This is a genomic window from Thioalkalivibrio sp. ALJ1 (assembly GCF_000745395.1).
In the GTDB taxonomy this organism is placed as follows: Bacteria; Pseudomonadota; Gammaproteobacteria; order Ectothiorhodospirales; family Ectothiorhodospiraceae; genus Thioalkalivibrio.
Genome location: NZ_KN050684.1, coordinates 390,001 through 503,142, shown reverse-complemented (window position 1 = coordinate 503,142; position 113,142 = coordinate 390,001). Strand labels below are relative to the sequence as shown.

Genomic DNA, 113,142 nt, shown 5'->3' with positions numbered 1-113,142 from the left:
GAAGTTGCCACTGGCCACGCGCAAGCGAGCGTTGCCCGTTCCTGGTTGGCCCAGGCTGCGCGAGAGCAGGCCTTCAATCTGCAGGCGCAGTCGTCCGACCGCGTCGAGTACCGCTTCCAGGGCCGGGGCGTCGGTGACGCGCAGGCCGTTGGCATAGGCCGGGGTTAGGCCGCGCTCGCCCATGCGCGCCTCGATCTGCGGCCGCGCCCCGTAGACCAGGACGACTCGAATCCCCAGCGCATTGAGCTTTGCGATGTCGCGCATCAGCGCAGGGAACTCCGGCGCCAGGGCCGCCTCGCCCGCCAGCGCAATCACCATAGTGCGCCCGCGATGCGCCGCGATGTACGGCACGGCGTCGCGGAACCATGCAAGCTCCCCGGGCTGCGGGGCTCGCCGCGAGGGCGTGTGCGGTCCTGGGAATGGGGGAGGTGCGTTGGTCACGGCGCTTTCCGTTTCCTGTCGGTGTCCTGAGCGGACAGTCTAGGGAAACTCGGATCAATGTACACGCGGGCCTGAAGGACCCGGTCTTGTGTCACTGGCCGCTATTGGTTCGTGTTGACCAGTCGTTCGAGGTCCGGGACGGTATCGTTGCGTGTGATCCCGTGTTCCTCGAACCAGCCGGCGTTGACCTCCAGCGCGTAGAGCGCGGGTCGCTTGGCGCTGTGAATGCGGGTGGAGTGCGGTGTCATGCTGGCGATGTTGGTGATGGTGAAATCCGCATCGATAAAGGCCACGTCCAGCGGGATGCGAGTGTTCTGCATCCACATGCCGTATTCCCCCGGGCGTGACCAGATGAACAGCATGCCGTGGTCATCGGGCAGGTGGTCGCGGTGCATCAGACCGAGGCGGCGACTGCGGTCGGTGGCGGCGATTTCGATGGTGAGGGTCTGCTCACCGAGGTTCAGCTCGGCGGTCGGTAATCCCTCGTCGGCGTGGGCGAGGCCCATGCCGAGGGCCAGAAGCAGTAGCAGACCGGCAACGCCAACAAAGGCCCGGCCCCACGGCGAGGCGGTCACCGATTATTCGCCGCTCATGCGCCCGACGGCGCAGCTGGCGAAGGACTTGGCCTTGGCGCTGGTGGAGCGCCAGCCGGAGACCGAGCCGACCTCGGGGTAGCCCATGCTGGCCAGCTTCGCGGCGACCGCCTCGCGGGCGCTGTCCGGGGCCTGGACCTCGACGGCGCCGCCTTCCACGTCGACCTCGGCTTCGGTGACGCCCTCGACTTGCAGCAGGCCCTTGCGGATGGAGCTGGCGCAGCCGCCGCACTTGATGTTTTCGACTTCGATTTTCATTGCGGATACCTCGGAATACTGGGGTTTGTATCGCTCATTATGTACGATTCCGCTTCTGCATAAACGTTCACGAGACCCGACCATGCCCGCCTATCGTTCTCGCACCACCACCCACGGCCGCAATATGGCCGGCGCCCGCGCCCTGTGGCGTGCCACCGGCATGCAGGATGGCGACTTCGGCAAGCCGATCATCGCCATTGCCAACTCCTTTACCCAGTTCGTGCCCGGGCACGTGCACTTGAAGGATCTGGGGCAGCTGGTCGCCGGCGAGGTGGAGAAGGCCGGTGGGGTGGCGAAGGAGTTCAACACCATCGCGGTGGACGACGGTATCGCCATGGGTCACGGCGGGATGCTCTATTCGCTGCCCTCGCGCGAGATCATCGCCGATTCGGTGGAGTACATGGTCAATGCCCACTGCGCGGATGCGCTGGTGTGCATCTCCAACTGCGACAAGATCACCCCGGGGATGCTGATGGCCGCGATGCGCCTGAACATCCCGGTGGTGTTCGTCTCCGGCGGCCCGATGGAGGCCGGTAAGGTGAAGCAGCCGGGCACCGACAACGTGATCCACCTGGATCTGGTGGACGCGATGGTCAAGGCGGCCGACTCCAGCGCAAGCGACGAAGAAGTGGAGGCCATCGAGCGCTCCGCCTGCCCGACCTGCGGCTCCTGCTCCGGCATGTTCACCGCCAATTCGATGAACTGCCTGACCGAGGCCCTTGGGCTTTCACTGCCGGGCAATGGCTCGTTGCTCGCCACCCATGCCGTGCGCAAGTCGCTGTTCGAGCAGGCCGGGCGGCGCGTGGTCGAGCTCGCCAAGCGCTACTACGAGCAGGATGACGAATCCGTGCTGCCGCGTTCCATCGCCACCTTCGAGGCGTTCGAGAATGCGATGAGCCTGGATATCGCGATGGGCGGCTCCACCAATACTGTGCTGCACCTGCTGGCGGCTGCGCGCGAGGGCGAGGTCGAGTTCACCATGGCCGACATCGACCGCCTGTCGCGCAAGGTCCCGAACCTGTGCAAGGTGGCCCCGGCTACCCAGCTCTACCACATGGAAGACGTTCACCGCGCCGGCGGGGTGGTGGGCATCCTCGCCGAGCTCGACCGCGGTGGGTTGATCCATCGCGACATTCCTACCGTGTACGCCGACACCATGGGCCAGGCCCTGGAACAGTGGGACGTGATGCGCCATGCCGCCGAGTCCGAGACCCTGTACAAGGCGGCGCCGGGCGGCGTGCCCACACAGGTCGCGTTCAGCCAGGACAAGACTTGGGACAGCCTGGACATCGACCGCGAGAACGGCTGCATCCGCGATATCGAACACGCCTACTCCAAGGACGGTGGCCTCGCTGTGCTCTACGGCAACATGGCCCCCGACGGTTGTATCGTGAAGACTGCGGGCGTCGACGAGAGCATCCTGAAGTTCTCCGGCCCCGCCCGCGTCTTCGAGAGCCAGGACGCCACGGTGGAGGCCATCCTGGGTGACCAGATCCGGCCCGGTGACGTGGTAATCATTCGCTACGAGGGCCCGAAGGGCGGCCCGGGCATGCAGGAGATGCTCTACCCGACCTCGTACCTGAAGTCGAAGGGGCTGGGCAAGGAATGCGCATTGATCACTGACGGGCGCTTCTCTGGTGGCACCTCCGGGTTGTCCATCGGCCACGTCTCGCCGGAGGCGGCGCAGGGCGGCGCGATTGCTCTGGTCGAGGAGGGTGACACCATCGTGATCGACATCCCCGGCCGCGAGGTCCGCATCGACGTCGACGACGCCACCCTGGCGGCGCGCCGCCAGGCCATGGAGGCCCGCGGGCCGAAGGCCTGGAAGCCGGAAGCGCGCAACCGCCCGGTCACTCAGGCCCTGCGCGCCTACGCCCTGATGACGACCTCCGCCGCCTTCGGCGCGGTCCGCGACATCTCGCCCTACGAGGACTAGCCTTAGCAGGGGCAAGGCGCGATTTTGGTGACGCTTTGCGTCGTGGGTACGTGGGTTGATTGCACCAAAGAGTGCACAGAGGACACTGAGAAAATCGAAGGAGGTTTCACGTCGGTTTCGATCGATTTTCTCTGTGCTCTCCGTGTCCTCGGTGGTTAGAAGCGGACCCCTAAAGACTGGCCCTTGCGCCTCATTGGTCGAGACGGTATCTGGGGAAACACTGACCAATGTACACGCTCGCGTTGGTACCCCAGGTTTTCCGAGACAAGGCGCGTCGCGTAGCGGGTAGTGGTTCTACCCGCCCGTTTCTGATGGATTCGGGGCGCAACGCCGGATCGGGGAACCTGGGGTACCAACCCCGCAAGCCATTGAAAGCAGGGGCTCGGCCGCCCGTTGTTGTCGGAAACGGGCATGCGCACGGCGTTGCGGCTCCTTTATGCAGAATGACTGCACGGCAGTCACCGCGCCTTGTTCGCACGCAAAAGCAACTCGAGCGCGAGCGTGTACATTAATCAGTGTTTCCCTAAGTCCAGCACCCTAAAACGCGATACGACTGAACCACAGGGAGGTGGTGATGGCGATTACTGACTGGCCCGCGGCCGAACGTCCGCGGGAAAAGCTGTTGGAGCGCGGGGCGGACGCCTTGTCCGATGCGGAGTTGCTGGCGATCTTTCTGCGCACGGGCGTGGCGGGCAAGAGCGCGGTGGACGTGGCGCGGGACCTGCTCAGCCGTTTCGGTGGGTTGCGGCCCCTGTTGCAGGCCGACCAGGCCGGGTTCTGTGCGGCGCCGGGGCTGGGTGCGGCCAAGTATGCCCAGCTGCAGGCGGTGCTCGAGATGGGGCGGCGGCACCTGGCCGCTGATCTGGAACGTGGCGACGCACTCAGCTCGCCAGCCGCGACCCGGAAGTTCCTCGCGGCGCGTCTGCGCGACTATCCCTTCGAGGTCTTTGGTGTCCTGTTCCTGGACAATCGCCACCGGGTGATCGCCTTTGAGGAGTTGTTTCGTGGAACGATCGACGGGGCCAGCGTGCATCCGCGCGAGGTGGTGCGCCGCGCCCTGCATCACAACGCGGCGGCCGTAATCCTGTCTCACAATCACCCTTCGGGCGTCGCCGAGCCTTCGCGTTCGGATGTCTCCATCACCCGTCGGCTGACCGATGCATTGGGGCTGATCGACGTGCGCGTGCTGGATCATCTGATCGTGGCCGACGAGATCGTGTCCCTGGCCGAGCGCGGCGAGTTGTAGGATCCCTCGATGACCCAGGTCTTGCCGTTGATCCGTGGCGACTCCGGAGATTGGGGTCGCTAGCCGCGGATCTCGCAGTGGCCGGGCTCGGTCGGGCAGGCGGTGCCGGTGTGGTGCTGGCCGTCGATAGTCATCTCGAAGTCGCGGCAACCACCATCGCGATTCCTTCTCGGCGTGAGGTGTACCGGCTGGCCGTGGGCGTTTTCCCAATGCACCGTGTGGCCCGTATCGGCTAGCTCCAGCCTCGCCTGGATCGGCTGAACAGAGCTTTAACCGCTGGTGGATCTTGCGAGAAACGTGAACGGCATCAAGCCCGCAATGCGCATCGTGTCATGTCGGGGGCTGATCAAGGGCCCGCTCCAGGGCGCGCAGAAGGGCGCCAACCTGGGCCTCGGTATGAGCGGCAGACAGGGTGATGCGCAGTCGGGCCTGACCTTCGGGAACGGTCGGCGGACGGATGGCTGGCACCAGAAAGCCGGCACCCAGGAGGCGTTCGGCCACGGCGCTGGCGCGCCGGGCGTCACCAATATGCACGGGCTGGATCGGTGCCAGGGGTGGCGGGTGGGTCAGGCCGAGTTCGTCCAGGCCCTTCCCCAGCTGCAGCAACAGGCGCTGAAGGTGTTCGCGGCGGTCGTTCGCGCCTTCGGCGATCTGTACCGAGGCGAGGGTCGCGGCGGCCAGGGCGGCGGGCATCGCGGTGGTGTAGATGTATGGGCGAGCGGTCTGGATCAGGGTCTCGATCAGGGCATCGGAGCCCGCCACGAAGGCCCCGGCGGTACCGAAGCCCTTGCCTAGCGTCCCCATCAGGATCGGGACCGCATCGTGCCCGAGGCCGAAATGCTGACAACTGCCACCGCCGGTTTTTCCCAGAACCGACAGGCCATGGGCGTCGTCCACCATCAGCCCGGCGTCGAATTCGCGCGCCAGATCGGCCAATTCCGGGAGGGGTGCGATGTCGCCGTCCATGGAGAACACGCCGTCGGTGATGATCAGGCGATGTCCAGTGGTCCCGGCCTTCTCCATTCGCCCACGCAGGTGATCCGGGTCGGCATGGCGGTAGCGCTGGCTGCGAGCGCCGGACAGGCGGACCGCATCAATGAGCGAGGCATGGTTCCAGCGGTCCTCGAAGACCGTGTCGTGGCGCCCGACCAGGGTCTGCACCAGGGCCAGGTTGGCCATGTAGCCGGTGGAGAATAAAAGGGCGCGCTCGCGCCCGGTGAAGCGGGCCAGCGCCTGTTCCAGCTCGTCGTGGGCGCGGGTGTGGCCGTTGATCAGGTGGGCCGCGCCCGCGCCCACGCCGTAATGGTCGATGGCTTCGCGGGCCGCGGTGGCGACTGCGGGGTCGCCGGCCAGACCCAGATAGTCGTTCGAGCAGAAGGCCACCACGGGGCGACCGTCGATCACCTGCTCCGGTCGCTGTGGGCCGTCCAGGGTTCGTGTGCGCCGCCATCGCCCGGCATCGCGCCGGGCTTGCAGGCGCTCTTGCAGATACCGATCCAGCGAGTCGCTCATGGCCGCAGCCCGGCGCGCAGGAAGATCGGCCAGTGCACGCGGGTCGGCATGGCTGCGTTGGGCCACAGGGCCTCCAACGCAGGCGCCAGCGCGGCCAACGGGTCCTGTCCGGCGTTGCGGGCATGGCGTGTGGCGGACCAGGTGCCCAGGTAACCGAGCAGGGTATCGCGGCTCCATTCGCGCTGGATGCGGAACCCTGGCGACTCGATCTCCGGCCAGGGGAACGGCAGGTCACGATAGTGGCTGCGGATGTGGTTGCGTTCCTCCGGCCACCAAGGGGCCAGAATGGTGTCGTGGAAATCGGTCAGCAGGCGGTCCAGCGCGGGGTCTTCGGCGCGTAGGATGCCGTAACCCCAGACCGCCAGCACGCCACCCGGGCGCAGAATGCGGGCGACCTCGTGATGGAACTCATGGTGTCGAAACCAGTGTGCGGCCTGCGCCACGCAAGCAAGATCCACCGAGGCATCGGCCAGGGAACAGGCCTCCGCGGCGCAGGCGACGCGGTCGACCCCCGAGCTGGCCGGCAGCGTGGCCAGGAGGGCCGGGGCGGCATCCGTGGCAATCACATGCGGGAAATGCGGGTGCAGGCCTTGTGCGGCCTGACCACTGCCGCTGGCACAGTCCCAGGCGCGTTCGTGCCGCGGTGTTTGCGTTGCCAACCAGTCAAACAGTTCGACGGGATAGTCCGGGCGATGGCGGGCGTAGTTCGTCGCCACCGCCGAAAAATGGTCGGGAAAGCCGCTATTCACTCGCCCCGGCCTGGCTCAGGCCGAAGCGGAGGCCGGCTGGTCCGAGGGTGTGGGGGTCTCCGGGCCGGTCTCCGGGCGCAGGCCCAGGCGTTCGAACAGCGCGAGGTCGTGGTTCTCGCCGGGGTTCGGCGTGGTCAGCAGGGTGTCGCCGTAGAACAGCGAGTTGGCACCGGCCAGGAAGCACAGGGCCTGCATCTCGTCCGACATCTCGGTACGGCCGGCGGACAGGCGCACGTAGGAGGCCGGCATCAGGATGCGGGTGGCGGCGATGGTGCGCACGAATTCGAGCGGATCGAAGTCCTCGATCCCGTGCAGCGGTGTGCCCTCGACCTGGATCAGCTGGTTAATCGGGACTGACTCCGGGTGCTTCGGCAGGTTGGCCATCTGCTGCAGCAGACGCGCGCGGTCACGGCGCGATTCGCCCATGCCGAGGATGCCGCCGCAGCAGACGTTCATGCCCGCTTCGCGCACGTGTTCCAGGGTTTCCAGGCGGTCTTCGTAGGTGCGCGTCGAGATGATGTGCCCGTAGAACTCCGGCGAGGTATCGAGATTGTGGTTGTAGTAGTCCAGGCCCGCCTCGGAAAGGCGTCGGGCCTGCTCGGCCTTCAGCATGCCCAGGGTCATGCAGGTCTCCAGGCCTTCTTCCTTGACTGCACGGACCATCTCGATCACGCGTTCAAGATTCTTGTCGGTCGGGTTCCGCCAGGCGGCCCCCATGCAGAAGCGGGTCGCACCCTGGGCGCGGGCGTTGCGTGCCGCCTCCAGCACTTCGTCCAGTGGCAGCAGGCGCTCGCGTTCGATCTCCACTTCGTGGTGCGCGCTCTGCGGGCAGTAGGCGCAGTCCTCCGGGCAGGCCCCGGTTTTGATAGACAGTAGCGTGCTCACCTGCACCGCGTTCGGGTCGAAGTGCTCGCGATGCACCGTCTGCGCGCGAAAGATCAGGTCGTTCAGCGGCAGGTCGAGCAGGGCCTCGACCTCGTCGGTGTTCCAGTCGTGGCGGGGCGTGCTCATAGATGATGGTCCTTGTCGGCTTCGGCTGGGATCTCGACGTCGGCCCAGGGTTCGCGGTAGATCGTGTACAGGGCGTAAACCGTCCAGGGCAGCAGGATGGCCGCCGCGACCGCCCAATAGGCGCGGTAGTAGTTGAGATCCGGCGGGAAAAAGGTGGCGACCCCGATCAGTGCACCCATCAGGGCGTAGTAGCGATAGGCGGCCCACTGGGTATGGTGGCCGACCCGCGGATCGGGGTGATGCTTGTTCAGGGCATAGACCAGCATGGAGCCACCGAACCACAGCACCAGTGGGACGATGCCCATGATCGCGGCGATAATGAAGCCGACCCCGACCCCCTCGCTGCTGACCACGAATAGCGGAATGCCGGCGATGGATACGCTGATCAGGTTGCCGATATCGAACATCGATGCGGCGCGCCGCGAACTGCGCCCGGAGACGGTCCTGGTGGCCATGGTCTACCCTGCATGCAAAAGGCGAAGCATAGCATTATGGCCCGGGACCCTTCATCGAACCCCTTCTTCATGCCCGCCGCGGGCCTGCGTTGGCCGGCGCGGGCGGTGGCGTGGACCGAGTGGCTGGGCGAGGTTCTGTATCCGACCCATTGCGGTCTTTGCCTGGCGCCCGGCCAGGCGATCTGCGCCGGGTGCCGCGCGGATCTGCCGCCGCTGGAGCATCCCTGCCCAACCTGTGCGTTGCCCCTGCCCATCGCCGGGGTCTGTCCGTCCTGTGTCCGCAAGGCTCCGGCCCTGGACGCGCTGCATGCCGGCTGGGTCTATGCCTGGCCCCTGGATCAGCTGATTCTTGCCTACAAGAACGGCGCGAACGCACGTGCCGAGCGAATATTGGCGGCACTGGCGGAGCAGATGGCACAGCGCCTGGTGCAGCAAGGCCACGGCCTGCCCGATCTCGTCCTGCCGGTCCCGCTGCATGGTAAGCGCTTGCGCGAGCGGGGTTTCAATCAGGCGGATTACCTGGCGCAGCGGGTGGCGGCGTGTATGGAGGCGCCGCTGGAGGTGCGCGGGTTGCGGCGCATCCGGGCGACCGATTCGCAGCAGGCACTGGGGCGCAAGGCGCGCCGGAATAACGTGAAGGGGGCGTTCGCCTGGGAAGGCGATGATCTCTCGGGACGGCATGTGCTGGTGGTGGACGACGTGGCGACCACCGGTGCAACGCTGTCTGCGCTGGCCGGTGTGCTGCGCCGGGCCGGTGCCGTGCGCGTTGAGGGCCTGGTCCTCGCGCGTGCCTGAGGGACGTGCGATTCAATCAGCGTCTCCCTGGGGATCAGGCGCCCAGGTGGTGGTCGGCAATCATCGCCAGCAGAACCACGGCACCCAGGTAGTGATTGTTCTTGAAGGCACGCAGGCAGTCGGATGGCTCGCGTTCGAAGATCAGGAACTGCTGGTAGAACATCAGGATCGCGACGATGACCAGGCCGGCGGTGTAATACCCGCCGAATCCGGCGTGTTCTCCAACGAGGTAAAGCCCCAGCCAGACCAGTACTTGCAGCCCGCCGGTGATCAGTCGATCGAGTTCGCCGAAGGCGATGGCCGTCGATTTCACCCCGATCTTCAAGTCGTCTTCGCGGTCCACCATGCCGTAAAAGGTGTCGTAGACCACGGTCCATGCCAACACGGTGACGAACAACAGCCACGCCACCGCTGGCGGATGCTCGCCGGTTACGGCGGTGAAGGCCATGGGCACGGTCCAGGCAAAGGCCGCACCAAGGTGGACCTGCGGGAAGTGGTGGAAACGCTTGGAGAAGGGGTAGGTGCCCGCCAGCGCCACGGCCACCAGGGAGTACAGAATGGTCAGGACATTGGTAAACAGCACCAGCACAAAGGCGACCACACTGAGCGCCACGAAGGTGCCCAGTGCCTCGCGCGGGGTGATGGTGCCGATCGCCAGCGGCCGGTCGCGGGTACGCGCCACGTGCGCGTCGAAGTCGCGGTCGGCGTAGTCATTGATCGCGCAGCCGGCCGAGCGCATCAGGATCACGCCAGCGGCGAAGATGAAGATCAGGTAGCCGGGCGGCCACCCCTCGGCCGCGACCCACAGGGCCCAGAAGGTGGGCCACAGCAACAGGTACATGCCCACCGGGCGATCCAGGCGGATCAGGCGGGCGAGTTCCCAAAGGCGTTCGCGTTCGGTCATGGCGGCCAAGCTTACCAGCCCGGCCACTCGATTTGATCCGCGTCTCCCTAAAGGTGAGCCTCCAGCCAGGCGTCCAGGTCTTCCGGTTCGACCTCGCCGCGATGGGTGTCGAGGATGGTCCCGTCGCGGGCGATTAGGACGGTGAAGGGTAGGGCGCCAATGCGGTTGCCGTACTCGCGCCCGACTGCGACCGCTTCGTCCTGGCCGATCAGGATCGGGAATTCGATCCCGAAGTCGTCGACAAAGTGCTGGGTTGCCGTCTGTTCGTCCACCGCGACCGCGACGATGGTGAAGCCGTCTTCTTTGTGCGCTTCAAAGGTGTCCTGGAACAGCGGCATCTCCTTCTTGCAGGGCGGACACCAGGTCGCCCAAAAATTCAGGACGATCAAATCGCCATCCCACTCGCTGAGCTGGCGGTCGTTCCCCTCGAGATCCGGCAGCGTAAAGTCGATCCGCTGGGCCCCTTGGGCCTCGTCCGCGGCGACCTCGGTTGCCCCATTGTTTTTGGCTGCGGTCTCGGCTCCGGTATCCATTTCGGGTTCAGGGTCGCCACAGGCCGCCAGGGCGAAGGCGCTGGCCGCGGCGATGGCCAAGCCAGCGAGTCGGTTCGAGCGATGTTTCATGGGGTCACCCCGATGGCGCTTTCGACGTGGGCCAGGAAGCGGTCGGCGTTCAGGTAGCCGACATTGCGGTAGTTACGCAGCTCGTTGCCGTCGGTATCCCAGAAGATCATCGCTGGCGGCCCGAACAGGTTGAAGTGACGCATCAGGTTGCGATGCTCGGAGGTGTTGTCCGTGACATCGGCCTTGATCAGGTGCACGTTGGCCATGGCGTTGATTACGCGTTGATCCTGAAAGGTCGTGCGGTCCAGGCGTACGCAGTCCACGCACCAGTCGGCGTAGAAGTCGAGGAACACCGGCTGTCCGTTCTCGCCGGCTCGGGCGACCTCGCGCTCTACATCCTCCAGGCTGTCGACGTAGGTGAACTCCATCTCCGTCGGACCCGCCTGTTCGCCAGTGGCCGAGACGCTCGGCTGATTGAACGTGGCCAGTGGGCGGAAGACGTCCTTGCCGCCGGTGGCCGCGCCCAGCATCAGCAGCACGCCGTAGATCAGGATCACCACGCCCAACCCCTTCCACAGGCTGTACCAGCCGGAACTGCCCTCCGGCAGGGTGCGCAGTGCGCCCATGTAGACGGCGGTCACGATCAGGAGGATGGCCCAAAGGAACATGGCCACCTCGCCCGGGATGACCCGTTCGAGCAGCCAGATGCCAATGCCCAGCAGGCCGACCCCGAACACCGCCTTGATGGTATCCATCCACGGTCCGGCCTTTGGCAGCAGGCGTCCGGCCGAGGTGCCGATCGCCAGCAGCGGGGCGCCCATGCCCATGCTCAGGGCAAACAGCGCGATCCCGCCCAGCACGGCATCACCGGTATGGCTGATGTAGAGCAGCGCCCCGATCAACGGTGCCGTCACACAGGGGCCGACGATCAGGGCAGAGAGGAAGCCCATGATCCCGGCGCCGACGTAGGTGCCGCCTTCCTGGCGGTTGCTGATCTGCGACAGCTTACTCTGCACGCTCGCCGGCATCTGTAGCTCGTAGAAGCCGAACATCGACATCGCGAGCGCGATGAAGATTGCCACGAAGGTGCCGATGATCCAGGGGTTCTGGAACGCCGCCTGCAGGTTGGCGCCCGCCAGGCCGGCGAATACCCCGGCGATGGTGTAGGTCAGCGCCATCGCGAGTACAAACACCAGCGAGATCAGGAACGCCTTGCGGGTGGTCAGGTTCTTCTGCCCGATGATGATATTCGACAGGATCGGGATCATCGGGAACACGCAGGGGGTGAAGGTCAGCAGCAGTCCGAAGCCGAAGAAGGCCAGGGCCACGAGCCAGATTTGGCCGTCCGCCAGCTGGGCCGCAATGCGATCCTGCTGCGTGACCGGGGCCGCGGCGTCGTCATCCTCCTCGGTGGGGGCCGCGGTGGTCTCGATTTCGTCCAGCGATTCGTCGCCGGTCTCCGGCAGGGCGTCCTCGTCGACCTCGGTCGCCAGATCGGAGTCGAAGCTGACCGAGACCTCCTGGGTCAGCGGCGGATAGCACACACCTCCGTCCCAGCAGCCCTGGTAATCGATCGCCAGGGTGATTTCGGAGACGTCATCCTCGTCGCGCAGTACCGGCACCAGGATCTCGACCTGGTCGCGGTAGATCGCGGTCTCGCCGAAGAACTCGTCTTCATGAAGCTCGCCTTCCGGCGGATTCACCGGCCCCAGCTCAATGCCGTCGCCTTCGGCGATTCGGACATCCAGCTGGTCGCGATAGAGGTAGTAGTCCTCCGCGATGTCGAAGCGCAGGATCACTGCGTTCTGGCTGATCGCCTCCAACGAGGCGGCGAACGCCTGTTCCGGCTCCAGCAGGTCGTCGGTCGCGCCGAGATCGCCGGAAAGGCCGCCGAGTTCGTCCAGAGCGCTGCCTTCCTCGGTTTCATCGTCTTCGTCCCGGGCCTCGTCCTCTTCGGCGGCCTCGCCATTGCCACCCGGCAGGCCCGGCAGCTCAATGGAGACGGTCTGGAAGTGCGGGGGGTAGCAAACCCCGAGATCTGCGCAGCCCTGGGAGCGTGCCGTCAGCTCAATCGTGGTGCTCTCGGCCGCCTCGATCGGCAGTTCAACCTGCACCTGTCCGCGATAGGTCTCGACGCGCCCGAAGAATTCGTCCTCCTTGATCTCGCCGTCCGGGATCTGGGCTTCACCCAGCTCCAGGCCATCGCTCTCGGGCTCGAACTCGAACTGTTCGCGGTACATGTAGTACTCATCCGCGATGTCCCAGGTGAGTCGGACGGTATCGGCATCGATGGCCTCAGCGCTCAGGGCGAAGGCGTCATCCGGATCCAGCAGGTCATCCTCGAAGATGGCCTGGGCCAGAGTCGGGAGCAGCATCAGGGCGAGTAGCAGACTCGCCAGCCAGGTGCGCGGGTTCATGAGGTGCATTGCGTTATCCAGTCCAGGTAATCAGGGAGTCCGTGCTCAATCGGCAGCGCGATGATCTCGGGCGTCTCGTAGGGGTGTTGGTCCGCCAGCCGTGTCTGGAGTTCGTCCAGGCGCGCTGGCGAGGTCTTGATTAACAATGTGACCTCGGAATCGATCTCGATATTCCCTTTCCAGGCGTAGACCGAGCGGCCCGGCGGCAGGATGTGCACGCAGGCGGCCAGGCCTTGTTCGACCAGGGTGCCCGCCAGGGCGTCTGCCGCGGCGGGCTCGTCCAGGGTGGTGATCACCAGCCAGGCGCTGGCGCTGGCCTCGGAAGAGGGCGTACTCATGGGTTTAGCGCTGCCGTTCGATCTGTGCATTCTGACCCGGGCGCAGGGCCGTGTCTTCCGGCGAGAACTCCACCTCGACGCGGTAGCCGCGTTCCGGCTCTTCACCGGTTGGCTCCCAGCCCACGGCCGCGATCGTACCCGAGAGGCGCTGGTCGCCGACTACGACCGTGACGGTCTCCCCGGGTTCCAGCGTGGCCGCGGTGGCGGCTGGCACGATCCCAATGGCGCGCATCGGATCGGTGGTGCCCAGGGTCGCCAGCACCGGCGGGAGCATCGCCGGATTCACATACTGCCCGGCATTGGCCTCGACCCGGACCACTCGCCCGCTCGCCGGGGCGCGGATGGTGGCATCTTCGAGGTCGGCGCGGATGCGGTCGCGCTGCGCGCGGGCCTCCGCCAGACGGGCGGCGGATGTCGCGTAGTCGATCCGCGCCAATTCCAGTTCGCGGGCGGCGATCAGGGTTTGGTCGTAGAGATCCTGTGTCTTGTCGCGCTCGCGTTCGGCCTCGTCCAGCTCCATTTGCAGGCGCTCGATGTTGGCTCGGGCCGTGCGCAGATCGGCATCGGTGCGGCGGGTATCCAGCCGGAACAGGACGTCCTCGGCGGCGACCGGGTCGCCGGGACGGATCTCCACCGCCTCAATGCGCCCGGCAACCGGGGCCGTGATGCGGTAGCGCTCACCCCAGTCGAGCTGGGCGGCGAAGCCTTCCTCCGCCAGCACGGGCGTGGGTGTCAGAGCCAGCAGGGCCAGCAGGCCACCGGTGGTCAGCAGGGAAAGCGTGTGAAAGGCGCGGGGCATGGGCAGGTCTCCCGTTTGGTCGCCGGAGGGCCGGCGGCTCAAGGGTTCTCGTCGTTGGCGCGGAACGGGCTCAGCTCGTCGCGGCCGGTCAGCAGGGCGAGGCGTTCGTAGGCCAGGGCCAGTTGGAATTCGGTACTCGCATTGAAATGCGCGGCCGCGCTTTGCTGGACCATCGAGTCACCCAGATCGGCCTGGTCTTCGATGTCGTACAGGTAGCGGGCGCGGTCAATGTACAACTCGCGGTAATCCATGCGCCAGGTGGCCTCGTCGCGCTGGATGCGCAGTGCGCGGATCTCGTCGTGAAGTTCGCGCAGGCGGTTGCGGGCTTCAATGCGCGCCTGGCCCAGTTCGGCCTCGGCCCGGTGCCGTGCGGCAACCGCCTGGCCGACCCGGCCGTCTTGGCGCCGCCCTTCGTACAGCGGGATTTCGAGGACCAGGCCCGCTGCGAAAGGGTTGCGATCACTGCCGCCGAGGTCGCGGCTCCACCAGCCGGATTCGGCCTCGGCGTACAGACGTGGGCGGCGCTGCGCGCGGGAGGCGGCGACTTCGCGGGTAGCCGCCTCGACGTGCCGCCGTTCGGCCATCAGCCGCGGGCTGGTGTTGTCGAGCTCGGCGATCAGGGCGTCCAGCCCGGGAAGTTCGGGCAGCTCCAGGGGTAGCGCGGGCGCCAGTACGGTTCGCACGCGTCGATCCGGGCGGTTAAGGGCCTCGGCCAGTGCGGTTCGGGTGCGTTCCTGGTTTTGCAGGGCGCGGGTGCGCTGAACGCGCAGGGTCTGATACTCGGATTCCAGGCGGAAGACCTCGATATCCGAGACCTGGCCGCGTTGATTGCGTTCCTCGGCGCGTTCCTTGGAGACGTAGGCCGCGGCCATTGCCTCGGTGTCGCGGGCGAAGGCCAGATCGGCGAGCAGGACGTCGAAATAGCGCTCAAGGACGTGGATGCGGTGGCGCGCATGGGCCAGTTCTTCTTGCCGCAGCGCCGCCTCGAGACGCTGTTCGCTGGCGGATTCGCGGGCATGGGACTGGCCGAAATCGCTCAGCAGCTTGCGCGCGACGATGGAGGCGCGGGAATCATCTCGGCTGCGATCCGCAACCAGATCGTTGGGCTCGATCCAGCGCGCCTCCAGCCGGGCATTCACGGTGACGTCGCGCTCGGCGCGGGTGGCCTCGAGCGCGGCGCGGGCCTGTTCGCGTTCGGCCCGCGCCCGACTTACGGTGGGGTGCAGGGCGTCGACGCGTTCGAGGGCATCGCCCACGCGCATCGGGTTGGGCAATGGCCCGAGTTCAGAGGTCGAATCCTGCGCACTTGCCGGCCCGGCCAGGGGCCACAAGATCAGTCCCGCGAGCAGCAGGCAGCCAAGAGGTCCGCGGCGGGCGCGAGACGAGCGAAAGTGCATCGGCGGCATGGAGCGTCGATCCTCGGGGGTGGAGAGGGGCTAACGCCCGTCTTGCTCGCGCTTGAAGCGGGTGAAATTCTGATCCTTATAGTGCCCGTCGGCTACGAACTCCCCCAACTGCAGGAATTCGCGGGTGTCGCGGGTCGCGCCGGTGAAGCGCGCAATGGGCTCGCCGTCCAGGTCGAAGAACTGGAACACGGGCGTGGCGCGTACCCGGTAGTCACGAGTGGCCCATTCCCTCTGGGTCTTGGTCTCGCCGTCGAATGTCACGATCTCAATGGAGCCTTCGACGTCGACGCTGAACACCAGGAAGTGTTCGCTAAAGTATTCCTGGACCTCGGGCTGGTTCAACACCTGGTTCTTCATGCGGTGGCAAAAGGGACAGTCGGCCATTTCGAAGAAGATCAGGATGCCCTTCTTGCCGGCCGCGCGGGCCTCTTCCAGTTCTTCCGGGAACTCGCCGAAGGTCGGGTCAAAGAAGTGGTGTTCCGGGTCGCGGGGATCTTCCACCGCGGCGGTGGCCAGGGCGGGAACAAGGAAAGCCAGCATGGCCAATAGCAGGATCGGGTTGCGTAGCATGGTTGATCACTCTCCGGAATATGTCGATAGCCGTATGCACCAATGACGGGCAGGAGGTTGGCTTAATTCCCTTTGGGCCGCAAGGAAAACTGGGTGAACCTTTCCTACGTCTCCTAATGGTCGCAATGTTGGAGTGCTATTGCATCATTAGGGTTCCAATCGACACCACTGTAGGTGCATGTTCCAATGAATGGGCCTGATCTCCGGAACCCCCTTGATGCGTAACCCTCTCTTTCCTCTGTTCGTCTTTCTTGGCCTGGTGCTGCTCGAGATCTTCGGTTTCGCCTGGGTGGGCGACGCCGTCGGGGCCCTGATGACGGTGGCACTGGTCATCATCACGGCCGCGACCGGGTTGTTGCTGTTCCGGCTTCAGGGTTTCTACCACTGGCGGCGGCTGCAGCAAAGTCTGGCCCGCGGCGAGGTTCCGGCGCGAGGGCTGGTCGAAGGTTGGCTGTTGATGTCGGCGGCCGTGTTGCTGCTGTTACCGGGGTTCTTCACCGATGCCGCCGGCTTCGTGTTGCTGGTACCGCCGCTGCGGCGCTGGGCCGCGAACGGCATCCTGCGTCGCGGAATGGTGCGGGCACGGACTGGAGGTCCCGGTAGCGGGCAGCACAGTGACACGATTGAGGGCGAATTCCGGCACCACGATGAAGGCCGCGAGTCGCCAGACGACCGGTTGGATCACGATGACCGCCGCTGATTTCGTCCCGATCGACCCCTTCCTCGACACCACCGAGAGCCCGCGCCGCAAATATTTGTAACGCACGCCCTTGACTCGCCTTTGCGCGCCCCTATTATTAGCACTCGTCAGGGGTGGGTGCTAACAGGGCATCTTCCCGACAAACCAACTTTCCTGTTGAAGACACCTTAAATAAGGAGTTCGCACCATGAACCTGCGGCCTTTGCACGATCGAGTCATCGTGAAGCGTATGGAAGAAGAGCGCACCACCCCCGGCGGCATCGTGATCCCGGATTCCGCTGCCGAGAAGCCGGTCCGTGGCGAGGTGGTCGCTGTAGGCAACGGTAAAATTCTGGACAACGGCGAGGCCCGTCCTCTGGACGTGAAGGCCGGCGACAAGGTCCTGTTCGGCAAGTATTCCGGCACCGAGGTCAAGGTCGATGGCGACGAAGTCCTGGTGATGCGCGAAGACGACATCATGGCCGTCATCGAAGGCTGAAGCCTCGAACGCGTCCGTTTAACACGAATTTTCAGGAGTAGAACGAATCATGAGCGCTAAAGAAGTACGCTTTGGTACCGATGCCCGTACCCGCATGGCCAAGGGCGTGAACACCCTGGCCAACGCCGTGAAGGTCACCCTGGGTCCGAAGGGCCGCAATGTGGTCCTGGACAAGGCCTTTGGCGCCCCGACCGTGACCAAGGACGGTGTGTCCGTGGCCAAGGAAATCGAACTGGAAGACAAGTTCGAGAACATGGGCGCGCAGCTGGTCAAGGAAGTCTCCTCGCAGACCTCCGACGCCGCCGGTGACGGCACCACCACCGCGACCGTGCTGGCCCAGTCCATCGTCCGCGAAGGCATGAAGGCCGTGACCGCCGGCATGAACCCGATGGATCTCAAGCGCGGCATCGACAAGGCCGTGAAGTCGGCGACCGAAGAGCTGAAGAAGCTCTCCAAGCCGTGCACCGAGCACAAGGCGATCGCTCAGGTGGGCTCGATCTCCGCCAACTCCGACACCGCGATTGGCGAGATCATTGCCGATGCGATGGACAAGGTCGGCAAGGAAGGCGTGATCACCGTCGAGGAAGGTTCCTCGCTGGAAAACGAGCTGGATGTCGTGGAAGGCATGCAGTTCGATCGCGGCTACCTCTCGCCCTACTTCATCAACAACCAGCAGAACATGAGCGCCGAGCTGGAGGATGCCTACATCCTGCTGTTCGACAAGAAGATCGCGAACATCCGCGACCTGCTGCCGATCCTAGAAGGCGTGGCCAAGGCCAACAAGCCGCTGCTGATCATCGCAGAAGACATTGAGGGCGAAGCCCTGGCGACTCTGGTGGTCAACTCCATGCGTGGCATCGTCAAGGTTGCCGCCGTGAAGGCCCCGGGCTTCGGTGACCGCCGCAAGGCCATGCTGCAGGACATCGCTGTGCTGACCGGTGGTCAGGTGATCTCCGAAGAAGTCGGCCTGTCGCTCGAGAAGACCACGGTGGAAGACCTGGGCCGCGCCAAGAAGGTGCAGGTGACCAAGGAAAACACCACCATCATCGACGGCATGGGTACCAACAAGGACATCAAGGGCCGTGTTGACCAGATCCGTGCGCAGATCGAGGAAGCGACCTCCGACTACGACAAGGAAAAGCTGCAGGAGCGCGTGGCCAAGCTGGCCGGCGGTGTTGCTGTGATCAAGGTTGGCGCCGCGACCGAAGTCGAAATGAAAGAGAAGAAGGCGCGCGTCGAAGACGCCCTGCACGCCACGCGTGCGGCGGTGGAAGAAGGTGTGGTCCCCGGTGGTGGCGTGGCCCTGTTGCGTGCCTGCGCCGCGATCACCAAACTCAAGGGCGAAAACGAAGAGCAGACTGCCGGCATCAACATCTGCCGTCGTGCGATGGAAGAGCCGCTGCGCCAGATCGTCTACAACTCCGGCGACGAGCCGTCCGTGGTCCTGAACCAGGTCCTGGAAGGCAAGGGCAACTACGGCTATAACGCGGCCAGTGGCGAGTTCGGTGACATGATCGACATGGGCATCCTGGATCCGACCAAGGTCACCCGTTCTGCACTGCAGAACGCCGCATCGGTCGCGGCCCTGCTGATCACCACCGAAGCCATGATCGCCGACATCCCGAAGAAGGATGACGGTGGCGGCGCCGGTGGCGACGACATGGGTGGTATGGGTGGCATGGGCGGTATGGGAGGCATGGGCGGCATGATGTAAGCCGTCGTATCCCCGTACATCCCTTGTGTACCCCCGGGACCCCGCTACGGCGGGGTCTTTTTGTTCGGAACCCGTTTTGTCGCGCAGCAGGGCGATGCCGCCCGGCACCGGTGGGTGGAACCCTCGCTCAACGTGTGTGTCTTCCAGTGGACGCTTTTTTTGGAGCACACTGTGCGGATCGCGAGCTTGGCTGTTGCAATCTGGGGACAGCCAATCCGAAGTGCCTGGATCTGCGATGGTTTGCGGAATGTGACGGCGTTGTGATGCTGACACAAAAATTGCACTCTATTGCGTGCAAAACCCGAAAGTGTGTGCCACTATCAGTGGTACTGTGGAGGGCTTGGAGCATGGAGCTCGCTGCTTTGGTTTTCGGTCGTTGTGCGAAATACCATCCCGCGCGGCGGAATCCCGGGTCCGATGTCGATTGTCATTTCAAGGAGGCTATGCAATGAATCATAAGCTGGTTAAGAATCTTCTGGCCGCGTCCGTGGCCTCGCTGGTGCTGGGTGCTGCCGGTCAGGTAGTCGCGCAGGAACCGCCGGCGGCGAACGTCACCGACCGCAGCGGCAACGTGGTTATGGATCGCTCTGGCGAGTGCGTACGTACCCGCTCCTGGACCCCGGAAAACGTGAAGTTCCCGCATTGCGCGGGCTACGTGGAAACCGCCGAGGCCCCTGCGCCCGAGCCGGCTGCAGAGCCGGAGCCGGAGCCGGAGCCGGAATTCACCACCACCACGCTGAGCGCCCAGGCCCTGTTCGACTTCGACAGCGCTGAACTGCGCTCCGAAGGCCGTTCCGCCCTGCGTGACTTGGCCCGCAGCCTGACCGCCGACGATGCCGAGTACAGCTCGGTCCTGGTCGAAGGTCACACCTGCACCATCGGCCCGGCCGACTACAACCAGGGCCTGTCCGAGCGTCGTGCCCAGGCTGTCTCCGACTTCCTGGCCAGCGAAGGCGTGCGTGAAAGCGACATCCGCACTGTCGGCTACGGCGAAGACCGCCCGACCGCCGACAACTCCACCCAGGAAGGCCGCGAGGCCAACCGTCGAGTGGAAGTGACCTCCGACGTGCGCAAGCGCGCCGACTAAGGTCCACTCGTCGGTAGCCGGCCATCGGTCTTGTACCGGCGGTCCGGAACTCAGGGCCCCGCTTCGGCGGGGCCTTTTTTGTGCGTGCGTAGCCTCTGGGAAGCGGTTAAGCAGCGGTTAATGTATGCCCCCTAGACTGGTTCCAAATCCTGGAGAAACCGTCATGCGAATGATTCCGAACGCTCAACCGTCGCGCAACGCTCTGGCCACGGCCCTGGGATGGGTCGCGGGAGGCGTGGTGGGCATGGTCTTCGCCGCCACCGCCGCGGCTGGCCAGGTTGAACGGGTCACGGATCTCCAGTCCTTGGCCGCCAAGGGTGATGGCAAGGCGACGGTGATCATGTTCGCTTCGCGCAGCTGCCCGTACTGCGACCGTGCCGAGCAGCGCTTCCTTGGGCCGATGGCCGAGGATCCGGACTTCGAGGGCGTGAATATTCGCAAGGTGATGCTGGATCGCGATGAAGTGCGCGATTTCGATGGTGAAACCATGCGAGGGAACGAGCTGGGCCGGGCCTACGGCGTGAGGGTGGTGCCGACCATCATGGCCTTCGACGCCGAAGGCCAGCCGGTGGGACGCCCGCTAGTGGGGATCCCCAACGAACAGCTCTACCGCAGCCAAATTCGCGTACGCATCGACGCGGCGCGCAGCGGCAGCCGCGATACTCCCAGCTAATTGTTGAATCCGATCGAGGTTTGATTCTCGGGAAGGGCCGCCACGACTGCCGGGCCTAGTCCCTACGCACAGCTTGGGACGCATCGGGAGATCGGCACGTCGCCTCGCTCCTCGCGATGACGGTACTTTTAAGCGGGGAAACAACCGGCACGCGGTTGTCCCACAGGACTTCCCCTCAATCTCCGTGTCCTCTGTTCCCTCCCTGGTGCAATCCGTTTTGCATTCGCCATTCTTCGTGGCTTCGTGGCTTCGTGGCTTCGTGGCTTCGTGGCTTCGTGGCTTCGTGGCTTCGTGGCTTCGTGGTGAAAAGTGCCTTTGCCCTTTTACCGGCTCTCAGCGCTCGATGCGGTAGATCAAATCCACCGCCTGTTCGGTGGTGCCTGAGGAGGTCTCCACGCTGAGGTTGCGGGTCAGCTCGTAGCGCAGCAGTACCTTCGAGGTGTTGTCGAACAAGCCGATGGAGTAGCGCAGCAGCAGGCGCGGCGAGAGGTAGAGCCCGAGCGTCAGCGCGCTTTCGTCCAGTCCGCCCTCGGTATCCAGTTCCACCTCGTCCAGGCCCAGTTCGCGACCGATGCGTTCGGTAATGACCGCTCCCTGTTCCAGCCCGTAGGCCGCCGCCGCGGCGGCAATCATGTTGCCGTCGGATTGCGAGGCACCGGATAGCGGGCGTCCAGTCAGCAGGTAAGACATCGCTTCGGTTTCGTCCATGGGCGGATCGGAGATGACCCGCGAGCGCAGGTTGTCCGGAGTGCCGCGGATCTCCAGGCCGACCGTCACGTTGTACTCACGGACGGTGCGTACGGCTCGCAGGTCGAGTTCCGGGGTCTCCGCCGGACCCTGGAAGGCCAGGCTGCCGCGCTCTATCCGCAGGTCCTGGCCGTAGTCGCTGTACTGGCCCTCGGGGATCGTGATCTCGCCGAAGAGTTGCGTGGGCTGCCCGGTGATCTCCTGCACATCCACTTCGCCGGCGAAGCGGGCGGTCAGACCGAAGCCATCGAAGCGCACGTCATCACCGAGGCGGATGCGGATGCGGATATCGGTCTTCAGGCCCTGCGCCTCCTCGATCTCCTCCCCCAGAATGATCTCGTCACCGGAGACGCGGATGGCGCCGGGCGGCAAATCCGGTGGTCGAATGCGGGCCCAGGGTAGGAACACCTCGCCGCGCACTCGAATGCCGTCAGACGGGGTGAAGGCCAGTTGCAGGTCGGGCGTGATGCGTGCTTCGGCGTCCACCCGGTTCACGATGAGGAAGTCCTCGCCGATCAGGTTCATCTCGGCGCGCGGCTCGTCGCCACTGAGGTCCACCTGGCCGGATAAGTCGATACCCCCATCCCCGGACTCCAGTCGCCCCGACAGATCAAGGCGCTCGGCGGAGATCACGTCCGCGGTGATCTCCGGGATCACCACATCGATCCCCGCTTCGGGGATCAGAACCCCGCCGTCACGGAACCGGACCGCACCCTCCACCAGCGGGGCGTCGACGCGGCCGCCAAACACTAGGCGGGCATCCAGCTCACCGCGCAGGCGTTCGATTTCCGGGCTCAGGGCGGCCAGCCAGGCGAGGTTGTCGAGTCGGGCGACGAACTCGCCGTCCAGACGCAGATCGTCTCCTTCGGGCCGCAGCTGGATATCACTGCGGGCCGTCCCGCCGTCGAGAAAGTCCAGGCGCAGGGCGGCATCCACATCACGATCCCGCACCTGGGCAGTCAGGCGGACATCCCGATAGGGAAACTCTTCCAGATCGCCTTCCTCGTCGCGGAGCACCAGATGGCCATCACCGGGGCGGATGTCGAGATCCGCCGTCAGCATCCCTTCGGCGTCCAGGTCGCCGCTGACCTCCGCATTCAGTTGGCCCGCGATGGACAGTTCCGGGGGCAGGAAGGGTTCCAGCCAAGCGAGTTCCACGGCATCCAGGTCCGCTGAGAACTGTGCACCCTCCGCTGCGCTCCAGCGTCCCTGCGCGCACAGGCGGCCGTCGTCCCGCGTTAGGCACAGGCGCTCCAAGTGGGCGGACTCTGGTCCCCCTTCCAATGCTACGGGCTCGGCCAGCTGCCAGGGTCCGGCGGCGGGCTGATCCAGCTCCAGTCGGGTCAGGCGACCGCTCCAGTGTAAGGCGTCGGCGTCCAGCCCGCCTTGTATCCCAAGGTCCACCGACCCCAGATCCGCGGCGTCGACCTCCAGCGACAGGCGGTGGTCCTCCATCACCCCGGAGGCGTCCAGGTGCAGGCGTTCCACCCGTGCCCCATCGGCCAGATCCAGACCCGTCAGGCGCACATCGACCTCGGCCGGGGCGGTGGCGTCTAGTCCCGCGTTTGCCTTCAGCTCCAGTCGTTCCAGGGCCAGATCCGCGAACCGTAGGCCCGCCCCATCGCCGCGGGCGGCCAGGCGCGGGCGCTCGGGCTCGCCAGTCACATGGGCCTCGAGTTCCAGGCGCCCGGCGAGATCCGGCCAGGCCTGATCGAGCGCCGGGGCCTCCAGTCGCAGATTGAAATCCAGGGTGTCGGTCCAGTCGCCACTGGCGGACAGGGTGTTTTGGCCAAGTGCGAGTTGCAGGTCGTTCAGGGTCAGGTGCGCGCCTTCCAGATGCACCTGACCCTGTCCGGATACGGCTTGGTCCCTCAGGGTTCCTTCCAGCCGTCGCAGGTGCGCCTCGAGCCGGGGCGTGCCGTCGGCATCCACTTGGCCGCGACTTTCCAGCGCCAGGGCGAGATTGCCGGGGGCTTCGGCGACGAACAACGACGGGTCCAGGCCCTCGGCCTCCAGTTCCAGATCCCAGCCGAGCCCTTCCGCCCACTCGAGATCGCCGCTCAGGGAAAGCTGGGCACCCGCATCGGTTATCAGGCGAAACCGTTCGATGCGGCCGTCGCGTTCGTTGATGGCGACTTGTGCACCACCGGTGATGCCGATTCCGCGCAGGTCGGCTCGCAGCGGGTCCAGGTTCGCCTGCGCGGTCAGGGCTCCGCTAGCGGGCGTGTAATCCCCCTCCAGTGCGAGTCGGAGATCATCCAAGGCGCCGTCCAGCTCTGGGTTCAGGCGTGCCAGGTCGGGTACCTGAAGCGCCAGTCCAACATCGAAAGCCAGGCGGTGGTCCGGGTCCGTCAGGTCCCCGTCGAGGCCCGTGGCCCAACCGGTGAGCTCCAGCTGCGCAAGGTCGCCGATCGCCAGGCGGGTGTCTTCCAGATGGGCTTCGCCATCGGCCAAGCGAGCGCTTAAGCCGCCCGTAATGGGGTGGTCCTCGAAGTGCCCCGCCAGCTCGTCGATGACGGCACGGGCCTCCAGAGCGGCCAGGGGAGGGGTGTCGCCGGTCAGAGGTAGCGTGCCCTGTAGCTGCGCCTGCAGGCGTTCGATCCCCGCATCCAGTTCCATGCCCAGCGCGTTCGGGTCCAGGCCTTCGGCGGCCAGCGTCAGGTCCCACTCGAGAGTTTCAGCGAAGCGCACCGGCCCTGCGAGCGCGATCCGGCCGGCCTCGGAGTCGAGCTCCAGGGTCTCGAGTTCCAGGGCCTCCAGGCTGCCGCGTGCGCGGGTCGCCAGCGTGACGCGGGGCCAGGGTTCCAGCTGCGTCGCCGTCTCGAGGGTCAGGGCCCAGTCGTCCGGTGTGCCCTGCAGGTCAAGGTGCCCGCCCTCCGCCGCGAGTGCCTGCTCCGGGTCCAGGTGGTAGGTGAACGGCTCCCAGCGCGCCACCAGATCCAGCTCCGGGGCGGTGAACAATTCGCGGGCGCCGGCTTGCAGATGCAGCTGGATGCCGGCGTCCAGGTCGTGTTCCAGCGCGACCTGCTCCAGCAGTGCGCCGGTAATGGCCAGCGTGCCCTGGGCCGTATCGACGCCCAGGCCCTCGGCGACGTCCGCGGGCAGGGGCGCCTTCCATTGACCGTGCAGGTTTAGAGGGTAGTCGTCGTCGGCTTCGATCTTGCCCGCTAGCTGTGCCTGGATCTCCGGCATGTCCAGCTCGAAGGACCGAAGTTCAATCTGTGTGCCGCTGGCGCGCGCGCTGGCCGTCAGTCGCGTGATCGACGTGAGAGGTTCACCGGCCATCAAGATCTCGACGTCATCCACCTCGAGCTGGCCAAGCCGCACGGCCAGGGGCAGGCGAACCGATTCGGGCAGGGCGAAAGGCTCTTCGGCGGGCGGCTCGTCCGGGTCCGCTGGGGGCAGGTCTACGCGCAGTCCCGAGGCGGCCAGAAGCCGCACATTCAGTTCGCCGCGAAGGAGGCTGCGGGCGCGCACACCGATCCGGCCTTGCTCCAGATCGATGACCGGGCCATCGGGCAGGGCCAGGTGCAGCCCGCGCAGCTCGAGCTCGGTGAACAGCGTGCCCTCCACATGGTCGATGCGTAATTCCAAGGGTGCGATGCGCTCGCCCTGTTCGACCAGCCAGCGGGTCCCGGATTCGGTCGTAAGCAAGCCCCCGATGGTGCCCAGCAGGATGATCACCAGGGTCAGGACCGTGGAGAGTCCCCACAGCGTCATGCGCAGCAGGTGTTTCACAGGTCCGGACCCATGGAAAAGTGGATGCGGAAGTCATCGTCCGAATCCGGGCCGTGGGCCAGGTCCACGCGGATCGGGCCCACCGGGGAACGCCAGCGAACGCCGAAGCCGACGCCGTAGACCGGATCGAACTCGTCCCACTCGTTGACGACATTGCCGGCGTCGACGAAGGCGGCGGCACTCCAGTTGCCGACGACGGGGTAGTCATATTCGAGGCTGCCCACTACCTTGTGGCGCCCCCCGGTCACGTCGCCGTCCTCGTTGCGTGGTCCCACCCTTTGGTAGCCGTAGCCACGAATGCTGGCGTCGCCCCCGGCATAAAAGCGCAGAGAAGTGGGGAGATCTTGGACCGAATCCACCTCGGTGAATCCGGCCTCCAGGCGGGCCAGCACCCGACCGGTGCCGATGCCGCGGACGACCTTGCCGCTCGCGAGGATCTGGGCGAAGGAGGTGCTGGACAGGATCGCTTCCTGTGCCCCCTGCACGGTGGTCTCGAAGCGGTAGCCACGGCGCGGGGTCATCGGGTCGTCTGCGTCCATCCGGCTGATGCGGTAGGACGGGATCAGCAGGCGGCTACGGCCGCTGTCGTCGCCTGCGGTGTAATCCTCGTATTCGTAGCGCAGGCCTTCCGTGGTCTGCCAGCCGCCGCTGCGTTGGAGGACGCGGTTGGCCCCGATCTGGAAGCGGTCGGATTCCTGCGTGTCGGTCGTTTCCGTGCGGTAGGTGGTGAACAGGTTCAGGCGTTCGCGCAGCGGATCACGCAGCGGGATTTCGTAGTTGTACCCGACGCCGGAGCGGACCGGAGAGGCCTCGATTTCGGCCTGGTAGCGGTGGCCAAGCTGGTTCGCGTAGCGATGCTCGTAACGAAGTCGGACGCGGGGGCCGATATCGGTGGAGTAACCGATACCCGCCTCGTAGCTATGGCGTTTGCGCGGTTCCAGTTCGGCGCGGATCGGGACGTTGAGCCCGTCGGCGGCCTCGCGCTCCGGCCGTACGCGCACACCGCCGAAGTAGCCGCTGTCATTCAGATTGCGCTGCAGGGCGATGATTTGTGCGGAACTGTAGGGATCGCCTTCCTCGAACGGGATCAGGCGCTGCACGAAGGCGTCGGAGAGGAACTCCTGTTCGATGTGGACGCGCCCCATGCGGTAGCGTTCGCCCGTCTCCATGTGCAGGCGGACGGTAGAGGTGCGGGCATCGCGATCCACTTCCATACGGCGGGTGTGGAGATCAGCATCGAAATAGCCCCGATCGGCCGCGATCCGCGTCATCCGGTTGCGTAGGGCCTCGTAGTGATCGTGGCGCAGGGTGTCGCCTTCGCGGATGGTGGTCTGGCTCAGTACTGCCTCGAAGCCCAGATCGCCGACCCCCGCGCCGGTGATTTGAACGTCCACCTGCTCGACAGTGGTTGGTGGCCCCGGCTCCAGCGTGATGTGGATGGACCAGCAGTCCTCGTCGCGCTCAAAGTCCAGCGCCAGCTCGGGGTCGTAGTAGCCGATTGCGCGCAGGGCATTGGCCGCCCGTTGCTCGGTATCACGCAACACTCGGCGCTCACGAAACGTGGGGAGGTCGCAGGGCTGGCGCGCCAGATTGATGCTGTTACGGATGTTGTCGCGCTGGGTGGAGGTTCCGCCCTCGACCTGCAGGCCGGGGCTGGCGCCGTTGTCCGCACTGGCGGTGCCGATTCCCGGCAGTGCCAGACATAAAGCCATGGCGAACGCGCCTAGCGCTTCCCGTAGGCTCTGATAAGTGGCAAGGGCGCTACGCTGGGCCATGAAACGATGATAACGGTTAGGGAAACACTGATTAATGTACACGCTCGCGCTCGGGTCGCTTTTGGGTGCTTTCAATGCGCGGTGACTGCTGTGCAGTCACCGCGCACAAGTGAGCCGCGACGCCGTGCGCGCGCCCATTTTTGATCAACAACGGGCGGCCAAGCCCCTTCGTCTATTAGGTTGCCGGGTTGGCGCCCCAGGCTCCCCGATCCTGCGTTGCGCCCCAAATCCATCCAAAACGGGCGGGTACAACCAGTACCCGCTGGACGCCGCGCCTTGTTTCGGAAAACCTGGGGTGCCAACGCGAGCAGGTACATTGATCCGTGTTTCCCTGAGGAGCGGGTGTGGGTATCGGAACACGTCAACTCACGGGAGTTCCGGGCGCTGCCGGATGGGATAGCGGCTCAGGCGCTGGGACAGTCGACGCCACTGCCGCGAGAGAACACCACCAGATGGGTAAAATCCAGGCGCAGGCGCACGTGCTCGCCGATCACGAAGTTGTCGTGGCTGGGGGCCAGGCACAGTACGCTAATCCCGTCCGGCAGGCGCAGGGTGTAGAGGAAATCCGCCCCGCGGAAGGCCTTGTCGAGGATCTCGGTGCGGATCGTGCCCTCTTCGTTGTCGATGGCGATGTCGTCCGGGCGTACCAGGACATCCACGGCCGTGCCCGGCGGTAGCTGCTCCGACAGGGCACCTTCGATCTGTCCGAAAGCGGTATCGACTACGTGCTCGGCGCAGACCATTCCGGGGATCAAGGTCCCCTCGCCGACAAAGTCCGCAACAAAGCGATCCGCCGGACGGTGGTAGAGATTGTAGGCGGTATCCCACTGCGCCACGCGGCCCTGGTGGATGACCGCGATGCGATCGGCAAAGGCGAAGGCCTCGTGCTGGTCGTGCGTCACCAGGATGGCCGTGGTGTGTTCCGCGCGCAGGATGCGGCGCACTTCCCGTGCGAGTTCGCTCCGGAGCTCCACATCCATGCTTGAAAACGGCTCGTCCAGTAGCAGCAGCTTGGGACGCGGCGCGAGGGCGCGGGCCAGGGCGATACGCTGCTGTTGGCCGCCGGATAGTGCGTGAGGGAAGGATTCGCCATACCCGGACAGCCCGACCAGCTTGAGCAGCGCGAGGATGCGCTCCTCGCGGTCCGTCCGACTCCAGTGGCGGATGCCGAACGCGATGTTGTCCTTCACGCTGAGGTGCGGGAACAAGGCAAAGTCCTGGAACACCATGCCGACGCCGCGTTTCTCCGGTGGGATCGTGCGATGGGCATCCGAGACGGTACGTCCGTCGAGCTGAATGGCCCCGGACATTAGGGGTTCGAATCCCGCGATGGCGCGTAGAAGCGTGGTTTTGCCGCAACCGGATGGTCCGAGCAGGCAGCCGATCTGCCCCTTGGGCAAGGCCAGGGACACCTGATGGACCACAGCCGTTCCGTCGTAGCCGATGTCGACCTCGTCGAGGGCGATCAGCGGTGTGTGCGGGACTTGCAGGGCGTCTTCAGTTGGCTGAGTCATGGCGTATTCGTCGTGCCTGCGGGCATGGCGAGGGGTTTGGACGGCGGTTCTTCCTCCGTCGCACGGGTTTGGCCCTGCTGGCCAGGACGGGAGCGACCGATGGTCATCGACAGCAGGATAACGGGAACCAGTCCGACCAGCACGATGGCAAGTGCCGCACTGGAGGATTCGGCCAGGCGTTCGTCGCCGGCGAGTTCAAAGGCGCGCACGGCAAGGGTGTTGAAATCGAATGGGCGCAGGATCAAGGTCGCCGGCAGCTCCTTGAGGACGTCGACGAAGACCAGCAACAACGCGGTCAGCAGGGTGCCGCGCATGATTGGCAGGTGCACCCGGGTCAGCGTCTGCAGCGGGCGCATCCCGAGCGAGCGTGCGGCATCGTCCATGCTGGGCTGGATCTTGCCCAGCCCGGCCTCCACCGTCTGCAGCGAGACCGCGAGGAAGCGCACGGCGTAGGCAAACAGCAGGGCGAATACCGTCCCGGACAGCAGCAGGCCGGTGCTCAAGCCGAAGGTGTCGCGCATGAAGCTGTCCAGGGCATTGTCAAAGGCGGCGAACGGGATCATGACCCCGATGGCGATGACGGTCCCCGGGACGGCGTAGCCCATGCCGGCCACGCGCACCGCGACCGTGGTGAAACGGCCACCCTCCATGCGTCGGGCGTAGGCCAGGATCAGTGCCAGGACCACCGCGATCACGGCTGCCGCGATCGCCAGCCAGAAACTGTTAAAGACCAGCCGCGCGAAGCTCGCATTCATCCACAGGTCGGTGGTCTGCAGGGTCCACAGTGTGAGCTGGAAGGCGGGCAGCAGGAAGCCCAGCAGTACCGGGAGCAGGCACGCAAGGAAGGCGGCGGTGGCCTTCCAGCCGCGCAGTTGGTAGCGCGGCAGGGTGGAGTAGCGCCGGCTGGTGTGATGGAAGCGCGCCTTGGCCCGTGACCAGCGCTCGAGCACGATCAGCACGAACACGAAGGTGAGCAGTACCGCCGAGAGCTGGGCGGCGGCGGCTGGATCGCCCAGCCCATACCAGGTCCGGAATACCCCGGTGGTGAAGGTGCTGACACCGAAGTAGGCCACCGTGCCGTAGTCCGCCAGCACCTCCATCAGAGCCAGGGTCAGACCCGCGATGATCGCCGGCCGCGCCAGCGGCAGAGCGACCCGGCGAAAGCCCCCGAACGGGCCGGCGCCCAGGGTGCGGGAGACCTCCAGCACGCAGACCGATTGTTCCAGGAAGGCGGCCCGGCTTAGCAGGTACACGTAGGGGTACAGCACCAGGGTGAGCATGGCCATCGCGCCGCCGAGGGAGCGGATCTCGGGGAAGTAGTATTCGCCGTATCCCAAATCCGTGAGGTCGCGGATCAGACTCTGGACCGGGCCGCTGAAATCCAGCATGCCGGTGTAGGTGTAGGCGATGATGTAGGCCGGCATTGCCAGCGGGAGCATGAGCGCCCACTGGAAGATGCCGCGCCCGGGGAATTCGCAAACGCTGACGAGCCAGGCGACCGGCACGCCGATCAGCAGCACCCCGATGCCCACACCGACCAGAAGCGCCAGGGAATTGGTCACGTAGTCCGCCAGGACCGTCTCGCGCAGGTGCTGCCAGACTTCGCCAGCCGGAATAAACACGTGGCCGAAGATCACCAGAATTGGCAGAGCCAGCGTGAGCGCTACCAGGATGGCGACGGCCGACCAGGGACTGAATGGCAGGCGTCGCCGATCCGGGTGGGCCGTTGCGGCAGCGGGAGTGGAGGGCTGGGCACTCATGGAGTGCGAATAATAAAGGTTCTTTTTTCGAATACCACTATGGCCGCTCTCCGGTTGGCGGATTGCCTGTGCCCTTGGTTTTTTCACCACAGAGCAAGGAGGGCTCAGAGAACGTCAGAAAAGGTTTCGCGGGGGGGTGTCGATGCCGACGTGCGATTCAATCAGCGTCTCCTTAACTCTCGCTTCGTGTCCTGTGAGCGCTTCGTGGTGAAAAACAATACGCCCCCGGGAGGACCGGGGGCGTCAGGCATTGCACTTGAGTCAGAGCGTTAGCGCCAGCGCGCGCGGTCCATGATGCGGACTGCCTCCGCGTTGTTGTCGCCCAGACGATAGAGCTCGATGTCATCGGACTTGAACTCGCCGAACCCTTGCAGGATTTCACTGGCGGGCACGTCGTCGCGGATGGGGTATTCCTGATTGACCTCGGCGTACCACTCCTGGGCCTCGTTGGAGGTCATGAACTCGAGCAGGCGGATCGCATTCTCGCGGTTCGGGGCATGGGCAGTGACGCCGGCACCGCTGATGTTGACATGGGTTCCGCGGTCATCCTGGTTGGGCCAGAACACACCAATCTGTTCGGCAACCTCGCGATCACGCCCTTCGCCGTCGAGCATCAGGCCCAGGTAGTAGGTGTTGGCCACTGCAATATCACAGACGCCGTTCGCCACTGCACGGATCTGGTCGCGATCCCCACCCTGCGGCGGGCGCGCCATGTTGGCCACGATCCCGTTGGCCCATTCCTGGGCGTGTTCGGCGCCCTCGGTGGCGATCATCGCGGCGACCAGCGACTGGTTGTAGACATTGTCGGAGGAGCGGATGCAGATCCGGCCTTCCCACTTCTCGTCGGTCAGGGCCTCGTAGGTAGAGAGGTCATCCGGATCAACCCGGTCCTTGTGGTAAAGGATGGGTCGGGCACGGGACGAGAGGCCAAACCACAGCCCGTCCGGGTCGCGATAGCGTTCCGGGATGTTCTCGTTAAGAAGATCTGATTCGGTGCCCTGCAAAACGCCGGCTTCGCTGGCATGATGCAGGCGCGCGGCATCGACGGTGATGAAGACGTCGGCAGGCGAATTGCGTCCTTCCTGGCGCAGGCGTTGCAACAGGCTGTCCGCTCCGCCGGTCACCAGGTTGACCTTGATGCCGGTTTGGTCGGTGAAATCATCGAGCAAAGGCTTGATCAGGTTTTCCTGCCGTGCGGAGTAGAGGTTGACCTCATCCTCGTCGGCCGGGCTGCAGCCGACCAAGGGCATGCTGACAGCGATGGCGGCGGCGGTTCCGATGAGCCAGGCAAAGGGACGAAAGGTCATAACACGGTCCTTGATGGGTGAATAAACGCACTGCGGCTTTATTGGACGAGAACGATTGTTATTTGTGTTTTCATCCAAGTCAATACCCCATGACCGAGTTTGGGGTTGCGGCTGGCCTCCCCGGGGCGTAACGCTGATAGGCTTGGCATATGGACAAACCATTGCCCGATATACCCACCAGTCTGCCGCCAACGTTGCAGCAGGAGGTGGGCGACCTGTTGGCCGAGCTCGGCGACAAGCTTGCCTGGCCAGAGGCCTTCCTGGCGTCGGCGGCCACCCCGTTCGCCTTCAGTCACTATCTGGTCCAGACGGTGCGCCAGCATCCGGATTACCTGTTGGAGGCGCTGGACGCGGATGGCCGGGTGGCGGCCTGTGGTGATGAGGAATTTGACCGCCAGCTGCAGTCGCGTCTTGAACGTGCCACGGACGATGCGGGCTTGCGCCGCGCCCTGCGCGAGACGCGGCATCGCGAGATGATCCGTGTTGCGTGGCGTGACCTTTCCGGGCAGGCCGGTCTTGATGAGGTCATGCACGACCTGAGTCGGCTGGCTCGTTCCCTCATCGAAGGCGGTCTGCAATGGATTGATCGCCATCTGCAGACGCGTTATGGGCAGCCATGCGGACCACAGGGCGAGCCCCAGTCCATGGTGGTTCTGGGGCTGGGCAAGTTGGGTGGCGGTGAACTCAATTTTTCGTCCGATATCGATCTGATCTTTGCCTTCGAGGAGGCGGGGGAGACCGATGGCGAACGTACGATCGAGAACCAGGAGTTCTTCCAGCGTCTGGGGCGCCAGTTGATCGCGGCCCTGTCGGACGTGACGGCCGATGGCTTTTGTTACCGCGTGGACATGCGCCTGCGACCGTTCGGTGATTCCGGGCCCCTGGTCATGCACTTCGACGCGATGGAGGACTACTATCAGGCTCACGGCCGCGAGTGGGAGCGTTATGCCCTGATCAAGGCGAGCCCGTTGGCGGGGGACCCAGAGGCCGGGGCGCGGCTGATGCGCCGGCTCCGTCCATTCATCTATCGGCGCTACCTGGACTACGGCACGCTCGCGAATCTGCGTGAGCTGAAGCAGATGATCAACGATGAATCGGCGCGTCGCGGCCGCTTCGAAGACGTCAAGCACGGCGAGGGCGGGATCCGCGAGATCGAGTTCATTGCCCAGTCGTTCCAGTTGATTCGCGGCGGTCGTGATCAAGCCCTGCAGCGGCGCGACCTGCTGGGCGTCATGGCCGTCTTGCGGGAGCGCGACCTGCTGCCCGGGTATGCCGTGGAGCAGCTGGAGCGTTCCTACCGTTTTCTGCGACGCGTCGAGAATCGCCTGCAGATGCTGCATGACCAGCAGACCCACCGGCTGCCCTCCAATGGCGACGACCGTCATCGCTTGGCGTTGTCGCTGGGGTTCGATGACGAGGCCTCCTTTGAAATGGCCTTGCTGCGCGAGCAGCGGCGGGTGCATGCGCACTTCGACCAGGTCTTCACAGCGCCACAGCGGGCGGACGGGGAGGCGATGGAGGCCTCGCCGGAGACCGATCGCGAGCAGCAGCTCAACCGTTTGTGGCAGGGCGCGCTGGCGGAGCCGGCTGCCCGCGCGGTGCTGGAGGCCACGGAGTTCCAGAATGTGGAGGCGGCCCTGAGCGGGATCGCCGATCTGCGCGAGAGCCCGGGTGTGCGCGCGATGAGCGTGACCGGTCGCCAGCGTCTGGATCGCCTAATGCCGTTGCTGATCGGGGCGATCGCCGAAATGGATACGCCGGATGCCGTGTTGCCACGGGCGCTGCAGATGGTGCGCACCATCGCCCGACGCTCGGTGTACCTGTCGCTCCTGGTGGAAAACCCGCTGGCGTTGTCGCAGTTGGTCAAGCTGGTGGCGGCCAGCCCGTGGATCAACGAGCAGCTCACCCGGCACCCGGTGCTGCTAGACGAGCTGCTGGACCCGCGTGCGCTGTACGCACCCCCGGATCGTGACGGGCTGCGCGAGGAGCTAGAGGCCGAGCTGGCGCAGTTTCCCGAGCAGGACCACGAGCAGATGCTGGATCGGTTGCGGCAGTTCAAGCAGGTGCAGACGTTGCGGGTGGCGGCCGCCGACATCATGGGCTTTCTGCCCCTGATGAAGGTATCCGACCACCTGACCTGGCTGGCCGAAGTCTTGCTGGAGCGGGTGCTGCAACTGGCCTGGGAGAAGATGGTCGAGCGCCACGGAGAGCCCCAGTGCGGCTCTCTGGATGGTCGGCGCGCGGCGCGTTTCGCGGTGATCGGCTACGGCAAGCTCGGGGGATTCGAGCTGGGCTACGGCTCGGACCTGGACGTGGTCTTCCTGCACGACAGCGAGGGAGACGAGACCCAGACCGTAGGACCCAAGGTGATCGACAACGGTGAGTTCTTTGCCCGTGTGGCCCAGCGCGTGGTCCACCTGTTGGGGGCCTTCACCCCGGCGGGTCGTTTGTACGAGGTGGATACGCGGCTGCGCCCCAGTGGCGCGGCCGGCCTTCTGGTCAGTGGCTTGCAGGCGTTTCGGCGTTACCAGGACGAATCCGCCTGGACCTGGGAGCACCAGGCGCTGGTCCGGGCGCGATTTGTTGCCGGTGATGCAGAGCTCGGCGAACGGTTCGATACCCTGCGCCGCGAGGTCCTGACCCGCGAACGTGACGTCGCGGCTCTGCGTGCCGAGGTCGTGGAGATGCGCGATCGCATGCTCTCCGAACATGCCTCGAAAAAGGGTCGTGGCTTCCATCTCAAGCGCGATCGTGGCGGTATCACTGATATCGAATTCATGGTTCAATACTGGGTTTTGGTGTCGGCTCACGATCATCCCGCCGTCTGTGACTGGCCGGACAAGATCCGCACGCTGGAAATGCTGGGGCGCGAAGGGGTGATCGACACGGCGCTCAGCGAGGCGCTGGCGGATGCCTACCGGGATCTGCGCAATCGTATTCACCGCCTGACACTGGCGGGAAGCGACGCCCGGGTCGAGGAACCCGACGACGAGCTTTGTGCCGTGCGCGATCGCGTGATCGAAGCCTGGGTTGACGTGTTCGGCGAGCCGCAGACGGCCGCGAACCAGAACGCATAGAGGAACAAGACGATGTCGATGGCCGACCGCGACGGGGTGATCTGGCTGGACGGGCAGATGGTGCCCTGGCGCGAGGCGAAGACCCACGTGCTCACCCATACCCTGCACTACGGGATGGGTGTGTTCGAGGGCGTCCGCGCCTACAAGACCGAACGTGGGCCCGCGATCTTCCGCTTGCAGGACCATACCCGGCGCCTGTTCAACTCGGCCAAGATCCTGGGTATGACCATCCCCTATACCGCCGAGGCGCTGAACGACGCGCAGATCGCATCCGTCCGTGACAATGGCCTGGAGAGCGCCTATCTGCGTCCGATGTGTTTTCTGGGCGATGAGGGCATGGGCCTGCGCGCCGACAACCTTCAGGTGCACGCGATGGTCGCGGCCTGGCACTGGGGCGCCTATCTAGGCGACGAGGGCATGGAGAAGGGCATCCGCATCCGTACCTCGTCTTACAGCCGTCACCACGTGAACGTGACCATGTGCAAGGCCAAAGCCAACGGCAACTACATGAACTCGATGATGGCCCTGCAGGAAGCGACCCGCTGCGGCTACGACGAGGCCATGCTGCTGGATACCGAGGGCTACGTGGCCGAGGGCAGTGGCGAAAACATCTTCATCGTGAATGATGGCGTGCTGTTCACGCCGGACCTGACCTCTGCGCTGGACGGCATTACCCGCCGCACGGTCATTGCCCTGGCCGAGGAAGAAGGCCTGAAGGTGGTGGAGAAGCGCATTACTCGCGACGAGGTCTACATCGCCGACGAGGCCTTCTTTACCGGCACCGCCGCCGAGGTGACCCCGATTCGCGAAGTGGACGACCGCCCGATCGGTTCCGGTACGCGCGGGCCGATTACCGAACGCCTTCAATCGCGCTATTTTGATGTCGTACAGGGCCGCGACAGCCGTCACGATAGCTGGCTGACCTACGTCTAAGCTCGGACCAACACGCGAGAACATCACCATGGCCAACCCCGATACCGCTCATCACCAGGAACAGTACGAGACCGCTAACGCGCAGACGGAAATCACGGTTACCCAAAAGGATCTTCCGCTGCACTGCCCCATGCCGAAGATGGCGCTGTGGGCCTCGCATCCGCGGGTCTTCCTGCCAATCGACGAGACGGACGACGGCCGCTATCTATGCCCCTATTGCGGCACGCAGTACGTCCTCAAGGACGACGCCTGATCCCGTTGGACTTTGACAGCGTACCCTCCGGGGGGCTTCCGGCCGCCCCCGGTGGCAGTCATTCCCAATGAAACTCTCCCTCCCCCCATTTGACCAGGCACGCGTACTCGTCGCGGGTGACCTGATGCTCGATCGTTACTGGCATGGCGGTACGGACCGTATCTCGCCGGAGGCCCCGGTGCCCGTCGTCCACGTGCGCGAGATTGAGCAGCGCCCCGGTGGTGCCGGCAACGTGGCATTGAACCTGGCGGCCCTCGGTGGTCATGCCGACCTGGTCGGTATGACAGGCGATGACGCGGCGGCCGAAGAACTGGCGGGCCTGTTGGAAGGTTCGGGGGTGAGCTGTCATTTTCATTGCAAGCCGGGGGCGGCCACGATCACCAAGCTGCGCGTGATCAGCCGACATCAGCAGCTGATTCGTCTCGACTTCGAGGACGGCTTCCCCGGTGCCATCGCCCACGATCTGCTGTCGCAGATCGAACCCTTGCTGCCTAACTGTGGCGTGGTCGTTCTGTCCGACTACGCCAAGGGCGCGCTGCGCGACCCCCAGCCGTTGATTCAGGCCGCCCGCGCGGCCGGTGTGCCGGTGCTGGTGGATCCCAAGGGCCGCGATTTTTCGGCCTACCGTGGCGCCGACCTGGTAACCCCGAACCTAACCGAACTGGAGGGGGTGGCGGGCCCCTGCCCGGATGACGCCAGCCTGGAACAGGCTGCCCACCAAATCCTGGACGAGTGTGGGATCAAGGCCCTGCTGGTTACGCGCGGCGCGGCGGGGATGACTCTCTTTCGGCAGGGGCAGGCCACCGTGCATCAGCCGGCCCGGGCGCGCGAAGTCTTCGACGTGACCGGCGCTGGTGACACGGTTATTGCCACCCTTGCCGGGGCCCTTGCAGCGGGGGCCCCGCTGGAGGAGGCGATGCACCTGTCCAACCTGGCCGCCGGTATCGTAGTGGGGAAGCTGGGTACGGCCACGGTGTCGCTGGTCGAACTCCAGCGCATGCTGTACGCGCCGGAGTCCGCCGGACAGGGTGTGCTGGACTATCCCGAATTGCAGCAGGTATTACGGGAGGCGCGGGCTGCGGGCGAACGCATCGTAGTGACCAATGGCTGCTTCGACATCCTGCATGCGGGACACGTCGCCTACCTCTCACAGGCCCGGTCTCTGGGCGATCGCTTGCTGGTGGCCGTCAACGACGATGACTCGGTACGGCGCCTGAAGGGCGAAGGGCGCCCGGTCAACCCGGTGGATCAGCGCATGGCCGTGCTGGCGGCGCTGGGTGCGGTGGACTGGGTGGTCCCGTTTTCCGACGACACCCCGGCCGACCTGATTGCCGAGATCTTGCCGGACGTACTGGTCAAGGGTGGCGACTATCGGCCCGAGGCCATCGCCGGACACGATGCGGTGGTGGCGAACGGAGGCGAGGTGCGAGTGCTGGAATTCCTGGATGGCTGCTCGACCAGCGCGGTCATGGGCCGGATTCAGGCACGTTCGGATTCAGGCGCGCCCGAAGCGCCCTGACTGCCCGCTCGACGCTCTGCCTGAGTTGGGGCGAATCCGGGCGTCCGAAGTTCAGCCCCTGTGGATCCATGAACCACACGCGTTCCCCGTCCCATCCGAGCGTTTCCGGTGAATCGAGTGACAGCGCCAGGCCCGCCTTGGCAAGCTCGCCCCAGGAGCGGTCCGCTTGCTCCAGGATGGTCCCTCCGTCCTGAGCTTCGTGCGGTTGCTCGGTTCGGGCGCTCAGCGGTCGGAGCCCGGGCGGATTTCGCTGGATCAGCCAGCCGAGCCCGTCGTTGGACCATGTGATCGCGAGAGGCCGTAGGACAGGCATGCCCAGGCGCTGCAGGATCAGCGCATGCCGCCAGGTGCGCAATGCCAACTGTCGTGTGACCCAGGGACGCAGCAGGGAGGGCATGGGGCCTGCGGGCAGATCGATGCGGCACGCCCGGATCGTGTCAGGATCCGGGTAGCCATCCGTGGTCCCTTTAGCGTGGAGCGCCTTTGCCAGGCATTCGACAGTATCGGCTTCCAGGTGGCGTCGGTCCCGTATCGTCCGGATGTGTCCGTATCGCTTGCGGGGGTAGTGCTTCCAGCCTTGGCTGGCGCGTGCCGCGACCTTTTTCGCTTGCCGCAGGCGAGCGATCCGCACGGCCTGCACAAAGGCCTGTATGTCGTCTTCCGTGCACGGCCATTCACGTAAACGGCAGTAGTACGCGTAGCCCCCTGCGACCTCGGATTCCGGCAGGCGGGATTTCGAGGCATACAGGCGCAGCAGGTGGGCGCGTGCCTTGCGGCGGTTCAGTGCCCGCCGCTGCCAATGGACCCGGTCTCCGTCGATCGCGTACAGCTTCCGGTCGTGCGGGATGAAGTTCAGCCAGTTCAAGTCGTGCTGGCGAAGGCCAGCCTGGTGGTGTTCGGCCAGTGTGCGTAGCAGGAGGTGATGCAGCTGTTCGGGCAGGGCTTCGGGCGGCCACGGCTCGTCGGCCTCGATCCAGTCCAGCACGCACAGCCAGGCGCGATACCGCTTCGCGAATCCCGCATGCCGTAGCGCCGGGGCTGCGATCCCGGCCGACTGGAGTCGGAGAGCTCCACGCACGCCCCGGCGCCATTCGGGCCACTGTTGTATCGAGCCCAGGTAGAACTTGGCCACAACCGGGTCGCTACCGTTCAGCGTGGCGCGAAAAATCCTCCGCTTCCCGGGGTACTCGTGGATCAGGCATTCGAGGACGAGATCCCCAATGCCCGCGAGCGGGATGCGGTCAGCCGGTTCCGGTAGTGGACGCATCGGCTGGTTCAGGCGGGTCAAAGGTGTAGCCGAGCACCTCGAGATCGCGCCGGTAGTGCTGCGCGACTATCTCCGCCAGGGCGTCGTCGTAGTACCGGCGGTAGTCCTCGCGCTTGTGCGCGCGGCGCAGATGCGGCAGTTGTGGCGTGGGAATGCCGATGCGCTGGCAGATGGTGTCGAAGTCCTGCTGCAGACGTTCGTAACGGCCAATGAAGTCGATAATCACACGGCCCTGCAGGTCCACGATGTATTCGTGCTGCAGCTCGGCCGATGTGTCCAGCATGTAGTCGTAGGGCCGTTCGGGATCGAATTTCAGCCGCAGGAAGTCGCCGAAGTCCCGCACGCCCTCCAGTATCGCCGGCTTCTCGCGCCGTATGTGGTGGTAGGAGCTGACCTGCAAGTCCCAGGGATTACGCACAATCGCGCACTTGAACAGGTCACGGTAGACGGGCTCCGGCAGCATCTCCTTGGCTGCAATGGCCTTGGCGTGGCGCGGAAACTTCAGCCCCAGTTTGTGCCGGGGGCGCGTCAACTGGCTGACCTGGCTGGCCGCCCACAGCGGAATGCTGTACCAGCCTCCCCAGCGATACGGCCGCAGTGCGGCCCGGATGCTGGTGCCGCCTGTCTTGGCGATGTGGATGAACAGGAAATTCTTGCGATACGAGATCAGCATGCGGCTAGGTTTCTCCGGTTCGCCGGGGTTCGATACCCAAGACATCCAGGTATCGCTGCGTGCTGGCTTCGATAGTGTACTCAGAGACGGCTTGGCGGAGTTGCCGGGCCGGCACCGGGGTCTCCAGAGCCTGAAGGATACCTGCTGCCAGTGCCTCCGGATCGGCCATCGGTACCAGTGGGCCATGGAGCCCGTCCTCGAGGATGGTGCTGGGCCCGCTCGGGCAGTTGGTAGCGACCACCGGCGTGCCGAGCGCCATGGCCTCCACCAACACGTTCGGTGCGCCCTCGAAGCGCGACGACAGCACGAAGACGGTTGCTCGACGCATGAACGCATAGGGATTGTCGAGAAACCCGGGCAGGTCGATTTGCGCCTCGACGCTGAGTTCGCGTGCCAGTTGTTCCAGATGCGTGCGTTCTGGGCCTTCACCCAGGATGATCAGACGCGCCTCGCGGTTCTCGCGCACACCAGCGAAGGCCCGGATCAGCGTGGCGAAATCCTTCTGCGGTCGCAGTCGACCCGCGGCGACGATGACGGGCATGGAGAGTGTTTCGGCATCGTCGAGCCAAGGGTGCCCTGATGCCGCTTCGGCTTGCTGATACAGGGCCGGGCTGATGCTCGGATTGGCAATGACCTCGAATCGGTCCCGGGGGAGCCGGGCGATGGAGGCCAGATCGTCCGCCACGGCCGGGGCCACCGTGACGATTCTATACGCCCAAGGGTACAGCCAGCGCACGGGCAGGTAGCGCGCGCTCCTTTGCAGCCAGGACCTTTCGGCCAGCGAGCCACTCAGGTGCATGCCCATGCGCAGCACGATGCGGGTGGGCACGCGCGCAAACCGCCGCGCCAGCAGAGCGACGCGGCCGGCGCGGTCCTTGGCGGCGAGCAACGCGTGGGGCTGCACCTTGCGCAGGTATCGGTATACCGCAGGCAGTGCCTGCAGGGAGGTACGTACATCCAGACGAATCACGTTGACGCCCTCGGGGATCTCCTGCACGTGCCCGCCCTGGGCCTTCAGCAACAGCAGGTCCACGGCCACGCCGGCATCCACGAAGCCGCGGAGCAGGTTGTTCATCATCTTTTCGACCCCGCCATCCCCGGTGTAGGCAATCAGCACGGCCAGCCGTTTAGTCGCCATCGCCGCCCCTCGCGCTGCGGTAGCCGGAGAGCAGCTCGGACCATCCCGTGCGTCCTCGTTCCCGGATCTCGGGCCACTTTTCCAGCGATCGCCGCAAGCGCTCCAGATTGCCTTGCAGTCCGCGTTGTACGCTGAGGCGGCCCCGGTCCCAGTCAATGAGCCAGACCTTCCCGGATGGCTGGACCAAGATGTTGCGAACGTTGAGATCGGCGTGCCAGGCACCGAACTGGTGAAACCTCGCCAGTGTCGCGCCGACCTCGTGCCACAGGGTTGGAGTGTCCTCTTGCTGCTGTATCCATTCATCCAGCGGCGTCGCATCCGACACTGTTGCAGTGACCAGGTCCCCCGAATACACCAGTCCGTGGCGCATGACCCGGGCTGCGACGGGGCGTGGAACCGGCAGTCCCTGTTCGTACAGGATCCGGGTTAGGTTCCATTCCCGCACAGGGCGCGTGCGCGTACGCCCGGTCCACAGGTACCGGTCCTCCGATAGCCTGGCGACCCAGCCACCCCGCCAGTAGTGGCGCAGCACGAGGTCCAACCCATCGTAGTTTAGAAAATGTGTCGCGCGGCGCCCGATACGGGTTTCTGTGATGGAACCCTGTTGTTGCAGTCGATGTGGCTGAAACAGTTCTTCCGCTGCTTCAGGGAGTAGCGACGTATCGTGAAGAATCCATCGGTTTCGCGCCGGGTGCGCCAGACGCTCGGCCACTGGTGTAAGGTCGCCGTCCTTCGCGGGCGATGCCGATGAGCCGGCGTCCGGGCGATGGTTCGGAATGTGAACGCGGTTATCGTCTGGCATTAAGCATTGCAACAGGCGCCTCGCACCGGTTTCCCTGGTTGTGATCCGGACCCTTGAGCAGGGACGTAGTGCTGGACGCTGGCGGGGTGGACCCCCGGTGGGCACCCATTATACTGACGACCGTTTTTGAGGAGCCATGCTGTGGTACGCCCTTTGGTTGTGGCTCGATTGGATAATGCGCGTTAAACGGGATCTACATGACAACAATCGACGGACGTGCAGCGTCCCTGAACTCCACCGTGCCGCCACCCTGTTGGCTGAGTTATACGGCCATAGCGTTCGTGTATGCATTCGCCTTTCTGTCGCCGCTCAGCATTACGCTGGGGCAGCTTGCACAGTTCGGAATGCTGATCATCACTCTCATTGTTGTGGCACGCCATTGGCAAGGGGTGATTCGTACCCCGGTCTTCTGGATTGCCCTGGCGTTTATCGTTTACGTGCTCATGCGGGGGCTGGCTGCTGCTTTCGTTGAACAGCCGGAGCTTGCCAGCGAACACCTGGAAGGTACCGGGACCTGGATCCGTATCCTCGCTTTACCTGTGCTGATCCTGGCCATGACCTTGGTGGCTACTGGAGATTGGTTGCGTCATGCCCTAGGCGCACTGGGCGCCATGGCACTGGGGTTCGTTCTGTTCGAAATTGTGCCGACCTGGTCATGGGCAGACTTCAATCAGGCGCTGACGGGTACCTCTCGCTATATCTTCGGTATGGGGCACTCGCGGTCCGCCCTGGCAATGGGTTCCATATTGATCGTTCTACTGATGCTGGCACCCGCGCTGCTGCTGGGCGGTCAGGCTCGGTCCCGTATGCCCGTCTCCTGGTTGATTGCGCTGCGGACGGGTGGCGTATTACTGCTTGCGATTGCGTTACTGGTGGCCGTTTTCGTAACCAAGTCGCGCACGGGATGGTTGTCGCTGACGGTGGCTCTGGCGGTGTTGGCCGTCGTTTTGGTTTGGCATTTTCGTCGCGAACTTCTTCGTCCTTACGTCATCGCTGCGTTGCTCATTGTGGCGGCGTTGTTCGCTTCTGTGCTCTACCTTGCTTGGGATGAGATCGAGCGCCGCGCAATGGACCGTGTGGACGCTATCGGTGAAATACTGGCCATGGAAAAGCTGGACGATGCCTGGGAATTCGAAGATGGCAATGTGGGGGCAAGAGGGGCGTACAAGGTGTTCGCCATCCAGCTGTGGCTTGATCGCCCGTTGACGGGGTGGGGCCCTGCGGATCCTTACCACATGATGGAGGAGCGGCCCTTGCCACCCATCCTCCAGGGCCGCTCGGGACATTTCCACGATGCCCATGCCGAGTTGATCGCGCGTCTGGGGGGTATTGGATATACCCTGATGATCGCACTCTTCGCGGCCATCATCTGGGAAGCGATTCGACAGGTGCGTGAGCGACCCCGTTCGGATCGTCTCGGGCTGGGCCTGGCGTTCACAACCATCGGCTTCGTGCCCTTTATGCTGGTGGCGATGTTGGGCACGTACTTCCTGGATTCATTCGGGCAGATCCATCTGTACACGATGTTCCTGGCCCCGATGATTGCCGCGGCCCTTGCCCGGCATGTAACCGTCTCCCGTACAAGCGGCTGAATCGACGTGCCGGATATCGTCCTGTTCGGCATGTTTCGCCCCTGGGGTGGGACGTATCGTCGGCTGATGAACCAGATCCACGTCTGGACCCGCGACGGCTGGTCGGTGGAACTGGTGACCTTTCGTGATGGCGAGATGTTCTACCCCGACGAAATGCCTTCCTCGGTTGCATGTGTGCATCTTGGAACCCGCGGCAAGCTTGCCACGACCTGGGCCTTGTGGCGTTACCTGCGACGGCGCCAACCTCAGATTATCCTGTCGGTTAACCACATTACCAACATGATCCTGGCCCAGGTCGGGATGCTCCCGGAAACTGGTGCCAGGCGATTTCTGAGTGTGCCCAATACCTTTGGCGAATCGGAAAAGCTCGCCGCTGAACCCCGGCGGCGAGAGCAGAAGTTTCGCCAAATTCGCCGGTGGTATCCGCGTTCGGACGGCGTGATTGCGGTCTCCGACGGGGTGCGCGACGACCTGGTGGATACGGTGGGTCTGAAGGGCGTGACCGTGCAGCGCATCTATAGCGGATCGGTGGCCCAGGGAACGCTTGATCGGGCCAGCGAACCGGTGGACCACCCCTGGTTAACGGACAAGACTTGCCCCGTCATCCTGTCGGCCGGCCGTCTGGTGCCACAAAAGGATTACCCGACCCTGTTGCGCGCGTTTGCGCGTCTGCGGGAACGCCGCGAGGCGCGATTGATCATTGTGGGCAAGGGACGCGAGGAAGGGGCTCTGCGCGCGTTGGCGAAAGAGCTGGGTATTGAAAACGACATGGACTTGCCGGGGTTCGTCTCAAACCCCTATGCGTGGATGGCGCGTTCGGACGTCTTTGCCCTGTCCTCGCGATGGGAGGGGCTGGTGAATGTGGTCATGGAGGCCCTGGGGCTCGGTGTTCCCGTGGTCTCGACGGACTGCCCCAGTGGCCCGCGCGAGATCCTTGCCCACGGCCGCTACGGCCTCCTGGTGCCGATGCAGGACCCGCAGGCCCTGGCCTGTGCCATCGATCAGACGCTACGGGGCGAAGCCCCTGTGTTCGAGCAGGAGGAGGCCGTACGCCCCTTCCTAGTGGAAACGGCATCGCGCGCGTATCTGGACTTCTTTGGTTTGGAATCCCAAAAAAGGGGGGTGTCGCGTTGATGGGAGTCTTTGCGCGCTGGAAGCAGGGTCGACAGACGCGGCAACAGTTGCACTGGGCCGAGCGCGAACTGGTTCAGGGGGAATGGCGGATATCGGGTGGTGTGGCCTACTCCCCAGCCGCTGGGGCCCATCCGGATGCTTACCAGAAGCGTCTGCTTCGGACTTCCGGAGGGGCGCGCGAAGTCCGGTGCGGCGAGTCGATGGGATTGGATTCGGCCTCTTGCGACACCCTGATCGCTCGTAGCGACTGGACCTTGCTGGTGGATCGAGGTCGGCGCTGGATGTTGCGGGTGACGAATCGCCCGGGACAGACCGACAAGCTGCTTCGCCATGCGCAGTGGCTGGCGCAATCCTATACTTGCCCCGAAATCAATCCGGCCACCGTGGCGATTTTCGGGGCGTTCGCCGTTCGAGAATCCTTTGTCGACGGCGTGCCCATTCGCGACGCGGATGCCGATCAGTGGGATCCGGCCTTTCGCCAGCTCCTCGCCAGTTGCGAGCACCACGTACAGTATTGCGATGGGCACTTTGATCTGGGCCGGGTATGGAGCGAGGTTCGGCAGTGGCGCCTTCCTGGCTGGTTGCACAGGGCGTTGAGTCAGCACGAAATGGGGATCGAGCAGTGCCTGCGTGGAGCGCCCGTTCTTGAATGCCATGGGGACTGCCATAACGGAAATGTGTTTGTGCGCGCCGATGGTCGTGTCGTGTTGATCGATCTGGAGCGGGTGCAATCGCTGCCCTTCTTCTATGACGCACTTTCGCTCCTGCGCGGGACGGCCCCGGTGAACGAGACCCTGCGTTCGGACTATCTGCGCGGCAAATACGATACGGAGCTGTCCTCGTTGTGGCGTTCGGCCGGCCGCGAATGGTATCCCGATCACCGTGTCGCGGCACTGCTTTCGATGGCCCTCGCGCATGCCTTCCGCCCCCAGTTCGCGAGCGCGGACTCGGACAAGCGCCGGGAAAAACTGGTAGGTGCCAGCGAGAAACTGCGACATGCTTGCGAGGTGGGGTAACCGATGCGGCGACTGGAGCTGATGGGGCCTCCGGGGGTGGGCAAGACCACATTGCTCGGACCGCTTCAGGCGGAATGGAAGCGCCGGGGTGTCCTGAGTGCATCGCCGCGCTGGCTTCCGCTATGGGCGGCCCATGAACGCCAGGCTACCGGTGCGTTGCGGCGCCGTATTGAGACGGCCCTGTATGCCCGCAAGGGTCTGCAGCGCTGGATGCGCGCCAAGCTCGAAAAGGAGATGGTGCGCCACGAATTCAGGTCCCTGCGGGAGGCCGACGCACCTTGGCCGGAGTTCCTGCGCCTGGCGCTCACCCGGGGCGGTGAGCCGAGTGAAAGCGAAGCGCTGACGCTGGAGCGGATGCAAAGCTTTATCGGCAGCGTGGCACTAGCGCGCGCGACGGATCGGCTACCGGGGAACGCCTGGATTCCGTTCGACGAAGGGTTGGCGCAGCGCGCGATCAGTCTGGGACTGGGGGCGCCACGGGAGCAGGTGCAGGCCTATCTGGAATGCATGCCGGCCCCCCAGGCGCTTGTTCTGTTGACGGCCCCGCCCGAGGCCATCAATGAGCGCCTGCGCCAGCGCAACCCGAATGTGACTCGCTTCCACGAGATGGTCGAGCCGGCGATCGAGATGACCGAGACGGCGGCGAGCATCTGCGCTGGCCGGGGTATCCCGATTGTGCAGCTGGATGCCCGTGAGCCGCCTGAAAAGTCAGCCCGCGATCTCGTGGACAACCTGATGAAGCTGCGACAGTAGCCCATGGGACGGGCAGTTCCTATGGCCAAGGACGGACGCCATGAGGGCACGCCTCGGGCGCGGCCGAATGACGACCAGAATTGAGAACATTACTCGCCATGGCAAAGAACGCGCCGAGTTTTCGAAAACAGTTGACCCGTTCCCGAGTTGCGTTGCTGACGGGCACACAGGGATTGCGCGCCGTCACCATGGATCGGGCTCATGTCTACCCCGATCTGCGGTTGATCTACAACCGGATCAAGAAATCGGGCAACTCCAGTATTTCGCTCTACCTGAACGAACTGGTGTTTGGTGGTGGCGATAGTGACGCTGGAGCGGTTTCGACGATGACGCGGGCGGACTATCGGTCGGAATTGAAGAATGCGCGGTCTGCAGGCAAGCGACTGGATGAGCTGTCGCTGCGAGAGCTCTTTGCGGCACGTCACTACTATCGCTTCACCGTCTTCCGAAACCCTTACGCTCGCTGCCTTTCAGCATTTCTGGACAAGGTGGCGTCCGCGAAGCGGCGATATTCTCATTTCCCCGGGGCCGGGCAGCAGGATATGGCCGGATTTTCGGATTTTGTCCGATTTCTCGAGTCGGGCGGGCTGAGGGCGAACAAGCATTTCTGGCCGCAGTGCCATCTGTTGATGGCGCCTCCGGATCAGTTTGACCAGATCGGTCAGCTGGAGAATCTGCGGGACGACTTGAGTCGGGTGTGCGCGGAGATTGGTGTGTCCCTGCCTGCTTCACTGGATTTGAGCAAGCCTCATGCCCTGGAGCGTCGCTACCAAGGGAAGGTCCAGGGCGCGACCCGTCGGCTCGAGTCGTTCTACGACGAATCGCTTTACTCGCGGGTGGCGACCCTTTACCGGGAGGACTTTGCGGTGGGCAGGTACGATCCGGACTGGCGGCCCTGAGACCTGCTGCGCATTAGTCGCTCGGATCCAGCGAATAGCCGAAGGCGTCGAAATCCTCGCGATAGAGTGAGCGGACGCGGTCGACCGCGGCTCCATCGTAGTACTCCGCCAGCTTGCTGGCGGATCCAGTACGGTGAGGATCCCAGTTGTGTATCTCCACGAGCGATCCGTCTCCGAAAAGTCTTTGCACCAGCGCCGGGAGGTCCCGATCGATGTGCTCGAGATGGCCGGTGAAATCCAGGCGGCCGCGGTCACGGGGTAGCAGACTGACCTGTGGGGCCCAGTGAGGGCCGCGGTAAAGCGCCTCGTTTTCCAGTCGTTCCAAGAAGTCAAAAAAACTCGGGGTCGAGCCGTCCTGCGCCGGCGATGCACCGAGATTCTTGGCAGCGGGTGGCCGGTCACGCATGATCTTGTCGAGATAGGCCGACAGCGTGCGCTGGAACGGGTTACGCACGAAGGTGAACAGGAAGTAATTACGCCAGGCCTCGCGGCTGCGGCGCAGGCCGATCTCGCGGGGGTGGCGGTAAACGCCGATCTTGTCCCCGGAGGCCTGAACTGCTTCTCGCTGCTCGTCCGTGATCGACGGGTCATAGCGCAGAAGGGTGTTCCCGACGGTCGAGTGCCCAGCCTTGGGGATCCGGTAGAACACGAAGCGTTGCGACGTGGATACCAGGATGCGGGGATTGACGCGATGCTTCTGGACCCGCCCGTCCAGGTGGGACAGCAACGGGTTGAACCACTCGCTGAATAACCGTGTGGCATGCATAGCGCGCGAATATAGCACGCCTTTGTTCGGAACCATCTTGGAGGTGCCCGACGAGTTCGCCGCGCCTGAAGCCCTGCCGACGTCTGCGCTATCATCGGGCGCGTCGAATGGAGGGCAGGTGGTGGGAAAACCCCGGGTCGCAATCCTCTCGCCCTTCAAGGCGTGGGGCGGTATCGAGCGCAAGGTGCTGATCCTGTGCCGGGAGTTTCTGGCGCAGGGTGTGCAGCCGCAGATCATCCTGACGCGAGGTGGCGTCGTCCCGTATCCGGACGAACTCCCACCCGAAGTTGAGGTGATCGATCTGGCCAGCGGTGGCAAGCTGGACAGCGTGCGCAAGCTGACGCGCCTGCTGCGGGAAGATCCTCCCGCAGCCCTGCTGACCGCCAAGGATCATGCCGCCAAGGTCGCCGTGATCGCACGCCGAATATCGGGATGCCCGGTCCCGATATTCGTGAAGATTACCAATACCCCAAGTCAGACACTGCGGCGGCGCTTCAAGCGCTGGACGGCGCGCCTGCTGTATCGCCAGGCTGATTGTGTCATCGCGATCTCCGAGGGGGTGCGGGACGATCTGATCGCAAATTTTGGTATGGACCCGGGCAAGATCCGGGTGATCTACAACCCGACCGTGACGCCTTGTATTCCGGGGCGTGCCGCGCAGCCCGTCGACCATCCCTGGTTTCAGGGAGGGGGGCCACCCGTGATTGTGGGCGCGGGGCGGCTGACCGGGCAGAAGGACTTTGCCACGTTGATCGAGGCCTTTGCTCGGCTGCGGATGCGACAATCGGCGCGCCTGGTCATCCTGGGGGATGGCCCGCTGCGGGATTCGCTGCAACAGCGGGCCCAGGCGTTCGGCGTGGCGGAAGACGTGGATTTGACCGGCTATGTTCCCGACCCCATCCCGTACTTTGCCCGTGCGGCGTTGTTCGTGTTGTCGTCCCGCTACGAGGGTTTGGGCAACGTGATCGTCGAGGCATTGGCGGCGGGCGCCCCGGTGGTAGCTACGGACTGCCCGTCCGGCCCGCGGGAGATCCTTCAGGATGGGCGCGTGGGGCGTCTGGTGCCAGTGGGTGATCCTGGGGCATTGAGTGAAGCGATGGAGGCGACCCTCGGTGCCCCACCGGCGGACGCGGCGTTGCGTGATGGCATGGAGCGGTTTCGCAGCGATCGGGTCGCGCTGCAGTACCTGCAGGTAATGGGGCTCAAGACGGCATGAAGTCAGCGGACCCGTGCGCGCTGAGCCAGGCCGTTCACATGGAGGAAGACAGAAATGATCATTAGTCATCAGCATCGTTTCATCTTTATCCATTGCCGTAAGGTCGCCGGCAGTTCGATGAAGGTGGCGCTCTCGCCCCATATGGGACGGGGCGATGTGATGCTGGGCAGTGTCCATGAAAGCCTGCAGGCGGGAGGCCCCATGCAACCCTGGGCGCGGCGTCAGCTGTTGACGCCACTGGGGGTCTCCGAACTCTGGAGTGCAATGCTCAAGCGCCGGGGGTGGGCGTCTGCGCTGAACAAGGCAGTGAAGAAGCGTTTCAAGCGGGAGTTCGGACTGTCTTCCTCCGCGCATCCTCCCGCAGTCGAGGTGCGCGATGCCATGCCGGGTGCCTGGCATGAGTACTTCAAGTTTTGTTTTGTGCGCAATCCCTATGAGCGGGCTGTATCGGACTATCTCTACCGCACACGCAAGGAGGATGCGCCTCCCAGTTTCGACGGATTTCTCGACGAGCTCCTTGCGGAGGCCCGGTCGGGTCGGCAAAAGCATGACAACTGGCCGATGTACACCATTGATGACGAAGTCGCTGTGGATTTTGTCGGGCGCTTCGAGAACCTCGAGGCCGATTTCCAGCGTGCGTTGTCTCTAGCCGGCGTCGAAGGCGTGGATGCCCTGGCATCGGAGAAGCGCCGTGCCTATCCCAAGCCGTGGCAGGAGTATTACGGGGAGGAGGAGAAGAAGGAGAAAGTCCAGCAACTGTTCGGTCGGGAGATCGAGTACTTCAAGTATTCGTTCACGGACTGAGCGGCGCCGGAATCGGGCTCGTCGGCGGGTGAGCGTCATATCCCTGGGCTTGCAGTGTTTTGTGGTGCCGTTCGGCGAATGCACGCAGTTCCGGGTCCCGGTGCCAGGCATGGGCCCGGTCCGGGCGAAACGTTGCGGCGGTCATGGCCAGTCGTTCGGTATCCAGGGGGCAGTCGCAAAACTGCAAGGCCTGATCGAGGGTGTCCTTTGGTGCGGCGAGCAGTGACTCGTAGGAAATCTCCAGAGCTCGTTCGTCCAGGGCCCGCACATGCTGCCGTGCCCTTGCGACGTATTGGGCCCACAACTCCAGCCCACCCTCCAGTGTGCCGCAACGAACCTGGGGAGCGAAGCCCCGGCGCCGGGGAGCGAAAGGGTCCAGTCGGTGTGCCGGTCGGTATTTCCGATAACGCGCGCGGCGCTGGTCGAACACTTCGCTACGGCGGCTGCGCAGGCTCGCGGCGACATCCGCGCCATGGCGCACGATATGGAGGACCCGGGCGTCGGGAAAGAGCTCCAGCCACAAGGGCAGCGTGAACGTGTTGCGAGGGTCCTTCCAGCCCCAGGGGGTCGATTGTTTGGCGAGCCCCCAGCCGCGCAAACCCCGCCGAATACCCAGGAAGCGCAGGCTGGCAGGGCCCTCGATCATGTCGCGCATGTAGTCCAGCAGCCAGGGTCTCAGGGCCTCGTCCGCGAGTAGCCAATCCACGGATTCCGGCCGATCCCAGGTGGCGGAGGCCTCGCGGAATAGCCATGCGTTGACCGCATTGGTGAAGGCCGCCTCTTCGTTGCGGCTGGCGCCTGTTCCCATGAAGAACCCGGCCTGTTGCAGCACCCGTGTCAGCAGGCTGGTGCCCGAGCGGTGCATGCCGATGATGATTACCGGAGGACGCGACATTGCGATCTCCTTGCCGGGCAGGGGCCGCTGGCGCGGAGCATCATGCGCGGTCCTCGTGTGCGGGCTTGATATAGTTCGCGAAGAGAGGGTCCAGGCGTGTCCGGATGATCGCGTTGACGTGTTCCAGGGCCTCGCCGTGCAGATGTTCGTGGTAGCCGCCGACTTCGCCACGCCGGGTCTTGAAGCTGTCCTGGTCGTCCTGGTCGCGTGCTGACAGTGCGCTGGTGCCCAGGGCATTTCTTGATTCCAGCTTGCGCATGTTGTCGAAACGGCAGAAATCCACGGCCTCCTGGAGGGTGGGGTCGGCGATCGCGTCCAGCCCAATGAAATCGAGTACGCGCCGCAACTCGCCTGGGGTATCCGCATGTAGGTCTTCATAGCGGATGATCAGGAAGTCACGCGGCACTTCGCGATTGCGCGCCCAGATGTTGTAGAACGTCACGATGGTTTCGATGCTGCCACGCCGTTCGTGCACGTATTGGTCCATGCTGCCTTCGTAGTTCCGGTTGCGTCGGGTCTTCTGAAAGTAGGAGGAAACCAGCACATCGCGCGGGTCGCGGACCATGAACACGACCTTGCGGCCACGATAGGCGGACTTGTCCGTCTTGAGTTCCTCGGGAAGCAGGAACTCGGGACCTCCATCATGGTGCTGCAGGATGTACGGGATGTCCCGCCAGGGCCGGGTAAAGGCGCGCAACTTGAGCAGGTTGCGGTTTTTCAGGCCGTAGTGCAGTTGCAGGGACTTGCCGATCAGCAGCACGAGCCAGGTCCTTCCGCACTTGGGGTAGGAGACCAGGTGGACGTCTGCCCGGCGGCGGCGCCATTGGCGGCGTATGCGCTGGACGAGTCGCCGTACCAGGCCCCGCTGGCGCGAGATTGCGGCCACGTTCAGGTGACCTCGAAACGGTAGCCGAGGGCGGCGATCTCGTGGTCGCAGACGCGCTCGATGATCGTCCGGTCCTCGGGGCCCAGGATGTCGCTGTAATGGCGGCCATCCTTCCGAAAACCGCCCTTCGCGCGATAGGTCGGCAGTGAGATGTCGCCGTCGATGCCCATTTCCGACCGCAGTGCTTCCAGGTCTTCGCTGAGCGTTTCGTAGCGCAATACCTTGTGAACGGCGAGCTCGTCGTCGATGGTGTAGTGCCCCCAGTTGCTCAGCCAGTGCGGCTTGTGCTGCTCCATCCAGGCCAGGTATTCGCTCAGGCTGGGGAACTCGGTGCGTCCCTTGCTCTCCCAGCGATGCTTTTGCCACCAGTAGCGCGACAGGGCGCGATCCCAGGGGTTGCGTTCGACGGTGAAACGGTAATATCGGTTCCACTTGTCTTCCCCGAGTAGCTCGCGGATCTCGGGGGCCCGGGTGTGCTGGCCATAGGTCGCCCGCTGGCCTCGCGTCAACAGTCGCCGCCACTCCTTGAATCCGCGATGCCGGGCGACCGGCTTTTGATGGTTGGCCGGCCCAAACCCGCCTTCCTGACGTCGGAACTCTTCCTCCCCTCGTTCCTCGCTGAGCGGGGTTACGATGTCCTGAGGGCCGCAGACGCGCGACAGACCGATCTCGAGGCTGCTGCCTGCGGTCTTGCGGGTCTTGATGAAGACGAACTGGTGGCGGTGCGAAATAATCACGCGAATTGAGGCCCTTGCTACCGGTGCATACGGGAGGCGAGATTAGAGCACAGGCCTTCCGCACCGGACAATTCAGGCGGCCCCGTCATACCTCCAGGCGCAGGGCTCTCAGGTAGGCCTGGGCGGAGACCTGGGCCGCAAAAGGCCGCGCCGCCTCCCGGAGGGCATTGGCGCCCGGTGGTGTTGTTAACAGGGCATTCAGGGCCTGGGTCAGCGCGGTGGCATCGCCGACGGTAATGAGAGGTCCCAGGGCGCCCTGCCCAAGTATTTCAGCCGGGCCGGATGGGCAGTCGGTCGCGACGCAGGGAGTGCCGCAGGCCAGGGCCTCGACCAGCACGGCGCCCGAGCCTTCGCGGCGCGAGGTGAGCGCGAACACGTTGGCGCGTGCCATCCAGGCGTAGGGATTGGCCTGAAAGCCCGGCAGGCGCAGGTCCTGCAACACCCCTAGATCTTCTGCCAAGCATTCCAGGCTAGCGCGTTCGCGGCCTTCGCCGAGAATGATCAGCCGCGCGGGGCGTTGCTGGCGCAGCGCAGCGAACGCGCGAATGAGGGTGGCAAAGTCCTTGCGCGGCTCTAGGGAGCCAGCTGCCAGGATCACGGGGACCTCCTGCGCGTGGCCGTCCAGCAGCCAGGCGTCATCAAGGGGAGCAGCGGCCTGTTCGAGCAGGCCGGGGGTAACGATCGGGTTGGGGATGACATGGACCCGATCCTCAGGCATCCCCGCGAGGATGCGAAGGTCGTGGCCGACTCCCTCGGAGGGGGCGATTGCCGCGTCTGCGCGCGGGTACCAGCGCCGCATGGAACGTGCCAGTCGGCGGGCGCCCGCGGGCTTGAGCTCAGCGAGGGTGGCTGCAATAGACATACCCATGCGGATCGCCACTGGCATGCTGGGCCTTGCGAGCTGCCGTGCTAGCAGTGCTGTGCGGTTTAGCCTATGACTCGCGGTGTAGAGCGCTTGTGGGCGGTGGCGTAGCAGATAGGCGATCAGGGTGGGCAGGGCGGTATTGCGGTGTGCGGCCCGTAGTGGGAACCGGCGAACGTTGGAGGGTAGGTCCTCGATATAGGGCCCGTGCCCGCGGAGGGTCAGCAGGTCGAATTGCATTGGATAGTGGGCAAACTCCCGGACCAGGTTTGTCACCACACGGTCGACGCCGCTGTGCCCCGAGGTGGCGAAAAACAGGGCGATCCGAGGTGGCGTGGCCTCAGGCATCGGTCACCTTCGGTTGCATCAGCGTGTCCAGCTTTGCGGTGACATCGGCGACCGTGATGCGATCCATCACGTCCGGCTCCCGTATCCGTTGCCCCCAGCGCAGGGCCTCCGGTGGCTTGCCAAAGGCGGCCTGGCAGGCCTCGGGGTATGCGTTGATGACCCACTGGCGGCTGCAGTACGGGCCGGTGCGGTCGGGATTGGATCCGGCGTAGAGCCCGATCACCGGGGTGCCCACCGCGTTGGCCATGTGCGCTGGACCGGAGTCCGGGGAGATCACGACATGAGCTTGATCGAATACGGCCAGTAGTTGTTTGAGGTCGGTCGACCCGATCAGGTTGATCAGCGGGTATCGGCATCTGGAGGTAATGGCGTCTCCATATTCCCGCTCCAGTTGGCTGGGGCCGCCGATCAGCACGACGGCCATGCTGTGTTGCTCTATGGCGTGCTCGGCCGTGGCCGCGTAGCGCTTGGCGTTCCAGTTGCGAAAGTTGCGAAAACGAGCACTGGAGCACGGGTTGATGGCGAGCAGGGGCTGGCTAGTGGGCAGGTGCCGATGGGCCCATTCACGGGCGGTATCGGGAATCGGGATGTCCCAGCGCAGGTCACGGCTGTGCACCCCCAGTGCCTCGGCAAAGCCGAAGAAACCGTCCAGGACATGCTGGCGGGGGCGGGCGGCGATGCGTTCACGCGTGAAAAGCCACTGAAAGTCGCGCGCCCGATCCCGATCGAATCCGATCTTGCGGTGGGCGGGGACCTGCATTCCCAGAAGGCTGGCTCGCAGGGAGACCTGCATCTGCAGGAGAACGTCGAATCGGCGGCCCCGTAATGATCGCCGGAGGTCCGTGTAGGCTCGCCAGCCTCGGTTCTTGTCGACCACGACGAACTCAATACCCGGCAAGTCCCCTAGAAGCTGGTGTTCCAGGCGCCCGATGACCCAGGTGATGCGGGTATTGGGCCAGACCGCTTGCAACGTGCGGACCACGGGTACCACATGGGTGGCGTCGCCGAGTGCCGAGAGGCGCAACAGCGCAATTTCATCTGGAGGACCGGAGGCCGATGACGTCACGGGTTTGTGTTCAGGAGCCGTCACCGGACTTCTTCCGTTTGCGCTTTTTGTGGGCCTTTTTTAGCTTGTTTTTCTGCCAGGGCATGCGCCCAATGTGGGTGTGTTGCAGTTCCGGATATGGATCAGCCGCGCCAACCGGCTGGGTCTTGAAGCGACGGTGCGCCCAGAAGTACTGCTCAGGGGCATGGCGTACGGCGTCCTCTAGGACCTCGTTCATGCGCGCGGCGTCGTGCGCGCGGTTGTCGCTGGGGAATTCTTCCAGCGGCGGACCGACCACGAATTCGTAGCCGTCGCCAGTGGCGTTCACGTAGTAAAACATGGGCAGCACCCGGGCCTTGCCCATGCGTGCCAGCCGTGACAGTCCGGTGGTGGTGGAAGCCTGCATGCCGAAGAATGGGGCAAAGACCTGCTCCGTGCGCCGCATGTTCTGGTCTCCGGCGTACCAGATGGTGCCGCCCTTCTTGAGCGTGCGAAGGATGCTGCGGATGTCGTCCTTGGAGATCACCCGTTCCAGTTTTTTCTCGCGCCCATATCGCAGGGCGCGCTCCAGAACCGGCTTCTTGTCCATCGGCTTGTAAATGGCGGCCATGTCCACTTGCTGCCCAAATAGGCGCCCGGCCAGCTCAATACAGGAGAAGTGTCCGGATAGCAGGATCACCGGGTCGCCGGCCTCTTTTGCCGCGTTCAGGTGTTCCAACCCCAGGACGCGAAAGGGCACGCGATCCACGGCCGGTCCTCCGAACCAGCCCAGCGCCACTTCGGCAATACCACGCCCGGTGTAGCCGAAGTTCGCGTGCACCCAGCGTTCGCGTTCCTCGGTACCCAGGTCCGGAAAGCAGAGCTCGAGGTTGCGCCGCACCACATAGCGCCGGTCCCGCGCCAGGTGGTAGAGCAGGTGACCCAGTCCAGTCCCCAGTCTTGTAGCCAAGCGCCAGGGTAGGCGGGCGATCACCCACAGCACAGCGATCGCGGCGGCTTGGCCCCAGTTAGACGGGTGCAGCGTGTTGTTGCTACGCGGACCTTTCATCGCGCGAGGGATGTCCTTTCAGCAAACAGGAAAAGGCGGCGGAATTGTATCTTCCGCGATCACCATTATAGGGGCGGGTCTTCGTCGTCCTGAGTCTCCGATGTTTCCGGAGGTTCTTCAAACTGCGTTTTTTGCAGCGCGGCGTAGTGCCCATTATGTTCGAGCAGTTGGGCATGCGAGCCCGCTTCGACAATCCGGCCGCGGTCAAGGACCACAATGTGGTCGGCGCTCTCGATGGTGGACAGTCGGTGAGCGATCACGAGGGTCGTTCGGTTCTCCATCAGCCTTTCCAGCGCGTCCTGGATCTTTTGCTCGGATTCCGAATCCAGTGCCGAGGTAGCCTCGTCCAGAATCAGGATCGGGGCATCTTTCAGGAGCGCGCGGGCGATGGCGACGCGCTGGCGCTGGCCTCCGGAGAGCATGATCCCGTTCTCTCCCACCACGGTGTCGAAGCCTTCAGGCAGCTCGTCGATGAACTCGAGGGCGTTGGCCGCATCGGCCGCTTCGCGCAGTTGTTCGAGGCTGGGTTTGTGGTCCATGCCGTAGCACAGGTTATGCGCCAGCGTGTCGTTGAACAGCACGACATGCTGGCTGACCATGGCCAGTTGTGCCCGCAAGTCCCTGAGGCGGTATTCCTGGATCGGATGACCGTCCAGTCGGATCTCGCCCTCTTCGATTTCATAGAAGCGTGGCAGCAGGCGTGCCAGGGTGGTTTTCCCGCTGCCGGATCGGCCGACCAGGGCCACGGTCTGGCCTGGCTTGACGGTCAGACTGATGTCTTCAAGAACACGTTTGTGGCTGGTGGCATAGCGGAAGCCGACGTGATCGAACTCGATATCGCCAAGGGCGCGTTCGAGGTGACGCTGGCCATCGTCGCGTTCGGCCGGAAGGTCGAGCACTTCGAAGACACTCTCGCCCCCGGCCAGGGCCTTCTGGATAGCTGCATTGACGCCCACGATGCGCTTAAGAGAAGGCAGCATCAGCAGCATCGCCGTGATAAAGGAGATCATGCCCCCGGGGGTTATGGTTTCCAGAACCAGGTCCATCGTGGCCAGGTACACGATTACGGCCAGGGCGATGACCGCGCCCAGCTGGGAGAGGGGTTGGGCGGCCGCCTGAACGGCCTTGTGCCGCATGGCTTGGCGATGAAAGCGCTCGTTGGTCTTTTCAAATCGCAGCGCCTCGTAATCGGTTGCGCCGAAGATCTTGACCTCTGCCTGGCCGCGAATGCCGTCCTCGGCAATCTGGGCATAGTCCCCGGTGGAGCGCTGCATTCGGCGGCTGATCTTGCGGAATTGCCGGTTGGCGCCAGTAATCACAAGCCCGACGATTGGCGCGATTGTAAACACGATCAGGACCAGCCACCCGCTCAGGTAGGCCATGTAAGCCAGCAGGAAGATGACGGTGAAGGTGTCGCGAATCAGCACGACGACTGCCTTGGAGGCGGCCGAGCTGATCTGGGTGACGTTGTAGGTCAGTTTGGCCAGCAGGGTCCCGGGGGAGTGCCGGTCGAAGAATGCCGAAGGCAGGTGTAGATACTTCTCGAACACGGCTTGGCGTATGTCCTTGACGACCTTGCGGCCGATCCAGGCCACGCTGTAATCCGAAGCAAAGATCGTGATCCCATAGAACAGAAAGATCCCGACGAGGGCCGCGGGCACCCACAGGCGGGCGTTCGGGTCCTGTTCGATGAAGGTGCCGTCAACCAGTGGCTGCATGATCCACGCGAACGCCGTCTGTCCCGCGGCTGCCAGGATCATCGCAATGATGGCCAACACGCCCAGGCGCCAATACGGCTTGACGAATTTGAAAATGCGCTTGTACAGCACCCAGGATTCGCCGGCCGACGGTTGGGTCGGTTTGACGTGCTTGAGTTTGGCGCTCATCCGGGGTCCTTCGTGGCGTCGGGGCCGATCTGAGGGTGCGGTGTCGTGCTGGACACACGGGATTCCGATTGGGTGCGAAGCGACATGCTACCAGAGGGCTGCCCTGGTTGGCCGCTGTGGCCAGGGTCGCCGCCCATCGAGAACGTTATACTGCCGAGCACGTTGCGACGGGGAACCAAAGTGCCGCACTGGATTGAACAGGAACTGGGTGCCGCCAGCCGGCTGTTCGGCCGGCTGGCGGAGGATCGGGCGTTTGTGGACGAGGTGGAGACCGTTGGTCAGTTGTGGCTGCGCTGTGTCCGCAATGGGGGCAAGGTGCTGCTGGCGGGTAATGGCGGCAGTGCGGCGGATGCCCAGCACTTTGCGGCGGAGATCGTCTGTCGTTATCGGGCGGTGCGCCCCGGCGCGGCCGCGATTGCGCTAACCACTGATACCTCAGTGCTGACTGCGATCGGTAACGATTTTGGTTATGAGCAGATCTTCTCGCGCCAGGTCGAGGCACTGGGCCAGCCGGGCGATGTGTTCGTCGGGATCAGCACATCCGGGCATTCGCCCAATGTGCTCGAGGCCTTCAAGGTGGCACGTCAGCGTGAACTGGTCACCGTGGCCCTGACCGGCGAGAAGGGGTTGCCGGAGACGCATACCGCGGATCATGTGCTGCGGGTGCCGGACGCCGCCACTGCGCGCGTGCAGGAGGTCCACGGGCTGATCGGGCATCTCTTGTGCGGGATCGTCGAAGATGCCCTCGTGGCGGATCAGGGACACGCGGGCTCGGAGTGAGCGCACGCGCCCTGTTCCTGGATCGTGATGGGGTGATCAATATTGATCACGGCTATGTTCATCGCTCCGAGGAGGTCGAGTTCGTACCCGGTATCTTCGAGTTGGTGAGGGAGGCTGTAGATCGGGGATGGCAGGTGGTGGTGGTCACCAATCAATCCGGGATCGGTCGTGGTTATTACGACGAGTCTGACTTTCGCCACCTGACGGACTGGATGCGCGAGCGCTTTGTTGAACAGGGGGGGCGCATCGATGCTGTCTACCATTGCCCCCATCATCCGCATGACGCACTACCCGAATACCGCCAGGCATGCCCGGATCGAAAGCCGGAGCCAGGGATGCTTCTGCGAGCCCGTGATGACCTTGGGCTGGATCTTGCTCAGTCGGTAATGCTCGGCGATCGTCCCTCGGATCTCGAGGCCGCCCATCGGGCCGGAGTAGGGATAGGCCTGTTGTTCGACCCGGATGGTGACCAAGTCCTGCCCGAATGGGACGGCGTGGCCCGTATCCGCTCTCTCTCCGAAGCCGTGACTTGGCTCGGCTGAGCCTCAGCACCTCATGCGTCCAGCCCTGTACACCCTGATGATGCGCCTCGCCGCTCCCTGGCTTTTGGCACGGTTGATCCGGCGTGCGCGTTCTAATCAGGTTCCGTTGCGGCGCTGGCGGGAATGGCTAGGCGGTGGTGAGGGTATATCGCCGGGCGCGATCTGGCTGCATGCGGCTTCGGTAGGCGAGGTCGAGGCGGCTCTGCCGTTGGCGCGTGCCCTGCGGGATCAGTATCCCGACCGAGCATTCCTCGTGACCACGACCACACCGGAGGGCGCTACTCGGCTGGACGCCGCGTTGGGCGATGCCGTCGTGCACCAGTTTCTGCCGCTGGACCTTCCCGGTTCGGTACGCCGGTTTCTCGTGCGGACCCGGCCTGTGGTGGCGGTGGTGGTGGAGACCGAGTTGTGGCCCAACTTGTACCGCGCCTGTGAGCGGTACGGGATTCCGCTGTTGCTGGTCAGCGCGCGGTTGTCCCCGCGCTCATTGCCGCGGTATCGGCGCCTGCAGCCTTTAGTGGCCGATACCTTGGCCCGAGTCCGGGTGATCCTGGCGCAGGATGAGGCTGCCGCAGAGGGCTTCCGGATACTTGGGGGCCCCGAGGTTCGGGTGCAGGTCGGCGGCAATCTCAAGTTCGATCGACCCCTGCCGCCCGGGCATAAGCAAGGGGCCGATATGCGGGGCCAGATCGCGCCGTCGGGGGTTCCGGTATGGGCCGCGGTGAGCACGCGCGAGGGCGAGGATGAGGCCGTCCTGGCGGCGCATCGGCTTGTTCGTGAGCGCTACCCGGATGCGGTCCTGTTATGGGTGCCCCGCCATCGAGAGCGGTTCGGACCGGCGTTCCAGGCTGCCCGGGCGGCCGGATTCCGTGTCGCATTGCGTAGTAGAGGGCCGTTGCAAGAGCCGCTGGATGTCCTCGTGGGTGACACCCTGGGAGAGATCGGTGTCTATCTGGCGGCGGCGGATGTGGCCTTTGTTGGGGGAAGCCTTGTCCCGCTGGGTGGGCAGAATGTCCTGGAGCCCGCTGCATTGGGGCGACCGGTTCTGGTTGGCCCGAATACCGCGCATTTTGCGTTTGCGGTCGAGCGTCTGTTGGTAGCCGGCGCGTTGTGGGAAGTCGCTGATGTATCCGAGTTGGGGAAGGCCCTTACCCAATTACTGGGAGATGCGAACCAAAGGGAACGCATGGGGCAGTCGGGCCAGTCGGTTGTTGTATCGGGGCGGGGTGCGGTCGCACAGGTGTTGCAGGAGGTCGGCTCGATTCTTGAGAAGCCCTGATGGGGGCCTTTTTGGCGGAAGTGCGACGGCTTTCGCGTCGGGAAAGCGCGTTATTCGGGTGTCTTTATTTTCAGGATCTGGCCGCATTCGCGGCAGTGATACCGATAACGCTTGCGCTGGATGAGGGAGTGCCGCCGTGCGCTGAGGCGGTGACCCTGGCAGGCACAGACATATTCGTAGGTCTTCATCGTACGCCCGCGTAGTGGCGTTCGGTGGGTGACGCGGGGCTCGCACCCGAATGACCGCATTTGGGCTTTCCACTCGGGCCCATGTGGGCGCGGCCTGCGTCGGCCTTGCTGGCGGTAAACCAACGAATGGGCGACCTCGTGGGCAATGGTATTGGGGAAATGGGCATCCCAATCAAGCACGAACGCCTGAGCATTGAAGCGCAGTTGTTCCCGCCCGCAGGTCATTCGCCATTGTCCGGCGGCTTTTCCTTTCAGGTCGAACAAAATTTCCGGGAGATCGGTATGAATTCCGCATTGAAGATAAAATGCGTAGGCCTGTTCGCTGATCCGGTCTTTCTGTTGAGGCGTTAGGGATTCAGGTGGTACTTGTAATTGTTGGCCAGAATTATCATATTCTGTGGCCTGATCACGGCCGCAGGTCTCCGATTTATGGGGCCCGGTGATTTTCATTGAGATCATTGTAAACCAGAGTACAAAGTGGGAGTCACGCATGAGTATGGATAACAAGAAGGCCTCCGATCTGTCGGCCGAGGAACTGTACGCCCTGGCGCGCCAGCGGGAAAAGGAAGAGGCCGAGCGCAAGGAAGCCGAGCGTCGCCAGAAGCGCGAGAAACTGATGGAAAAACGCAAGGAGATGGTGGCGCGGCATCGCAAGGAACTGGCCGATCTCGAGCGTAAAATCCGCGAGTTGGGCGGCCGGGTTGGCCGTGCGGGTAGCGCCGGTGGTCGTCGCGGGCGTCGTGCGGGTGGCGCATCCATCAGCCAGAAGCTCTGCGAGATCGTCGGAACCCAGCCGGAGATGGCGATTCAGGACATCAAGGCGCAGGCCGAAAAGGCCGGCCTGGATACCAAGAACATCAGCCAGACTCTGGCTTACCTGAAGCGCCAGGGCCGGCTCACCTCGCCGCGCCGCGGTGTCTACAAGGCCGCCTGAGGTCCGCAGCGAAACGGTCGGCCCCTGAAAGCTCAGGTTCCGATCTGCAGGCCCTCGGTCGAACAGGTCAGGCCCCCATCGCCCGCGAACCAGCGGGCGATGGTCTTTCCGGCGATCTCGTGTCGCCAGCCGCTGCCCAGGCGGCCAGTGGTGCCGTCTCCCTTCATGAGCTCGATCACATCCTTGCGCTGCGCGATGGCGCTGGCGGTGATCTGGTTGCGTCGGGCGCATTCGCGCAGCAGGGCCATGCCGATATCGGCGAGAACCTCTTCCGCTTCGTTCAACTTTGCCTTCTCGGGGAGTTGCGGCCATTCCTCGCGGGGCAGGTCGAGGCCGGCCTGGATCGCCTCGAGGAGCTCCTGCTGGCGCGGCGGTTTCATGCCATCCGGGAAGCCTCGCAGCTCATGCAGGGCGTTGATGTCCTGCGGGGTGCGGCGGGCGATATCGATCAATACGTCGTCCGCCAGGATCCAGCGTCGCGGCCGGTCGCTTTCCATCGCGGCGCGTTCTCGCCAGGCCCCCACGGTCTTGAGTACACCGCGTTCGCGGGGCTTGAGCCGCTTCACTCCGGAGACCCGCTGCCAGGCCCCGTCGGGGTTGGGCTCGTACAGGCCGGGGTTGCTTAGGGCCTCCATCTCCGGGCGCAGCCAGTGCATGCGGTCTTGGCTCTCCAGGTCCCGCAGCAGGCGCATGAACACGTTGGTCAGGAAGCGCACGTCATCGGCCGCGTAGCGGATTTGCTGTTCGCTCAGGGGGCGGCGGGACCAGTCGGTACGGGTCTGGCTCTTGTCCAGGTCGCGATCAAGGATGGCCTTGACCAGATTGGCGTAACCGACCTGATCGCCGTAGCCCAGCATGGAGGCGGCGATCTGAGTATCGAATATCGGAGCTGGTACGCGCCCGAGCTCACGGTAGAGGACCTCCATATCCTGTGAGGCCGAGTGGAAGACCTTGGTGACGCCGGCATCGAACAAGAGCGGTTCCAGCAGTTTGAGATCCAGCTGGAACGGATCGACGCAGGCGATCTGATCTAGAGTCGCCAGCTGGATCAGGCACAGGCGCGGATAGTAGGTCTTCTCGCGCATGAACTCGGTGTCCAGCGCGATCCAGTCGGTCCCGGCGATGGTGTCGAGGAAGCCCTGCAGCGCTTCCGGAGTCTCGATCAGCCCGTGATCATGCATTGTGTTTCTTCTGACTGGCCTCGAAGGCCGCCTTCTGATCCGGTGTCGCTTCCTGCTGGTAGCGCTCTTTCCACTCGCTGTAGGGCATTCCGTAGACGATCTCGCGCGCGCCTTCGTAGTCGACGGACTCGCCGCGTTCCTCGGCAGCGGCTGCATACCATTTGGATAGACAGTTGCGGCAGAAACCGGCCAGGTTCATTAGGTCGATATTCTGCACGTCCTTGCGCTCATCCAGGTGTTGCAGCAGGCGGCGAAACACAGCGGCTTCGATTTCGGTTTGCTTGTTCGGGTCCATGGATCGCTCCTTGTGGATTCGGGGCACAGTATGCGCGACCGCAGGGGTTCGCTTCGAGCGGGTTGGCGCGCGGTCAGGTCAGGTGCAGTAGCCAGCGTCTGCGCATGTCGCGCAAGAGGAAATACATCAGGGGCCAGGCCAGGGTGCTGGTCACCACTGGTAACCAGTACAGGATGCTGCCCGGTGGAAACCCCGTGATGCCCTGCGGCCACAGCGCGAGCAGCTTGAACAGGGCCATCAATAGAGCCACCACGATCATCTGTTGCCAGACCGGGTAGACCCTCAGGCGGGGATGGATCTGCAGCACGATGTAGGTCACCACCGCCAGGGCGATGGCGTTCTGGCCCAGGAGCTGTCCGAGCAGGGTGTCCAGCATGAGTCCGGCGACGAAGGCCGTCAGGATGCCGATGCGTGATGGGAAAGCCATGGCCCAGTAGATGAGTACCAGGGCCAGCCATTCCGGGCGTGCCGGGCGCAGGGCATCGGGGATGGGGATGATGGCCAGGGCCAGAGCCGCCAGCAGGGTCAGTAACACCGGCCAGGGGATCCAGATTGCTCGGGTCACGGGGTGTCGGGCGCCGCTTCAGCGCCTTCCTGGGGCGGAACGTCCAACTTATCGCCGGCGTCGATGGGGGCTATGGGGGTGTCTGCGTCGGTCCACAGCAGAAGAACCTCGCGCGAGCGGTCCAGGGCCGCCAGCGGTTCCGCCTCGATGCTAAGGAATGGCTGGCCCTGGGGGCGTTCTACCGAAGTGACGCGGGCCACCGGGTAGTCCGCTGGGAATCGCCCGCCGAGCCCGGAGGTCAGCAGCAGGTCCCCGGGTTCCACGTCCTCCTGCAGGGGCACGTGGCGCATCTCGAGGCGTTGCGGGTTGCCGGTGCCTACCACCAGGCCGCGCAGACCCGTGCGCGCGCTCAGCACCGGCAGCGCATGGCTGGGATCGGAGATTAGCAGGGCGACCGAGCTGGTCAGGCGGGTGGACAGGATCTGGCCGATGACGCCGTCGGCATTGATCACCGGCTGCCCGACGTAGACGTCTTCGTTGCGCCCCTTGTTGAGCACGATCTGTTGCCGGAAGGGATCGAGATCCACGGCGAGCAACTTGGCGATCTCCACGCGCTCTTCCGCCCGCTGGGCGGTGTTCAGCAGGGCTCGCAGGCGGTCATTTTCCAACTGCAGGGCCTCGAACCGCAGCTGGCGGGCACGTAGTTCCGCATTCTCGCTACGCAGGATGCGGTTCTCGGTGATCAGGTCTTCGCGACTGGTGAACGACTCGAACACTCGGCTGACGGCCCGCACGGGGGCATCGACAGCCACCTGGAGCGGATGGGTGATGCTGGCAAGGGCGCCACGAACGGCCTGTAGCTCATTGACACGGTGGTCCAGCGCCATCAGCGCCAGGCCCAGCAGGATGACCGCGAGCAGGCGCAGAGTGGGCGAGACACCCAGTCTGAACAGCGGTTTGCTGATGGCGTGACCTCCGGTTGCGGATCGCTTCGATGAGGCAAGGCGGTCGCGTCAGGGCATCGCCCTGCGGCGTTTTGCTGGCCTTTTCGGCCCGGAGTGTAACCCGAACCTGTCGTTCGGGGAGACCCGCGCCGGGGAGGCGCGGGCGGGATGGCACCGTATTACTCCATCGCGAGGAAATCGACCCGCTTCTCGTCCAGCATCTCCAGGACCCGGCCGCCGCCACGGGCGACGCAGGTCAGCGGGTCGTCGGCGATCACGACCGGGATACCAGTCTCTTCCATGATCAGTCGGTCCAGTTGCTGCAGCAGGGCGGAGCCGCCGGTCAGCACGATGCCGCGCTCGGCGACGTCCGCGCCCAGTTCCGGCGGGGTCTGTTCCAGGGCGGTGCGCACGGCGGAGACGATGCCGTATAGCGGGTCCTGCAGCGCTTCAAGGATCTCGTTCGAGTTCAGAGTGAACGACCGCGGCACGCCCTCGGCCAGGTTGCGGCCCTTCACCTCGATCTCCAGCAGTTCCTTGCCCGGGTAGGCCGAGCCCACCGTGTGCTTGATGCGCTCGGCTGTGGCCTCGCCAATCAGCACGCCGTAGTTGCGGCGCACATAGGCCATGATCGCCTCGTCGAAGGTGTCGCCGCCGATGCGCACGGACTCGGAGTAGACGATGCCGTTCATCGACAGCACCGCGACCTCGGAGGTCCCGCCGCCGATGTCCAGCACCATGGAACCGACCGCCTCGTCCAGCGGGATACCGGCACCGATCGCCGCCGCTACGGGCTCCTGCAGCAGGTAAACCTTCCGTGCCCCGGCGCCGAAAGCCGATTCGCGGATCGCCCGACGCTCGACCTGGGTGGCGCCACAAGGCACGCAGACCAGTACGCGTGGGCTGGGCCGGAAGATCCGGCGCTCGTGCACCTTCTTGATGAAGTACTGCAGCATCTTCTCGGTGGTGGTGAAGTCGGCAATCACGCCGTCCTTCATCGGGCGCACCGTCACCACATGCTCGGGCGTGCGGCCGAGCATCTTCTTCGCCTCGATCCCCACGGCCTCGATAGAGCGTGGGCCGCCGGGGCCTCGATCCTGGCGAATGGCCACGACCGAAGGCTCGTTCAGGACGATGCCCTGGCCGCGCATGTAGATCAGGGTGTTGGCGGTGCCGAGGTCGATGGAGATGTCGTTGGAGAACAACCCCAGGAGGCGTTTGAACATGAAGAAGAAACCTGCTTGAGTGGGCGGGCGGGAAAGCCGTCGACTCTAGCAAGTGCCCAGGGTTTGGGCAACAACGGCTTTGTGGTAAGTTTGCGCTCCGTTTCACCCATTACATCTGACCGCTACAGGACCTTCCCCGCCATGTCCGTCGATACCTCTGAAGTCCGGCGCATCGCCCAACTCTCCCGTCTGGCCATGAATGACGACCAGGCCCGGGATTTTGCGGGGGGGCTGAGCGATATCTTTGCTTTTGTCGAACAACTGGATGGCGCGGCCATCGACGGCGTGGAGCCGATGGCCCACCCGTTGGATGCCGAGCAGCGCCTGCGCCCGGATGCGGTCACCGAGTCGGATCGCCGCGAAACCTTCCAGGCGATCGCGCCGGCAGTCGAGGGCGGCCTGTATCTGGTCCCGCGCGTAATCGAGTGATCCGCGCCTTCGCCATTCTGTTGAATCCGTCACGCTTCTAGCCAGCAAGAGTCCCCGAAATCATGGCCCAGGAAACCCTGTCCGGCTGGGTGCGCAAGCTCCAGGCCCGCGAGGTCAGCTCGCGCGAGCTGACCCAGCTGTATCTGGACCGGATCGAACGTCTTGATCCGCAGCTCAACAGCTTCATCACCGTGACCGCCGAGCAGGCGCTTGCCCAGGCGGATGCGGCCGATGCGCGCCTGGCGAAAGGCGAGCAGAGCCCGCTTCTGGGCGTGCCGATCGCGCAGAAGGACATCTTCTGCACCGAGGGTGTGCGCACCTCCTGCGGCTCGCGGATGCTCGATCCGTTCGTCTCGCCCTATAACGCCACCGTGGTCGAGCGCATGAGCGCGGACGGCGCGGTGATGCTGGGCAAGACCAACATGGACGAGTTTGCGATGGGCTCGTCCAACGAGACCAGTTTTTTCGGCCCGGTGCGCAACCCCTGGGATACCGAACGTGTCCCCGGCGGCTCCTCCGGAGGCTCGGCGGCCGCGGTGGGAGCACGCCTGGTGCCGGGCGCGACCGGTACCGATACCGGTGGCTCGATCCGCCAGCCGGCGGCGTTCTGCGGCATTACCGGGCTCAAGCCGACCTACGGGCGTGTCTCGCGCTACGGGATGATCGCGTTTGCCTCCAGTCTCGACCAGGGTGGCCCTATGGCCGCGACCGCCGAGGACTGCGGCCTGATGCTGAACAGCATGGCTGGATTCGACGAGCGTGATTCCACGAGCGTCGAGCGCCCCGCCGAGGACTTCACCGCCGGCCTGAACCAGGAGCTGAAGGGCCTGCGTATTGGCCTGCCGACGGAGTTTTTTGGCGAGGCGGGGCTGGACGAGCGGGTGCGTGGCGTGATCGATGCAGCCATCGAGGTCCTTAAGGGCCGCGGCGCCGAGGTGCGCGAGGTCGCCCTGCCGAACAGCCACCTGTCGGTCCCGGCCTATTACGTGGTCGCCCCGGCCGAATGCTCCTCCAACCTCGCGCGTTTCGACGGCGTGCGCTACGGCTATCGCTGCGAGAACCCCGAGGACCTGATGGATCTCTACACCCGCTCGCGCGGGGAGGGCTTCGGCGACGAGGTGAAGCGCCGCATCATGGTCGGTACCTACGTGCTGTCCGCTGGCTACTACGACGCCTACTATCTGAAGGCGCAGAAGGTCCGCCGCATCATCGCGGACGACTTCCGTTGCGCCTTCGAGGATGTGGACGTCCTCCTTGCGCCGACCACGCCGGAGCTGCCGTTCGCGCTGGGCGCCAAGGCCGATCCGGTGAGCATGTACCTGTCGGATATCTACACCATCGCGGCCAACCTGGCCGGCCTGCCGGCAATGTCGCTGCCGGCTGGCGAGATCGACGGCCTGCCGGTCGGGCTGCAGCTGATCGGCAACTACTTCGACGAGGCGCGCCTGCTGGGCGTCGCCCACCAGTATCAGCAAGAGACCGACTGGCACGCTCGCGTGCCGGCGGCCTTCGCCTGAGGGCCCTGAACATGGAATGGGAAACCGTCATCGGGCTGGAGATTCACGCCCAGCTCAATACCGTCTCCAAGATCTTTTCCGGGGCGCCCACCGCCTACGGCGCCGAGCCCAACCGCCAGGCCTGCCCGGTGGACCTGGGCATGCCCGGCGTGCTGCCGGTGCTGAACAAGGGCGCGGTGGAACGCGCGGTGATGCTGGGGCTGGCGATCAACGCCGAGATCACCCCGCGTTCGGTGTTCGCGCGCAAGAACTACTTCTATCCGGATCTCCCCAAGGGCTACCAGATCTCGCAGTTCGAGCTGCCGATCGTGGGCCTGGGGCACCTGGATATCGAGCTGGAAGACGGCTCGATCAAGCGTATCGGCGTGACCCGCGCGCACCTGGAAGAGGACGCGGGCAAGAGCCTGCACGAGGGCTTCGAGGCGATGACCGGTATCGACCTCAACCGTGCCGGTACCCCGCTGATCGAGATCGTTTCCGAGCCGGAGCTGCGCTCCGCGAAGGAAGCCGTCGCCTACATGAAGAAGCTGCACTCGCTGGTGCGCTATCTCGATATCTGCGACGGCAACATGCAGGAAGGCAGTTTTCGCTGTGATGCCAATGTCTCGGTTCGGCCCAAGGATCAGGCCGAGTTCGGCACCCGCGCCGAGTTGAAGAACCTGAACTCCTTCCGCTTCGTCGAGCGCGCGATCAACTTCGAGGTGGAGCGCCAGATCGACCTGATCGAGGGCGGTGGCTCGGTGGTGCAGGAGACGCGCCTGTACGACCCGGACCGTGACGAGACTCGCTCCATGCGCAGCAAGGAAGAGGCCAACGACTACCGCTATTTCCCCGATCCGGATCTGCTGCCGCTGGTCGTGGACAGCGCCTTCATCGAGACCGTGCGCGAAAAGCTCCCGGAGTTGCCGGACGCCAAGCGCGCGCGCTTCGTCGAACAGTATGGCCTGTCGGACTACGACGCCGGCGTGCTGACCGCGACCCGCGAAATGGGCGACTTCTACGAGGCCGTGGCCGCCGGGTGCGATGCACCCAAGCTGGCCGCCAACTGGGTGATGGGCGAGTTCTCCGCCGCACTCAACCGCTCCGAGGTGGAACTGGGGGAGGCTCCGGTCAACGCCGAGGGCCTGGCCGGACTGATCGCGCGCATCCAGGACGAGACCATCTCCGGCAAGATCGCCAAGGAGGTCTTCGAGGCGATGTGGAACGGCGAGGGCGACGCCGACGTGGTGATCGAGGCCAAGGGGCTCAAGCAGATTACCGACACTGGCGCGATCGACACCATCATCGACGAGGTGATGGCCAACAACCCGCAGCAGCTTGAGCAGTACCGCAGCGGCAAGGACAAGCTGTTTGGCTTCTTTGTCGGCCAGGTGATGAAGGCCACGCAGGGCAAGGCCAACCCGGCCCAGGTCAACGAGCGCCTCAAGGCGAAGCTCGACTCTTGAGTCTGGCGGGGTTGTGCTGTCATGCGTGAGACCGACACGCTGCACCGGTTCATGCTCGAGGAGGCCGGGGTGCGCGGCGAATGGGTGCACCTCGATGCCGCCTGGCAGGCCCTGCTGGAGCGCCACGAATATCCCCCCGTGGTGCGCGACCTGCTGGGGCAGGCCTATGCGGCCGTGGCCCTGACGGCCGCGACGCTCAAGTTCGATGGTTCCCTGATCCTGCAGGTCACCGGCCCCGGCCCCGTCCACATGATCGTCGCCCAGGCCGATGGCCAGGGACGGTTGCGCGGCCTGGCACGCTTTCGCGAGACCCCGCCGGAGGGCGCGACGCTGAGCGAATGTACCGGTGAAGACGCACGATTGATGCTGACGCTGGACCCGGGCGATGGCCGTGATCGTTACCAGGGTGTGGTCGAGCTGGAAGGCGACTCGCTGGCGGAGGCGATGAACGTCTACTTCGAACGTTCAGAGCAGTTGCCGACCCGCCTGTGGCTGGCGAGTGGTGAACAGTCGGCCGCCGGGATGCTGCTGCAGGCATTGCCGGGAGAGGGCGGCGATGCGGTGACACGGGATTCGGAAGAGTGGAACCGCGCGACCCTCCTGGCCGAGACGACCACGGCCGACGAACTGCTGGAATTGGATGCCGGTGCCCTGCTGGGCCGGCTGTTCGCCGAGGAGCGCGTGCGGCTGTTTGACGGCGCGCCGGTTAGCTTTCACTGCCCGTGTTCGCGCGAGCGTGTAGGCGAGACGCTGCGCGGCCTGGGGCGGGACGAAATCCGCAGCATCATTGAGGAGCAGGGCGCGGTGGACGTGACCTGCGAGTTTTGTAACGCCCAGTATCACTTTGACCCCGTCGACGCCGGAGCCATCTGTGCCCCCGAGGGCACCCAGCCGCCGGCTCCGGATACCCGCCAGTAGTCCTGTTGATGACCGTGCTCGTTAGCCGGTCGTGACGTCCCGTACCCTGGAAACCGGAGTGACCTCATCGGATCGCCCCAGGTCTTTGCTATAGATGCAGGCTGACCTTGCAGCGTTTTTCGTCACGGGGGCGCAATGTATTCCCGGCATACCGAAATCCCGACTCTGGATGTTCGCCCCGGCTGGCTGGTGGAGGCGCGCTATTTCAACCAGGTTCGCCGCGCCCTGGCGCGTCTGGGGCCCGAGCTCCGTTTGTCACCCCCGGGCCTCAAACACCTGGATCTTATTCTGCAGCGCGATGCCTGGGTCGTGGTGGATCGGGTCTTGAACGATATGCCGGTGGTCGCCTGGACTGCTTTTCATGCCCGTGGACGGCGCAGCCTGCACCGTCCGATTGCCTGCGAGCTGCTGCTTTTTCACGCCATGGCCAGCATGGTGATGAACCGTACCCTGGCGGCGATGGAGCCGGAGCTGACGACAGCCCTTGCCATCACGGCGCCTGCCCAGACCTCGGGCAAGATCCTGCCGTTTCAGCCGCGTTCCTGCGCCTGATTTGGGGCCGCCCGCATCAGGCGGGCGTGGAGCGAGGGCCGCAGACCGGGCAGGCCGGATCGCGGCGCAGACGGATCTCGCGAAACTGCATGGCCAGGCCGTCGAGGATGAGCAGACGCCCCTGGAGGGTCGGCAACCCCATGAGGAGTTTGAGCGCCTCGGTGGCCTGCAGGCTGCCGACCACGCCGGGCAGACTGGCCAGGACCCCGTTAGCCGCGCAGGTGTCCTCGTCGCCGCCATCCTCGCCGTATAGGCAGTGGTAGCAGCCCGCCTCCGGGTCGCGGTAGTCGAACGTGGTGAGCTGACCCTCGAAACGGATCACGGCCCCGGAGACCAGCGGTGTGCGCGCCGCCAGCGCCGCGCGACTGATCGCGCCGCGGGCGCTGAAGTTGTCGGTCCCGTCCAGCACCACGTCGGCTGTGCCGAAGAGTCGGGTCATGGCCTCGACGTCCAGGTATGCGGCACGGGTCTCTACCTGGCACTGGGGATTCATCGCCGCCACTCGCGCGGCGGCCGAGGCGACCTTGTCGCGGCCGATGTCCGCTTCGGTGTGCAGGATCTGGCGCTGCAGGTTGGTGACCTCGACGTGGTCCGGATCCACGAGCGTCAACCGGCCCACGCCGGCGGCGGCCAGATAGGCGGCGACCGGTGAGCCCAGGCCCCCGAGTCCCATGATGACCGCATGCGCCCGCCGCAGGGCGTCCTGCCCTTCGACACCCACGCCGGGCAGCAGGACCTGGCGGCTATAGCGCAGAAGCTGGTCGTCATCCATGGGATCAATCTCCAGTAAGACCAAAAGTGTAACCGGCGTCACGCTCATTGGCCGGTCTGGTTAGGAACCGTTCAGGAACGTTGCCTAAGCTGGACTCTGGCAATCCTGCCACAACCGCGGGCTGTTCAAGGTCTTCCGGACGGGCCCGCATGGAAGGAAGAATCGACCATGAAACGAACCGCTATTCTGGCACCGGCGGCGATCCTGGCGCTCGCCCTGTCCTTCCCGGCCCACGCGGCTCAGCCGGTGGCGGGTCCGATGCAGGCGGCCGGTGCGGCGACTTTCGATCCCGGTGCCCTGCAGCATGTTCGGCACGGCCATTCTCGCGGCCACCACCACTACCGGAGTCACCCCGGCGCGCGCGGGCACAAGCAGGCCAAGCGTGCGAAGCAGCGCGGGCGCGGCCATCACAAGCACTCGCGCAGCCATGCGCATCACCACCACTACCACTATTACGACCACAATCGTTCGACCCGGTACCGTCATCGGTCGTCGCCCAGTGGCTCGATGAATCTGCACCTGCATCTGCCGTTCTGAGGCGACCGGATTTAAAGCATCACAGGGTTGGCCCTGGCGAGATCGCCGGGGCCTTTTTTCTTCTTCTGGAGGTAGCCCCAGGCGCGGGCGTTCAGATCTTACCCAGGCTGGTGCGCTCGTGACCGGCGGTGTCCCGCAGGGTGCGGACCGCCTGATATCCCGTGGTCCGCAGCCGTTGGCGCACCGGCTCGCCCTGGTCGAAGCCGTGCTCCAGCAGCAGCCAGCCGCCCGGGTTCAGGTGTTCGCGGGCGCTGTCGATCACCCGGTGCAGGTCGGCGAGGCCCTGCTCCTCTGCGGCAAGGGCGGTGCGCGGCTCGAAACGCAGATCGCCGCGCGTCAGGTGCGGGTCGTCGGGGTCGATGTAGGGTGGATTGCAGGCGATCAGGTCGAAGCCACGCTGCCGGGTTACTGCACCGAGCCAGTCCCCCTGCCATAGGTGAACCGACAGCCCCAGTTCGTGGGCGTTGGCTTTGGCTTGCAGGAGCGCCTCGTGGCTGTGATCGCTGGCGAAGGCCTGCAGGCCTGGCCGTTCGCTTAACAGTGCCAGGATGATGGTGCCCGGACCGGTTCCCAGATCCAGCACCCTCGGGGCCTCGGTATCGCAAGTGGCGAGTATGGCAAGGGCCTGCTCCACCAGGAGCTCGGTTTCGGGTCGCGGGATCAGGCAGGCGGGGGAAACGCCCAGGTCCAGCGTCCAGAAGGCGCGCCGACCGAGGATGTGGGCCATGGGCTCGCCGGCGCAGCGGCGCTGGCTGAGCGTGTCGGCTCGGGCGGCCTGCTCGGCCGTGGCGGGGTCGGTGCCGTGGGCGATCAGTTGCGCGGTGTCCAGACCAGTGGCGGCGCCCAGCAGCATGCGGGCCTCCAGTCCGGGCGTTTCGATCCCGGCGGCCTGCAGCCGGGCACGCAGTTCCTGCAGCAACGCGTCCAGGGTCGAAGTCGCGGGCATCAGGCTTCGGCGAGGGTAGCGAGCTGCTCGGCCTGGTATTCGTGGATCAGCGGGTCGATTACCGGGTCGAGGTCGCCGGTCATCACCTGTTCCAGCTTGTACAGGGTCAGGTTGATGCGGTGGTCGGTCACGCGGCCCTGCGGGAAGTTGTAGGTGCGAATGCGCTCGGAGCGGTCGCCGCTGCCGACCAGGCTCTTGCGTTCGGCGCTTTGCGCGGCGGCCTGGGCCTCGCGCTCGGCCTCGAACAGGCGGGCGGCGAGGTAGGTCATCGCCTTGGCGCGATTCTTGTGCTGCGAGCGTTCTTCCTGGCACTCGACCACGATGCCGGTGGGCAGGTGGGTCAGGCGGATCGCGGAGTCGGTCTTGTTGACGTGCTGGCCGCCTGCCCCTGAGGCGCGAAAGGTGTCCACGCGCAGGTCGGCCGGGTTGATATCCGGCATCTCGACTTCGTCCAGCTCCGGCAGGATGGCGACCGTGGCCGCGGAGGTGTGGATGCGGCCCTGGGATTCGGTCTCCGGGACGCGCTGCACGCGGTGGGCGCCGGATTCGAACTTGAGTCGCGAGAAGGCGCCCTGGCCGGCCAGGCGCCCGATTACCTCGCGGTAGCCGCCGTGCTCGCCCTCGCTGGCGCTGAGGATCTCCAGCTTCCAGCCCTGCTGTTCGGCGTAGCGGGTGTACATGCGCAGCAGGTCGCCGGCGAAGATGGCGGCCTCGTCGCCGCCGGTGCCGGCGCGGATCTCGAGGAACACGTTGGCGTTGTCGTGCGGGTCCTTCGGGATCAGGTGACGGTAGAGTTCGGCCTCCAGGGCCTCGGTCTGCTCGTTCAGGGTGTCGATCTCGGCCTCGGCCATCGCGCGCAGGTCGGGGTCGTCCTCCGCGAGCATCGCGCGCGCCTCGTCCAGTGCGGCGTGGTTGTCGTGCCAGGCCTTCCAGGCCGCGGCGACCGGCTCCAGCTGGCTGTATTCCTGGGACAGGCGGCGCAGCTGGTCGGGGTCCTCGGCGGCGTCCGGGGTCGACAGCAGTTGCGCGATCTCGGCATGGCGTTCGGCCAGGCCTTCGAGCTTGGTCTGGAACGAGGCCTTCACGAGTGGGGGCCGGGGTCGGAATCGTCGCCGGGGTCGTCTTCCGGTGCGGGCAGCTGGAACAGCTGGTGAGCGGCCTCCAGCAACCGTGCGTTGCCTTCGTGAGCGGCGGCGTTCAGTGACTTGCAGGGGGCATGCATCAGCTTGTTGGTCAGGTTGTGCGCGAGCAGTTGCAGTGCTTCCTCGGGGGATTTGCCGGCGCGCAGCATCGCCTCGGCTTTGGCCAGCGACTCGGCCTTCACGCTGTCGGCGCGCTGACGTAGCTGGCGGATGCTGTCCACGGAATCGCGGGCGCGCAGCCAGCGCATGAACTCGCCGGCGCGCTGAGCAATGATCTCCTCGGCCTGTTCGGCGGCGGCGTGGCGCGAGGCCATGTTCTCGTCGATCACTTCCTGCAGGTCGTCGACGGTGTAGAGGTAGACGTCCTCGAGCTGCCCGACCTCGGGTTCGATGTCGCGCGGCACGGCAATGTCGACCATGAACATCGGTTTGTGGCGGCGCTTGCGCAAGGCGCGCTCGACCGCACCCTTGCCCAGGATCGGTAGCGGGGCAGCGGTGGAGGAGATGACGATGTCGGCCTCCGCCAGGCGCTCGGGGAGCTGATCCAGGCTGACCGCCTCGGCGTCGAAACGCCCGGCCACGGCGCGGGCACGCTCGGCCGTTCGGTTGGCGACGATCACGTTGCCGATCCCGCCGCCGGAGAGGTGCTGCAGGGCCAGTTCGATGGTCTCGCCGGCACCGATGACCAGCGCGGTGAGCGGTTTCAGGTCACCGAAAATCTGGCGCGCCAGTGAGACCGCCGCAAAGGCCACCGAGACCGCGCTCTGACCGATAGCGGTCTGGGTGCGTACGTCCTTGGCGGTGGCGAAGGCGTGCTGGAACAGGCGTTCCAGCGAGCGTCCCAGCGTGCCGGCATCGTGGGCGTACTGGTAGGCCGTCTTCATCTGCCCGAGGATCTGCGGCTCGCCCAGGACCATGGAGTCCAGTCCGCTCGCTACGCGCAAGGCATGGCGCACTGCGGAGCCGTCGTGGTGCAGGTAGAGATAAGGCTTGAGTTCGTCGCGGTCGATGCCGTGGTAGCCGCCGATCCAGTCGAGCACGCGCTGGTCGCTGTGCTGACCACCCTCACGGAAGTACACCTCGGTGCGGTTGCAGGTGGACAGGATCGCGGTTTCCGGCAATAGCACGCCGGAGCGTAGCGAGTGTAGGGCCTCGCCAAGCTCGTTCTGGTTAACGGACAGTCGTTCGCGGATCGCGACCGGCGCCGTTTTGTGATTGATCCCAAGAGTGAACAGCATGCTGGCGCGTATTGTGCCGGAAAACCGGGGCGCGTGGCCCAATTTCCCGATAGTGTACTGTGCTGTAGGGTTGGCTACAGTCTCTTTCTCTGCCATGGAACCCCGAGGGTGGATGCCCCGTCCCATCCGATATGCCTGTACTGATTCCGACTGGATACAACATGATTCGAAGCCTGCTCGCGCTCATCGCCATGCTCTCCCTGGCCGGTTGCGCGCATAGCCCACTGGACGCCTCCGAAGCCCCGGAGTCGGATCGCCCCGAGGTCCGGGCCTTGACTCAGGTCGAGGACCCGGAGGCCGCGCTAATGTTCAGCGTGCTGATCGCGGAGATCGCGGTGCGTTCCGGGCAGGAGGCCGAGGCGGCGCGGTACTACGGGGCGGCCGCTCTGTTGAGCGACGATCCGGCGATTGCCGAGCGGGCGACCCGGATAGCACTTTTCGCTCGCGATCTTGCCCAGGCACAACAATCGGCGGACCGCTGGCTGCGCCTGGCACCCGACAGTCTGGACGCCAGCCAGGTCTCTACCGTGTTGCGCATCAACACCGGGGATGCCGAGCAGGCCGCCGAGCAACTGGATTCCCTAATGGATCGTCTACTGGCGGAGGGTTCGGATCCCTATCCCACGCTGGGTGGTGTGATCGGCCAGGTGCAGGACCGTGCGGCGGCGCTGGAAACCATGCGCCTGCTGAGCGAGCGCCGTAGCGACGATGTGGGTGTTCATCGGGTACATGCCGAGGCCGCGCTGCGTTTCGCCGATCCGGGCGCGGATGTGCTGACGGTGACGGAGCGCGCTACCGAGCGATTCCCGGAATCGGTGCCCTTGCAGTTGCTGCACGCACGGGCGCTGCGAGAGGCGGGCGAAGTCGAGGCCGCGATGGAGATCCTGCGCGCCACGGTGGAGGCGCATCCGGACAGCCGTGAGGCCCGTATGGGGTATGCGCGCGTCCTCGCGGAACATGACGATGGTGACTTCGCCCGTCAGGAGATGGACCGCCTGGTTGAGGCGGCCCCGGAGGATACCCAGTTGCTGCTGGCCCTGGCGCTGATGAATCTCGAGGCGGAACAGTTGGAGCCGGCGCGGGATTATCTTGAACGGCTGGACGCCCGGGGCGAGCGTGAACACGAGGTGGCCTACTACCTCGGTCGCTTGCACGAGATGGCCGACGAGCCGGAGGCCGCGCTGGCGGCCTACGCCCGGGTCGAGACCGGGGACTACGTCGACGATGCGCGTTTGCGCACGGCCCGCCTGACCCTTGAGCGCGATGGGTCCGAGGTTGCCCGTGCCCTGTTTGACCCGATGCAGCAGGGGGTGGACGAGGATCTGGCCCGGCGCGCCTATCTGGCGGAGGCGAACATCCTGCGCGAGATGGGTGACTATGCCGAGGCCCGCGGGCGTCTGAATCGAGGGCTGGTGCAATTCCCGGGTGATACCCGGCTGCTCTATCTGCGCGGCCTGGTGCACGAGCGGGAGGACGACATCGATGCGGCCGAGGCAGACTTCCGTGCCATCCTTGAATCCGACCCGGAAAACGTCGCGGCGTTGAATGCGCTTGGTTACACCCTAGCGGACCGGACCGAACGCTTCGAGGAGGCCTACGAGCTGATCCTGCGGGCCTACGAGCAAGAGCCGGACGACGCCGCGATTGTCGACAGCTATGGCTGGGTGCTTTATCGGCTGGGCCGACTGGAAGAAGCCGAGACCCAGCTGCGGCGTGCCTACGAGCTGATGCCGGATGGCGAGATTGCCAGCAACCTGGCGGTGGTGCTGTGGGAGCGGGGCGACCGCGAGGAGGCGCGTGCAATCCTGGAGGCGGCACTGGAGCGCGAGCCGGACCATGAACGTCTCCAGCGTGTGCGTGACGAGCTGACTGAATGAGCCAACCGGGAATGGCGACCGGGCAAGGATGGCCCTCGACACTGGCGGGGCCGGCGGGGCTCCTGATCGCGGGCGTCTTGCTGCTCGCCGGGTGTGCTGCGCCTATGCCCGACGTCGACACTTCGCCAGCGGCGGAGGCGGCCTTCGAGGAGCGCGCCGAGTATCTGGAGGCACTGGAAAGTTGGCGGTTGGTGGCGCGTCTGGGACTGGCCTCCGGGGAGGAGTACTGGTCGGCGCAGCTCAACTGGCGGGTGCAGGAGGGACAGCAGGTGCTGGACCTGTCTGGCCCGATGGGGCGTGGCGGTGGTCGCCTGACGTTGTCGGACAGCGGCCGCGCGTTGCTGGTGACCCGCAGTGGCGAACGCTTTCAGGCGCGCGATCCCGATGCGTTGGTGGCCCAGGTGCTAGGCGAGTCGATCCCGGTCAGCGGGATGCAGTACTGGGTGCGCGGCCTGCTGCACCCGGAGGCCTCCTATCAGCTGGATGTCGATGCGGATGGGCGCCCGCTACAGATTCAGCAGTCCGGCTGGAGCATCGAATACAACGAGTTTGAAGAGATCGATGGGGTGCCCATGCCGGTGGCCATGGTGCTGACGCGCGACGATGTCGAGCTGCGTGCGCGCATCGGGCGGTGGCAGCTCGGGACTGACGAAGCGTTTTAGCCGGGGCGCCTGTGGCAGATCCATTCGATACGAATTTTCCGGCCCCGGCCAAGATCAATCGTTTCTTGCATATCACCGCCCGCCGTCCGGACGGGTACCATGAACTGCAGACGGTGTTTCAGTTTCTTGGGTTGGCCGACACCCTGCGCTTTGAGCCGTTGTCCGCTGGGCGATTCGAAATGGCCGGCGAGCCCATCGATGGGGTCGATAATCTCTGCTTGCGGGCCGCCCGCCATCTGGCTGTGGAGACCGGGAAGCCCTTCGGAGTGCGTATCCACCTCGACAAGCGGATCCCGGTAGGCGGTGGCCTGGGGGGCGGCAGTTCGGACGCGGCCACGACCTTGGTGGCGCTGAATTTTCTTTTCGACCAGGGGTGTTCGGTCGAACGCCTTGCCGCGCTTGGATTGGGGCTGGGGGCCGATGTGCCCGTGTTTGTCGCGGGGCATGCCGCCTGGGCTGAAGGGGTGGGTGAGCGTCTGGCGCCCGTAGACCCGGATACGGGCTGGGTCCTGCTGATTGACCCAGGCGTTTCGGTTTCCACTGGTGCGATGTTCGGGTGTGCGGAATTGACACGGGACTGCCCCACCGAGACAATTTCGTCCGCGCTCGAAGCGGAGCGATTCGTGAACGTGTTTGAACCGGTCGTTCGATCACGTTATCCGGAGGTCGACCGGGCCCTGACCTGGCTGGCGGATCAGACGCCGCGCGCGCACCTGAGCGGGAGTGGTGGATGCATCTTCGGGATATTCCCCGACGAAGGGGCAGCCCGAAACGCACAAGCCACGCAACCCGCCCCGTGGCGGAGCTGGGTGACGCCGCTGATGAACGCGTCGCCTTTACAGGCCTGGCTGCCGCAGCGCGGCGCCAGCCCTGACAGTACAATTTGAGAGTTCAGCGAGATATTGGGCCGTAGCCAAGCGGTAAGGCAGCGGGTTTTGATCCCGCCATGCGCAGGTTCGAATCCTGCCGGCCCAGCCATACAACGAAACCCGCGGCGCCTGGCGCCGCGGAACCGGCGCAAGGGTCGGCAGGATGAGAACCGGGTTCGCCGGGTTCGACTCGAGCGGCTTTGGCCGCGGGAGCACGCCACCGCAGGTGGCGCCCGAAGGGTGGCGCGCAGCGCCATCATCCTGCCGGCCCAGCCAACAACCGCTTCGCGCCAGAAAGGCGCGAGGCCAACCATCAAGACCCCGGCCCAGCACCGGGGTCTATAATTTGGAGCCTGCGCGACAAAGCCGTCCGCTCCATATCCATCCAGACCGGGAAAAACCGTGGTCGACAAGAGTCGTATGATGATCTTCGCGGGGAACGCCAACCCGCGTCTGGCGCAGGGTGTCGCGGAACACCTCGGCCTGCCGATGGGCAAGGCGACCGTGGGCCGCTTCAGCGATGGCGAAGTTCAGGTCGAGATCCTGGAAAACGTTCGCGGACGCGACGTCTTCCTGATCCAGCCGACCGGTCAGCCGACCAACGAAAACATCATGGAGTTGGTGATCATGGTGGACGCGCTTCGTCGCGCCTCCGCCGGCCGCATCACCACGGTGATCCCGTACTTCGGCTACGCCCGGCAGGACCGCCGGGTGCGTTCGGCGCGGGTGCCGATCTCGGCCAAGGTGGTCGCCAACATGATCGAGGCAGTGGGCGCGGATCGCGTGCTGACCATCGACGTGCACGCCGACCAGGTCCAGGGTTTTTTCAACGTTCCGGTAGACAACATCTATGCCTCGCCGGTGCTACTGGGCGATGTCTGGCGCCATGTTTCGGGTGATCTGACCGTGGTGTCGCCGGATGTCGGTGGGGTGGTGCGCGCGCGGGCGATCGCCAAACGCCTGGACGACGCGGACCTGGCGATTATCGACAAGCGCCGTCCGCGCGCCAACGAGTCCGAAGTGATGCATATCATCGGCGACGTGCGTGGCAAGTCCTGCATCATCATCGATGATCTGGTGGATACGGCCGGTACGCTGTGTCAGGCGGCGAAGGCCCTGAAGGAGCACGGCGCGCACTCGGTGATGGCCTATGCCACTCATCCCGTGCTTTCCGGCGCAGCAATTGATAACATAAACGGTTCGGCGCTTGACGAGCTGGTGGTGACGGACACGCTGGCCTTGCGGCCCAACGCGCAGAGCTGCGAGAAGATCCGCCAGTTGTCGGTCGCGGAGATGCTGGCGGAGACCATCCGCCGCATCAATCGCGAAGAATCCGTCAGTTCGCTGTTCATGGACTAGCGAACAAGAATTCGGGAGGGTCGCCTCCCATTTAGCGCCCCGCCTGGTCGCGGGCGGGGTGTGTTCAGGGCGCTTCGGGTGAAGCGCCTTTCATTTTGGAGACTGTAGCAATGAGCATGAGCTTTACGATTGAAGCCGAGAAGCGGGACGAACAGGGTTCGCGTGCGAGCCGCCGCCTGCGTCGCGCCGGCAAGCTGCCCGCTATCCTCTACGGGGCGGATAAGGACGCCGTGTCCATCACGCTGGATCACAACGCGATGGTCCATAACCTGAAGGAAGATGCGTTCTACTCGCACATCCTGAGTGTGAAGCTGGATGGCAAGACCGAGAAGGCGATCCTGCGTGATGTGCAGCGCCATCCGTTCAAACCGACCATCTACCACGTCGATCTGATGCGCGTGAGCGCGAACCAGCCGATCCGCGTCAGCGTGCCGCTGCACTTCCACAACGAGGAAGAGTGCAAGGGTGTGAAGCTGAGCGGTGGCATGGTGAGCCGGATGATCAACGAGCTTGAGGTCGAGTGTCTGCCGGGTGATCTGCCCGAGTCCCTCGATATCGACGTGCTCGAAATGGATGTCGGCGACACCCTGCACGTCTCCGAGCTGAAGCTGCCGGAAGGTGTGCAGAGCGTGGCCCTGATGCATGGCGAGGACTACGACTACGCTGTGGTCAGCGTGGTACTGCCGCGTGCTGCCAAGGCCGACGAGGAAGAAGGCGAAGAAGCCGAAGCCGAGGCCGCGGAATCTGAAGGTGGTGAGGAAGCCGCCGATGGCGAAGAGGCCTCCGGCGACGACGATTCGGAGTCCGAGGGCAAGGAGTAAGCCTTGCGGCTTTCCGCCTGACCGATGTCGATCCGACCCGAGCCGATCCGCCTGCTGGTCGGGCTGGGCAATCCAGGCCCGCGTTACGCCGAGACCCGGCATAACGCGGGCTTCTGGTTTGTGGATGCCCTGGCCCGACGGTATGGCGTGGCGTTCCGTTCCGAGACCCGCTTTGATGGAGAAGCGGCGCGGTTGACCCTGCCGGGGGGTGATGATGTCTGGCTGCTCAAGCCTATGAGTTTCATGAACAAGAGTGGTCTTCCGGTGCGCAAGTGCGCCGATTTCTATCGCATCCCTCCGGAGGCCATCCTGGTGGTCCATGACGAACTGGATCTAGATCCTGGCGTGGCACGTCTGAAGTTGGGTGGGGGGCATGGTGGCCATAACGGTCTGCGCGACCTGCATCGCCACATGGGCGGGCCGAACTATGCCCGACTGCGGCTTGGGATCGGTCACCCGGGGCATCGCGACGACGTCGTACCCTTTGTGCTTGACCGCCCCGGGCGGGACGAGTCGCGGGCGATCGAGGAGGCCATCGACACGGCCCTGGACCAGGTCCCGGCGCTGGTGGCTGGGCGCTGGGATGAGGCGGTACGCAATCTGCATGGCGGCAACTCGAAGCCGGCCACGAATTCCGAGGAAACCCGATGAGTCTTAAATGCGGGATCGTGGGTCTGCCGAACGTCGGCAAGTCCACCCTGTTCAATGCCCTCACGCGTGCGGAGATCGCCGCGGAGAACTACCCCTTCTGCACCATCGATCCGAACGTGGGGGTGGTGGAGGTACCGGACCCGCGGTTGACGCGGCTGACCGAGATCGTGAAACCGCAGCGCACACTTCCCACCACGGTCGAGTTCGTGGATATCGCCGGGCTGGTGGCCGGGGCCGCGCAGGGCGAGGGGCTGGGCAACCAGTTCCTCGCGCACATCCGCGAGACCGATGCGATCGCTCAGGTGGTGCGTTGTTTCGAGGACGACGACATCGTGCACGTCGCCGGCAAGGTGGATCCGATCTCCGATATCGAGACCATCAGCACCGAACTGATGCTGGCGGATCTGGAAACCGCCAACAAGGCGCTCAATCGTCTGGCGCGTGCGGCCAAGTCGCAGGACAAAACGGCCATCGCCCAGCTGAAGGCTGCCGAGAAAGTGGCGGCAGGCCTCGATCAGGGGATTCCCGCGCGGGCCCAGGATCTCGACGAGGACGAGCGGCGGTTGCTGTATGACCTGCATTTGTTGACGATCAAGCCGATGATGTACATCGCCAACGTGGACGAGGCCTCTCTGGTCGACGGTAATGCGATGGTCGAAGTGGTGCAGGCGAAGGCGGCCGAGGAGGGCGCCGAAGTGGTGAGTGTCTGTGCCGCCATTGAGGCCGAAATCGCCGTGCTCGATCCGGACGAGCGGGCGGAGTTCATCGCCGATCTGGGGCTGGCTGAGCCGGGCCTGGACCGTGTGATCCGTACCGCCTATCGCCTGCTTGAACTGCAGACCTTCTTCACCGCCGGCGAGAAGGAAGTGCGGGCCTGGACCGTGCGCCAGGGCTCCACCGCGCCGCAAGGAGCGGGCGTGATCCACACGGATTTCGAGCGCGGTTTCATCCGCGCCGAGGTCGTCGGATATGAGGACTTCGTCGAGCACAACGGCGAACAGGGCGCAAAGGACGCGGGGAAATGGCGCCTCGAAGGCAAGGAATACTTGTTGAAAGAGGGTGACGTGGTACATTTCCGCTTCAATGTCTGAGCGTCACACTAGGTCACTCGCCTCGACCGCTTTCGGGTGATCGGGCACCAATCTTGGCACCAAATTTTGGGAGTACAGTAATGGATGTAATGGATCGGATTCGCCAGCAGGTGGAAGACAATCCGGTGGTGATTTTCATGAAAGGCACGCCGCAGTTCCCCATGTGCGGCTTCTCCAGCCGTGCGGTCGAGGCGCTCAAGCGTTGTGAACAGGAGTTCGGCTATGTGAACGTGATCGCCGACCAGGAAGTGATGCAGAATCTGCCCCGGTTTGCCGACTGGCCGACCTTCCCGCAGGTCTATATCGACGGTGAGCTGGTCGGTGGTTGCGACATCACGCTGGAGATGTTCGAGAACGGCGAACTGAAGAAGATGGTTGACGCTGCCCACGCCAAGCGCGCCGCGAGCTAAGAAACGTCGTGCCGCAGCTGCTCGGCTGCGGCACACCTCAGCATCGTCATCGCGAGCCCCGTCTGGGGCCGTGGCGATCTCCTAACGTGACCACCTGATCCCGCTTCGTGCCCGCGCCGGGAGATTGCTTCACCCCTGCGAGGTTCGCAATGACGGGGTTGCAGTTGTGTCATCGCGAGGCCCCGTCCGGGGCCGTGGCGATCTGCGTGATGTTGCCCCGAGTCGCGGTCAGCTCCCGGGCGGTAGCTCTTCCGGCTCGGGCAGGCGCAGCGCCGGTTGCGGCACTCCGATGCCGTCCTGCCAGCGGTTGGCGATCTGGCAGAAGATATCCGCCGTCTTTTCTGCATCGAAGGCAGCGCTGTGGGCGGATTCGGTGTCCCAGCCGAGTCCCGCTGCATCAGCCGCCCGTGCCAGCACGGTCTGACCAAACGCGAGTGCGGACAGCGACACCGTGTCCAGGCTGCTGAACGGGTGGAAGGGGTTGCGTTTGATCCCGCAGCGCTCGGCGGCGGTATGCACAAAGCCGAGATCGAAGTGGGCATTGTGCCCGACCAGGATCGCGCGCTTGCAGTGGTTCACCTTCACTTCGCGGCGGACTTCGCTGAACAGCTTGCCCATCGCCTGATCTTCGGGCCAGGCCGCCCGTAGCGGGTGATACGGGTCGATGCCATTCACCTCCAGCGACTTCGGGTCCATCTCCGAGCCTTCGTAGGGGCGCACATGCAGGCTGACGGTGCGGTCGCGCACCAGGTGGTCCTGTTCGTCGCGACGCAAGAATACGGCGGCTACTTGCAGGAGCGCATGGCGGTGGCAGTCGAAGCCCCCGGTTTCCACGTCCACCACGACGGGCAAAAAGCCGCGGAAACGGTTCGCCATCGGGCGGTGCTGCGGGTCCAACTGGACGGGTTCGGCCATGGTTTTGCTCGGTCTCGATGAGGGGTGTTTCGCGGGTTTTTCGGTCGCGGCGAACGAGCGGGCCAGCTTTCCGGGTGTTTGCGGATTTTGCCGCATATTTTACCGACGTTCGGCGCCATAAGGGGCTTTCGCTTGACCTATTGGCGGCGCAGTCGGGATACTTGCGCCTTTTATGCCCGCCCGACACCGGCGCATGGTAGCAAATGCCCGAAGGCCCGGTGGCATGGCCTCGTAGTGGCAATCCGATTCCCAACCCGTTTTCAGGGGTAGAGCATGGACCCGAACGCGACCGAACACGATATCGATCCGCAGGAGACTCAGGAGTGGATTGACGCCCTGGCTTCCGTGCTGGAGGCGGATGGCCCGGAACGGGCCCACGCCCTCCTTGAGCGACTGGTCGACAAGGCGCGCCGCAGCGGGGCCTATCTCCCGTATTCCGCCAACACCGCCTACGTGAATACGATTCCCACGCACCTGGAGCCGGAATATCCGGGTGACAGTGCGGTGGAACATCGCATCCGCTCCTATATTCGCTGGAACGCGATGGCGATGGTGGTCAAGGCCAATCGAGCGTCTTCCGAGCTGGGCGGACACATCGCGACCTTCGCCTCGGCCGCGACTTTGTACGACGTGGGCTTCAACCACTTCTGGCATGCCCCTGCGCATGACCACGGCGGCGACCTGCTTTTTGCCCAAGGGCATTCCTCGCCCGGCATCTATGCCCGCGCGTTCATGGAAGGCCGCCTGACCGAGGAACAGCTGGACCACTTCCGTCGCGAGGTGGACGGCAAGGGCCTGTCCTCCTACCCGCACCCATGGCTGATGCCGGACTTCTGGCAGTTCCCGACCGTGTCCATGGGGCTCGGGCCGATCATGAGCATCTACCAGGCGCGCTTCATGCGCTATCTGCAGGATCGGGGCCTGGCGCAGACCGAGAACCGCCGCGTGTGGAGCTTTGTCGGCGACGGTGAGGTGGACGAGCCGGAGACCCTGGGTGCGATCACCCTGGCCTCGCGCGAGAAGCTTGACAACCTGACCTGGGTGGTGAACTGCAACCTGCAGCGCCTGGATGGCCCGGTGCGCGGCAATGGCAAGATCATCCAGGAGCTGGAGGCGATCTTCCGCGGCGCCGGCTGGAACGTGGTCAAGGTCCTGTGGGGTCGTTACTGGGATCCGCTGCTGGCCAGGGATACCGACGGTCTGCTGCAGAAACGCATGATGGAAGCGGTCGACGGCGACTACCAAAACTACAAGTCGCGCGACGGTGCCTATGTGCGCGAACACTTCTTTGGCAAGTATCCCGAACTCAAGCGCATGGTCGCCAACATGTCCGACGAGGACATCTGGCGTCTGAATCGCGGCGGTCATGACCCGGTCAAGGTGTACGCGGCCTACAAGGCGGCGGCCGAGCACAAGGGTCAGCCGACCGTGATCCTCGCGCACACCGTGAAGGGCTACGGCATGGGCGCGGCGGGCGAGGCCCAGAACCGGACCCACAGCCAGAAGAAGATGGACGCGGAGGACATGAGGCAGTTCCGCGACCGCTTCAACATCCCGCTTTCCGACGAGCAGGTGGAGAAGGCCGAATACATCAAGCCGGATCCCGATTCGGAAGAGATGAAGTACATGAACGCGCGGCGCAACGACCTGGGCGGTCACCTGCCCGTGCGCCGCCCGCTGGCGACACCACTCGAGATCCCCGGGCTGGACGCCTTCAACGGTCTGCTGGAGGCCTCCGGCGAGCGCGAGATGTCCACCACCATGGCTTTCGTTCGCCTGCTGACGCTGCTCGCGCGCGACAAGAAGATCGGCAAGAACATCGTCCCGATCGTGCCCGACGAGGCGCGTACCTTCGGCATGGAAGGGCTGTTCCGCCAGCTGGGGATCTACTCCTCGGTCGGCCAGCTCTACGAGCCGCAGGACAAGGATCAGGTGATGTATTACAAGGAGGACAAGAAGGGCCAGATCCTGGAAGAGGGGATCAACGAGGCCGGCTCCATGTCCTCCTGGATCGCGGCGGCCACGTCCTACTCCACCCATGGCGTGGCGATGGTGCCGTTCTACATCTTCTATTCAATGTTCGGCTTCCAGCGCATTGGCGACCTGATCTGGGCCGCCGGCGACATGCGCGCCCGCGGCTTCCTGATGGGTGCGACCGCCGGGCGCACCACGCTGGCCGGTGAAGGCCTGCAGCATGATGACGGTCATAGCCTGATGATGGCGGCCAACGTCCCCAACTGCATCGCCTACGACCCGACCTTCGCCTATGAATTGGCGGTGATCGTGCAGGACGGCATGCGCCGCATGTACGCGGAGCAGGAAAGCGTCTTCTACTACATCACCGTGATGAACGAGAACTACCCGCAGCCGGCCATGCCGAAGGGTGCCGAGGAAGGCATCCGTCGTGGCCTGTACCGGCTGCAGGCGGGTGGGCGCAAGAAAAAGAAGGTGCGCCTGCTGGGCTCCGGGACCATCCTCCGCGAGGCTATTGCCGCCGCCGAACTTCTGGACAAGGACTTTGGCGTGGCCGCGGAGGTCTGGAGTGCGACCAGCTTCAACGAGCTGGCACGCGATGGCCGCGATGTCGATCGTCATGCACGGTTGAACCCCGAAGCCAAGCCGCGCAAGGCTTGGGTGGAAGAGTGCCTGGGTGGCTCGGAGGACCCGGTCATTGCCGCCACGGACTATGTGCAGGCCTACGCGGACCAGATCCGCGCCTGGGTGCCGGCAGATTACCGCGTGCTGGGGACGGATGGCTTTAGCCGATCGGATACCCGGGCCGCGCTGCGCCGTCACTTCGAGGTGGATCGCTACCACATCGCGGTTGCGGCGCTGAAGGCCCTGGCCGATGCCGGGACCGTTGAGATCAAGACCGTCTCCGACGCGATCAAGAAGTACAAGATCGACGTCGAACGGCCCAATCCGCTGAAGGCTTGAGGCCGTCGGACCCGAGGCAGGAGCAGACATGAGCAACACGACTACTGTGCACGTCCCGGATATCGGCGACTTCAAGGACGTTGAGATCATTGAGGTCATCGTGAACCCCGGTGACAGCGTGGCCCCCGAGGATCCGCTGATTACGCTGGAGTCCGACAAGGCCTCCATCGAGATCCCGGCGCCCCAGGGCGGCACCGTGAAGGCGCTGAAAGTGAAAGCGGGCGATCGGGTCAACCAGGGCGATCCGATCCTGGAGCTGGAACCCGCCGAGGAGGGCGCGGCCGAGGCCGATTCCGCGAAGAAGGAAGAAGCCTCGAAGGACGAGGCCTCCGCTAAGCAGCCAGCGGCCGAGAAGGCCGCAGCGGACAAGTCCGAGAAGGCCGCACCACCGAAATCCGTGGCTGCCAAGGCCGCCGACCGGGCTGACGGACCGCGCCCGTCCCCCACCGAGCACATCCGCGACGAATCGGCCTTCCGCAAGGCCCATGCCTCGCCGGTGGTGCGCCGGTTTGCGCGTGAGCTGGGTGTCGACCTGACCAAGGTCGAGGGCTCCGGGCGCAAGGGCCGCATCCTGCGCGAGGACGTGCAGGGCTTCGTCAAGCGCGCGCTGAGCCAGGGCGCTGGCGGCGGCCTGGGTGTCGAGCCGATGCCGGAGATCGACTTCTCCGAGTTCGGCCCGATCGAGACCCAGGCGCTGTCGAAGATCAACAAGCTCACCGGCAAGAACCTGCATCGCAATTGGGTCACCGTCCCGCACGTGACCCAGTTCGACGAGGCCGACATCACCGAGCTCGAGGACTTCCGCAAGTCGCTGAAGGCCGAGTACGAGAAGAAGGGCGTGAAGGTCACCTTCCTGCCGTTCCTGATGAAGGCTGTGGTCTCCGCGCTCAAGCAGTACCCGCGCTTTAATGCCTCGCTGGACGCGACCGGCGAGAACCTGATCCTGAAGCAGTACTACAACCTCGGCATCGCGGTGGACACGCCGGACGGCCTGGTTGTCCCGGTGGTGCGCGACGTCGATCGCAAGAGCCTGGTCGACATCGCGGCCGAGCTGATGGACCTGTCCCAGCGCGCCCGCGACAAGAAGCTCAAGCCCGCGGACATGCAGGGCGGCTGCCTGACCATCTCCAGCCTCGGCGGCATCGGTGGCACCCAGTTCACCCCTATCGTGAACGCCCCCGAGGTCGCGATCCTGGGTGTGTCGCGCTCAAGCATGAAGCCGGTGTGGAATGGCAAGGATTTCGAGCCGCGCCTGATCCTGCCGCTGGCGCTGTCCTACGATCACCGAGTGATCGATGGCGCGCTGGGCGCCCGTTTTGCCACCACGCTGAGCGCATTGCTGTCCGACATGCGCCGCATGCTGCTGTAACGACCGGAGCTTTGTCATGAGCCAGACCAAGACCATCGAGGTCCCGGATATCGGGGATTTCAAGGACGTCGAGATCATCGAGGTCCTGGTACAGCCGGGTAGCGAGATCGCGCCGGAAGACCCGTTGATCACGCTGGAGTCCGACAAGGCGACCATTGACGTGCCCGCCCCCGAGGCCGGTACGGTGAAGAAGCTGCATGTGAAGGTCGGCGACAAGGTCTCCCAGGGCAGCAAGCTCCTCGATCTCGAGGCCAGTGGCGAGGCCGCTGGCGGAAGCGAGGACGCCCCCGCAGCCGGCGGCGAGAAGGCCGAGTCCGCCAAGGCGGAATCGGGCGCCGCGAGCGAGTCGAACAAGGTGGCGCCCAAGGCCGCCGCCGATCCGAATACCGACAGCCAGTGCCAGGTGCTGGTGCTGGGTTCCGGCCCCGGTGGTTACACCGCGGCGTTCCGCGCGGCCGACCTCGGTCTGGATGTGGTGATGGTCGAGCGTTACCCGCAGATCGGTGGGGTCTGCCTGAACGTCGGTTGCATCCCGTCCAAGGCATTGCTGCACGCCGGCGAGGTGCTGCACGAGGCCGAGCGGTTTGCTGCTCTGGGCATCAAGTTCGGCGAGCCGGAGATCGATCTAGACGGGCTGCGTGGCTACAAGGGCAACGCGGTCAAGAAACTGACCGGCGGGCTCAAGCAGCTGTGCAAGCAGCGCAAGGTACGCGTAGTACAGGGTGTGGGCGAGTTCGTCGGTGCCAACAGCATTGCCGTCGAAGGGGACGAGGGCCGCGAGGTGATCGGCTTCGAGCACGCGATCCTCGCGGTTGGTTCGCAGGCGATCAAGCTGCCCGGCTTCCCCTGGGACGACGAACGGGTGATGGACTCCACCGACGCCCTGGATCTCGCGGAGATCCCCGAGCGCATGCTGGTGGTCGGCGGCGGCATCATTGGGCTGGAGATGGCCTGCGTGTACGAGGCCCTGGGCAGCAAAGTCACGGTGGTCGAGCTGTCCGACACCCTGATGCCGGGCGCGGATCGCGACATCGTGCGCCCGTTCGAGAAGCGTGCGAAAAAGCGCTTCGAGAATATTTTCCTCAAGAGCAAGGTGTCCGAGGCGAAGGCCACCAAGGCCGGGATCGTCTGCCAGTTCGAGGGCGAGGCCAAGGGCCTGCCGGAAGAGGATACTTTCGACCGCGTGCTGGTCGCCGTGGGGCGCAGCCCGAACGGCGCCAAGATCAAGGCCGAAGCGGCGGGCGTGCAGGTGACCGAGCGCGGCTTCATCGAGGTCGACAGCCAGCAGCGCACCAACGTCGAGCACATCTTCGCCATCGGCGACGTGATCGGCCAGCCGATGCTGGCGCACAAGGCCACCCACGAGGGCAAGGTCGCGGCCGAGGTTATCGCTGGGCACAAGGTGCACTTCGACGCGCGCGCGATCCCGTCGGTGGCCTATACCCATCCCGAGGTGGCCTGGATGGGCGTGACCGAAGAGCAGGCCAAGGCCGATGGCATCGAATACACCAAGGGCGTGTTCCCCTGGGCCGCCTCCGGCCGCGCAATCGCGCTGGGTGCCGAGGACGGCATGACCAAGCTGCTGTTCGACGCCGACGGTCGCGTGATCGGGGCCGGCATTGTGGGCCCGTCCGCCGGCGATTTGATCGGCGAGGCCATGCTGGCGCTGGAGATGGGCGCCGAGATGGAAGACATCGGCCTGACCGTGCACCCGCATCCGACGCTCAGCGAGACCGTGGCCTTTGCCGCCGAGGTTGCGCACGGGTCGATTACCGACATCCTGCCGCCGAAGAAGCGCTAGCGCTTCATGACCGGCCTGCGCCAGTGGCTGCGTCTCATGCTCCCCGGCGTGCTTCTGGGGGCTGGCATCGTCACGGCCGGTGCCGCGCCGTACAGCGAGCCGCTGGAGCGCAGCACCTGGCAGCTGACCGAGGACGACGACATCTGTCGTATCGAGCAGTCGGTCCGCCATGGCGGGACGCTCGGTTTCGAGACCCGGCCAGGACTGGTGACTGGGGCCTACTGGGAGGCGCCGTACCCCATGCCCGAGGGGCATTCGCCACGGCTGCGCACCGGTGCACCGGAGTGGTTGCGACCCGCCTCAATGGCGCCGCTGGACCTGCAGCTAGAGGCCCGCGACGACCGGATCTTTCGTGTCCCGCAGTCCCTGGTTCAGCCCCTGAAGGCGCGTCTGTTGGCGGGTCACGATATTCATATCGATTTCCCGGATGGTGATGATTGGGTGCATTTCCGGGGGATTCGCTTTGCGCTTCGTGCACAGGACTTCCGTGCTTGCTACGGCAGTCATACTCGGCCCGCCGCCGCCCCGGAGGCGGGGGCCCTGGAGCGCTGGAGCGTCTATTTCGATACCGGCCTCCACCGGCTTGATCGCGAGGCGAGGGAGACCCTGGAGGCGGCGGTTCAGGCCCTGGCCAGCGTTGCGGCCCCACGGGTTCGAGTCGTGGGCTGGACCGATGCGGAAGGCCCGCTAGGGATCAACGAGGCCCTGAGCCGTGATCGTGCCCGAGTGGTCCGGGAGGCCTTGGTGGAGGCAGGGGTTGCGGCCGAACAGATCGAGATTGAGGCACCGGGCGTTGACCCGGCCGCCGAGGGTGCTCGAGCGGCTTCGCGTCGAAGCGATATCTGGTGGCTGAATGGCGATCGGGAGGCAGACGAAGCCCCGGCCGAGGCGGTTTCGGACCTTCGGGCTGAACCGCCTGCAGGCCCAGTTCCCATCCCGCCCGGACCCTCCGAGACCCCGGCGTGGTAATGACGGAAGTCGCAATAACGACTATATCTTCATGTTAAGACAAGGACTGGCATTCTTATGAGCTCCTCGATCAAACGCGTCGTCCTCGCCTACTCCGGTGGCCTGGATACTTCGGTCATTCTTAAATGGCTGGAAGATACCTATGGCTGCGAGGTCATCACCTTTACCGCCGATCTCGGTCAGGGCGAGGAAGTCGAACCGGCCCGTGCCAAGGCCGAGGCCCTGGGCGTAAAGCAGATCTATATCGAGGACCTGCGCGAAGTCTTCGTGCGCGACTATGTATTCCCGATGTTTCGGGCCAACACGATATACGAGGGCGAGTACCTGCTGGGTACTTCCATCGCCCGCCCGCTGATCGCGCGTCGCCTGGTGGAGATCGCCGAAGAGACCGGGGCTGATGCCATCGCCCACGGTGCCACCGGCAAGGGCAATGATCAGGTGCGCTTCGAGCTGGGCGCCTATGCGCTCAAGCCCGGTATTCAGGTGATTGCCCCCTGGCGCGAGTGGGACCTGAATTCGCGCGAGCGCCTGATGGCCTACGCCGAGCAACACAACATCCCGGTGGACTACAAAAAGCAGGGCACGAAGTCGCCGTATTCGATGGATGCGAATCTTCTGCACATCTCCTATGAGGGCGGCCCGCTGGAGGACCCGTGGACCGAGGCCGAGGAGGACATGTGGCGTTGGTCGGTCTCGCCCGAAGCTGCGCCGGAGGAGTCCGAGACCCTGACCATCGGTTTCGAGAAGGGCGACCCGGTCTCGATCAACGGTGAGCGTATGAGCGCGGCCGATCTGCTCGCGAAGCTCAACGAGCGAGGTGGTGCTCACGGCGTTGGTCGTCTGGACATCGTCGAGAACCGCTATGTCGGCATGAAATCCCGTGGCTGCTACGAGACCCCGGGCGGCACCATCCTGTTGCGAGCCCGTCGCGCGCTGGAATCCATCACCCTGGATCGCGAGGCGGCGCACCTGAAGGACGAGCTGATGCCGCGTTACGCCAGCATCATCTACAACGGCTACTGGTGGAGCCCGGAGCGGCGCATGTTGCAGGTCGCAATCGACGATACCCAGACCGTGGTCAACGGCGAGGTGCGCCTGCGTCTGTACAAGGGCAACGTGATCGTGGCGGGCCGGCGTTCCGAGGACACCCTGTTTGACGACGCCATCGCGACCTTCGAAGATGATGCCGGCGCCTATGACCAGAAAGACGCCGAGGGCTTCATTCGGCTGAACGCCCTGCGTCTGCGTATCGCCGCGAGTCGTAATCGGAAGCCCACATGACATGAAGGAGTGCGGCCGCAGACGTCCATCGTTCAGGGCGCCAGAGGCTCGGCGCCTTCCGCGATGGATGTTCGGTGGCCTGACTCTGTTGCTGACCTTGATCGGACTGACTTCGGCGTCGCCGTTGTTGGCCGACGAGCCGCAAGCCGATGAGCAGCGGCTCATTCTGGGCGTGCTGGCACATCGTGGCGATGACGTGGCGCGCCAGAACTGGACGCCCTTTGTCGAGTATCTGAGTGAGCAGATCGAGGGTGCCCGCTTCGAACTGGAGCCGGTGGATAACGACGAACTGCAGGCCGCTGTGGCCGCCGACCGGTTTGACCTGATCCTGACCAACAGCGGTTCCTACGTGATGCTGGAGCAGCGTCACGGGATCTCGCGGATTGCGACTATGCAGCCGCGGCAGATGGGGCGTGACGAGGATCGCTTCGGGGCGGTCGTGATCGCACGCGCCGACCGCGAGGACCTGGTGGATCTGGAGGATCTGCGTGGCCAACGTCTGTCCGCTGTCCACCCGGATGCCTTTGGCGGCTGGTGGATGACCTGGCGCGAACTGCAGGCGGCTGGGCTGGATGTCGAACGCGACCTGGCGTCCATTGTGTTCACCGGATTCCCGGTTGGGCGCGGCCTTGATTGGGTGCTGCGCGGCGAGGTAGATGCGGCGACCTTCCGTACCGGAATTCTCGAGGAGATGGAGGCTCGTGACGATCCGCGGCTGGAACAGGTCCGGGTGGTCGGCGAGCGCGCCTTCCCCGCGTTCGACCATCGTTCCAGTACGCGGTTGTATCCCGAATGGCCGCTGGCGATGCGAGGTGACCTGGATGCCTCGCTGGCGCACTCGATCCTGCAGGCTACGTTGGCGCTGGATGCCGAACACCAGGCCAGCCAGGCAGCGGAGATCACCGGTTGGTCGGCGCCGCGTTCCTACGAGGATGTCCATGGCCTGATGTTCGAGCTGGGTGTCGGGTTGTATGCCCCGCAACCGTTCAACGCACTGGAATGGCTGCGCAGCAACCTCGTCTGGCTGGCTTCGGGGCTGGCGGTTCTTGCGTTTTTTGCGCTGTTGTATGTCTCCCGCGTGCATGCCCGGATGCGCCGATCCGGCCGCAATCTTGAACGCAGTATGGATGCGATGCCCGATGCCGTGATCACTCTGGACGCGCATGGCGGGATCTCCTATATGAACCCTGCGGCTCGTGAACTGACTGGTCTCAGCCGGGACCAGGTCTTGGGCTGTTCACTCGATCAACTTCTCGACCTGCGCGAGCTGGGCACCGGGCGCCCCCTGCTACCGGAGCGGGCCCGGGGTGAAAGGCTGAACCAGGCCCTTGGTGATCGCTCTGATGCCCGATTGGTCCGCCGTGACGGCCACGAACTGATCGTGCGGATCGCGCGCACGGCGCTGGATCCGGTGGCCGGGAGTTCGGTGCGTACCCTGCTGGTCCTGACCGATGTCTCCGAAGAGCGCCGGCTGGTGGACCGACTGGTGCACGAGGCTAGTCATGACAGTCTGACCGGGTTATTGAATCGACGGGCCTTCGAGCGTGAACTGGAGATCGGCCTGCATGCCGCCCGAGAAAACCACGTCGTTGCCAGTCTTCTGCTGGTGGATCTGGATTACTTCAAGGACGTCAACGATCGTCATGGTCACCGCGTGGGTGATGAATTGTTGCGACAGGTGGCGCGTGTCCTGCACGACCTGACCCGCAATCACGATGCCGTGGCACGGATCGGGGGCGACGAGTTTGCCATTATCGCCCGCGACACCAACGCCGAGTATTCACGCATACTGGGGCAGCGCATCTGCTCGGCCTTGGCCGACCGCCCGTTGCAGGTCGAAGCGCGGGACGTCACCATTGGGGCTTCGGTTGGCGTGGTCGAATTGGGGCCGGATGTGCCGGGTGTGGACGAGGCCTTCGTCGCGGCGGATCGCGCCTGTTATCAGGCCAAGGACCAGGGGCGCGGCCAGGTGACGGTCGCCCGCAAGGCGGACATTCACGCCATACCTGGGGTTTGACCAAGACACGCCCCTCCAGGATCACGGTTCCACCACCTGGCATGCCGCCGTCCTGGCCGCCCGGTGACCCGCTCAGAAAAAGGAATCACATGTCTGTTGTCTCCCGCTTGCGAATGGGCCTTCCGGCCCTGGTGGTCCTGGGCCTGACCGGCTGTGCGACAGTACCCAGCGAGGACCGTCATCCCGACGACCCATGGGAGTCCTACAACCGAGCGGTTTTTGAGTTCAATCAGGATTTTGACGAGTCCTTGTTGCGCCCCGCCGCCGTGCAGTACCAGCGTTTGCCGCAGCCGGTGCAGACCGGGGTCGGGAATTTCTTCTCCAACCTGAATGACGTGGTGGTGCTGTTCAACAACCTGCTGCAGGGTAATCTGGAGAACGCGGCGTCCGACACCGGTCGCCTGCTTTTCAACACCACTTTCGGGGTGTTCGGGTTGATTGATGTCGCCTCGCCGATGGGCCTCGACAAGAACAACGAGGACTTCGGGCAGACCCTGGGGGCCTGGGGTGTTGCCCGTGGGCCCTACCTCCAGCTCCCGTTCCTGGGTCCGAGCACGGCCCGTGATGCGCCCGCTCGCTTGGTGGACGGGTACGTGAGTCCGCTATACCACACCAATTTGCGCGACGATCACTCGGGCTGGTGGGCCGGCCTGATCGCGCTGGATGTGATCGACATGCGGGCCGGTCTGATCCCCACCGAGCGCATGTTGGCTCAGCTTTCCGATGACCCCTACATCGCGATGCGCCAGGGCTACCTGCAGCGCCGCGACTTCCTCGTGCGCGATGGCATGTCGGACGAAGAGGCCGATGCCATGCTGGACGAGCTGGAGGAACTCGAGGCCCTGGAGGCGATGGAGGCCGAGGAGGGAGGGCTTTGAGCGGCGTCTTCACGATATTCAACATCTTGCGACTGCGCGCCGGCCCGCAGGACCTTCCGGCGGATAGCGGGACGCTGATCTTCTGGGTCGGCATTGCCCTGATTGCCGGCATGGTGGTCGGGATACCCCTGTATGGCTTTGGCCAGGCCCTCGCGCTGAACGTGATGGACCTGGCGGTCCTGTACGCTTTTGTTGCCATCGTGCTGACCATCCGGGGCGTGCCCGATCGTCTGCGCCAGACCTTTACCGCGATGGCCGGGACCGGGGCGATTCTGGGCCTGTTGATGGCGTTGTTGATGCTGTTCATGGGCGGCCCGGATCCTGGGCGGGAGCCCGAGGACATCGCGACCGGCGTCGTACTGGGGATGCTGACCCTGCTCGCCTGGCTGTTGCTGGTGTTCGGTCACATTCTGCAGCAGGCGCTGGGGCTCGGCCTGCGCTTGGTCGGGATGCTGCTTGCGCTGGGCTACGTGGTGGTCTCCAGCGTGCTGACCCAGACCGCGATTGGACTGTTTCAGTGAGCAGCCGGCACTTGCATGTTCTCGGTATCGGCGGCACCTTCATGGGCGGTCTTGCCCAACTGGCACGGGCGCAAGGTTACGCGGTCACCGGCTCCGATCAGAAGCTGTACCCGCCCATGAGCGATCAGCTCGAGCAGGCGGGGATTCCCTATCATGAAGGGCACGACCCGGAGACGCTGCCAGAGCTGGGTCCGGTCGTGGTCGGCAACGTGATGCGTCGCGGCATGCCGATTGTCGAAGCGGTGCTGGATCGCGGGCTGGACTACACCTCGGGCCCGCAGTGGCTGGCCGAACACATCCTCCGCGATCGCTGGGTCCTGGCCGTCGCTGGTACCCACGGCAAGACCACCACCGCCAGCCTGCTCGCCTGGATCCTGGAGTACGCGGGGATGAGTCCCGGCTTCCTGATCGGTGGCGTGCCGGGCAATTTCGGGGTTAGCGCACGCCTGGGCGAGAGCCCGTTCATTGTGATCGAGGCTGACGAGTACGACAGTGCTTTTTTCGACAAGCGCGCCAAGTTCGTGCACTACCGACCGCGCACCCTGGTTCTGAACAATCTCGAGTTTGACCATGCCGACATCTACCCCGACCTGGCCGCTATCGAGCGTCAGTTTCACCACTTGGTGCGCACGGTGCCAGGGCAGGGGCGCATTCTGATGCCATCCGCCGACGCGGCGCTGGAGCGAGTGTTGGAGATGGGCTGCTGGACGCCGGTGGAGCGTCTGAGTACCGATCCGGATCCCGGCGCACCCACCGCGCTGGCCGCGCGCGCCCTGAACCCCGAGGCCTCGGCCTTTGAGGTCCTGGCCGATGGCGTGGTGCAGAGCCGGGTGGACTGGTCGTTGACCGGGCAGCACAACCTGTCGAATGCCCTGGCCGCGCTGGCCGCGGCGCGTCACGCCGGTGTACCGCTGACGACCGGGATTGCGGCGCTGCCCGGCTTTCTGGGTGTGCGTCGACGCCAGGAGCTGCGCGCCGAGATCGATGGTGTCCGGGTGATCGACGACTTCGCCCATCACCCCACCGCGATCCGTCTGACGCTGGAGGGGCTGCGCGGCCAGGTCGTACCCGGTGGCCGCCTGGTGGCGATCCTGGAGCCGCGTTCCAACACCATGCGTATGGGGGTGCATGCCGATGCGCTGGGCGCGGCTCTGGCCCAGGCCGATGCCGTGCACCTTTACCATGCCCCCGAGATCGACTGGTCGACTGATGTCTTGCAGCAGCAACTGGGTGAAGACCTGGTTGTGGCGCACGATATCGAGTCCCTGTTGCAAGGGATTCTTGCCACGGTGCGCTCCGGCGATACGCTGGTGATCATGAGCAACGGAGGCTTCGATGGGTTGCATGTGCGCCTGATTGATGCCCTGCAGGGAACCCCCGTATGAACGAACGCCCGCGCAGCATCTCTCTGGCCCTGACCGGGGCCTCCGGTGCGCCCTATGGCCTGCGTCTGTTGCAGTGTTTGGTCGAGGCCGGGGTCCAGGTGCACTTGATGCTGTCGAAGCCGGCCCAAGTGGTGCTGGGTCTGGAGACCGATCTCGAAGTGCCAGGACGCCCGGTGGAGATCGCGCGCTACTTCAGCGAGCGCTATCAGGCAGCCCCCGAGCAGATCCACTGCTATGGCGCCGAACAGTGGACTGCGCCGGTGGCCAGTGGCTCGGCCGTTCCGGAGGCGATGGTGGTGTGCCCTTGTACGACCGCAACTGTGTCGGCGATCGCGACCGGCGCCTCGCGCGGGTTGATCGAGCGCGCCGCCGACGTCGTCCTGAAGGAGCGCCGCAAGCTCCTGCTGGTGGTGCGTGAGACGCCTTTCTCCGAGATCCACCTGGAGAATATGCTGCGCCTGGCGCGCATGGGTGCGGTGGTGATGCCGGCGAATCCGGCGTTCTACCATCGGCCGCAGTCCATCGACGACCTGGTCGATTTCATGGTGGCGCGGGTGCTGGATCACCTCGACGTCGAGCACGCGCTGGTACCGCGCTGGGGCGCGGCACCGATGCCGGGAGAGGATGCATGACAACGTTGCCGTTGTTTCCGCTGAACACGGTATTGTTCCCCGAGGGGCTGCTGCCCCTGCGGATCTTCGAGACTCGCTACCTGGACATGGTCCGGCGTTGCCTGCGTGACGATGGCCGCTTTGTCATCGTCGCCACCGAACCGCAACCCGAGTCCGGCGGACCCCCGTCCGAGACCGATCCCTCCGTGGGCTTCCACGGCGTGGGTACCGAGGCGGTCATCGTGGACTGGGATCAACGTCCCGATGGCTTGCTGGGCATCCTGGTCAAGGGTGAGGGGCGCCGCGTGATCGAGAATGCCCGGCGCGCCGACGACGGCCTGTGGCTGGGCGATGTGGAGCCCCTGCAGGAGTATCCCGAGGTGAGTCTTCCGGTCGATTACGCCTCGCTGGCGGATCTTCTGGAGCGGTTGCTGGACCAGCTGGGCACGCCCTGGTCGCATCTCGAGCGCCGTTTCGACGACTCCACGTGGGTAGCGGCGCGTCTGACCGAACTGCTCCCCATCGATCTCGAGGTCAAGCAGCAACTGCTGGAAGCAGACGACCCGATCGAGCGCCTGGAGCGCCTGCGAGCGGCCATGCTCGCAGCATCGAAATCCTGAAACCCTGAGACGGGGCTGTTAAGGTTTCGGATCAAATTCTTAACCGGAGCCTCTACCATGGCCGTTCAGGAACTCACGCAGGACAACTTCGAATCCACCATTACCGGGAATGACATCGTCATCATGGACTTCTGGGCCCCCTGGTGCGGGCCGTGCCAGCAGTTCGCCCCGACCTTCGAAGAGGCCTCGGAAAAGCACGCCGACGTGGTCTTCGCCAAGATCAACACGGATGAGGAGCAGGGCATCGCGGGTGCCTTCCAGATTCGTTCCATCCCGACCCTGATGATCTTCCGCGAACAGATCATCGTGTTCTCGCAGCCGGGCGTGCTCTCTGCCGGTCAGCTGGACGAGGTGCTGGGCAAGGTGCGCGAGCTGGACATGGAGCAGGTCCGCGCCGATGTCGCTCGCCAGCAGCAGGAACAGGAGCAGGCCGGCGGCGCCGCGTAAGCGAACCCGCACCGCTGCACTCCCGCGCAGGGCGACGTTCCCTGCGCCACCAAACCCGGTCGAGCCTCGCGCTCGCCGGGTTTTTGCGTGTGGGGTGCGGGCTACCCTCGTAGAATGACGCCTTGCGGGACGGATATCCCCTTCGTACCCCAACGGAACCCGCCACCCTGTCTCAGCCGCGAAAGGATGCACGCCGATCATGCTGACCGTGATGACCCAGATGGGGGCCTTGATTGTCGCTGGCGTGGTCTGGCGGGCCCTGCAGCCCGGTGGTCTGGATGCCGATACCACCCGGCGGGTCCTGACCACTCTGGTCTACTATCTCCTGCTACCCGCACTGGTCCTGCAGGTGCTTTGGGTCGCGCCACTGGGGCTCGATTCCCTGCGTATCGCTCTGGTCGCCGGCCTCACGGTGCTAGCCATGGTGGGCGTTACCCTGCTCGCCTGTCGGGTCTGCATGGCCGAGCGGGCGGCGATCGGCGCCATGTTGCTGGCGGCTGCCTGGCCCAATGCCACCTATCTCGGGCTCCCGGTGCTGGACAGCCTGTTTGGCGAGGCCGGTCGCGCCGTCGCAATCCAGTACGACCTGTTTGCCTGCCTGCCACTGGTACTCACGCTGGGTGTGCTCCTGGCGCGGCGCTACGGCGATCCCGAAGCGGTGCGCCTCTATGGTGGCGGGAGCCCGTTGCGCGGCCTGGCGGCGGTCCCGTCGATCTGGGCGGCGGTGGTGGGCGTGTCCCTGAATCTGGCCGGCGTCCCGTTGCTGGATTGGCTGGATGTCTTTCTCGGATTCCTCGCCGATAGCGTGGCGCCCTTGATGTTGTTCTCGCTGGGTCTGGCGCTGGTCTTCAACCGCTTTCGGGGTCGGGATGCCCGCCCGCTGGCGGTCGTGGCGGTCGTGCAGTTGATCCTGGCCCCCGTCTTCGCGCTGGGGTTGGTGCTGTGGACCGGCCTTGAGGGGGTGCCCGGTGTCGGGTCGGTGCTGGAGGCGGCGATGCCGGCGATGGTCCTGGGGCTGGTCTTTTGCGATCGCTTCCGCCTCGATACCGGCCTTTACGCGGCCGCGGTCACGCTGACCACGGCGCTGTCGCTGATCACCCTGCCGCTGTGGTTCGCCCTCGCCACCCATCTAATCGCCTGACCTTTGGGGCTTTCCCCGCCGTCTGGTTGTGGCTGGTCCTGGATTGGGCTCCGTGTTTACGGTGCCTTCGGTCCGCATACTGCCCGGCGCTGAACTCGCTACGCCTTCGGCTCCGCTCAGACATCCAGCGCCTCTTCTCCCGCGAAAACCCTCTCCGCTCGGCGCGACGAAAACGGGGGGATCAAGGTCAAGACAACGGCGATCCACAGGTTCGTGGTAATGGATGAAGGCTGGGTCTTCGGACATCTTGGGCGCGCTCGGCCTGCGGCCATGGCGTGCCGCGCCCGCGAGCGGGCGCCGGGGGCTTTCAGGCGGCAGGGCCCATTGTTGTTTCGTGGGGCAGGAATACCTTCTGTCTTGACCTTCGCCTCCCGTATGGAGCCCCTTGCGGAAGGGTTCTCGGGCCGGAAGAAGGCGCTGGATGTCTGAGCGAAGCGCAGCGTAGCGAGTTCAGCGCCGCCGGCCCGAGAGCCCTGGAGCGAGGTTCCCGGGCGAAATCCGGGTGCCCTTCTTTGGGTCCTTTCTTGGGCAAGCAAGAAAGGACCTCGGGGCGCGCTGGCGAGTCAGCGCCAGGCAGTACGTGGACCGAAGGCACCGTAAACACGGAGCCCAATCCAGGACCAGCCACAACATGGCAGGCGTCGGACCGAAGGCACCGTATAAACACCGAGTTGCGAGACAGGTCTAGCTACCGCCATGGCACAAGCGCCCGTTCTCGCACGGGGGGAGCGCTGAGGAATTTGGGCTAGCGCAGGAGCATCAGAATGCCGGCGAGGATCAGCACGCCGGCGAAGCCACGGCGGAGGATGGCCACGGGCAGGTGATGAGTGAGCCAGACACCTGCGCGCACGCTGATGGCGGTCCCGATCACCACGCCGAGGATGGCCGGGAGATAGAGATAGCCCAGCGCCCACTCAGGCGCCTGGTAGGCCGGATCGGTCCACTGCGGCAGGGCGAACACCAGGCTCGCGCCGATGGAGATCGGCACGCCGAGGGCCGCGGCGGAGCCGATCGCCCGGCGTAGTTCCAGCCCCTGGCTGACCAGGAACGGCGTGGTCAGCGTGCCGCCGCCGATGCCGATCAGCGCGGAGACGGCCCCGATCACGGTGCCGCCGCCCAGCCAGACGCTGCGTCGGGGCACGGGCGCCTTCGGCGGCTGAACGTTGAGCAGCATCCAGATGCCGATCGCGACCTCGAAGGCGCCGAAGATGCGCCCCAGGTGGTCGGAGTCGATGCGCGTGGCCAGCCAGGCCCCGAGCAGGGCCCCGACGATGATCCCCGGCAGCAGGCGCCGCACGGCCGTGCCGTCCACCCCGCCGCGGCGGTGGTGGGCGCGGGCCGACAGGATCGCGGTGGGGATGATCGCGCCCAGCGAGGAGCCGACCGCGAGCTGCACCAGGCTGGCCGAGTCGAAGGCCAGCAGGCTGAAGATCGCGACGAACACCGGCACCAGGATCAGCCCGCCGCCAATGCCGAACATCCCGGCCGGGATACCGGCGACCAGCCCCAGAAGCACAAATAGCAGCCCCAGCGCCAACGGTGACTGGATGAGCGTGTCGATCATTCGTGCGTGGTGCCGGGTCGTGAGTCAGGACACAGTGGGCCGGCAAGCCGCTGGGGTTGCCGGACCCACTGTTCAGGGGGGAGAAAGCGCGCTCAGAGCGCCTTGAAGCACTTGCGGGCGGCCTCGATGGTGGCGTCGAGGTCCGCGTCCGAGTGGGCGTTGGACATGAAGCCGGCCTCGAAGGCGCTAGGGGCCAGGTAGATGCCCTCGCCCAGCATCGCGTGGAAGAAGCGACCGAAGGCGGCGGTGTCGCAGGCGGTGGCCCCGGCGAAGTCGGTGACTTTCTGGTCCGAGAAGAACAGGCCGAACATGCCCGGCACCTGGTTGGTGGTCAGGGCGACCCCGGCCTCGCGCGCGGCGTCCTCGAAGCCCGCGACGACCTTTTTCGTGCGCTGCTCCAGTTCGCCGTGGAAGCCCGGACGCGACAGGATCTCCAGGGTCTTGAGCCCGGCGGTCATCGCGATCGGGTTTCCGGACAGGGTGCCGGCCTGGTAGACCGGGCCCAGCGGCGAGAGGTGTTCCATGATCGCGCGCTTGCCGCCGAAGGCCCCCACCGGCATGCCGCCGCCGATGATCTTGCCCAGCGTGGTCAGGTCCGGGGTGACGCCGAGATAGCCCTGGGCGCAGTTCTTCGACACGCGGAAGCCGGTCATCACCTCGTCGAAGATCAGCACCGCGCCGTGCTGGTCACAGACCTCGCGCAGGGTTTCCAGAAAGCCCGTTTCGGGCGGGATGCAGTTCATGTTGCCGGCGATCGGCTCGACGATGATGCAGGCGACCTCGTCGCCCTTCTCGGCGAAGAAGGCGCGCACGCCGTCCGGGTCGTTGTAGGTGAGGGTGCTGGTCAGTGCGGCCAGCTCCTTCGGTACGCCGGGGGAGCTCGGCTGGCCGAGGGTCAGGGCGCCGGAGCCGGCCTTCACCAGCAGCGAGTCGCCATGGCCGTGGTAGTTGCCCTCGAACTTCACGATGCGGTCGCGCCCGGTGTAGCCGCGCGCCAGCCGGATCGCACTCATGGTCGCCTCGGAGCCCGAGTTGGTCATGCGCACCAGGTCCATCGACGGCACCAGTTCGCAGACCTTCGCGGCCATGTCGTTTTCCAGCCGGGTCGGGCAGCCGAAGGACAGGCCGTTGTTGCAGGCCTCGCGCACCGCCTCGATCACCTCGGGGTGGGCGTGGCCGGCGACCATCGGGCCCCAGGAGCCGATGTAGTCGATGTAGCGCTGGCCGTCAGCGTCCCACATGTAGGCGCCGTCGGCGCGGTCCATGAAGATCGGGGTGCCGCCCACGCCCTTGAACGCGCGGACCGGGGAGTTCACGCCCCCGGGGATGTGCTGCTTGGCGGCCTCGAACAGACGCTCGGTTTCCTGCATGACGGTGTTCCTGTTTTCGCTGGGTTCGTGATCGATGGGATTGGTAAGCCCGGCAACCTTAGCGGTGGCCGCGATCGGGTGCAAAGGATCAGTCGAATAGCGCGCTTATCCGTTGCGCGGCCGCCTCCGGATCGGGCGCGGCGCTGACGCCCTGGATGACCGCGACAAGATCCGCTCCGGCGGCGACGGCCTCGCCCGCATTTTCCGGGGTGATCCCGCCGATCGCGCAGATCGGTAGAGCTAGCTTGGAGTGGGCCTGTCGGATCAGGTCCGGCCCGGCGTGTGCGGCCTCAGGCTTAGTCGGGGACGGGAACATCGTCCCGAAGGCGACATAGCTGGCGCCGGCGGCCTGCGCGGCCCGTGCGCGCTCCAGTTCGTTGTAGCAGGACACGCCGATCACCGCGTCGGGACCGAGGCGGTGGCGCGCGGCCGCCGGGTCCGGGTCGTCGCGCCCCAGGTGAACACCGTCGGCCTGGACGCGGGCGGCCAGCTCGGTGTCGTCGTTGATGATGCAACGCGCGTCATGCGCGTGGGCGAGGGCGACCAGTGCGCGGGCAATCGCCTCGCGTTCATCGCCCACCAGGGTTTTGTCGCGGAACTGGATCAGGGATGCACCGCCGCGTAGCGCGGCACCGGCATGTCCAAGGTGGGCAGTGGGCGCGTCCATGCCCTCGGGCACCGCCGGGGTGATGAAGTAGAGCCCGCGCAGGGGGAAGTGGGTCTTAGTCGCCATTGGGACACAGCCGGTTGGGGACGTGCTGGCCACGACCCGGGGCGTAGCCACGGGCGACTGCGTCGTTCATGAACGCCTGGGCTTCGATCACCGCGGGTTCCAGGTCGCGGCCACGCGCCAGGAACGCTGCGATCGCCGCGGCCAGGGTGCAGCCGGAACCATGGTAGCCCGCTGGCTGGCGCGGCAGTTCGAAGGGACGCATGTGCCCGTCCTCGCGATACAGGTGGTTGATGATTGGGTCATCCTCGCTTCCCGCGTGGCCACCAGTGACCAGCACGTTAAGGGCGCCCAGCTGACGCAGTCGTTCTCCCCATTGCGCGGCGTCCTCGGTGCGGGCGAGGCGGGCCGCCTCCGGGCCGTTCGGGGTGATCAGGGTCGCGCGCGGCAGAAGGGTTTCGCGGGTGGCGTCGACCACGGCCTCGGTGGCTAGGGCCCCGCCGCCGCCGGCGACCATGACCGGGTCCAGCACCACCGGGATATGCGGGTGCGCGGCGAGCAGGGCGGACACCGACGAGACGTTATCGACCGAACCCAGCATACCGATCTTGATCGCCGCCACCTTGAGGTCGGCCAGGGTGACTTCGATTTGGGCGCGCAGTTGCTCCGGCGGCAGCACGGTGAAGTCCACCACGTTGCGGGTGTCCTGCACGGTGATCGCGGTCACTGCCGTGGCCCCGTGGACGCCGAGGCGGGTGAAGGTGGTCAGGTCGGCCTGCAGGCCCGCGCCACCGCCGGGATCGGAGCCGGCAATGGTCAGCGCGATCGGGGGATGATTCATGAATGGGGGCTCCCGTGCTAAGGTTGCGCGCGCCCCGGCACCCCGGGGCGTTCCTGTTCCGAATCCCGGGAGTGTACGCAGCATGAGCCACGAGTTCGAAGTCGAGTCCCTCCGTCCCCTGGCCGCCGCCGCCAAGTCCGGCGGTACGTTGAACGCGGAGGTAGACCGGGCCCTGACCGCGCTGGAGCAGGAGATCAACCGGATCGCTGCCGAGCTGCAGGTGGAGCATGTCGGGCCGGGCGTGGGTATGGCGGATATGAACGCCGAGCATGTCTATCGGTTGGTGATTCGCCAGCACGAGATCGACGTGACCCGTCACGAATGGAGCCTGTGGGTCTGCGATGCGCTGGATAACTGCGACTTCCGCGCCACCTGGCCGGTATCCGGCGCGGCCCGGCTGCGCCGCAAGCAGGTGGTGGCGGTGGTGCCGGAACTGGTGACCGGCTACCGAGATGCGGTCGTGGCCGCCGGCAAGGGGGATACCCCGGCCGGCCAGCGCCTGGCGCAGATCGCGGCGGTCTTTGAGTAACGCGGATCGCCTTGCGCGCCAGGCTGCATCAGCACTGTAAAGGTCAAGTGCGGTTGCACCACGAAGCGCACGAAGACACGAAGAAAGGGCGCAGGGTGTCTGCTCCACAGAGCGCACCGAGGACGCGGAGAAGATTGAGCGTTTTCGCTGGGGGCTGGCGGCTGATGGTTTCTGGGGGTGTGTGCAGGTAACGCGGCCGAGGGCGCGGCTTGTACCCTTCGCTCGGTCCAATCAATTCGATCCCCCGAACCTTCTTTGATTTTCTTCGTGTGCTTCGTGGTGAAATCGGCTCACCTTGCCAAGGGCGCGAGCGTCCGGTGTCGCCTTATGCCGTGCTGTCGGGGTCGCGCAGCGAGATGACCGGCCAGCCCTTGTTGCGGGCATGTTCCGCGAGGGTGGGGTCCGGATCCACGGCCACCGGGCGGCCGACCTGTTCCAGTAGGGGGATATCGTTGCGCGAGTCGCTGTAGAAGCTGGCCTGCGCGATGTGGACTTCGGGATCGGAATGATCCGCGAGGTGCTGGCGCAGGCGCTCGATCTTGCCTTCCTGAAAGCAGGGCACGCCGGTGAGCTCGCCGGTGAACTGTCCGTTCTCGTCCTCGTCCGCCAGCGTAGCGATCAGGTGGTCGACCCCCAGGATGTCGGCGATCGGTTGGGTAACGAACTGGTTCGTGGCGGTGATAATGACCAGCTCGTCTCCAGCCTCGCGATGTCGTTCCAGCAGGCCGGCGGCACCGGGGGCGATCATCGGCCGAATCAGGGTGTCGATGAAACGTTCTCGCCAGTCCTCCAGCTGAGCGCGCGGGTGCTCTGCCAGCGGACTGAACGCGAAGCGACAGAACTCGTGGATGTCGAGGGTGCCGGCCACATACTCATGGTAGAAGCGGTCGTTGGTCTCGGCATGACAGGTTGGATGGACGGCGCCGACCTCTGCCAGGAACTGGTTCCAGGCGTGATCGCTGTCACCGGCGAGCAGGGTGTTGTCGAGATCGAAAAGGGCCAGGGCCATGACGGTGCTCTCGAATTGGTTTGGGACGTGCTGGAGTGTACCGGTGGGCGTTGTGGGCTGCAGCCGTGTGCCCATGGATCGGTGTCTTGCCGGGCCGGCACCGGAGGCGCGGTAGGGGCTTTGCCGCCGATACTGTTGCTGTGGAACAATGCCAGTAATAGAAAAGCGTCTGGCTGATGCAAGTGATTGATTGTGACGGGTATCGCGCAAACGTAGGCATCATCCTGTGCAACGCGGAAAAACAGCTGTTCTGGGGCAAGCGGGTCGGTCAGGAGGCCTGGCAGTTCCCCCAGGGGGGCGTGAACGCGGAAGAAACGCCGGAAGAGGCGATGTTCCGCGAGTTGCGCGAGGAGACCGGCCTGTTACACCGGCACGTCGAGGTGCTCGGGAGCACCCGCCATTGGCTGCGCTACCGGCTTCCGGAACGGATGGTTCGGCGGCACCGGCGGCCCGTCTGCATCGGCCAGAAGCAGCGCTGGTTCTTGCTGCGCATGGTCGGAGAAGAGGACGACGTGGTGCTGGATGCAATGGAAACCCCGGAATTCGATGACTGGCGCTGGATCGACTACTGGCGCCCGGCGCGCGAGGTGGTGCACTTCAAGCGCCAGGTCTATCGCCGTGCCCTTTGCGAACTGGTACCGCTGATGTTCCCCGAGCTGGATCAGGGGCGCGCAAGCCGCTCCGGTAATCGCGGTCCGGCACCTTCGCTGAACCGCTCGTCGGTGTCGTCGCGTTGACGGTCCCGAAGCAGCCGTCGATGCTCGAGGTCCTGCGCCGCGTGGTGCAGGAGGTGAATGGCGCGGCGGATTTCTTCGAAGCGCTGCATATCATCGTGACGCGGGTGAAGGCGGCGCTGGAGATCGACGTCTGCTCGATCTATCTGAAGTCGCCGCAGTCCGGGCGTCTGGTGCTGATGGCTTCCGAGGGGCTGCGCTCGGAGTCGGTCGGACAGGTCGAGATGGACCCGTCAGAGGGTCTTGTGGGGCTAGTGGCCTCACGCGCCGAGCCGGTCAACCTGGATAGCGCCCAGGATCACCCGCGCTTTCGCTATTTCCCGGAGACTGGCGAGGAACATTTTCTGGCGTTTCTGGGTGTGCCGATCATCCATCAGCGCAGCCTGCTCGGCGTGCTCGTGGTGCAACAGCATCAGGCGCGCAAATTCGATGACGAGCATGTCTCTTTCCTGATTACGCTGGCCGCTCAGCTGGCCGGGGCGATTGCCTATGCCGAGTTCAATGACGAGATCTCTTCCGAGACCCCGTTGATTGGGCACGTGAACGTCGAGGCGACCGGGATTGCCGGTTCGCCGGGTGTGGCGATCGGCAAGGCCGTGGTGGCGTATCGCCTGGCGGATCTCGATTCCATCCCCGATCGCGAAGGCTCCGGGGTGGAAGAGGAGCTGGAGCATTTCAAGCAGGCGGTCGTGGAGACGCGCACCGAGATCGAGGATTTGAAGCAGCGCATGGGCGAGGCGCTGGGGCCGGACGAGCAGGTGCTGTTCGATGCCTATCTATTGCTGTTGGGATCGGACTCGTTGGTGCACAAGACCGAGGCACGCATCCACAACGGCCAGTGGGCGCCAGCGGCATTGCGCGACACGGTGCGCGAGAGCGTGCGGGTATTCGAGGACATGGAGGACCCGTACCTGCGCGAGCGTGCGGCGGATGTGCGCGACCTTGGCCGCCGCGTGCTGTCGCACTTGCTGCCAGCGGATCGTAGTCAGGACGAGTTTCCCGATGGCGGCATCCTGGTGGGCGACGATCTCACGGCCTCGCATCTGGCGGAGGTGCCGATCGAACGACTGGGCGCGATGGTCTCGGCTAAGGGGACTGGTTCCTCGCATATCGCGATCCTGGCGCGGGCCTTGAATATCCCGGCCGTGATGGGCGTGTCCGAGTTGCCGGTCGGCCGTCTGGAGGGTCGCGAGATCCTGGTGGACGGTTATCGCGGTCGCCTGTTCGTGAATCCCAATGCCGAGCTTCGGGTGGAGTTCGAACGACTGGTGCGCGAGGAGCGCGAGCTGGCAGAAGACCTGCGCGCGCTGGCCAAGGATCCGGCCGAGACCCGGGACGGCGTGGCCGTTCCGGTGCTGGCCAACTCCGGCCTGCTGGCGGACATCAAACCCTCACTGGAGTCGGGTGCCGAGGGGGTCGGGCTGTACCGCACCGAGGTCCCGTTCATGATTCGCGACCGCTTCCCCGGCGAGGAGGAGCAGGTCCAGTTGTACGATCAGGTGCTGGCGTCCTTCGATCCCATGCCGGTGACGCTGCGCACTCTGGATATCGGTGGCGACAAGGCCTTGCCGTACTTCCCGGTCAAGGAAGACAACCCGTTCCTCGGCTGGCGCGGTATCCGTATCTCGCTGGACCATCCGGAGATCTTCTTGACCCAGCTGCGGGCGATGCTCAAGGCGAGCCGCTCCCACGACAACCTGCAGATTCTGTTCCCGATGATTTCGGCGCTGGATGAGCTGAAGGGTGCGATGACCCTGCTCAACCGGGCGCGCGAAGAGCTGCTGGACGAGGGCTTCCGCATCCCGATGCCGAAAGTCGGCGTGATGGTGGAAGTGCCCGCGGCGGTCTACATGTCGGAGATGTTGGCGCGGCGGGTGGATTTTCTCTCTGTTGGCACCAACGACCTGGTGCAATACCTGCTCGCGGTGGATCGCAACAACGCCCGTGTGGCGCATCTCTACGACACCCTGCACCCGGCCTGTATCCATGCGCTGGAAACCATCACCGACGGGTCGCACCGGGCGGGCAAGCCGGTCAGCGTCTGCGGGGAGATGGCGGCCGATCCGGCCGCGGTGATCCTGCTGCTGGGGATGGGGATCGATAGCCTGAGTGTCAGTGTCTCCGCCATCCCGAGGGTGAAGTGGGTGATCCGCAGTTTCTCGACGGACCGCGCCGAGGCTCTTCTGGCCCAATGCCGGCTGCTGGAGAACGCGGATCAGATCCGCTCGCTGCTGAACAATGCCTTGGTCCAGGCAGGCCTGGGCGGATTGGTGCGCGCTGGCAAGACCTGAAATCGCCGACGATTAAGTCGCCGTGCATGGGCTCCTGGCCTCATCGTGGGGCGCGTTGATTGTGTTGACTGGGGGCGGCCATTGCCGGCGCCGCTTGGTAATCGACTGTGTGCACAGGGCACGCCATGCCCTGGGGGTGTCGCGGCGCAGCGCGCCTCGCGATGACCAATGATCCCTATCCTCAGGTTCGGCGTGCCCGAAAAAGACCGATCAGGGCGCTCAGCAGGAAGATGCCGAGCACCACGCCTAGGGCAATCAGCGCATCCGGGATGGAGCGGTTTATCACCAATACGACTGCGCCCACCAGGATCGGGACCGGGATCTCGTTGAACCAGCGATACCAGGTGTGATCGCGCCGGTTCAGGTCATCCCGGAAGTCGCGCACGATCTTGCCGCACCAGACGTGGTAGGCCACCAGGATGGCGATCAGCGTCAGCTTGAAGTGCATCCACGGTTCGGCCAGGTAAAACGAACGGTCCACGAGCATCGCGACGCCGAAGGCGATGGTAATCAGCGCCCCGGGGGTCATGATCCCGTAGAACAGCTTGCGCTCCATGACCTTGAAGCGTTCGTGGCCCAGGGCATCTTCCGTCATGGCGTGGTAGACGAACAGCCGTGGCAGATAGAACAGCCCGGCGAACCACGTAACCATGAAGATGACGTGCAGGCTGAGGAGCCAGTTATAGGCTTGCATGGAGGTCCTTCTCTTCAGGCCGCGCGAGGCATTGCGCGAGGTGGTTTACGACAGCCAGCGTTCCAGGTGGCGTTCGATCTGCTCGAAGTCGGGATCACCCAGCTTTTGGTAAACGATGCGCCCGCTCGGCGAGATCAGGAAGGTCGTGGGCGTCAGGCGAACCCCGCCGTAGGCCTGAGAGAAGCCTTCGTCGCTGTCGTGGATCACCTTGTAGGGCATTTCCCGATCTTCGCGCATCGACTCCACGCGGTTGATCGGGTCATAGGACATCGCCACCGCCAGTAGCTCGAAACCCTTTTCGGAGTAGGTCTCGTGCAGGTGAACAAGTTTCGGGATCTCGCGTACGCAGGACGGACAGTTCGTGGCCCAGAACGAGATCATCACCGGGCGGCCTTCGTAGTCCTCCAGGGCGACCCGCTCGCCATCGAGTGTGGTTGCTTCGAACGCAGGCGCTGGGCGCATGCCGTCGTCGGTGAGCCAGATGCTGGCAGCAATGGCAACCAGCGCCAGAATGAAGATGCCTCCGAAGATGGCTTTGCGGTCGATCCTGCCTTTGCTCATGGTGTGATCCGTTCGTCGAATAGGCTGCAGTTATGGACTGGCCGAACGCCCCTGCGTTCCGTGGCATCAGCCAAGCCGGTATCATGCCGCAGCATGACACATGCAACCAACAGCAAACCTATCCGCATCGGGGTTGTCGGTGCGACCGGATACACCGGCGTAGAGCTGCTGCGCCTGTTGGCGCGCCATCCAGCCGCGGACCTGCAGGTGGTGACCTCGCGCGGCGCAGCCGGTACGCCGGTGGCGGAACTCTTCCCCAGCCTCCGCGGGGCGGTCGACGCGGTTTTTCAGGCCCCGGATGAAGACGTCCTCGGCGGCTGTGACGTCGTCTTTTTTGCCACGCCTCACGGGGTGGCGCACGGGCTGGCGGCGCCTCTGTTGGAACGCGGCGTTCGCATCATCGACCTGTCGGCCGATTTCCGAATCCAGGACCCTGATCTATGGGCCCGGTGGTACGGTCAGGCGCACGGGGCCCCACAATATCTGGACGAGGCGGTGTACGGCCTTCCCGAACTGAACCGGGTGAAGATCCGCGATGCGCGGCTGATTGCGGTCCCCGGGTGTTACCCCACTGCGGTGACCCTGGCTCTGCTGCCACTGCTGGAGGCGGGCCTGATTGACCCTGACGACGTGATTGCGGACGCCAAGAGCGGTGTCAGCGGGGCCGGGCGAAAGGCGCAGATTGGCGGGTTGTTTGCCGAGGTGCAGGAGGATTTTCGTGCCTATGCTAGTGGCGGACACCGCCATTGGCCGGAGATCCACCAGACGCTCGCCGGAGTGGCCGGCCAGGACGTAGGGCTGATCTTCCAGCCGCATCTGGTGCCGATGACCCGCGGTATCCATGCCACGCTCTATTTGCGTCCGCGCGCCGACGCCGACTGGCAGGCCTGTCTTGAGGCCCGCTACCGGGAGGAACCCTTTGTGGATGTCCTTCCAGCGGGCGCGCATCCGCAGACGTCCAGCGTGCGCGGCACCAATCTTTGCCGTATCGCGTTGGCGCAGCCGCCACATTCCGGGCGTCTGATGGTGCTATCGGTGATCGACAACCTGGTGAAGGGTGCGGCCGGGCAGGCGGTTCAGAATATGAACTTGATGTTTGGCCAGGCCGAGACCGCCGGCCTTGATGGGCTGCCGGTCTTCCCTTGATGTACGGATCGGCCATATGAGCTCCCGTATCCCGCGTCTGCCGCGCCGGCCACGGATTCCGACCCGTCGGCGGACGTCCGGGCGCCGCGGGTCCGGATGGTTGTTGGCACTGCTGGGTGGCGCGCTGGCTGCAGTACTGATGGCCGGTGTTGTCTGGTTCGCGCTCGGACCTCCGGACGATACCGTGGAGGTGGACCCGCAACAGGGTATCGACGCCCTGCGCGACAACCTGGAGGCGGAGATTGCGGCGCGTCAGGCGGCCGAAGAGGCCTTGCGACGTGCCGAGCAGCAATTGGAAATCAAGACCGCCGAGGTGGCGGCTTTTTCTGGTGATATCGAACGCCAGGAAGCCGAGCTTCTGGAGTTGCGTGACGACTTGGCGTTTTATCGGCGGTTGGCCGAGGGCTCGGGCGAGGACGGCCTTGGTATCCGGTCACTGCAGTTGCAGCGCACGGGGCAATCAGGGGTCTTTGACGTGCTGTTTCAGCTCTACCGCCCGGGGTTGAACCGCTCGGTGGATGTGGAATGGACCCTCGAGGTAGAGGGTTACCGAGAGGGTGAGGAAGAGACCACGACGCTGGATGCCGAGGCCCTGGAGCTGGATGGCGATCGCACCGTGCAGGGGTTGCGGTTGCTGCACAACCATCGGGTGCGCATCCAGTTGCCGGAAGGTTTCGAGCCACGGCGCCTGACGCTGAGCGCAAGTGCCGAAGACGACGACGATCTTGAGCCGGTTTCCGAAGGCGCCGGTTGGGATCGCCTGCTGGAGGGAGTGCAATGATTGGACGAAAACGAGGCCGACGCGCAAGCAAGGTGGATACCCTGGTCGGGCGCAACACGGTGATCCATGGCGACGTCGAGTTCGGGGGCGGGCTACACGTCGAGGGTCGGATCGTCGGGGATATCCGCGCGGCTACGGATCCCGCCGCGGTGTTGATCGTGGCGGAGGGGGGCATGGTCGAGGGTCACGTCGCTGTGCCACACCTGCTGATGAACGGAGAGGTGCATGGTGATGTCCATGTGGGTGAGCACGTGGAGTTGGGCGAGACGGCCCGGCTGGCGGGTAATCTCTACTACGCCGTGCTGCAGATGGCGGAAGGTGCGCAGATTGACGGCCTGCTCAAGCGGGTCGATCATCCGCTTGAGGGCGAGCTTGAGGGTCCGGGTGAGACGCAGGCCCTGTCCAACGCCTCAAATCCTACGGAAGATGAGCATTCTTGACTCCGGGGCTCAGTCTTCCGTAGCGTGAATGAAAATGATTATTACAGGAGGCCCCGAATGTCCGAGCCCATGACGTCCGAAGCGGAAATGGACATCGAAATGCCCAGCCCGCTGATCTTTACCGATGCGGCGGCCACCAAGGTGAAGGGGCTGATCGAGGAAGAAAACAATGACAACCTGAAGCTGCGTGTCTTTGTGAGCGGCGGTGGTTGTTCCGGGTTCCAGTACGGCTTCACCTTCGACGAAACCGTCGGTGATGGTGACACCGTGGTCGAGAATGGCGGGGTGACGCTGCTGATCGACCCGATGAGCTTCCAGTATCTGGCCGGTGCCGAGATCGACTACTCCGAAGGGCTGGAGGGGGCGCAGTTCGTGATTCGCAATCCGAATGCCACCACCACCTGCGGTTGCGGCTCTAGCTTCTCCGTCTAGCGCCACCGTTGCAGTTCTAGTTAAAGGCCCGACCCGGTTTGTGCCGGGTCGGGCCTTTTTTATGTAGAGGTGTCAGCCTTGGTTTGTTGGCGTGGACCACTGCCTGCCGGGGATGATGCAACCAAGGATTCGCGGGCCGCGGGCGCCGGTGACCTCCGGCAGGTTGCCGGGCTCACCGGCCAGGGTGCGGGCCGCCAGCCAGGCGAACGCGGCGCCCTCCACCTGTTGCGGGGGAATGCCGTAGCGCTCGGTCGTTTCTACGCGGGTGTCTGGCAATGCTCGGGCCAGGCGTTTCATCAGGTACTCGTTGTGAGCGCCGCCGCCACACACCAGAAGTCGGTCGGGTGGCGCGGCGCTGACGGCTGCAAGGGCGCGCCGCACGCCCTCAACCGTCAGTTCTGCCAGAGTGGCTTGAATATCTTCGGGCCGGGCCGTGTCCAGTGCGTCGCCGGCATACGTCCGCAGCCAGGCGGGCGAGAAATATTCCGGGCCGGTGCTCTTGGGTGGCGGGCGGTGGAAGAAGGGGTCTTCCAGCAGTCGTTGCAGCAGCTTCGAATCCGGGGTGCCGCTGCGCGCCCAGGCCCCGTCACGATCAAAAGGGGTGCGATGGTGGCGTCGATTCCATTCGTCCATCAGGGTGTTGGCCGGGCCGCAGTCGAAGCCGACCACGGGATGGCCCGATTGCAGCCAGGTCACGTTTGCGATGCCCCCCAGGTTGAGGATGGCTCGTGACTCGTCCGGGGTGCCGAACTGGGCGGAGTGAAAGCCGCAGGCCAGCGGTGCGCCCTCTCCCCCGGCCGCGATATCGCGTGGACGGAACTGGGCGACGGTGTCGATGCCGGTAGCCTCCGCGATCCGGAACGGGTCGCCAATCTGCCAGGTGAAGGCCGGCTCGCAGCCGGGGGCGTGGTGCACGGTCTGGCCATGACTGCCGATGGCACGGATCGCCGCCGGCGCAAATCCGGTCTGGTTCAGCAGGCTCTGCACGGCATCGGCAAACAGAATGCCCAGGCGTGCATCCAGCGTGCCTAGTTGTTCGTAGC

The 113,142-nt window shown here is 64.9% G+C and carries 106 protein-coding genes, 1 tRNA gene, 1 other RNA gene and 3 pseudogenes (2 of these 111 cut by a window edge); 60 read left to right on the top strand and 51 right to left on the bottom strand.

Annotation, left to right across the window (positions count from 1 at the left end; all coding sequences use genetic code 11):
• The 3 genes from argA to F462_RS04715 all read right to left on the bottom strand — a co-directional run.
• Positions 1-441, bottom strand: the 5' end (the start) of a protein-coding gene (gene argA / locus F462_RS04725) for an amino-acid N-acetyltransferase (RefSeq protein WP_038044754.1). Its footprint begins 930 nt before the window's first position; only the first 441 of its 1,371 coding nucleotides appear in the window; its start codon is at positions 439-441; its stop codon lies beyond the left edge, outside the window.
• Between the two features lie 101 nt (positions 442-542).
• Positions 543-1,016 carry a DUF192 domain-containing protein gene (locus F462_RS04720; protein ID WP_018874284.1) on the bottom strand — a complete coding sequence of 158 codons (474 nt, stop codon included), beginning with the start codon at positions 1,014-1,016 and terminating at the stop codon, positions 543-545.
• Between the two features lie 3 nt (positions 1,017-1,019).
• Positions 1,020-1,292, bottom strand: coding sequence for a heavy-metal-associated domain-containing protein (locus tag F462_RS04715; protein WP_018874285.1), 273 nt, complete (start codon positions 1,290-1,292; stop codon positions 1,020-1,022).
• A gap of 82 nt (positions 1,293-1,374) precedes the next feature.
• Here F462_RS04715 and ilvD point away from each other — a divergent pair, with 82 nt between their 5' ends.
• Together ilvD and radC are read left to right on the top strand one after the other, a co-directional pair.
• A complete protein-coding gene (gene ilvD, locus F462_RS04710; protein ID WP_038052017.1) occupies positions 1,375-3,228 on the top strand; it encodes a dihydroxy-acid dehydratase in 1,854 nt (617 codons plus the stop codon).
• A 574-nt stretch (positions 3,229-3,802) separates the two neighbouring features.
• Positions 3,803-4,474 (top strand): RadC family protein, encoded by a 672-nt coding sequence (gene radC / locus F462_RS04705; RefSeq protein ID WP_038052015.1) that lies wholly within the window; start codon positions 3,803-3,805, stop codon positions 4,472-4,474.
• A 59-nt stretch (positions 4,475-4,533) separates the two neighbouring features.
• On the opposite strand, the pseudogene F462_RS13610 reads toward radC, so the two are convergent.
• The 5 genes and pseudogenes from F462_RS13610 to F462_RS04685 form a co-directional block, all read right to left on the bottom strand.
• A pseudogene (locus F462_RS13610) lies at positions 4,534-4,716 on the bottom strand (hypothetical protein); the annotation flags it as partial.
• An 88-nt stretch (positions 4,717-4,804) separates the two neighbouring features.
• Positions 4,805-5,986 carry an 8-amino-7-oxononanoate synthase gene (gene bioF / locus F462_RS04700; protein ID WP_038054806.1) on the bottom strand — a complete coding sequence of 394 codons (1,182 nt, stop codon included), beginning with the start codon at positions 5,984-5,986 and terminating at the stop codon, positions 4,805-4,807.
• On the bottom strand, positions 5,983-6,735 hold the full coding sequence (locus F462_RS04695; RefSeq protein WP_038052013.1) for a class I SAM-dependent methyltransferase: 753 nt from the start codon (positions 6,733-6,735) through the stop codon (positions 5,983-5,985). Before F462_RS04695 ends, bioF begins: the two co-directional genes overlap by 4 nt.
• Before the next feature lie 15 nt (positions 6,736-6,750).
• The gene (gene bioB / locus F462_RS04690) at positions 6,751-7,746 is read right to left on the bottom strand and encodes a biotin synthase BioB (RefSeq protein ID WP_038052011.1); all 996 of its coding nucleotides are present in this window, start codon (positions 7,744-7,746) and stop codon (positions 6,751-6,753) included.
• Positions 7,743-8,201: a hypothetical protein gene (locus tag F462_RS04685; RefSeq protein ID WP_026280024.1), complete on the bottom strand. Its 459-nt coding sequence runs from the start codon at positions 8,199-8,201 to the stop codon at positions 7,743-7,745. Before F462_RS04685 ends, bioB begins: the two co-directional genes overlap by 4 nt.
• Before the next feature lie 12 nt (positions 8,202-8,213).
• Here F462_RS04685 and F462_RS04680 point away from each other — a divergent pair, with 12 nt between their 5' ends.
• Positions 8,214-8,996 (top strand): ComF family protein, encoded by a 783-nt coding sequence (locus F462_RS04680; RefSeq protein WP_371180489.1) that lies wholly within the window; start codon positions 8,214-8,216, stop codon positions 8,994-8,996.
• A 34-nt stretch (positions 8,997-9,030) separates the two neighbouring features.
• On the opposite strand, the gene ubiA is transcribed toward F462_RS04680, so the two are convergent.
• From ubiA to F462_RS04645, 7 genes are read right to left on the bottom strand one after another with little or no spacing between them, the layout of a single operon-like run.
• Positions 9,031-9,900, bottom strand: a complete 870-nt coding sequence (gene ubiA / locus F462_RS04675; RefSeq protein WP_038054804.1) for a 4-hydroxybenzoate octaprenyltransferase — start codon at positions 9,898-9,900, stop codon at positions 9,031-9,033.
• Between the two features lie 47 nt (positions 9,901-9,947).
• On the bottom strand, positions 9,948-10,523 hold the full coding sequence (locus tag F462_RS04670) for a TlpA family protein disulfide reductase (protein WP_018874063.1): 576 nt from the start codon (positions 10,521-10,523) through the stop codon (positions 9,948-9,950).
• On the bottom strand, positions 10,520-12,889 hold the full coding sequence (gene dsbD, locus F462_RS04665) for a protein-disulfide reductase DsbD (protein WP_038052009.1): 2,370 nt from the start codon (positions 12,887-12,889) through the stop codon (positions 10,520-10,522). Before dsbD ends, F462_RS04670 begins: the two co-directional genes overlap by 4 nt.
• Positions 12,877-13,218: a divalent-cation tolerance protein CutA gene (gene cutA / locus F462_RS04660; RefSeq protein ID WP_018142178.1), complete on the bottom strand. Its 342-nt coding sequence runs from the start codon at positions 13,216-13,218 to the stop codon at positions 12,877-12,879. Before cutA ends, dsbD begins: the two co-directional genes overlap by 13 nt.
• Before the next feature lie 4 nt (positions 13,219-13,222).
• Positions 13,223-14,017, bottom strand: coding sequence for an efflux RND transporter periplasmic adaptor subunit (locus F462_RS04655; RefSeq protein ID WP_038052008.1), 795 nt, complete (start codon positions 14,015-14,017; stop codon positions 13,223-13,225).
• A 38-nt stretch (positions 14,018-14,055) separates the two neighbouring features.
• Entirely contained in the window at positions 14,056-15,423 is a 1,368-nt protein-coding gene (locus tag F462_RS04650; RefSeq protein ID WP_038052006.1) for a TolC family protein, read from the bottom strand.
• 30 nt (positions 15,424-15,453) lie between these two features.
• Positions 15,454-15,993, bottom strand: coding sequence for a thioredoxin family protein (locus F462_RS04645; protein WP_018874067.1), 540 nt, complete (start codon positions 15,991-15,993; stop codon positions 15,454-15,456).
• 217 nt (positions 15,994-16,210) lie between these two features.
• Between F462_RS04645 and F462_RS04640 the strand changes: the two genes are divergently transcribed.
• From F462_RS04640 to F462_RS04620, 5 genes are all read left to right on the top strand, one after another.
• Positions 16,211-16,693, top strand: a complete 483-nt coding sequence (locus F462_RS04640) for an FxsA family protein (RefSeq protein WP_018874068.1) — start codon at positions 16,211-16,213, stop codon at positions 16,691-16,693.
• Positions 16,694-16,880: 187 nt separating this feature from the next.
• The gene (gene groES, locus F462_RS04635) at positions 16,881-17,171 is read left to right on the top strand and encodes a co-chaperone GroES (protein WP_018142173.1); all 291 of its coding nucleotides are present in this window, start codon (positions 16,881-16,883) and stop codon (positions 17,169-17,171) included.
• A gap of 49 nt (positions 17,172-17,220) precedes the next feature.
• The gene (gene groL / locus F462_RS04630) at positions 17,221-18,885 is read left to right on the top strand and encodes a chaperonin GroEL (RefSeq protein WP_018142172.1); all 1,665 of its coding nucleotides are present in this window, start codon (positions 17,221-17,223) and stop codon (positions 18,883-18,885) included.
• A gap of 448 nt (positions 18,886-19,333) precedes the next feature.
• Positions 19,334-19,972: an OmpA family protein gene (locus F462_RS04625; protein WP_018874069.1), complete on the top strand. Its 639-nt coding sequence runs from the start codon at positions 19,334-19,336 to the stop codon at positions 19,970-19,972.
• A 244-nt stretch (positions 19,973-20,216) separates the two neighbouring features.
• Positions 20,217-20,645 (top strand): thioredoxin family protein, encoded by a 429-nt coding sequence (locus tag F462_RS04620; protein WP_244270876.1) that lies wholly within the window; start codon positions 20,217-20,219, stop codon positions 20,643-20,645.
• A gap of 333 nt (positions 20,646-20,978) precedes the next feature.
• Here F462_RS04620 and F462_RS04615 read toward each other — a convergent pair whose 3' ends face one another.
• The 5 genes from F462_RS04615 to F462_RS04595 form a co-directional block, all read right to left on the bottom strand.
• Positions 20,979-25,118, bottom strand: a complete 4,140-nt coding sequence (locus tag F462_RS04615) for a translocation/assembly module TamB domain-containing protein (protein WP_038054803.1) — start codon at positions 25,116-25,118, stop codon at positions 20,979-20,981.
• An 8-nt stretch (positions 25,119-25,126) separates the two neighbouring features.
• Positions 25,127-26,905: an autotransporter assembly complex protein TamA gene (locus F462_RS04610; protein ID WP_051918133.1), complete on the bottom strand. Its 1,779-nt coding sequence runs from the start codon at positions 26,903-26,905 to the stop codon at positions 25,127-25,129.
• A gap of 404 nt (positions 26,906-27,309) precedes the next feature.
• Positions 27,310-28,419, bottom strand: a complete 1,110-nt coding sequence (locus tag F462_RS04605; RefSeq protein WP_038052002.1) for an ABC transporter ATP-binding protein — start codon at positions 28,417-28,419, stop codon at positions 27,310-27,312.
• Positions 28,416-30,179, bottom strand: coding sequence for an ABC transporter permease (locus tag F462_RS04600; RefSeq protein WP_038052000.1), 1,764 nt, complete (start codon positions 30,177-30,179; stop codon positions 28,416-28,418). The genes F462_RS04605 and F462_RS04600 overlap by 4 nt, the downstream gene beginning before the upstream one ends.
• A 269-nt stretch (positions 30,180-30,448) precedes the next feature.
• Positions 30,449-31,486 carry a Fe(3+) ABC transporter substrate-binding protein gene (locus tag F462_RS04595; RefSeq protein ID WP_038051998.1) on the bottom strand — a complete coding sequence of 346 codons (1,038 nt, stop codon included), beginning with the start codon at positions 31,484-31,486 and terminating at the stop codon, positions 30,449-30,451.
• 149 nt (positions 31,487-31,635) lie between these two features.
• On the opposite strand from F462_RS04595, the gene glnE reads away from it, so the two are divergent.
• From glnE to hldE, 4 genes are all read left to right on the top strand, one after another.
• Positions 31,636-34,563, top strand: a complete 2,928-nt coding sequence (gene glnE, locus F462_RS04590) for a bifunctional [glutamate--ammonia ligase]-adenylyl-L-tyrosine phosphorylase/[glutamate--ammonia-ligase] adenylyltransferase (protein ID WP_038051996.1) — start codon at positions 31,636-31,638, stop codon at positions 34,561-34,563.
• Between the two features lie 12 nt (positions 34,564-34,575).
• Positions 34,576-35,496 carry a branched-chain amino acid transaminase gene (locus tag F462_RS04585; RefSeq protein WP_018142163.1) on the top strand — a complete coding sequence of 307 codons (921 nt, stop codon included), beginning with the start codon at positions 34,576-34,578 and terminating at the stop codon, positions 35,494-35,496.
• A 28-nt stretch (positions 35,497-35,524) separates the two neighbouring features.
• Positions 35,525-35,749: a zinc-finger domain-containing protein gene (locus tag F462_RS04580; protein WP_018142162.1), complete on the top strand. Its 225-nt coding sequence runs from the start codon at positions 35,525-35,527 to the stop codon at positions 35,747-35,749.
• A gap of 67 nt (positions 35,750-35,816) precedes the next feature.
• On the top strand, positions 35,817-37,268 hold the full coding sequence (gene hldE / locus F462_RS04575) for a bifunctional D-glycero-beta-D-manno-heptose-7-phosphate kinase/D-glycero-beta-D-manno-heptose 1-phosphate adenylyltransferase HldE (protein WP_026181694.1): 1,452 nt from the start codon (positions 35,817-35,819) through the stop codon (positions 37,266-37,268).
• On the opposite strand, the gene F462_RS04570 is transcribed toward hldE, so the two are convergent.
• The 4 genes from F462_RS04570 to F462_RS04555 are packed head-to-tail and all read right to left on the bottom strand — an operon-like array spanning position 37,216 to position 41,148.
• Positions 37,216-38,535: a BUD32 family EKC/KEOPS complex subunit gene (locus F462_RS04570; protein WP_018142160.1), complete on the bottom strand. Its 1,320-nt coding sequence runs from the start codon at positions 38,533-38,535 to the stop codon at positions 37,216-37,218. The genes hldE and F462_RS04570 overlap by 53 nt on opposite strands.
• The gene (locus F462_RS04565; RefSeq protein WP_018142159.1) at positions 38,510-39,208 is read right to left on the bottom strand and encodes a sulfotransferase family 2 domain-containing protein; all 699 of its coding nucleotides are present in this window, start codon (positions 39,206-39,208) and stop codon (positions 38,510-38,512) included. The genes F462_RS04570 and F462_RS04565 overlap by 26 nt, the downstream gene beginning before the upstream one ends.
• A 4-nt stretch (positions 39,209-39,212) precedes the next feature.
• Complete coding sequence (locus F462_RS04560; RefSeq protein ID WP_038051994.1) at positions 39,213-40,346, bottom strand: glycosyltransferase; 1,134 nt, start codon at positions 40,344-40,346, stop codon at positions 39,213-39,215.
• Positions 40,336-41,148: a 3-deoxy-D-manno-octulosonic acid kinase gene (locus tag F462_RS04555; RefSeq protein ID WP_018142157.1), complete on the bottom strand. Its 813-nt coding sequence runs from the start codon at positions 41,146-41,148 to the stop codon at positions 40,336-40,338. Before F462_RS04555 ends, F462_RS04560 begins: the two co-directional genes overlap by 11 nt.
• 197 nt (positions 41,149-41,345) lie before the next feature.
• Between F462_RS04555 and F462_RS04550 the strand changes: the two genes are divergently transcribed.
• From F462_RS04550 to F462_RS04530, 5 genes are all read left to right on the top strand, one after another.
• Positions 41,346-42,740, top strand: a complete 1,395-nt coding sequence (locus F462_RS04550; RefSeq protein WP_026181692.1) for an O-antigen ligase family protein — start codon at positions 41,346-41,348, stop codon at positions 42,738-42,740.
• Between the two features lie 30 nt (positions 42,741-42,770).
• Positions 42,771-43,874 carry a glycosyltransferase gene (locus tag F462_RS04545; RefSeq protein WP_196800134.1) on the top strand — a complete coding sequence of 368 codons (1,104 nt, stop codon included), beginning with the start codon at positions 42,771-42,773 and terminating at the stop codon, positions 43,872-43,874.
• Entirely contained in the window at positions 43,874-44,890 is a 1,017-nt protein-coding gene (locus tag F462_RS04540) for a phosphotransferase (protein ID WP_018142154.1), read from the top strand. Before F462_RS04545 ends, F462_RS04540 begins: the two co-directional genes overlap by 1 nt.
• 3 nt (positions 44,891-44,893) lie before the next feature.
• Entirely contained in the window at positions 44,894-45,643 is a 750-nt protein-coding gene (locus F462_RS04535) for a DEAD/DEAH box helicase family protein (RefSeq protein ID WP_038051992.1), read from the top strand.
• Positions 45,644-45,774: 131 nt separating this feature from the next.
• The gene (locus F462_RS04530; RefSeq protein WP_244270842.1) at positions 45,775-46,542 is read left to right on the top strand and encodes a sulfotransferase family protein; all 768 of its coding nucleotides are present in this window, start codon (positions 45,775-45,777) and stop codon (positions 46,540-46,542) included.
• A gap of 13 nt (positions 46,543-46,555) precedes the next feature.
• Here F462_RS04530 and F462_RS04525 read toward each other — a convergent pair whose 3' ends face one another.
• The gene (locus tag F462_RS04525) at positions 46,556-47,308 is read right to left on the bottom strand and encodes a sulfotransferase family protein (RefSeq protein WP_018142151.1); all 753 of its coding nucleotides are present in this window, start codon (positions 47,306-47,308) and stop codon (positions 46,556-46,558) included.
• A 118-nt stretch (positions 47,309-47,426) separates the two neighbouring features.
• Here F462_RS04525 and F462_RS04520 point away from each other — a divergent pair, with 118 nt between their 5' ends.
• Entirely contained in the window at positions 47,427-48,524 is a 1,098-nt protein-coding gene (locus F462_RS04520) for a glycosyltransferase (RefSeq protein ID WP_018142150.1), read from the top strand.
• Between the two features lie 54 nt (positions 48,525-48,578).
• On the top strand, positions 48,579-49,328 hold the full coding sequence (locus F462_RS04515) for a sulfotransferase family 2 domain-containing protein (protein ID WP_038051990.1): 750 nt from the start codon (positions 48,579-48,581) through the stop codon (positions 49,326-49,328).
• On the opposite strand, the gene F462_RS04510 is transcribed toward F462_RS04515, so the two are convergent.
• The 7 genes from F462_RS04510 to msbA all read right to left on the bottom strand — a co-directional run bounded on the left by F462_RS04510 (position 49,318) and on the right by msbA (position 57,035).
• Positions 49,318-50,223, bottom strand: coding sequence for a sulfotransferase family protein (locus tag F462_RS04510; protein WP_018142148.1), 906 nt, complete (start codon positions 50,221-50,223; stop codon positions 49,318-49,320). The genes F462_RS04515 and F462_RS04510 overlap by 11 nt on opposite strands.
• Positions 50,224-50,263: 40 nt before the next feature.
• Positions 50,264-51,109, bottom strand: a complete 846-nt coding sequence (locus F462_RS04505) for a sulfotransferase domain-containing protein (protein WP_038051988.1) — start codon at positions 51,107-51,109, stop codon at positions 50,264-50,266.
• A gap of 2 nt (positions 51,110-51,111) precedes the next feature.
• A complete protein-coding gene (locus F462_RS04500) occupies positions 51,112-51,846 on the bottom strand; it encodes a sulfotransferase family 2 domain-containing protein (protein ID WP_018142146.1) in 735 nt (244 codons plus the stop codon).
• Positions 51,847-51,931: 85 nt separating this feature from the next.
• Positions 51,932-53,056: a glycosyltransferase gene (locus tag F462_RS04495; protein ID WP_018142145.1), complete on the bottom strand. Its 1,125-nt coding sequence runs from the start codon at positions 53,054-53,056 to the stop codon at positions 51,932-51,934.
• On the bottom strand, positions 53,049-54,146 hold the full coding sequence (locus F462_RS04490) for a glycosyltransferase family 9 protein (RefSeq protein ID WP_038051986.1): 1,098 nt from the start codon (positions 54,144-54,146) through the stop codon (positions 53,049-53,051). The genes F462_RS04495 and F462_RS04490 overlap by 8 nt, the downstream gene beginning before the upstream one ends.
• Positions 54,133-55,149 carry an LpxL/LpxP family acyltransferase gene (locus F462_RS04485; RefSeq protein ID WP_038051984.1) on the bottom strand — a complete coding sequence of 339 codons (1,017 nt, stop codon included), beginning with the start codon at positions 55,147-55,149 and terminating at the stop codon, positions 54,133-54,135. The genes F462_RS04490 and F462_RS04485 overlap by 14 nt, the downstream gene beginning before the upstream one ends.
• Before the next feature lie 65 nt (positions 55,150-55,214).
• Positions 55,215-57,035 carry a lipid A export permease/ATP-binding protein MsbA gene (msbA, locus tag F462_RS04480; protein WP_018142142.1) on the bottom strand — a complete coding sequence of 607 codons (1,821 nt, stop codon included), beginning with the start codon at positions 57,033-57,035 and terminating at the stop codon, positions 55,215-55,217.
• Positions 57,036-57,215: 180 nt separating this feature from the next.
• Between msbA and F462_RS04475 the strand changes: the two genes are divergently transcribed.
• From F462_RS04475 to F462_RS04465, 3 genes are read left to right on the top strand one after another with little or no spacing between them, the layout of a single operon-like run.
• The gene (locus F462_RS04475; protein ID WP_038051982.1) at positions 57,216-57,815 is read left to right on the top strand and encodes a D-sedoheptulose-7-phosphate isomerase; all 600 of its coding nucleotides are present in this window, start codon (positions 57,216-57,218) and stop codon (positions 57,813-57,815) included.
• On the top strand, positions 57,812-58,357 hold the full coding sequence (gmhB, locus tag F462_RS04470) for a D-glycero-beta-D-manno-heptose 1,7-bisphosphate 7-phosphatase (protein WP_038051980.1): 546 nt from the start codon (positions 57,812-57,814) through the stop codon (positions 58,355-58,357). The genes F462_RS04475 and gmhB overlap by 4 nt, the downstream gene beginning before the upstream one ends.
• Positions 58,358-58,370: 13 nt before the next feature.
• Positions 58,371-59,636, top strand: a complete 1,266-nt coding sequence (locus tag F462_RS04465; RefSeq protein ID WP_038051977.1) for a 3-deoxy-D-manno-octulosonic acid transferase — start codon at positions 58,371-58,373, stop codon at positions 59,634-59,636.
• A 50-nt stretch (positions 59,637-59,686) separates the two neighbouring features.
• On the opposite strand, the gene F462_RS13245 is transcribed toward F462_RS04465, so the two are convergent.
• Positions 59,687-60,274: a SprT family zinc-dependent metalloprotease gene (locus F462_RS13245; RefSeq protein ID WP_081911423.1), complete on the bottom strand. Its 588-nt coding sequence runs from the start codon at positions 60,272-60,274 to the stop codon at positions 59,687-59,689.
• Between the two features lie 40 nt (positions 60,275-60,314).
• On the opposite strand from F462_RS13245, the gene F462_RS04455 reads away from it, so the two are divergent.
• Entirely contained in the window at positions 60,315-60,758 is a 444-nt protein-coding gene (locus F462_RS04455) for a hypothetical protein (protein WP_038051973.1), read from the top strand.
• 32 nt (positions 60,759-60,790) lie between these two features.
• Here F462_RS04455 and rnd read toward each other — a convergent pair whose 3' ends face one another.
• The 5 genes from rnd to F462_RS04430 all read right to left on the bottom strand — a co-directional run bounded on the left by rnd (position 60,791) and on the right by F462_RS04430 (position 64,909).
• Positions 60,791-61,939, bottom strand: coding sequence for a ribonuclease D (gene rnd, locus F462_RS04450; RefSeq protein WP_038051970.1), 1,149 nt, complete (start codon positions 61,937-61,939; stop codon positions 60,791-60,793).
• Positions 61,932-62,234: a DUF1244 domain-containing protein gene (locus F462_RS04445; RefSeq protein ID WP_018142135.1), complete on the bottom strand. Its 303-nt coding sequence runs from the start codon at positions 62,232-62,234 to the stop codon at positions 61,932-61,934. The genes rnd and F462_RS04445 overlap by 8 nt, the downstream gene beginning before the upstream one ends.
• A gap of 73 nt (positions 62,235-62,307) precedes the next feature.
• Positions 62,308-62,799, bottom strand: coding sequence for a rod shape-determining protein MreD (gene mreD / locus F462_RS04440; protein WP_038051967.1), 492 nt, complete (start codon positions 62,797-62,799; stop codon positions 62,308-62,310).
• Positions 62,796-63,704 (bottom strand): rod shape-determining protein MreC, encoded by a 909-nt coding sequence (gene mreC / locus F462_RS04435; protein ID WP_156100388.1) that lies wholly within the window; start codon positions 63,702-63,704, stop codon positions 62,796-62,798. The genes mreD and mreC overlap by 4 nt, the downstream gene beginning before the upstream one ends.
• 158 nt (positions 63,705-63,862) lie before the next feature.
• Positions 63,863-64,909 carry a rod shape-determining protein gene (locus F462_RS04430; protein WP_018142132.1) on the bottom strand — a complete coding sequence of 349 codons (1,047 nt, stop codon included), beginning with the start codon at positions 64,907-64,909 and terminating at the stop codon, positions 63,863-63,865.
• A 141-nt stretch (positions 64,910-65,050) separates the two neighbouring features.
• Between F462_RS04430 and gatC the strand changes: the two genes are divergently transcribed.
• From gatC to F462_RS04405, 5 genes are all read left to right on the top strand, one after another.
• Positions 65,051-65,338: an Asp-tRNA(Asn)/Glu-tRNA(Gln) amidotransferase subunit GatC gene (gatC, locus tag F462_RS04425; RefSeq protein ID WP_038051962.1), complete on the top strand. Its 288-nt coding sequence runs from the start codon at positions 65,051-65,053 to the stop codon at positions 65,336-65,338.
• A gap of 62 nt (positions 65,339-65,400) precedes the next feature.
• Entirely contained in the window at positions 65,401-66,855 is a 1,455-nt protein-coding gene (gene gatA / locus F462_RS04420) for an Asp-tRNA(Asn)/Glu-tRNA(Gln) amidotransferase subunit GatA (protein ID WP_018142130.1), read from the top strand.
• Positions 66,856-66,866: 11 nt separating this feature from the next.
• Complete coding sequence (gatB, locus tag F462_RS04415) at positions 66,867-68,300, top strand: Asp-tRNA(Asn)/Glu-tRNA(Gln) amidotransferase subunit GatB (RefSeq protein WP_018142129.1); 1,434 nt, start codon at positions 66,867-66,869, stop codon at positions 68,298-68,300.
• 21 nt (positions 68,301-68,321) lie between these two features.
• The gene (gene hslO, locus F462_RS04410) at positions 68,322-69,218 is read left to right on the top strand and encodes an Hsp33 family molecular chaperone HslO (protein ID WP_018142128.1); all 897 of its coding nucleotides are present in this window, start codon (positions 68,322-68,324) and stop codon (positions 69,216-69,218) included.
• Between the two features lie 135 nt (positions 69,219-69,353).
• The gene (locus F462_RS04405; RefSeq protein WP_018142127.1) at positions 69,354-69,770 is read left to right on the top strand and encodes a hypothetical protein; all 417 of its coding nucleotides are present in this window, start codon (positions 69,354-69,356) and stop codon (positions 69,768-69,770) included.
• Between the two features lie 16 nt (positions 69,771-69,786).
• On the opposite strand, the gene F462_RS04400 is transcribed toward F462_RS04405, so the two are convergent.
• Entirely contained in the window at positions 69,787-70,542 is a 756-nt protein-coding gene (locus F462_RS04400) for a HesA/MoeB/ThiF family protein (RefSeq protein WP_038051955.1), read from the bottom strand.
• Between the two features lie 168 nt (positions 70,543-70,710).
• Between F462_RS04400 and F462_RS04395 the strand changes: the two genes are divergently transcribed.
• On the top strand, positions 70,711-71,079 hold the full coding sequence (locus tag F462_RS04395) for a hypothetical protein (protein WP_018142125.1): 369 nt from the start codon (positions 70,711-70,713) through the stop codon (positions 71,077-71,079).
• Positions 71,080-71,170: 91 nt separating this feature from the next.
• Here F462_RS04395 and prmC read toward each other — a convergent pair whose 3' ends face one another.
• The 3 genes from prmC to hemA are packed head-to-tail and all read right to left on the bottom strand — an operon-like array spanning position 71,171 to position 74,405.
• Entirely contained in the window at positions 71,171-72,025 is an 855-nt protein-coding gene (prmC, locus tag F462_RS04390; protein ID WP_038051951.1) for a peptide chain release factor N(5)-glutamine methyltransferase, read from the bottom strand.
• Entirely contained in the window at positions 72,025-73,110 is a 1,086-nt protein-coding gene (gene prfA, locus F462_RS04385; RefSeq protein ID WP_018142123.1) for a peptide chain release factor 1, read from the bottom strand. The genes prmC and prfA overlap by 1 nt, the downstream gene beginning before the upstream one ends.
• Complete coding sequence (hemA, locus tag F462_RS04380; RefSeq protein ID WP_018142122.1) at positions 73,107-74,405, bottom strand: glutamyl-tRNA reductase; 1,299 nt, start codon at positions 74,403-74,405, stop codon at positions 73,107-73,109. Before hemA ends, prfA begins: the two co-directional genes overlap by 4 nt.
• Before the next feature lie 131 nt (positions 74,406-74,536).
• On the opposite strand from hemA, the gene F462_RS04375 reads away from it, so the two are divergent.
• The 10 genes from F462_RS04375 to grxD all read left to right on the top strand — a co-directional run bounded on the left by F462_RS04375 (position 74,537) and on the right by grxD (position 82,145).
• The gene (locus F462_RS04375; protein WP_026280075.1) at positions 74,537-76,282 is read left to right on the top strand and encodes a tetratricopeptide repeat protein; all 1,746 of its coding nucleotides are present in this window, start codon (positions 74,537-74,539) and stop codon (positions 76,280-76,282) included.
• 11 nt (positions 76,283-76,293) lie between these two features.
• Positions 76,294-76,944 (top strand): lipoprotein insertase outer membrane protein LolB, encoded by a 651-nt coding sequence (gene lolB, locus F462_RS04370; RefSeq protein ID WP_018874409.1) that lies wholly within the window; start codon positions 76,294-76,296, stop codon positions 76,942-76,944.
• Between the two features lie 11 nt (positions 76,945-76,955).
• On the top strand, positions 76,956-77,831 hold the full coding sequence (gene ispE / locus F462_RS04365; RefSeq protein WP_038051949.1) for a 4-(cytidine 5'-diphospho)-2-C-methyl-D-erythritol kinase: 876 nt from the start codon (positions 76,956-76,958) through the stop codon (positions 77,829-77,831).
• A 16-nt stretch (positions 77,832-77,847) separates the two neighbouring features.
• Positions 77,848-77,922, top strand: a tRNA-Gln gene (locus F462_RS04360).
• 33 nt (positions 77,923-77,955) lie between these two features.
• A non-coding RNA gene (locus F462_RS13240) (RtT sRNA) lies at positions 77,956-78,089 on the top strand.
• A 126-nt stretch (positions 78,090-78,215) separates the two neighbouring features.
• The gene (locus F462_RS04355; RefSeq protein WP_018142118.1) at positions 78,216-79,172 is read left to right on the top strand and encodes a ribose-phosphate diphosphokinase; all 957 of its coding nucleotides are present in this window, start codon (positions 78,216-78,218) and stop codon (positions 79,170-79,172) included.
• 110 nt (positions 79,173-79,282) lie between these two features.
• Positions 79,283-79,993 (top strand): 50S ribosomal protein L25/general stress protein Ctc, encoded by a 711-nt coding sequence (locus tag F462_RS04350; protein ID WP_038051947.1) that lies wholly within the window; start codon positions 79,283-79,285, stop codon positions 79,991-79,993.
• Positions 79,994-80,017: 24 nt separating this feature from the next.
• Positions 80,018-80,644: an aminoacyl-tRNA hydrolase gene (pth, locus tag F462_RS04345; protein ID WP_038051944.1), complete on the top strand. Its 627-nt coding sequence runs from the start codon at positions 80,018-80,020 to the stop codon at positions 80,642-80,644.
• Positions 80,641-81,735, top strand: coding sequence for a redox-regulated ATPase YchF (gene ychF, locus F462_RS04340; RefSeq protein ID WP_038051941.1), 1,095 nt, complete (start codon positions 80,641-80,643; stop codon positions 81,733-81,735). Before pth ends, ychF begins: the two co-directional genes overlap by 4 nt.
• Positions 81,736-81,815: 80 nt before the next feature.
• On the top strand, positions 81,816-82,145 hold the full coding sequence (gene grxD / locus F462_RS04335) for a Grx4 family monothiol glutaredoxin (protein WP_038051939.1): 330 nt from the start codon (positions 81,816-81,818) through the stop codon (positions 82,143-82,145).
• Between the two features lie 228 nt (positions 82,146-82,373).
• Here grxD and rnt read toward each other — a convergent pair whose 3' ends face one another.
• Positions 82,374-83,060, bottom strand: a complete 687-nt coding sequence (rnt, locus tag F462_RS04330; RefSeq protein ID WP_038051938.1) for a ribonuclease T — start codon at positions 83,058-83,060, stop codon at positions 82,374-82,376.
• A gap of 273 nt (positions 83,061-83,333) precedes the next feature.
• On the opposite strand from rnt, the gene aceE reads away from it, so the two are divergent.
• From aceE to F462_RS14070, 14 genes and pseudogenes are all read left to right on the top strand, one after another.
• Positions 83,334-85,997 (top strand): pyruvate dehydrogenase (acetyl-transferring), homodimeric type, encoded by a 2,664-nt coding sequence (gene aceE, locus F462_RS04325; protein WP_038051936.1) that lies wholly within the window; start codon positions 83,334-83,336, stop codon positions 85,995-85,997.
• Between the two features lie 19 nt (positions 85,998-86,016).
• A pseudogene (gene aceF / locus F462_RS04320) lies at positions 86,017-87,366 on the top strand (dihydrolipoyllysine-residue acetyltransferase); the annotation flags it as partial.
• Between the two features lie 16 nt (positions 87,367-87,382).
• Positions 87,383-89,167, top strand: coding sequence for a dihydrolipoyl dehydrogenase (lpdA, locus tag F462_RS04315; protein ID WP_038051931.1), 1,785 nt, complete (start codon positions 87,383-87,385; stop codon positions 89,165-89,167).
• Between the two features lie 6 nt (positions 89,168-89,173).
• Complete coding sequence (locus F462_RS04310; RefSeq protein ID WP_038051930.1) at positions 89,174-90,136, top strand: MotY family protein; 963 nt, start codon at positions 89,174-89,176, stop codon at positions 90,134-90,136.
• 57 nt (positions 90,137-90,193) lie between these two features.
• The gene (locus tag F462_RS04305) at positions 90,194-91,417 is read left to right on the top strand and encodes an argininosuccinate synthase (RefSeq protein WP_038051928.1); all 1,224 of its coding nucleotides are present in this window, start codon (positions 90,194-90,196) and stop codon (positions 91,415-91,417) included.
• A gap of 67 nt (positions 91,418-91,484) precedes the next feature.
• Positions 91,485-93,434 (top strand): diguanylate cyclase domain-containing protein, encoded by a 1,950-nt coding sequence (locus tag F462_RS04300; RefSeq protein ID WP_038051925.1) that lies wholly within the window; start codon positions 91,485-91,487, stop codon positions 93,432-93,434.
• An 89-nt stretch (positions 93,435-93,523) separates the two neighbouring features.
• Positions 93,524-94,312, top strand: coding sequence for an MlaA family lipoprotein (locus tag F462_RS04295; RefSeq protein WP_208854129.1), 789 nt, complete (start codon positions 93,524-93,526; stop codon positions 94,310-94,312).
• Entirely contained in the window at positions 94,309-94,833 is a 525-nt protein-coding gene (locus F462_RS04290; protein ID WP_038051918.1) for a hypothetical protein, read from the top strand. The genes F462_RS04295 and F462_RS04290 overlap by 4 nt, the downstream gene beginning before the upstream one ends.
• Positions 94,830-96,218 (top strand): UDP-N-acetylmuramate:L-alanyl-gamma-D-glutamyl-meso-diaminopimelate ligase, encoded by a 1,389-nt coding sequence (gene mpl / locus F462_RS04285; RefSeq protein ID WP_038051916.1) that lies wholly within the window; start codon positions 94,830-94,832, stop codon positions 96,216-96,218. Before F462_RS04290 ends, mpl begins: the two co-directional genes overlap by 4 nt.
• Positions 96,215-96,850: a flavin prenyltransferase UbiX gene (locus F462_RS04280; protein WP_038051914.1), complete on the top strand. Its 636-nt coding sequence runs from the start codon at positions 96,215-96,217 to the stop codon at positions 96,848-96,850. The genes mpl and F462_RS04280 overlap by 4 nt, the downstream gene beginning before the upstream one ends.
• Positions 96,847-97,449 (top strand): LON peptidase substrate-binding domain-containing protein, encoded by a 603-nt coding sequence (locus F462_RS04275; RefSeq protein WP_018142102.1) that lies wholly within the window; start codon positions 96,847-96,849, stop codon positions 97,447-97,449. Before F462_RS04280 ends, F462_RS04275 begins: the two co-directional genes overlap by 4 nt.
• 57 nt (positions 97,450-97,506) lie before the next feature.
• Positions 97,507-97,896: a thioredoxin gene (gene trxA, locus F462_RS04270; protein WP_038051911.1), complete on the top strand. Its 390-nt coding sequence runs from the start codon at positions 97,507-97,509 to the stop codon at positions 97,894-97,896.
• A 199-nt stretch (positions 97,897-98,095) separates the two neighbouring features.
• Positions 98,096-99,037, top strand: coding sequence for an AEC family transporter (locus F462_RS04265; RefSeq protein WP_018142100.1), 942 nt, complete (start codon positions 98,096-98,098; stop codon positions 99,035-99,037).
• 223 nt (positions 99,038-99,260) lie between these two features.
• A pseudogene (locus tag F462_RS14070) lies at positions 99,261-99,466 on the top strand (hypothetical protein).
• A gap of 316 nt (positions 99,467-99,782) precedes the next feature.
• On the opposite strand, the gene F462_RS04260 reads toward F462_RS14070, so the two are convergent.
• The 4 genes from F462_RS04260 to thiD all read right to left on the bottom strand — a co-directional run bounded on the left by F462_RS04260 (position 99,783) and on the right by thiD (position 103,482).
• Positions 99,783-100,601, bottom strand: a complete 819-nt coding sequence (locus tag F462_RS04260) for a sulfite exporter TauE/SafE family protein (RefSeq protein WP_038051908.1) — start codon at positions 100,599-100,601, stop codon at positions 99,783-99,785.
• 92 nt (positions 100,602-100,693) lie between these two features.
• Complete coding sequence (gene hemL, locus F462_RS04255; protein WP_038051905.1) at positions 100,694-101,971, bottom strand: glutamate-1-semialdehyde 2,1-aminomutase; 1,278 nt, start codon at positions 101,969-101,971, stop codon at positions 100,694-100,696.
• Positions 101,972-102,059: 88 nt separating this feature from the next.
• Positions 102,060-102,704, bottom strand: a complete 645-nt coding sequence (gene thiE, locus F462_RS04250) for a thiamine phosphate synthase (RefSeq protein WP_038051902.1) — start codon at positions 102,702-102,704, stop codon at positions 102,060-102,062.
• Positions 102,694-103,482, bottom strand: a complete 789-nt coding sequence (thiD, locus tag F462_RS04245) for a bifunctional hydroxymethylpyrimidine kinase/phosphomethylpyrimidine kinase (RefSeq protein WP_038051899.1) — start codon at positions 103,480-103,482, stop codon at positions 102,694-102,696. The genes thiE and thiD overlap by 11 nt, the downstream gene beginning before the upstream one ends.
• A gap of 82 nt (positions 103,483-103,564) precedes the next feature.
• Here thiD and F462_RS04240 point away from each other — a divergent pair, with 82 nt between their 5' ends.
• Positions 103,565-104,011: a hypothetical protein gene (locus tag F462_RS04240; RefSeq protein ID WP_038051896.1), complete on the top strand. Its 447-nt coding sequence runs from the start codon at positions 103,565-103,567 to the stop codon at positions 104,009-104,011.
• Positions 104,012-104,336: 325 nt separating this feature from the next.
• On the opposite strand, the gene F462_RS04235 is transcribed toward F462_RS04240, so the two are convergent.
• A complete protein-coding gene (locus F462_RS04235; RefSeq protein WP_038051893.1) occupies positions 104,337-105,020 on the bottom strand; it encodes a histidinol-phosphatase in 684 nt (227 codons plus the stop codon).
• Between the two features lie 176 nt (positions 105,021-105,196).
• On the opposite strand from F462_RS04235, the gene F462_RS04230 reads away from it, so the two are divergent.
• Both F462_RS04230 and ptsP read left to right on the top strand, forming a co-directional pair.
• Positions 105,197-105,757 (top strand): RNA pyrophosphohydrolase, encoded by a 561-nt coding sequence (locus F462_RS04230; protein ID WP_038051890.1) that lies wholly within the window; start codon positions 105,197-105,199, stop codon positions 105,755-105,757.
• Positions 105,758-105,777: 20 nt separating this feature from the next.
• Entirely contained in the window at positions 105,778-108,045 is a 2,268-nt protein-coding gene (ptsP, locus tag F462_RS04225) for a phosphoenolpyruvate--protein phosphotransferase (RefSeq protein WP_038051887.1), read from the top strand.
• A 181-nt stretch (positions 108,046-108,226) separates the two neighbouring features.
• Here ptsP and F462_RS04220 read toward each other — a convergent pair whose 3' ends face one another.
• On the bottom strand, positions 108,227-108,739 hold the full coding sequence (locus F462_RS04220) for a CopD family protein (protein WP_018142091.1): 513 nt from the start codon (positions 108,737-108,739) through the stop codon (positions 108,227-108,229).
• A 45-nt stretch (positions 108,740-108,784) separates the two neighbouring features.
• Positions 108,785-109,300, bottom strand: coding sequence for a peroxiredoxin family protein (locus tag F462_RS04215; protein ID WP_038051885.1), 516 nt, complete (start codon positions 109,298-109,300; stop codon positions 108,785-108,787).
• 93 nt (positions 109,301-109,393) lie between these two features.
• Between F462_RS04215 and argC the strand changes: the two genes are divergently transcribed.
• From argC to erpA, 4 genes are all read left to right on the top strand, one after another.
• Complete coding sequence (argC, locus tag F462_RS04210) at positions 109,394-110,446, top strand: N-acetyl-gamma-glutamyl-phosphate reductase (protein ID WP_038051883.1); 1,053 nt, start codon at positions 109,394-109,396, stop codon at positions 110,444-110,446.
• 139 nt (positions 110,447-110,585) lie between these two features.
• The gene (locus F462_RS04205; protein ID WP_208854154.1) at positions 110,586-111,227 is read left to right on the top strand and encodes a DUF6776 family protein; all 642 of its coding nucleotides are present in this window, start codon (positions 110,586-110,588) and stop codon (positions 111,225-111,227) included.
• Entirely contained in the window at positions 111,224-111,667 is a 444-nt protein-coding gene (locus F462_RS04200) for a bactofilin family protein (RefSeq protein ID WP_038051878.1), read from the top strand. The genes F462_RS04205 and F462_RS04200 overlap by 4 nt, the downstream gene beginning before the upstream one ends.
• A 57-nt stretch (positions 111,668-111,724) precedes the next feature.
• Positions 111,725-112,099 (top strand): iron-sulfur cluster insertion protein ErpA, encoded by a 375-nt coding sequence (gene erpA / locus F462_RS04195; RefSeq protein WP_018142086.1) that lies wholly within the window; start codon positions 111,725-111,727, stop codon positions 112,097-112,099.
• A gap of 72 nt (positions 112,100-112,171) precedes the next feature.
• Here erpA and F462_RS04190 read toward each other — a convergent pair whose 3' ends face one another.
• On the bottom strand, positions 112,172-113,142 hold the 3' portion of the coding sequence (locus F462_RS04190; protein WP_038051875.1) for an anhydro-N-acetylmuramic acid kinase. It continues 172 nt past the right edge of the window; the window shows 971 of its 1,143 coding nt (coding positions 173-1,143); its start codon lies off the right edge, out of view — the gene reads right to left on this strand; the stop codon is at positions 112,172-112,174.

Coding starts and splice junctions, on each gene's coding strand:
- F462_RS04715 (WP_018874285.1), bottom strand. CDS start 1,292: ATGAAAATCGAAGTCGAAAACATCAAGTGCGGCGGCTGCGCCAGCTCC.
- ilvD (WP_038052017.1), top strand. CDS start 1,375: ATGCCCGCCTATCGTTCTCGCACCACCACCCACGGCCGCAATATGGCC.
- radC (WP_038052015.1), top strand. CDS start 3,803: ATGGCGATTACTGACTGGCCCGCGGCCGAACGTCCGCGGGAAAAGCTG.
- bioF (WP_038054806.1), bottom strand. CDS start 5,986: ATGAGCGACTCGCTGGATCGGTATCTGCAAGAGCGCCTGCAAGCCCGG.
- bioB (WP_038052011.1), bottom strand. CDS start 7,746: ATGAGCACGCCCCGCCACGACTGGAACACCGACGAGGTCGAGGCCCTG.
- F462_RS04685 (WP_026280024.1), bottom strand. CDS start 8,201: ATGGCCACCAGGACCGTCTCCGGGCGCAGTTCGCGGCGCGCCGCATCG.
- F462_RS04680 (WP_371180489.1), top strand. CDS start 8,214: ATGCAAAAGGCGAAGCATAGCATTATGGCCCGGGACCCTTCATCGAAC.
- ubiA (WP_038054804.1), bottom strand. CDS start 9,900: ATGACCGAACGCGAACGCCTTTGGGAACTCGCCCGCCTGATCCGCCTG.
- F462_RS04670 (WP_018874063.1), bottom strand. CDS start 10,523: ATGAAACATCGCTCGAACCGACTCGCTGGCTTGGCCATCGCCGCGGCC.
- dsbD (WP_038052009.1), bottom strand. CDS start 12,889: ATGCACCTCATGAACCCGCGCACCTGGCTGGCGAGTCTGCTACTCGCC.
- cutA (WP_018142178.1), bottom strand. CDS start 13,218: ATGAGTACGCCCTCTTCCGAGGCCAGCGCCAGCGCCTGGCTGGTGATC.
- F462_RS04655 (WP_038052008.1), bottom strand. CDS start 14,017: ATGCCCCGCGCCTTTCACACGCTTTCCCTGCTGACCACCGGTGGCCTG.
- F462_RS04650 (WP_038052006.1), bottom strand. CDS start 15,423: ATGCCGCCGATGCACTTTCGCTCGTCTCGCGCCCGCCGCGGACCTCTT.
- F462_RS04645 (WP_018874067.1), bottom strand. CDS start 15,993: ATGCTACGCAACCCGATCCTGCTATTGGCCATGCTGGCTTTCCTTGTT.
- F462_RS04640 (WP_018874068.1), top strand. CDS start 16,211: ATGCGTAACCCTCTCTTTCCTCTGTTCGTCTTTCTTGGCCTGGTGCTG.
- groES (WP_018142173.1), top strand. CDS start 16,881: ATGAACCTGCGGCCTTTGCACGATCGAGTCATCGTGAAGCGTATGGAA.
- groL (WP_018142172.1), top strand. CDS start 17,221: ATGAGCGCTAAAGAAGTACGCTTTGGTACCGATGCCCGTACCCGCATG.
- F462_RS04625 (WP_018874069.1), top strand. CDS start 19,334: ATGAATCATAAGCTGGTTAAGAATCTTCTGGCCGCGTCCGTGGCCTCG.
- F462_RS04620 (WP_244270876.1), top strand. CDS start 20,217: ATGGTCTTCGCCGCCACCGCCGCGGCTGGCCAGGTTGAACGGGTCACG.
- F462_RS04610 (WP_051918133.1), bottom strand. CDS start 26,905: ATGGCCCAGCGTAGCGCCCTTGCCACTTATCAGAGCCTACGGGAAGCG.
- F462_RS04605 (WP_038052002.1), bottom strand. CDS start 28,419: ATGACTCAGCCAACTGAAGACGCCCTGCAAGTCCCGCACACACCGCTG.
- F462_RS04600 (WP_038052000.1), bottom strand. CDS start 30,179: ATGAGTGCCCAGCCCTCCACTCCCGCTGCCGCAACGGCCCACCCGGAT.
- F462_RS04595 (WP_038051998.1), bottom strand. CDS start 31,486: ATGACCTTTCGTCCCTTTGCCTGGCTCATCGGAACCGCCGCCGCCATC.
- glnE (WP_038051996.1), top strand. CDS start 31,636: ATGGACAAACCATTGCCCGATATACCCACCAGTCTGCCGCCAACGTTG.
- F462_RS04585 (WP_018142163.1), top strand. CDS start 34,576: ATGTCGATGGCCGACCGCGACGGGGTGATCTGGCTGGACGGGCAGATG.
- F462_RS04580 (WP_018142162.1), top strand. CDS start 35,525: ATGGCCAACCCCGATACCGCTCATCACCAGGAACAGTACGAGACCGCT.
- hldE (WP_026181694.1), top strand. CDS start 35,817: ATGAAACTCTCCCTCCCCCCATTTGACCAGGCACGCGTACTCGTCGCG.
- F462_RS04570 (WP_018142160.1), bottom strand. CDS start 38,535: ATGCGTCCACTACCGGAACCGGCTGACCGCATCCCGCTCGCGGGCATT.
- F462_RS04565 (WP_018142159.1), bottom strand. CDS start 39,208: ATGCTGATCTCGTATCGCAAGAATTTCCTGTTCATCCACATCGCCAAG.
- F462_RS04560 (WP_038051994.1), bottom strand. CDS start 40,346: ATGGCGACTAAACGGCTGGCCGTGCTGATTGCCTACACCGGGGATGGC.
- F462_RS04555 (WP_018142157.1), bottom strand. CDS start 41,148: ATGCCAGACGATAACCGCGTTCACATTCCGAACCATCGCCCGGACGCC.
- F462_RS04550 (WP_026181692.1), top strand. CDS start 41,346: ATGACAACAATCGACGGACGTGCAGCGTCCCTGAACTCCACCGTGCCG.
- F462_RS04545 (WP_196800134.1), top strand. CDS start 42,771: ATGTTTCGCCCCTGGGGTGGGACGTATCGTCGGCTGATGAACCAGATC.
- F462_RS04540 (WP_018142154.1), top strand. CDS start 43,874: ATGGGAGTCTTTGCGCGCTGGAAGCAGGGTCGACAGACGCGGCAACAG.
- F462_RS04535 (WP_038051992.1), top strand. CDS start 44,894: ATGCGGCGACTGGAGCTGATGGGGCCTCCGGGGGTGGGCAAGACCACA.
- F462_RS04525 (WP_018142151.1), bottom strand. CDS start 47,308: ATGCATGCCACACGGTTATTCAGCGAGTGGTTCAACCCGTTGCTGTCC.
- F462_RS04515 (WP_038051990.1), top strand. CDS start 48,579: ATGATCATTAGTCATCAGCATCGTTTCATCTTTATCCATTGCCGTAAG.
- F462_RS04510 (WP_018142148.1), bottom strand. CDS start 50,223: ATGTCGCGTCCTCCGGTAATCATCATCGGCATGCACCGCTCGGGCACC.
- F462_RS04495 (WP_018142145.1), bottom strand. CDS start 53,056: ATGCCTGAGGCCACGCCACCTCGGATCGCCCTGTTTTTCGCCACCTCG.
- F462_RS04485 (WP_038051984.1), bottom strand. CDS start 55,149: ATGAAAGGTCCGCGTAGCAACAACACGCTGCACCCGTCTAACTGGGGC.
- msbA (WP_018142142.1), bottom strand. CDS start 57,035: ATGAGCGCCAAACTCAAGCACGTCAAACCGACCCAACCGTCGGCCGGC.
- F462_RS04465 (WP_038051977.1), top strand. CDS start 58,371: ATGCGTCCAGCCCTGTACACCCTGATGATGCGCCTCGCCGCTCCCTGG.
- F462_RS13245 (WP_081911423.1), bottom strand. CDS start 60,274: ATGAAAATCACCGGGCCCCATAAATCGGAGACCTGCGGCCGTGATCAG.
- F462_RS04455 (WP_038051973.1), top strand. CDS start 60,315: ATGAGTATGGATAACAAGAAGGCCTCCGATCTGTCGGCCGAGGAACTG.
- rnd (WP_038051970.1), bottom strand. CDS start 61,939: ATGCATGATCACGGGCTGATCGAGACTCCGGAAGCGCTGCAGGGCTTC.
- F462_RS04445 (WP_018142135.1), bottom strand. CDS start 62,234: ATGGACCCGAACAAGCAAACCGAAATCGAAGCCGCTGTGTTTCGCCGC.
- F462_RS04430 (WP_018142132.1), bottom strand. CDS start 64,909: ATGTTCAAACGCCTCCTGGGGTTGTTCTCCAACGACATCTCCATCGAC.
- gatC (WP_038051962.1), top strand. CDS start 65,051: ATGTCCGTCGATACCTCTGAAGTCCGGCGCATCGCCCAACTCTCCCGT.
- gatA (WP_018142130.1), top strand. CDS start 65,401: ATGGCCCAGGAAACCCTGTCCGGCTGGGTGCGCAAGCTCCAGGCCCGC.
- gatB (WP_018142129.1), top strand. CDS start 66,867: ATGGAATGGGAAACCGTCATCGGGCTGGAGATTCACGCCCAGCTCAAT.
- hslO (WP_018142128.1), top strand. CDS start 68,322: ATGCGTGAGACCGACACGCTGCACCGGTTCATGCTCGAGGAGGCCGGG.
- F462_RS04405 (WP_018142127.1), top strand. CDS start 69,354: ATGTATTCCCGGCATACCGAAATCCCGACTCTGGATGTTCGCCCCGGC.
- F462_RS04400 (WP_038051955.1), bottom strand. CDS start 70,542: ATGGATGACGACCAGCTTCTGCGCTATAGCCGCCAGGTCCTGCTGCCC.
- F462_RS04395 (WP_018142125.1), top strand. CDS start 70,711: ATGAAACGAACCGCTATTCTGGCACCGGCGGCGATCCTGGCGCTCGCC.
- prmC (WP_038051951.1), bottom strand. CDS start 72,025: ATGCCCGCGACTTCGACCCTGGACGCGTTGCTGCAGGAACTGCGTGCC.
- hemA (WP_018142122.1), bottom strand. CDS start 74,405: ATGCTGTTCACTCTTGGGATCAATCACAAAACGGCGCCGGTCGCGATC.
- F462_RS04375 (WP_026280075.1), top strand. CDS start 74,537: ATGCCTGTACTGATTCCGACTGGATACAACATGATTCGAAGCCTGCTC.
- lolB (WP_018874409.1), top strand. CDS start 76,294: ATGGCGACCGGGCAAGGATGGCCCTCGACACTGGCGGGGCCGGCGGGG.
- F462_RS04350 (WP_038051947.1), top strand. CDS start 79,283: ATGAGCATGAGCTTTACGATTGAAGCCGAGAAGCGGGACGAACAGGGT.
- pth (WP_038051944.1), top strand. CDS start 80,018: ATGTCGATCCGACCCGAGCCGATCCGCCTGCTGGTCGGGCTGGGCAAT.
- ychF (WP_038051941.1), top strand. CDS start 80,641: ATGAGTCTTAAATGCGGGATCGTGGGTCTGCCGAACGTCGGCAAGTCC.
- grxD (WP_038051939.1), top strand. CDS start 81,816: ATGGATGTAATGGATCGGATTCGCCAGCAGGTGGAAGACAATCCGGTG.
- rnt (WP_038051938.1), bottom strand. CDS start 83,060: ATGGCCGAACCCGTCCAGTTGGACCCGCAGCACCGCCCGATGGCGAAC.
- aceE (WP_038051936.1), top strand. CDS start 83,334: ATGGACCCGAACGCGACCGAACACGATATCGATCCGCAGGAGACTCAG.
- lpdA (WP_038051931.1), top strand. CDS start 87,383: ATGAGCCAGACCAAGACCATCGAGGTCCCGGATATCGGGGATTTCAAG.
- F462_RS04310 (WP_038051930.1), top strand. CDS start 89,174: ATGACCGGCCTGCGCCAGTGGCTGCGTCTCATGCTCCCCGGCGTGCTT.
- F462_RS04305 (WP_038051928.1), top strand. CDS start 90,194: ATGAGCTCCTCGATCAAACGCGTCGTCCTCGCCTACTCCGGTGGCCTG.
- F462_RS04300 (WP_038051925.1), top strand. CDS start 91,485: ATGTTCGGTGGCCTGACTCTGTTGCTGACCTTGATCGGACTGACTTCG.
- F462_RS04295 (WP_208854129.1), top strand. CDS start 93,524: ATGTCTGTTGTCTCCCGCTTGCGAATGGGCCTTCCGGCCCTGGTGGTC.
- F462_RS04280 (WP_038051914.1), top strand. CDS start 96,215: ATGAACGAACGCCCGCGCAGCATCTCTCTGGCCCTGACCGGGGCCTCC.
- F462_RS04275 (WP_018142102.1), top strand. CDS start 96,847: ATGACAACGTTGCCGTTGTTTCCGCTGAACACGGTATTGTTCCCCGAG.
- trxA (WP_038051911.1), top strand. CDS start 97,507: ATGGCCGTTCAGGAACTCACGCAGGACAACTTCGAATCCACCATTACC.
- F462_RS04265 (WP_018142100.1), top strand. CDS start 98,096: ATGCTGACCGTGATGACCCAGATGGGGGCCTTGATTGTCGCTGGCGTG.
- F462_RS04260 (WP_038051908.1), bottom strand. CDS start 100,601: ATGATCGACACGCTCATCCAGTCACCGTTGGCGCTGGGGCTGCTATTT.
- hemL (WP_038051905.1), bottom strand. CDS start 101,971: ATGCAGGAAACCGAGCGTCTGTTCGAGGCCGCCAAGCAGCACATCCCC.
- thiE (WP_038051902.1), bottom strand. CDS start 102,704: ATGGCGACTAAGACCCACTTCCCCCTGCGCGGGCTCTACTTCATCACC.
- thiD (WP_038051899.1), bottom strand. CDS start 103,482: ATGAATCATCCCCCGATCGCGCTGACCATTGCCGGCTCCGATCCCGGC.
- F462_RS04240 (WP_038051896.1), top strand. CDS start 103,565: ATGAGCCACGAGTTCGAAGTCGAGTCCCTCCGTCCCCTGGCCGCCGCC.
- F462_RS04235 (WP_038051893.1), bottom strand. CDS start 105,020: ATGGCCCTGGCCCTTTTCGATCTCGACAACACCCTGCTCGCCGGTGAC.
- F462_RS04230 (WP_038051890.1), top strand. CDS start 105,197: ATGCAAGTGATTGATTGTGACGGGTATCGCGCAAACGTAGGCATCATC.
- ptsP (WP_038051887.1), top strand. CDS start 105,778: ATGCTCGAGGTCCTGCGCCGCGTGGTGCAGGAGGTGAATGGCGCGGCG.
- F462_RS04220 (WP_018142091.1), bottom strand. CDS start 108,739: ATGCAAGCCTATAACTGGCTCCTCAGCCTGCACGTCATCTTCATGGTT.
- F462_RS04215 (WP_038051885.1), bottom strand. CDS start 109,300: ATGAGCAAAGGCAGGATCGACCGCAAAGCCATCTTCGGAGGCATCTTC.
- argC (WP_038051883.1), top strand. CDS start 109,394: ATGACACATGCAACCAACAGCAAACCTATCCGCATCGGGGTTGTCGGT.
- F462_RS04205 (WP_208854154.1), top strand. CDS start 110,586: ATGGCCGGTGTTGTCTGGTTCGCGCTCGGACCTCCGGACGATACCGTG.
- F462_RS04200 (WP_038051878.1), top strand. CDS start 111,224: ATGATTGGACGAAAACGAGGCCGACGCGCAAGCAAGGTGGATACCCTG.
- erpA (WP_018142086.1), top strand. CDS start 111,725: ATGTCCGAGCCCATGACGTCCGAAGCGGAAATGGACATCGAAATGCCC.